Below are 115,343 nucleotides of genomic sequence, written 5' to 3' on the forward strand. Positions count from 1 at the left end.
GGGTTCGGCAAAATTCGAGCGTCAAAGACAGTGTCGGCCGTCGTGGGTAAGCCGTGCTTGAAGCCAAACGACATGAGTACGAGTATTAACTGATTTTGCGTACGACCGAGCACGCGTTCATTGACCTGTTCAATCAGTTCGTGAACACTCATGTCGCTGCTGTCTAAACGCCACGTCGCCATGGCCGCCAATGGCTCAATAATTTTACCTTCCGTTGCAATCGCATCGGCCAATGTGGCCTGATTGCGCGAAAGGGGATGCATCCGACGCGTTTCACCGTAGCGGCGGATCAGAACTTCATCATTCGCATCAATAAACAGCACTTCGGCTTTTACCTCGTTCGGCAAAAAGTCGAGACTTTCATTTAAATCTTTAATATCGGCTTCAAGGTTACGTACATCAATGCTAATTGCGATATTCTCAAAGCGCCCAGTCACCGTATGCACCAATGTCGGCAACAATGCGACCGGTAGGTTGTCAACGCAATAGAAGCCTAGGTCTTCGAGTGCTCGCAGCGCAATGGTTTTACCTGAACCCGAACGACCACTGACAATGATCAATTGCATTCTGCGGGATCCTGAGTCATCAACATATGTAAGTCTGCGTCATCTTTGGCGTGGCGCAAGTTGCGGCAACATTCTTTGTTGTTGAGTCGCTCTGCGACCGCAGAAAGGGTTTTCAAATGAATTTCTGGATTGTCTTTCGGTACAAGCAGTGCAAAAACCAGATCAACCGGCTGATTGTCAATTGCGTCGAAATTAATCGGTTGTTCAAGGGTAATTAATGCGGCCACGGGTTGGCCGGCATTCTCTAGCCGGCCGTGTGGGATTGCAATGCCGAGACCAATCCCGGTACTGCCAAGACGTTCGCGTTGCAGTAGGCTATCAAAAATATCGCTTTTACTGACACCAGCGAGCTTGGGTGCAAGTAATTGACTGATATATTCTAACACGCGTTTTTTGCTGCTCTCGGCGACACGTACTCGTGTGCAGTCCGGGCTTAAGATCTCTTGGAGGTTCATAGCCTTAGTGTTTCTTCAACTTTTCTTTATGTTTAATCACTTGACGATCGAGCTTATCAATCAGAGCGTCGATGGCTGCATACATATCCTGATGCTCGGAAGTGGCAAACACTTCACCACCGTTCAGATGAACTGTAGCTTCCGCCTTTTGCATCAATTTTTCAACGTTTAAAATCACATGGACGTTGTTTATGTGGTCGAAGTGGCGCTCGAGTTTGGCGAATTTGGTATCGACATAGTCGCGCAGAGCTTCGGTGATATCGACATGATGACCAGTTAAATTAATTTGCATAGCACATCTTCCTTCTGTTGACGTGGTTAAAGTAGTGTCTTCCTTTGACTCGAAGGTGGGATATTTAAAGACTCCCGATACTTCGCAATCGTCCGTCTTGCTACCTGTATTCCCTGCTCCGCCAATAACGCAGCTAACTTGTTGTCGCTGAGTGGCTTCGCAGGATTTTCCGCTGCTACGAGTTTACGTAAGTGCGCCCTAATAGCAGTTGATGAAAAATCATCTCCACTTTCACTACTGACGTGGCTCGAGAAAAAATATTTCAGCTCGAAGACGCCACGTGGCGAGTGCATGAATTTTTGCGTAGTAACACGTGAAATTGTCGATTCATGCATCTCTATACTATCTGCGACATCGCTCAGAATCATTGGTTTCATTGCTTCTGGACCATGTTCAAAGAATGCCTGTTGTCGTTGCACGATACAATGGGCAACCTTCAATAAAGTTTCATTGCGGCTTTCAATACTTTTGATTAACCAGCGCGCGTCTTGTAAGTGTTGACGGATATATTGTGAATCGGCCTGGCTACATTGGCTTTGCGGTAGATCAGCATAGGCGCTATTGATGCGCAGTTTCGGTGCTGAGTCGGGGTTCAACTCAACCAGCCAGCGCCCATTTTGTTTGCGCACGAGGACGTCGGGAATAACGTAATCTGACTCATTCCCGGAAAAGCCTTCTCCCGGACGTGGATTCAAACCTTGCAGCAAGGTTAAGACTTCTTTTAATTTCGACTCGGGTAGTCGAGTACGCTTCGCTAAGGTGCGATAGTCGCGTTTGCCGAGTAATTCTAAGTGCTTGTTAACAATGAGTTTTGCCGAGCTTAATGCCGGTGTGTCGTTGGGTAGCTGATTTAACTGAATAAGTAAGCACTCACCAACAGTACGAGCGCCGACGCCGACGGGGTCGAAATGCTGAATCCGTTTCAAGGTTACGGCGACTTCGGCCACGGTAATATCGGCATCTTGCAGCTGCAATGACTGATGTAACTCTTCGATACTTTGTTGTAGATAGCCGCTTTCGTCAATCGCATCGATAATGGCTTCGGCGATAAACTCGTCGGTTTTGGTAAAGTGGGAAAGACGCATTTGCCAGCGTAAATAATCTTGCAAGCTTTCGGTGGTTTCGCCTTGGTAAATGTAATCTTCTTCGTTGGGACTTCCTGCGCTGCTTCCTGCGCCCGCCGAAATACGACTGTCCCAGTTGCTGTTGTCGTCTTCTCTTTCAGGTTCGGGAAGTTCGAGCAACGGATTAGCTTCAAGCGCTTCTTGCACCTCTTGCTGTAACTCCAAAGAGGATAACTGCAGCAAGCGAATCGCTTGTTGCAGTTGTGGAGTCATGGTCAGATTTTGACTAAATTTGAGTTGCAGACCTTGTTTCATGAATGCTTTAAAGCTTCCTTATAACCCAGCTACGTTGGCGTCGTTTCGAGCCCATACCTATATCATTGGTCTTTTTGTGGAAATTACAAGGAGAATTGGTCACCAAGATAGACTTCTTTCACCGTTTCATTTGCAAGAATTTCTTGCGCATTGCCGCTGGCTATCATTTCTCCGTGACTGACAATATAGGCAATCTCGCACACAGACAGGGTTTCACGCACATTGTGATCGGTAATCAGTACACCAATGCCACGCTCGCTGAGTTGTTGGATAATTTTTTTAATATCAAGGACGGAAATTGGGTCAACACCGGCAAAGGGCTCATCAAGCAAAATGAACTTGGGTTCTGCGGCCAGTGCACGTGCAATCTCGACTCGTCGCCGTTCACCACCGGATAAACTCATGCCAAGACTATTGACGATATGGCCAATATGAAAATCGTTAATCAAGGCGTCAAACTTTTCTTCACGCTGTGCGGCGTTTAAGTCCTTGCGGGTTTCTAGAATCGCCATAATGTTGTCGCGAACGGTTAACTTGCGAAAAACCGAGGCTTCTTGCGGAAGGTAACCAATGCCTTTGCGGGCGCGGGCATGCATGGGTAATAGCGTAATGTCTTCGTCGTCGAGTTTGATATTGCCTTTATCATTGTTGACTAAACCGACGACCATGTAGAACGTCGTTGTCTTGCCCGCTCCATTCGGGCCGAGAAGGCCAACGATTTGACCCGCATTAACACTCAAACTGACATCTTTAACGACGGTCCGGCCTTTATAAGCCTTGGCCAAATGCTCGACACGTAAGGTGCTCATAATGACGGTAACCCATTCGGTAATTCATTCGGTTGCTCAGGTTGATTCTGCCGTGGCCGCGGCCGCAAGATCGTTTCCACTTGCTCAGTTTCATCGCCACTTTCAGAAATCACTTGTTGCAATTCAATGTTGTACGTTATTCGATTCGCCCTCACCATGCTGCCATCTTGGCGCAATTCAGCGAGTCGACTTAGCGTCAGTGTGCGCTCAGTGGCATTGTATTCAATTAAATTCGCTTGCGCTTCGACGATTACGCCGGGTTCAATTTCTTGCTGATAGGTTGCAGGAGAACCACGTAAAATGAACATCTGGGTTTCACCTTCGCGTTCTTCAAAGCCGGTCGCCTCTAACTCGTCAGCAGTAATTTTTAGCGTACCCTGAGTGATGCGAACATTGCCCGTTGCGCGATAAATGTTGGCAGCAAGATCAATAAAATCGTTCTCGGCCAAAATCCGGATCGGCTCATTAAAATCACGTTGTAAAGGCGATAGCTGCTCTTGTGCGACGGCTACGCTTGAGCAGAGCAGCGCACTAAGGGCGAATGTGACGGGGATAATAAATCGTTTCAACATGATTAATAATTTCCAATTGCTGAGCTTCAAGGTTAACACGCATGCCGACACCTTCAACATTAAACTGCGGACCTCGAAGCGTCACTGCCTGATCAGTTTGCATGATTCCAGTTTGCAAATCGATTTCTAGGTAGTCGGTTCTGATTTCTTCAATATAACCGATACCGGAGCGATTCACGATAGACACGTTATCGATAAGCTCCAAGCGCTCGTCTTCAAAAAAGCGCCCATGACGTGCGCTAATTTCCCAAACTGCGCCTGTTTCTTGAATATTGACACTGTGTTCGGATAAAAAAGTTGTATAAACCGGCTGTTCTAACTCGGTCAATCGAATGGTACTAAAATGTGCCATGCGTTCGGCTTGAATTTGGTGCGCCAACCGACCATCGGACTCGAAAACTCGCGTGGACAATCCGAACGCGGTGAAGTCAGGGATCAACTGACTATCGCTGCTGTCGATCACGATTGGCTCTTCACGATCAAAGGAATACCAGAGCAAGCCAGCACTCACACAGGCAAAGAGGACAAGCAGAACGAGCGAACGTTTGTTCATGTGCTGCTCTCATGAACTTGGTGTAACAACCCCTGGCTTAATAAAATCAGATCGGCGACTTCGCGAACAGCGCCAAAGCCGCCGCGTTGCTGAGTAACATAATCCGCTTGTTGTTGCAGAAACGGGTGACCATCATAGACGGTTAGAGCAAGACCGGAGGCTTGTAGCATGGGTAAATCCGGTAAATCATCACCGATACTGGCAGTTTCGTTGTCGCTGACACCACAGGCGTCTTGAATCGCGCGAAAAGCCTCCATTTTATCGTGTTGGCCTTGGTAAATATGGGGAACGCCAAGTGCTTGCATGCGATCGGCGACGATCTGCGACTGCCGACCGGTAATCACCGCGACTTGAATTCCGGCAGTCAACAGTGCCTTCACGCCTAAGCCATCGCGGGTGTGAAAGGCTTTGAGTTCTTCGCCTTGATTACCAAGGTAAATTCGGCCGTCGGAAAAAACGCCATCGACGTCACAGACTAAGAGTTTAATTGCAGCGAACTTGGTCATTACGTCTTGATGAATATCGCCATACCATGTTGAGGTGTACTGATGTTCCATTAGATGACTCCCGCGCGCAGTAAGTCATGCATATTGAAGACACCAACCACTTGGTGTGTCTTATTGACTGCAATCAGACCGTTAATTTTTTTGTTTTCCATCACTTTTAGCGCCTCTGCGGCCAAGGTTTCTGGGCTTGTGGTGGTGCAATGTCGGGTCATGGTTGCGGAAATTGGGGTGCTGTGAATGTCGACACGCTGGTCGAGAATTCGGCGTAAATCACCGTCGGTAAAGATACCTAACAGCTGGTCGTTGTCGTCGACAATGGTGGTCATGCCCAAACCTTTGCGTGAAATCTCGAGCAAAGCTTCGGTAATAATCGCGCTTTCCCGAACTTTCGGGATGCGGTCGCCGCTGTGCATAATGTCGCTGACTCGGAGTAACAACCGGCGACCGAGGCTGCCGCCTGGATGCGACAAAGCAAAATCATCAGCGGTAAAGCCGCGTGCATGCAATAAGGCGACAGCAAGCGCATCACCCATGACGAGCGTTGCAGTGGTGCTTGCGGTGGGGGCTAACCCGAGCGGGCAGGCCTCTTCGGCAACACCGACATAAAGGTGCACGTCAGCCAGTGTTGCGAGTGTCGATTCAGGTTTTCCGGTCATGGCAATGAGTGGCACACCAAGGCGTTTAATCACCGGTAAAATGCTTAATACCTCATGGGTTTCACCCGAATTGGAAATCGCAATCACGGTGTCTTGTGCCGTGATCATGCCCAGATCGCCATGACTAGCTTCGCCAGGGTGAACAAAAAAAGCAGGTGTTCCGGTACTCGCAAGTGTCGCTGCTATTTTGCCGCCAATGTGCCCTGATTTGCCCATGCCGGTCACAACAACACGGCCCTGACAACGGATGAGCTGTTGACAGGCGTTATGGAAAGACGTGTCGATCGATTGATATAAGCCGTCAATTGCCGCTTTCTCGATATCGAGAACGCGTTGACCCTGGGCGATAAAGTCACTTGCAACAAGTGCCGAATCGTCAGGCTGATGACGAGTTGACTCAGTCATAGTAGTCAAATCCTTGTTTTTGCCGATGTGCGGAACTAAATCGCACATTCCTAGCCAGAAACCTTATAAGCCAATTTTGCAAAAGTATATCACCGACAACCTAGAATAGGTACGGGTGGCAAGAAAACGAACGATGCGGCCAAAGGCAAATGCAGCACGACGGGTGCGACAGTTTGTGCATTGTCGGTCGGTTTGCAAATTGATAAATTGAGCGTTAGTTAACTAAATAGTCGGTTTAGTCAGTGTAAAGGTTTAAGTAACCATGAATGAAGTAAAGAAAACATCACGCGGCGGACGTCCAAGCAAACGGGATTTTATTCTTGCGCAAGCAGAGCTTTTAGTCCGCGACCGAGGAGCATCGCAATTGACCTTTGATGCTTTAACGGAGCAAACAGGGATCAGTAAGGGTGGTTTGCTTTATCACTTTGAGAGCAAAGAGGCACTCATCGTCGCGATGCTTGAGCGTTATATTGGTCAGCGCCAGCAGCGCACGGCCAATGTGTTGGCCGCAAAACCTGAATTGAATGACATGGTCGATGGTTATTTGCTGGCGATGTTGGAAGCGGAAATTACTGAGCCACAGGAAATGTTAGCGGTGGATAGTGCGATTGTTGCCGCGATTGCGTCGAATCCAGATCTATTGGAGCCCGTTCGGCAACGTAATGTTGAACTATGGGCGGGCCTTGACCAAGCGCAAGCGGGCGCAACTCAAGCTCGAATTGCTTGGAAGGCGGTAGTCGGTCATCGACTGTTGAAACAATTTGGTTTGTTGATTGAAAGCGACGAGCAAACCGATGCCTTTATTGCTGAAGTAACCGCCATGGTGACCCCAAGCGCAAAAACCGACACGGAAAATAGCGTCTTTGGTTAATCTTAATGTGTCAGTTTCGCGTTTCTACAATGTAGAATGAAAGTAGCCCTTCGGGGCTATTTTTGTATCAGTGATTTCCGTAGCCGTGGAAACGAAAACAATGCTAAGATGTCCGGCCTTTTTGACGATACGGAATTGAACCATTTTGGTTTCCGTATGGATAGAAAAGATCTGTGAGCATTTCGCCGCGTCGCTGCAGAAGCGGTGGCAAGAATCTCGAGAAGAGGCATGCAGTGAAAAACTTAGTTGAATTACATGATGTGCATTTTAGTCGCGGTGATACCTCGATTTACGAGGGCGTGAGCCTCGTGGTCCCGGAAGGTAAAGTGACCGCGATTATGGGCCCTAGTGGCTGCGGTAAAACCACGCTGCTGCGCTTGATCGGCGGTCAGTTACGACCAAGTAGTGGCCAGGTTCAATTTGCGGGCCATGAGATTAATAAGCTCGGACGTGGTCCTCTTTATGAAGTGCGTAAACGCATGAGCATGTTATTCCAAAGCGGTGCCTTGTTCAGTGATATGACCGTCTTCGATAATGTCGCCTTCCCGATTCGTGAACACACTGATTTACCCGAGAATATCGTCGCCACTGTGGTCAAGATGAAACTTGATTCGGTGGGTCTGCGTGGTGCTGCCCATCTTTTCCCGTCTGAATTATCGGGCGGTATGGCGCGTCGCGCTGCGCTTGCGCGTTCTATCGCACTCGATCCTGAATTAATCATGTACGACGAACCCTTTGCCGGCCAAGATCCTATCTCGATGGGCATGCTGGTGAAATTGATTCGTTCATTGAATCGAACCTTGGGGCTGACCTCGATTGTGGTTTCCCATGACATTCATGAAGTGATGAGTATTGCCGACCATGTGTGCATCATGGCGAACAAACGCATTGTCGCGCAAGGCTCACCGCAGCAGCTTGAGCAAGAAGGCAATGAACTGGTTCAGCAGTTTTTACATGGTGAGCCAGATGGCCCGGTACCATTCCATTACCCTGCGAAAAATTATGCGGATGACTTACTTGGCAAAGGAGCTGGACAATGAAGCTACTGGTCAATTTGGGGCGGGACACCTTGAATGTCTTGCGCGGCATGGGCAACGCTACGATCATGCTGTTTCAAGCGCTCGTCGGTAAACCGCAACCGCTAAAAATGTTTCCACTGTTAATGCGTCAATTGTATGTCGTTGGCGTGCAATCGATGCTGATTATTTTGGTGTCTGGTCTTTTTATCGGCATGGTTTTGGGCTTACAAGGCTATACCATATTGGTCGATTTTGGCGCTGAACAAGCGCTGGGACCAATGGTCGCCTTAAGTTTGTTACGTGAACTAGGGCCGGTCGTTACCGCCTTGCTCTTTGCTGGCCGCGCTGGGTCCGCACTGACCGCTGAAATCGGTCTGATGCGCGCAACCGAGCAACTGTCCAGCTTAGAAATGATGGCGGTTGATCCGCTGCGCCGGGTGATAGCCCCCCGTTTCTGGGCAGGCTTTATCAGCATGCCGTTGCTTGCCTTCATGTTTAGCGCTATTGGTATTTACGGCGGTTTTGTCGTTGGTGTGCAGTGGCTCGGCGTGGATGACGGCGCATTCTGGTCAGTCATGCAAGCAAGCGTGGAATGGCGCTATGACATCATGAATGGTTTTATTAAAAGTTTAGTGTTTGCTTTTGTGGTGACATGGATTGCGCTTTACAAAGGCTACACCGCGGTACCGACATCGCCTGGAATTAGTGCAGCGACCACACAAACAGTGGTGTATAGCTCACTTGCGGTGCTTGGGTTGGATTTTGTTTTGACTGCTTTAATGTTTGGGTGATTTATGGAAGCTCGTAAAATAGAGTTACTCGTCGGTGTATTTATTACCGCTGCGATTGCAGCATTGGTGTTTTTGGCATTACAAGTCGCGAATACAACTGGTTCGCTGCGAGGTGAAACCTATACCTTGTATGCCAAATTCGACAATATCGGCGGCTTAAAAGTGCGTTCACCGGTGAAAGTCGGTGGTGTAGTTGTCGGTCGAGTCAGTAACATCACGTTAGACCGTGAGTATTTTGAACCCGTGGTCGAAATGAAAATCAGTAAGCAGTTTGTCGGCTTTCCTGACACCAGCACCGCCTCAATCCTGACCTCTGGGTTGCTCGGTGAGCAATACATTGGTCTCGAGCCCGGCTTTATGGACGAAGGCATAATGACACTCGAAGACGGTGATGAAATTTTCATGACTAATTCGGCCATGGTGTTAGAAAACTTGATTGGCCAGTTCTTATTTAGCCAAGGCAATGATTAAGTCAACGACTAAGGCGAGGGTAGGGTATGAATAGCCTCAGTTTTACCCAAGAGAAAAACCAAGTGGTTGTACGTGGGCTGCTTGACCGCGATCATGTCGGCGCAGCCTGGCAAAGTCGGCAGGACTGGTTAAGTGGCAGTGGCGATGTGTCGGTTGACCTGCAAGGTGTAGAGAAAGTTGATTCTGCTGGTTTAGCAATGCTTATTCAAGTCAAAGCAGAGTTGCTCCAGCAAGGTCGCGAATTGGCTTTACACAATGTAAACACTCAGCTTCGACAGTTTGCTGAGGTCAGTGGCGTAACCGAGCTACTTTCGTTAAGCTAAGCGCCATCCTTCTCTAAAAATGTGGGAAAAGTCATGGATCCTAAAGATATTGAGGTTCGCTTAAAAGACGCGATTGACCTCACTGAAGTGCACGTTACTGGCGAGAATAGTCACTACCAAGTGATTGCTGTGGGTGAAGTTTTTGCTGATTTGTCACGAGTAAAACAGCAACAACTAATTTACGCTCCGCTACAAGACAAGATTGCTGACGGCAGTATTCACGCGCTCACGATTAAAGCCTACACGCCGGAAAAATGGCGGCGTGAAAAACTACTGAACATGCCAGGTTAATGCTCGGTCATCCTGTTTAGTACCGTTCCTATAGTAAGATGAGTGCAAAGAAATGGAAAAATTAGTCGTCACCGGTGGTACTCGCTTACGCGGTGAAGTTCGAATCTCTGGCGCCAAAAACGCGGCATTACCAATCTTGTTAGCGGCTATCCTCGCTGACAGCCCAGTGCGTATCCGTAACGTACCGCGGTTACAAGATGTAGAAACCTCTTTGGCGTTATTGGGCAAATTAGGCATCCCGCATCAGCGTGAAAGCGATTGCACCTATGTGATCACGCCGCCAGCCGAGCACGGTCATGTTGCACCCTACGAGCTGGTGAAAACGATGCGTGCCTCGATTCTGGTACTCGGACCTTTGCTCGCTAAATGCGGACATGCGGAAGTTTCTTTGCCGGGTGGCTGCGCGATTGGTGCGCGCCCAGTCAATCTGCACATTGAAGGCATGCGTCAAATGGGTGCAACGATCATAGTTGAGAATGGTTACATTAAAGCGCATGTTCCTGCAGAGTTAGGTGGTCGTTTACAAGGTGCGCACATCCTCATGGATACCGTCAGCGTTACCGGAACCGAAAACTTAATGGCAGCGGCGGTTCTAGCGCAAGGTGAAACCATTATTGAAAACGCTGCACGCGAACCTGAAGTGATTGACCTGGCGAACTTCTTGATTCATCTTGGTGCAAAAATTAGTGGTGCTGGAACCGACACCATTCGCATTCAAGGCGTGGAGCGATTGCAGGGTGGTGATTATCAAGTCATGCCCGACCGAATTGAAACCGGTACATTCTTGGTTGCCGCTTTGGCAACTCAAGGTGAAATTACGTGTACCAATACCAACCCAGACTTTCTTGACGCGGTACTAAAAAAGCTGACCGAAGCCGGGGCTGAAATTACGCGCGGTAGTGACTGGATTCGTCTGAAAAGTAATGGTCGTCCACGCGCAGTCAATATTGTCACGGCGCCGCATCCGGCATTCCCAACTGATATGCAAGCGCAGTTCATCGCGCTGAATGCGATTGCGGAAGGGACTGGTCGTGTGCGCGAAACCATTTTCGAAAATCGTTTTATGCATGTCCCTGAACTACGTCGAATGGGCGCGAATATTGAGCTTGAGGGCAATACAGCGATCTCAACAGGTGTCGATAAATTGACCGGCGCGCAAGTGATGTGTACGGATTTACGGGCTTCCGCTTCGTTAGTCATCGCTGGTCTCGTTGCAGAAGGTGTGACGGAAGTGGAGCGGGTTTACCACATCGACCGCGGTTATGAGTCTATCGAAGAGAAGCTTTCGAGTTTGGGAGCACAGATCAAGCGGGAACAGATGTGTCCAACACGGATTGAGAAAACCAACGATTAACGCAGTTGCTCAATGACCACGTCAGTTTCAAGTTGTTCTTCGCCTCGGTAAAAACGAATATTCAAACGTGTACCGGGGCGCGCTTCAGCGACCAAATCTAATCCTTGGTTGACCGAGGTCACCGCTTGTCCAGCGATTTCAAAAATAAAATCCCCTGGGCGTAAACCCGCCCGCCAAGCGGGGCCTCGTTCGTCAACTTCGTCGATCCGTAGCCCTCGGGTCGAAAAATCATCACGATAATATTGCCCTGCGGTGATGCCGAGATAACCGCGGGTCACCACGCCTTCGCTAATGAGCTGCTGCATAATACGTTCTGCGAGCGGATAGGAAAGGGCAAAATAAATCCCTTGTGAACCACGATTACTGAACTCAGATTGATATGAGGCGCTGGCAATACCAACTAATTCGCCGCGGCTGTTGACCAGCGCACCACCTGAATTTCCTTCATTGATGGCTGCATCCATTTGAATAAACTCGGCATAACCGCTGCCGAGGCTGATACGCCCGGTTGCCGAGATGATGCCTTGTGTGACGGTTTGACCGAGATTATAGGGGTTCCCGATGGCGAGGACGACGTCGCCGGGTCGTGGCTCATAATCCGGGTTGACCGGAATGACCGGCAGATTGCCTGCATCAATACGCAAGACAGCGAGATCCGTGAGCAGGTCGCTACCGACGAGTTGAGCGCCGAAAATACGTCCGTCCTGAAGTGCAACTTGAATTTCATCGACGTCTTGGACCACGTGCAAGGCGGTGAGGATAAAGCCACGCGGATCCATGATAATCCCGGATCCTAAGCGCATAACCGTGGTTGGACGTGAACTGAAACGTGCTTCGCGGACAGATTGAGTCGTGTAAATATTAACGACAGCCGGTGCGGCGTGTTCAAAGGCACTTGAAAAACTTATTAAATCGGAGCTGACAATGGCCGTGCGCGGTTGTGGTGATTGTTCTCGAAAGTGCAGGAAAGCCAGAACCAGTGCAGCCACGACTAAGCCTAACAGTGCCGGTTTAAAGAGGTACTGATAGAAAAAGCGAGCAATGTTAGTCACGGAGCTGCGTTTTTGCTGCATGGGTAAGCTTTATAAACCGTATGCGAGTCAATGAATTAAGCAATAGTAACACTAAAGATTCATTCTCGATAGTCATCTCCAGCGGATTAAAAAGCGACAAGCAAAAGCCCCTGCGTGTTAGGCAGGGGCTTTCGAGTTTTGTGGTCTGATTAATTTTGCAGCACTAAATAAAGTTGTGTATTACCGCGACGAAGGTTCAGTGCAATCACGCCGCGACTATTTTGAATCGCTTCTTGGAGGTCACGATTACTGCTTACAGGCTGTCGATTAACCGCCAAAATAACGTCGTTTTCGCGCAAGCCAATGCGCTCTGCAGGCGAGCCACTTTCCACGCTCGTCACACGAATGCCTTGACGGTCATCGCTGGTCAATTCGGCGCCTTGCAACCCCGGATGGACGGAGGCAGCCTCAATTTGGTCGGCGACTCGCTTTTCAAGTTCGACTTCGATTTGGCGTTCATCGCCGTCACGGAGGATGGTCAATGTTACCGTGCGACCGGCACCAATGGTACCGACTTTGGCCGCCAATTCAGCGAAAGATAAAACTGGGGTGCCGTCGATGGCGAGAATAACATCACCAGCTTGAATGCCCGCTTTCGCAGCAGCGCCGTCTTCAACAACTTCGCTCACCCACGCGCCTTGCGTGCGGTCGAGTCCGAGTGCATCGGCTAGCTCTTGATTCAAGTTTCCGCCACGCACGCCGAGTACACCGCGACGAATTTCGCCGAACTCGATGATCTGGTCAACGAGGTTCTTCATCATGTTGGCTGGAATCGCGAAACCAATACCAATATTTCCGCCACCACTGCCTAAAATCGCTGTATTGATGCCAATGAGATTACCATGTAAGTCGACTAGGGCACCGCCGGAGTTGCCGCTATTAATCGCTGCATCGGTTTGTATGAAGTTTTCTAAGCGGTCAATACCCAAGCCACTGCGGCCGAGCGCAGACACAATTCCCGACGTCACGGTTTGACCAAGGCCGAACGGGTTACCGATGGCAACTACGAAGTCACCAACGCGAAGTTGATCGGAATTCCCAATGGCAACCTCAGTTAGGTTTCGCGGATTCTCAAGTTGTAACAGGGCGATATCAGACTCTTCGTCACGCCCTAAAACTTTCGCTGTAAATTGACGACCGTCTTTTAAGGTAACGGTGATGTCGGTCGCATCATTGATGACATGACTATTGGTCACGACATAGCCGTTTTCAGCATCGATAATGACCCCAGATCCAAGCCCCTGAAATGGCTGTTCGCGAACTTCTTCACGGGGGGCGTTGGGCCCAAAAAAGAAGCGAAATGCCTCCGGCAAACGCTGGCGCGTGACCCGTTTACCTTGCACGGAGATGTTGACAACTGCAGGCGTGACCTCTTCAAGCATCGGCGCAAGCGTTGGTACACCGCGCTCATCCGTGGCAGCAGCAGGGAAGCTTGCTGTTGCTGGGGCCAAAGTAAATCCTTGTAAGGTAAGAATGACAACCGCGATCGCTGCGGTGGAAAGACTTAAGAGTTTTTTCATCTGTTCTACTCCGATTTAACATCCTGACACTCAGGGCGTTGCAGGCGACTGCTGAGCAGGCAGCAGGACCACACACCATACAGTTAGCACTGACCGTCGAAAGTAGAAATAAGTTCGCCATTGCGCGATTTCAAGTTGAAATTTCACGATAAGCGGACAAAAAAAAGCGCAGCTTAAGGCTGCGCTTGGTGTGTTGTATTGAATTGAATGTTAACTTTCTTTTTCGGTTTTCACTGGTGTGAAAAGGCCGCTGCCCGGCTCCGAGTAATCTCGTGGCATCTCGACACCGTCATCTAATTCGGAGTCTTCACGGCGCTCTTTGTTGAGGATGTTCGATTGCCGAATTGAACGCATGGTATCTTCAGAAAAGAATGGCAGGGTTTGCTGCCAATCCTTTTCCTGCTCGAGCAGATTCTGACTGTCTTGCAAGAAAAGGTTCAGGCGATGCTGAATATCCGTCACTTCCGAGGCGAGTTGGCGCGCGGTGGTGAGTTGCTCGACGACATCTTTGCGATAGGCAGTAAAATGCTCGCGCGTGGCGTCCACTTCAGCTTTAAGTTGTGCGGATTCACCGGTTTGACTCAAGTAAAAGCGGGCGATGAAAAAACCAATGATCGCACCGGCAATGAGTAACAGAATTCCAAGTAGCCAATCCATAATTTCATTCCTCAACAGTATGAAGGCATTCGATCGCAACAAGTGTGATCTAATTTCGGACTTAATGGTATCATGTTTACATTCGAACAGAAGTCAGATGTCAGGCAAAATTGTGGCAAAAAACGGAAATAATCAATTGCACTCAATCACAACGACTCCATGGGAAGCTTATCAAGCGGATTTAGAACGCAGTGATTTTCATCCTGACGCGGCGCAAGAGAAGGCGGTGCAACATTTGCAGCGGCTGTACGATGACTTGCTCAAGGCGCCGAAAAAGCGGGGTCTGAAGAAGTTGTTACCGTCAACGTTGAAGAAAACCAAGACAAACCCAATCAAGGGTCTTTATTTTTGGGGAGGGGTTGGCCGCGGGAAAACCTATCTCGTCGATACGTTCTTCAATGCGTTACCCTTTGAAGACAAGTGGCGGGTCCATTTTCATCGTTTTATGCACCGGATTCACCAAGAACTTCAAGAGCTCAAAGGAACCTCGGATCCACTGCCACAAATCGCCCAAAAGATAGCCAAAGAAGCGCGAGTGATTTGTTTTGACGAATTTTATGTACAAGACATCACTGACGCCATGATTTTGGCAACCTTGTTGGATGCCTTGTTCAAGAATAATGTGGTTCTTGTCGCAACGTCGAATATTGTACCAGACGATCTTTATAAAAACGGTCTGCAACGTGCACGTTTCATCCCCGCGATTGAACTCATCAATCAACATTGTGAAATCGTCAATGTCGACGGCGGTGTTGACTATCGCTTGCGGACATTAAAACAAGCGGAAATCTTTCACGCGCCGTTGGATGAGCAAGCCGATAAAAACTTAGTGAAGTATTTCCACCAACTGGCGCCCGATCACACGGCGCATAAATGTGACGAACCGATTACCATCAACGGTCGCCCGATTCATGTGCGCTGTGAAGCGGATGATGTTGCCTTTTTCGACTTCAAAGCCTTGTGCGACAGCCCGCGGAGCCAGAACGATTATATTGAACTTGCCCGGCTCTATCATGCAGTGTTAGTCAGTAATGTGCCGCAAATGGGGCGTGACAAAGACGATGCTGCACGACGCTTCATCGCCTTGGTCGACGAATTTTATGAGCACAAGGTCAAGCTGATTTTGTCGGCGGAAGTTCCACTCAACGAGCTCTATACCGGTGGTGGTTTGAGTTTTGAGTTTCGCCGTTGTTTGAGTCGTTTGCAGGAAATGCAGTCACATGAGTATTTAGGCTTAGAGCACTTACCCTGAGGCTTAAAAAAACACCACTTTACGTTGCGTTTAAAAGCCTGCCTGTATATAATGTCGGCCGCCCACGTTACCTACCCCGGTTTTGACGGGGTTAAAATTTATTGGCATTTCGCGGGGAAGCCCGGAAAGCCGCAAGGTAAACTCATGAATTTGGGTATAGATAACTCATGAAAACTTTTGTAGCAAAAGCAGAAACTGTAAAACGCGACTGGTTTGTCGTTGACGCAGACGGTAAAACTTTGGGTCGCCTAGCGACTGAAGTGGCAACTCGTTTACGTGGAAAGCATAAGCCTGAGTACACACCTCACGTTGATACTGGTGACTATATTGTTATCGTTAACGCTGAGAAAATTGCTGTGACTGGTAATAAAGCGAAAGCGAAAATGTATCACGCACACAGCGGTTATCCTGGTGGTCTGAAGTCAATTAGCTTTGAAAAGCTACAGGCGAAGAAACCAGAAATGATCATCGAAGCAGCTGTAAAAGGCATGCTGCCACGTGGTCCACTTGGCCGTGCGATGTTCCGTAAGCTGAAAGTGTTCGCGGGTCCTGAGCACACGCACGCAGCTCAGCAGCCTAAACCTTTAGAGATTTAATACGGAGCAGATGAAGATGGCAGATAATCAATACTACGGTACAGGTCGTCGCAAAAGCTCTACAGCGCGTGTTTTCTTACGTGCTGGCAGCGGTGACATTAAAATCAACAACCGTTCAATCGAAGAGTATTTCGGTCGCGAAACTGCGCGCATGGTTGTACGTCAGCCTCTAGAACTTCTAGAGATGTCTGAGAAGTTTGACCTTTACATCACCGTGACTGGTGGTGGTACTACAGGTCAGGCGGGTGCAATCCGTCACGGTATTACCCGTGCACTGATGCAGTACGACGAAGCACTTCGTGGTGACTTACGTAAAGCGGGTTATGTTACTCGTGATGCACGTAAAGTTGAGCGTAAGAAAGTTGGTCTTCACAAAGCGCGTAAGCGTCCACAGTTCTCGAAGCGTTAAGCTGTCAAACAGTGGGCAACAGATTTACTGTTGCAAGCAGACAATTTTCAGCAAAAACCCGGCGTATGTGCCGGGTTTTTTTATTCCCATGTGGAATGGTGTTACTCCCTGCTTATGGGATACTGCCCAATCAGCTGTAACACCCAGAAAATAAGAGTTACAGCAAAACTACTCGATTCTGGTAAAGGTGCCAATACCACGAATTTCTCTGTGGTTTTACTTGCGCCTGTGCCTTGTAAAGAAGGCTGATTTTCTTTATGATTACAGGGATTTTTTTCGAGTAAGCATTGAGTTAATTTTGCTGCGTAATTTCGCACAGCGTCCAAACTGGAGAGAAATGGATGAGCAATGCGCCTGTAGATAAAGGCCGTCGTCGGTTTCTGACTGTCGCTACCTCGGTAGTTGGCGGCGCAGGAGTTGTCGGTGCCGCCGTGCCCTTCATTGCTTCATGGAACCCAAGTGCCAAAGCCCGTATTGCGGGTGCACCGGTGGAAGTGAAGATTGACAAGATTGAGCCAGGTCAGTTAGTTCGGGTTGAGTGGCGTGGAGCCCCTGTATGGGTCATCCGCCGTACTCAGGAAATGTTGGATAGTCTGCCCCTTGCAGATAGCCGCTTACGTGACCCTGAGTCTAATGAACCACAACAACCGGAATATGCCAAGAACCAACACCGTTCAATTAACCCAGAGTGGTTTATTGCGGTTGGTATTTGTACTCACCTCGGTTGTTCGCCACAGTATTTTGAACGTAATTTTGGTATTGCTGAAGGAATCGATTCTGGTTTCTTCTGTGCTTGCCATGGTTCACGTTTTGATATCGCGGGTCGGGTGTTCCAAGGTGTTCCGGCACCTAGCAACTTGGTAGTTCCACCACACTATTTCATCGACGATGAAACTGTATTAGTGGGCGAAGAAGAGGGAGCAGCCTAATGTCACTCATGAACTGGATTGATAAGCGGATTCCGTTTAGCAACACCATGAAGTTGCACGTGACCGAGTACCCGGCACCAAAGAACTTTAACTTTTGGTATCTCATGGGTTCGTTGGCGATTGTGGTTCTCGTGAACCAAATCGTGACCGGTATTTGGTTGACCATGAGCTATAACCCAAGCGCAGAGGGCGCTTTCGCGTCTGTAGAATACATCATGCGTGATGTTGAGTACGGTTGGCTGTTGCGTTATATGCACTCCACCGGCGCTTCAGCGTTTTTCGTGGTGGTCTACTTGCACATGTTCCGCGGTCTCATGTACGGCTCCTATCAGAAGCCGCGTGAATTGCTGTGGATCTTCGGTATGTTGATCTTCTTGGTCTTAATGGCAGAAGCCTTTATGGGTTACTTGTTGCCATGGGGGCAGATGTCCTACTGGGGTGCGCAGGTTATTATCTCGCTGTTTGGTGCAATTCCGATTATCGGTGATGACCTAACGACTTGGATTCGCGGTGACTACGTTATTTCTGGTGCGACCCTGAACCGTTTCTTTGCTTTGCATGTTATTGCCTTGCCATTAGTCTTGGTTATCTTAGTCTTCTTACACTTAATTGCCTTGCATGAAGTGGGCTCTAACAACCCAGACGGTATCGACATCAAGAAACCAAAAGGTTCTGTGCCTGAAGAAGAGCAAGCGAAATTCAAGTTCCACGAGCGTTATACCAGCAAGTATGACATCGTCGATGCGATTCCATTCCACCCGTACTATACGGTGAAAGATATCGTTGGCTTGGTCGTGTTCTTGATTTTGTGTTCACTGGTCATTTTCTATGCGCCAACGATGGGCGGCTTCTTCCTTGAGCCACCTAACTTCCAGGCCGCTGACCCGATGGTGACGCCAGAACACATTGCACCTGTTTGGTATTTCACACCGTTTTACGCGATTTTGCGTGCGGTTCCAGACAAGCTGACCGGTGTTATCTTGATGTTTGGTGCCATCGTGATGTTAGCCTTGATTCCTTGGCTAGATCGCGCGAAAGCACGTTCAGTTCGCTATCGCAGCACGCTGCATAAAGTTAACTTAACGCAGTTCGCCATCAGCTTCGTTATCCTAGGTTACTTGGGTGCGATGCCAGCGACTGACTTGTATACCTTTATTGCTCGCGTTTGTACGATTCTGTACTTCGGCTTCTTTATTGCGCTGTTCTTCTACAGCAAGAATGAGAAGATTAAGCCACTACCAGAGAGGTTGACGAAATGATGAAGCGTTTTCTAATGGCTCTGGCGTTGCTTATTCCTGCCACCGTATTGGCGGCAGGCTACAGCGGCCCGCTAGACAAAGCGAACATTGATCAGTCTGATAAAGCTTCTCTGCAGCGTGGCGCGCAGATCTACATGAACTACTGCTTGGGTTGCCACAGCATGGAGTATCAGCGCTATCAACGGACATTCGAAGACTTAGGTATTCCAGTCGATCTCGGTGAAGAGTTTTTACAATTCACCGGCGACGGTCCTGGTTCACACAAGTTCTCAGCCATCGATCGCGACAGCGCACCGGAGTGGTTTGGTCTGGCACCACCAGACTTGACCATGGTGGCACGTGTTCGCGGCGCTGACTGGTTATATACCTTCTTCCGTAGCTTCTATGTCGATGATAGCCGCCCGTTTGGCGTCAACAACGAAGTGTTTGACAACGTTGGTATGCCTTGGGTACTTGAAGAGATGCAAGGTGTTCCGCGTAAAACGTACGAACGTCGTATGGTTGATGGCGAAATGCGCGAAGTGTATGTCGGCATCAAGTCTGACGGTACGGGTCGCTTAAGCGAAGAAGAATTTGACCAAGCAATGTTAGATCTAACTAACTTCTTGGTTTACACCGGTGAACCTATGATTCTTGAGCGTCAGCGCTTAGGTATGTTTGTCATTGGTTTCTTACTGGTGTTGCTCGTCCTGAGTATTCTTTTGAAGAAAGAATACTGGCGCGACGTCAAATAATTCTATTTGAAAGTAGCCTGCATGAAGTTGCAACCTACTGGAAAATAAGAATGTTTATTCGGGGGCGAGGTTCGCCCCCTTTGCTGTTTTCTGAGAGTGGAGAATCTTATGGCTGTTGCTGCCAATAAGCGTTCAGTAATGACCCTGTATTCAGGGAAAGATGATTTATTCAGTCACCAAACACGTATTGTTTTGGCTGAGAAAGGGGTAACGGTTGAAATCGCTTTTGTCGAACAGGATAACCAACCGGAAGACCTGCTGCAGCTAAACCCATACGCGGACAATGTACCCACCTTAGTTGACCGCGAGCTTGTTCTCTATAAAGCTCAAATTATCATGGAATACCTTGATGAGCGTTTTCCTCATCCACCGTTGATGCCTGTATACCCAGTAGCGCGCGGTACCAGTCGCTTGATGATGTATCGCATAGAGCGTGATTGGTATGCACTTGCAGAGACGGTATTGAAAGGAAGCAAGAAAGAAGCCGAAGCTGCTCGTCAAGAACTGAAAGAGAGTATTCTTGCGTTAGCTCCAGTGTTTGCCGATACGCCGTTTTTTATGAGCGAAGAGTTCACGCTTGTTGACTGCTACCTAGCACCATTATTGTGGCGCTTGCCAGTCTATGGCATCGAGCTGTCGGGTTCTGGCGCGAAAGAAGTGAAGCAGTATATGCTGCGCTTGTTTGAACGGGAAGCTTTCCGTGACTCATTAACGGAAGACGAACGCGAAATCGGTAAAGTTTAGTGATGTTGTCGCCTCGCCGTCCTTATTTGCTGCGCGCTTTGTACGATTGGTTACTCGACAACAACCTCACGCCTCACGTCGTTGTTGATGCAACGTGGCCGTTGGTAAACGTGCCGCAGCAGTTCGTGAAGGACGGCCAAATCGTATTAAACGTCGCTCCTAGCGCTGTGCAAGCGTTTTATATGGATAATGAAGGTGTGCGTTTTCGTGCGCGCTTTAGCGGTCAGGAACAGCGCATTGAACTGCCCATCGGTTCTATTCTTGCCATCTACGCAAGGGAAAATGGTGCAGGCAGTATCTTCGAGGCAGAAGACGGCTTGATGCCAGGCGCAGCAACTGCACCGGCAGGCGTCGAGTCAGCACAGCCGTCACTTGTTGCCGTGAGCGACGATGAAAACAATAAAGAACCAGACGCAAGCGCAAAAGGCGATGCGGTGGCTGAAGAAAATCCTGACAACAACGAGAAAGCAGATGCGAACAAGCCAGTGCAAATAGATCCGCCTGTTCGTGGACGCCCTAAGCTCCGCGTAATTCAGGACGACTAGTTCGTAGATGAGCTGAGAAAAAATCGCGAATAGTCGGGGCCGCATCAACCGGGACTCACTGCTAAGCCGCTACCAAGGCCTGATTTCGATAGTTAATCGACGTCAGGCCTTTTCATTTCAGCTGAATACGCTTGTTTGACGCTACGCTGCTTGGTCGTGGGTAAGGTTACGATTGCACAACTAAAGCATTGACCACACGATTAACGCGACTAACATGACGCGCGATTTCAATGGCGCGATCCGCCTGAGCTTGATTCACAATTCCCAGCAAGAAGACTTCTCGTCTTTCAGTCACAACTTTGACTCCGGATAGGTCGAGATCGTTTTCACGCAGTAACTCGGCTTTTACTCGAGTAGTAATCCAACTGTCGTCCGCACGCTCGCGCAGTGAAGCCACCTCTCCAACGGTGAGTTGATTGAAGATATGCACAACACCATCGGTTTCTCGGGCAAACCGTTCCGCTTTTTGTTTTAACTCAGCATTGGCGACTTGGCCAAACAAAAGCACATCGCCATTATAAGAAATGACCCGCACGCGCTGTTGGTCAAAGTCATCGTCACGATTCACTAAGCCTAAAACGCGCAGCCGGATGGCCGTGTCGTCGACTTGGGTATTGACATCACGACTATCTAAAGCGACCGCTGTGGTACCGACCGCGGCACCTACAACAATCGCCGCACAGCCTTGCAATAGCGGTAAGCATAACAGTAATAGTAGACCAATGCGCATTGCTATACTCCGTGAAAAATTTGTTGTTCAATCAAATCACATAAGAGCTGACTGAGGAATAATTGTTGCTCGACAATTCGGGTTGTATTGGTACTTGGGATGCGCATTTCAAGATCGTTGGGGCCAAGCAGGCTGGTAATCTCTGCGGCCTCGTCACCGGTGACGGCAATTATCGTCATTTCTCGCGAAAGTGCGGCTTCCATCGCTTGGTGGACACGTTCCGATTGATGCTGACTGACGAAAGCTAAAAGGATATCACCTTGACTGCCCAGTGCGCTGAGTTGCCGGGCAAGACAATCAACTTGCACCGGTTGGGTTGAATTCATGCCCAAGGTTACCGCTGGAAATGGCGGTCGTTCCAAATGGGTGCCATGGATGAGCAAATCAGTGAAATGTTGCGCCACAAAGGTACTGTTACCGTCACCACAGCTAAAAATACGCCGGCCGTCGAGTAACGAAGAAGTCAGAAGCTGCACGGCGCGCTCGAGCGGCTTGACTAAACTATCCGCGGCTGCCACTTGAACTTGAATGCTTTCATTAAAAAAAGTACGAATTGTGTCCTGCATAACTAAAAAGCGTCCTTTAACCACTCTACTTGAAAGGGCTCGCCGGTAATGGCAACGATATCGAATCGGCAGCCAACTTCATGTTCATTGATATTATTTTTGATCATCCACACGCGCGCGGCGTGACGCACTCGTTGCAGTTGAGCAGCGGTAAGCTGCTCAAGAATATCAGCGAAATGTTGCGTCCGTCGATATTTGACCTCAACAAATATTAACTGTTCATCATCACTAAAGATTAAGTCAACTTCACTATTGTCGAGACGAAAGTTACGGTCTTGAAGTTGCAAACCTTGGTCTTGCAAAAATACGATGGCACGGTTTTCATACTCAGTGCCGATTTGTCGGGTTGTCATAACTGGCTCGTTCGAGTTTTAGTTCATGTCCTTCAAACTTAGCCCAAGCAAGATGACGTTCAACTTTTTGCTCAATAATGCGCAATTGCCCCGTCAATCCGTTATGCGTGTAGCCCGGTAAATGATTCATGGCGAGCACTTTCGGGGCAATCGCCATCGCGTCATAGCCCATCGCCAAGAGGCGCTGTTGATTGAGGCTTAGACGGCCCAATTGTTGCTCGAATTGCTGACGTAATTCATTGGCAAGGTCGGGTTGCAATAACCAAGGCGCGTCCGAGAAAATAACCCCATCGAGATCATTCTCGCCGCGGCTCAATTGCTCTTGGTGAACGGAGCTGCTGGCGTACACTGGGATGCGTCGGCCGAAGGCGCTTAAGTTGACATCAATATAGGGTTTTAACAATCGAACCTGTTGCGCATCGCCACCGACATAGATTGCATCGAGATCTTGGCGACTGCGGACTTCATAATGCAACTCGGTCGTCCCTCGTGGCGCCGTGACGTGCTGCTGGACAAGCCGCTCAATGACATCAATGCGAGCTTGGCTGCGGTCGACAAGTAAACTCTGCTGCACTACATCGGGAATATCGGTGCTGGCGGCGTAAAACTGAGCACGCTGAGAATATCCCGATTGTTGCGGCCATTGCTCGCCGAAACGGCTGGCAACACTGCGACCGCGATTGGTATCGGGGCCGAGTACGAGAATGTGTTGGTAGCCGAGTTGTTGCAATCGGTTTGCGGCATCGGTCGCTTCGGTGACCGTATCTAAGGCGAAAAATGCGTGACGATCGTTGGTGTTCTTCTCATCAGGGTTGTTCAACCAGAGTTGTGCCCAAGGCGCTGTGGCGTTGCGTTGCACTGCGTATTGATTGAAAGACTCGAGCGTTGGCCGGTCGAGCGGGCCAATCACCAGATCAACTTCAGCCGCAAATAGACGGTCGTACAGATCTTCAACACTCATTTGCGCGGTGTCATAAAAATACACGTGCAAGGGTAATTCACGGTCAGTCAAGCGCGCAAGAATGCCATTGCGTACGGATTTGCCAGCATCGGCGAACTGTCCGGTCAGCGGCAGTAGCACCGCAATGCGCTGAATTTCAGCGGTGATCTCCGGCCGCGTCAATAGTTGTTCGACAATGGGTCCTCCTGGGTGCTGCGGGAAAGCTCGCTGCCATGACTGCAATACCGGCCCGCGCGGACGACTTTGGTCTAAAGCTTGGGTCAGTCGTTCAAATAACTGAATCCAGCCACGCATCACGGAATCATTGTGCGTCACGCCGGCTCGCCACTGCTCTGCGGGCACTTGCGAGAGTAAATGCCAGACCGCTTCGCTACGATCTTGATCCGGCGCATAGCGACCATAGTTGACGAGGGCTGCTGCAGCGGCGATGTAATCGGCTTGCGCGGCGAGCGCTTGATGGCGTAATTCCAATGCTTGTAAACGTTGCTCGCGTTGATTTAATCGTTGGTCGAGACCATCGGTCAGTTCGACAACCCGTTGCCAGTCGCCCATGTACGCCGCAAAACGCACACGTTGCAGGTTGTACTGTACTGCATCACCGGGTTGCAGATAGCGGGATTGAATAAAGGATAAAACCACCCCAGCTTGTTGGTCCTGCGAGTCGTCTAAGTAAGCTTTCGCGGCTTGGACGAGCAAGGCTTGTTGCCGTGATGACGAGGTTTCTGTTTGGGCACGACGAAGGTACTCCGCGGCAGCTAGTCGATCGGGTTGTACTTCTGTCGGCTCCGTCCGTATTTGTTCTGGACGCTCGCTTGTATCCGAAGGTGCAGGGGCGGATGAACAGCCTGCTAACACGAGCGCAGCGGAAGAAAAAAGAAATAGGCAAGACAGTAGCTTCTTTGGCACAATGAACATCTCAGTTACCTGCAGTGCCCCTACTATAAACCGGCAGTCAGCTGCAGACAAATTCAACCGTGTTGAAAATTCGTAAAGAGCAGGAGTATTGCTGTGAGCACAACCCCCGGCACCCTTTATATTGTGCCAACGCCGATTGGAAATTTAGGCGACATTACCCTGCGGGCGATTGAAACATTGAAAAATGTGGATGTGATTGCAGCGGAAGATACGCGCCATAGTGGCGTATTGTTACAACACCTCGGTGTGCAAACACGCATGTGGTCGGTGCATGAACACAATGAACGCGAAAAAGCTGATGGCCTGATTGAACAACTGCAGAGCGGTAAGTCGATAGCGCTCATCAGTGACGCGGGTACGCCTTTGATTAGTGATCCTGGCTATCCATTGGTTAACGCGTGTCGTGCTGCCGGAGTGCGGGTTGTGCCGTTACCGGGCGCGTGTGCGGCAATTGCAGCGCTGTCAGCAGCGGGTTTGCCGACCGATCGCTTCCTATTTGCAGGTTTTCTTCCAGCAAAGCAACAAGCGCGGGTGACAGCATTAAAGCAACACCAGAATGAAACCGCGACCTTGGTCTTCTATGAGGCGCCTCGGCGTATTCTTGACACCCTTGAAGCTATCGTCGAAGTCTTTGGTCCGGATCGTCGAGTTGTCATTGCTCGCGAGCTGACGAAACAGTTCGAAACGTTTCTCAATGGCTCAGTGAGCGATGTACTGACTCAGGTCACTGCCGATACGAATCAGCAACGTGGTGAAATGGTTTTGATTGTCGCTGGTGCGCCAAGGCAAAGTCAGGGCATTCCAGCCGAAGCCTTACAACTGTTGGCGCTTTTAACTGCTGAATTGCCGCCGAAAAAGGCCGCGAAAATTGTTGCCAGCCACTACAACCTGCGAGCCAACGAGCTTTATCATCATACCTTAAGCTGAACACGCTAGCATGCTCAGCGCGAAATCGGTATACTGCGCGCCGGAGTCAGCCAAGACAATCGCTGCTTGCGTAAGCAAGGGGAGGAAAGTCCGGGCTCCATAGGGCAGAGTGCCAGGTAACGCCTGGGCGGCGTGAGCCGACGACTAGTGCAACAGAGAGCAGACCGCCGATGGCCCGCTTGCGGGAACAGGTAAGGGTGAAAGGGTGCGGTAAGAGCGCACCGCGCAACTGGTAACAGTTTGTGGCACGGTAAACTCCACTCGGAGCAAGACCAAATAGGGATCCATGGGGTGGCCCGCCTCGGATCCGGGTAGGTTGCTTGAGGTTGCAGGCGACTGCAGTCCTAGACGAATGATTGTCCTCGACAGAACCCGGCTTAGCGGCTGACTCCGCCTTTCTTTTGTGATCCTGCACTGGCTGTGCCATAACGCTGAATAAACGCGTCGAGCGGCATTGGCCGAGCGAAGTAAAAGCCTTGAATCAAATCCGCGCAATGATGGCGAATAAATTCCACTTGTTGTGCCGACTCGACACCTTCAACGACAACGTCGATTGAAAGTGCGCGTGCCATTTGAATTAACGCCGCTAATAGATTCGATTGACGATGATTGTCTGGCACCCCTTCGACGAAGCTGCGGTCAATTTTTAATAACGACACGGGAAAATGCTGCAAATAGCTGGTCGAGGAATAGCCGGTCCCGAAATCATCAATCGCTAGGTTAATTCCTCTCTCATGCAAAGTTTCGAGCATATTTCGCTGTCGCTCGCGGTCGGGCATGAGCATAGACTCGGTAATTTCGAAGGTAAAGTCACGGGGTGAAACGCCATGGTTTTCGATAATAGCGAACCAACACTCGAGCGCGTGGGCGTCATAAAACTGATGCGAGGAAATATTGATCGCTAAACGTCCGCTAATGCCTGCGGCGCGAATTTTGCTAATGTCGTGACAGGTGGTTTGTAAAACATAATTACCTAGGTCACGGATTGTTCCGTTCTTTTCAGCGATCGGAATAAACTCATCGGGCATTAATAAGCCTTCCGTCGGATGCTGCCAACGAACTAACACTTCGACACTATAAAGTTCGCCGCTTGCGGCGTTAATTATGGGTTGATAGTCAATAAAGAAGTGCTTTTTATCAATACTGGCAAGAATTTCTTTGCGGGCGCGCAGCTGCTTTTCCGTTTTCTCTCGGAGCGACTCACTAAAATAAGAAGAGCGCCCACGACCATTGTTTTTCGCGTTATACATCGCCAAATCTGCCGACTTTAATAGTTCCAGTGCCGAGTGACCGTCATCGGGGTAGATGGCAATGCCAATTGAACCATCAATTAAGAGTTCGTTGCCTTTAATCGAGATGGGCTCACGGATAAAGGTCAGTAATTTCTCCGACTGCAATTCGGCATGCATGGGCTCGATGAGATTCTTCAAGACCACGACAAACTCATCGCCGCCGAGACGCGCAATAATGTCTTCTTTTCGGAGTGACGACGTGAGGCGATTTGCAATGACTTTGAGCAACCGGTCGCCTGCCTCATGGCCAAAGGTATCGTTCACCTCTTTGAAGTGATCAAGATCGATAAAGAGCAGAGCGCATTGCTCTTCACGGCGCTTGCAGCTGTCGAGGTAACTGGTCAGTTGTTCAAGAAAATAGTGGCGGTTGGGTAGCTCGGTGAGGCTATCGAAACGTGCTTGGCGAGTAATGGTACGAAATGCGAGCTGCAGCTTTTGTTGATTGAACAAAATGATCGCCGTTAACACAGCGAATAGTAAAGAGAGCAAGGTGCCAAACACCCACCATAATAGTTTTGTGTCTTCGCCGTCTTGCCAAAACGATCCCACCGGTATGGCAGCGAGGACCCATTCACCGCTCGGTAACTGAATGGTTTGCGTGACCGGTTGTGCCTGCCAGACCTCAGCGTCACCCAGAATTAAAGGTCCGGCAGAGCCGGAACCATTGCGACCGCGAATACTGACAGATAATTCCGGTGTGTCATAGAGGCCAGCGAGCTGAAACAAAAGTTGATGGTCGATGACTTGTGAGATGACAATATTATGTTCACCGTCAGGGAAAACCGGCACGCGAGCGATTATCGCTTCGCCACCTTGGGTCAAAAGCACCGGCCCATTAATCGTAATTTCACTGGTTTCTAATGCTTGTACATAGCTACTCAGTTGTTCTGGCGACGAGCGGTAGTCAAAGCCTAACGCGGCTTCATTGCCTGTCATCGGATGAATGAATTCGATGATATAATCGACACCCACAGCGACATGGCGAACTTGCAATGAATCGGAGATTATACTGTCGATAATCAGGCGGAGACGTTCTTCGTCAAAGTCAGGGTTGAGGTAAATCTCGGTTCGCACTTGTCGGATTGCAAGTAAATTCGTTTGGAGCAAACCTTCGATGCGGGCACGAATCGTACTTAACCGCTCTAAAACGAGAAATCGATTCGCTTCTTCAGTCCGTCGCGTTTCGGCATAAATAAAGCGCGCAAGGATAAACTCCCCCACGATAAAAATACATACACTAATAACGACGATAAGAGCTTTACGACGCACGGCAACGCCTCTTTTTTTATTATCAGTAGAATAGTTGACCATCCACTGCTTGAACGCAAGTCATTATATCGAGCAATTCGCTTAAATGTTGCGCTTTTTCCTTGACAGGGGATCAAAGTGCCACCTAGACTGTATCATTGTGGGGAAAAGTGGAGAGAAGTGGATCATTTTGGTGATCCCGCTAATAAATTATGTTCCGTGGCGCAAATAGTATCAGTTTGGATGACAAAGGACGGCTTGCAATACCAGCACGGTATCGCAATCTATTGTCATTGGACTGTGAGGGGAAATTGGTCTGCACGATCGACATCAAGCAGCCCTGCCTCCTATTGTACCCGGTACCTGAATGGCAAGTCATTGAACAAAAGCTAGCCAAACTCTCTTCGATGAACCCCGCAGAACGTCGCCTTCAACGCTTGTTGTTGGGCTATGCAGATGATTGCGAGATGGATAAGAATGGACGCGTCTTAATTGCAACGCCGCTGCGCCAACATGCAGGCTTGAATAAAAAACTCATGCTCGTTGGGCAACTCAACAAATTTGAGATTTGGGACGAGGAAACCTGGCAGCAGCAAGTTGCTGACGATATCGCAGCAGAGCAAGCAGGCGACTTTACATTAACTGATCGACTACAAGATTTTTCACTATAATGACGCAATCATCGCAACATGTACCGGTGTTGCTAGCGGAGTCGATTGAAGCGTTAGCGATCCAGCCGGACCAGATTTACATCGACGCGACCTTTGGTCGTGGTGGGCACAGTCGTGCCATTCTTGAGCGCCTTTCTCCACAAGGGCGCTTGCTTGCGTTTGACCGCGATCCCACAGCCGCGGCTGAAGCAAGTGCCTTAGCGGCACAGGACCCTCGTTTAACTTTTTTCCACACGCCTTTCTCGCAACTCGCAGAGATTATTGCTGCGCAGCAACTCACCGGCCAAGTGGCAGGTATCTTATTTGATCTCGGTGTCTCATCCCCACAACTTGATGACGCCGAACGTGGTTTTAGTTTTATGCGCGATGGCCCGCTTGACATGCGGATGAATCCCGAACAAGGAGAATCGGCGGCAGAATGGCTGGCCCACGCAGACATGGACGAAATGGCCCATGTTTTTCGCCATTATGGTGAGGAACGTTTTGCCGGTCGGATTGCGCGCGCGATTATTGAACATCGTCAAGAGCATACACTGACACGCACGTCCGAGTTGGCGAACTTAATTGCGAAAGTGAGCCCAACCCGGGAAAAACACAAACACCCAGCAACGCGAGTATTTCAAGCGATACGTATCCACATTAATCGTGAGCTCGGTGAAGTTGAAGATGCTTTAGTGGCTGCATTGGCGGCGCTTATGCCGGAAGGTCGATTGGCTGTGATCAGTTTCCACAGCTTGGAAGATCGCATTGTCAAACAGTTCATTCGTGCCCAGAGTACTCGCGCTCAAGTACCTGCCGGATTGCCATTGCGCGAAGACCAGATCGCCGACGATCGAACGTTAAAGGCGATCGGCAAAGCGATTAAGCCCGGAGCCGCAGAGTTAAAAGTCAATCCCCGTGCGCGCAGCTCCGTGTTGCGGATTGCTGAACGGCTACCGGAAAAAGCTGCGGGAGGTCAATCATGAAAAAAATTGACCTGAAGAAAATGTCTGGACATCGCGGCTTGCTGCACGTGATCGCCAGTGATCTTAAGCACTATCGTGGATTGCTCATTTGGGGAACCATTGCGCTTGCCAGTGGGTTTAGTGCGGTTTTTTTGACCCACATGAACCGTGAGCTTATCGCTGAGCGGGAGCAAGTGTTGCAATATCGCGACAGCCTCGATGTCGAATACCGACATCTCATTATTGAGCAAAATGCTTTAAGTGAGCACAGTCGGATTGAAACCATTGCTGCCCGTCAATTGGGTATGCAGCGTCCTACTGATGCGCAGGAGGTGCTGGTGCCATGGCGGTAAAACGTAATGCTCGCATTTTACGTCCAGAACCCTTACCCATGCGCTTTATGGTGCTGGTGGCTGGCGTATGTCTTGTGTTTGCATCGTTACTTGCTCGGGCAGCATACATTCAAGTGATTGAACCCGATCGTCTCCGCCTTGAGGGTGATATGCGTTCCGTGCGGGTTTCCCAAGATCGGGTACAGCGTGGCAATATCACTGACCGCAACGGTGTCGAGCTCGCAATCAGTGTGCCTGTGCATACCGTATGGGCTGATCCGAAAGTGGTCCATGATCGCAATAGCCTCGCGGATCAGCGCCGCTGGCAGGCGCTTGCGGAAGTACTCAACACCAGTGAAGAGCAATTATTACGTAAAGTCGACAATCCGCAACGGCGCTTTGTGTATCTTGAGCGCATGGTGACGCCAGCGGTCGCAAACTACATCCATCAACTACGTATTCCAGGGGTGGGTTTGAAAGAAGAATCGCGGCGTTTTTATCCAACCGGCGAGATTTCAGCACACGTGATAGGCATTACCAATATAGACGCCGAAGGCATCGACGGCGTTGAAGCAATTTATAACGACCTCCTGACGGGTACACCCGGTCAGCGACGCTACCGCAAAGACGGCTCTGGGCGTATGGTCGAGGAAATCGAGTTTACCGAGTCGCAATTACCGCAGAATCTCACTTTGAGTATTGACCAGCGGATTCAAACCGTCGCTTACCGCGAATTGACCAAAGCGGTGCGTTACCACCAAGCCACTTCTGGCTCTGTGGTGGTTTTGGACGTTGACACGGGCGAAGTTCTGGCGATGGTGAATAACCCCTCGTATAACCCAAACAATCGGACCGGCGTGCAACCGCACCAAATGCGGAATCGAGCGATTGCCGACAGTTTTGAACCCGGTTCAACGGTCAAGCCATTAGTGGTGCTCGGTGCGTTACAGGCGGGTGTCGTGAACGCCGATGAAACGGTCAAAACCAGTCCGGGTTGGATGCGAATTGGTGGTCGCCGCGTGCAAGATGCCCGCAATTACGGTGACCTAGATTTGGGCGGAATCTTGGCGCATTCGAGCAACGTCGGCACCTCGCGTTTGGCCTTGGAGCTCGATCTCAATGACTTCCTTAATCTTTATTCCCAAGCCGGGTTCGGAACTGATACGGGCATCAATATGCTGGGTGAAAGCATGGGGTTCATGCAACATCGCCAGCGTTGGTCGGACTTTGAACGGGCAACCTTGTCATTTGGCTATGGTATGTCGGCAACAACGCTGCAGCTGGCGCAAATGTATGCGATTCTTGGCAATGGCGGTATTAAGCGGCCGATCAGTATTCTCAAGGTCGATGAGCCGCACCCGGGACAGCGGGTCTTCTCTCGTGAATTCACGCAACAAACGGTGAAATTGATGGAAGCCGTCATTCAAGACGGGACCGGTTCGCGCGCAAGAGTACCGGGTTATCGTGTGGCAGGTAAAACAGGGACAAGTCGCAAGGCGGTCGCCGGTGGTTATGGCGACGAGTACATTGGTCTGTTTGCTGGGGTGCTTCCGGCCAGTCGGCCGCGAGTCGCGATTGTGGTCATGATTAACGAGCCTGCGGGTGATAGCTATCATGGTGGAACGGTCGCCGCCCCTGTATTTTCCCGCGTGGCTGAAGAGGCCATGCGCGTACTTAATGTTGCGCCGGACAACTTAAACAGTCGGGAATTGCGCGTTGCCGGTTGGGGAGGGCGCAGTAGTGATTGAACTCTCTCGTTTATTCGCAAATGCACCATTCCCATTGCCGCAGGTTACCATTACCGGCTTGAAGCTGGATAGCCGGAAAGTGACCAGCGGTGACGCATTTATCGCAGTTCCGGGTTACGAAGTTGACGGCCGTGATTATATTGATGCAGCGATTAGTGCGGGTGCCAGTGTAGTGCTCGCAGATATGGACGAGTGGACCCACGGCGAGCTTAACGGCGTTCCACTGATTGGAATTCCGTCGTTAAAGAGTCAAGTCTCTGCGATTGCCGGAAGTTTTTATCAACATCCATCGCGGCGCTTGCGTTTAATCGGCGTGACTGGAACCAACGGCAAAACAACCGTGAGTAATTTGGCCGCGCAATTGTGGCAGCACTTGAAGCCGGAAGCGGCAGTCCTCGGCACCATTGGTAGCGGTTTGTTGAAACAGTTGTTGCCCGAACAAAACACGACACCGGATGGGGTCACTGTGCAGCAGCGTTTGGCTGGCTTTTTGGCGGAGGGCGCTGAAGTTGTTGCCATGGAAGTTTCTTCACATGCCCTCGTGCAAGGTCGCGTTGAGGCGTTGAATTTCGATACCGTGATTGCTACCAACATTAGCCGCGATCACCTCGATTACCATGGCACCATGGACGCGTATATTGCGGCGAAGCAACGCCTATTCGGCGACTTTACTGCGCGCGTACAGATTATCAATGCGGATGACCCTCAAGTTGCTGTTTGGGCAACGCCAGCCGCATTAAAGTTTAGTTTAGATGAGCAGAAGATTGGCGAGACAAATACGCTCGTTGCGAGTCAGATTCGCTATCAACATGACGGCACCCACTTCAACTTAGTGTGGTCTGGGCATAACACCGATGGCGATGAAATTCAGCATCTGCCAGTGAAAACTAGCCTACTGGGTGACTTTAACGTTGCCAATATTCTCGCCGCGAGTTTGAGTGTCGTCGGTGCTGGTTATGCCCTCGCGGATGTTGCGGCCTTAGTTCCTTCTTTGCAATCAGTGCCGGGCCGCATGGAAACCTTTAGTGCAGAACAAAAGCCATTGGTGATTGTGGACTATGCGCATACACCGGATGCGCTTGAGCAAGTCTTACTGGCTGCGCGCCGTCACTGCCCCGGCCAACTGTGGTGTGTGTTTGGCTGTGGTGGTGACCGTGACCGCGGTAAACGGCCACAAATGGGCGCAGTCGCAGCGCGGCTCGCTGATCAAGTGGTCGTTACCGATGATAATCCGCGGACGGAATCACCTGAGCAGATTATTGCTGACATCATAAGTGGCATGGGTGCGGAATCAAGTCATTACGCGCATCCGGGCCGAGCTGATGCTGTAGCTTGGGCCATTGCACAGGCGGGGCCGGACGATGTGGTGGTCTGCGCAGGTAAAGGACATGAAACCTATCAAATTATCGGTCGTACTGCACACGCTTATGATGAACGTGAGTGGGTCAGAAGCTTAACTGGAGGACAACCATGATTCCAGTTTCTTTAGCGTGGATTAATACGCAAGTTGATGGCGAGTTGCATGCGCAATCGCCGCAGCAAATTATTGATCAACAGGTGGTGATCGATAGCCGGCAGGTGCAACCAGGCGATCTGTTCATCGCCATTAAAGGGCCAAACTTTGATGCCCACGATTTTTGTGCCGATGTGGTTGCAAAAGGTGCGTCAGCGTTAATTGTCGAGCGTCTGTTGGACCTCGATGTTGCCCAAATTGTCGTGGCAGATAGCCGAGCGGCGTTAGGCGCGCTGGGCGCGGCAGTGAAAGCGGAAGTTAAACCGAAATCTGTGGCCATTACCGGCAGCAGTGGCAAGACGACGGTCAAGGAAATGGTTGCCGCAATTCTTCGCCATGCACCGTCCGTGACGGGTGAGGTGTTAGCCACCGCAGGTAATTATAACAATGACATTGGCGTGCCCTTGACCTTATTGCGATTGACCCATGAACATCGCTACGGTGTCTTCGAGTTGGGCGCTAACCATCGTGGTGAAATCGCGTATACAACGGGGTTGGTGAAACCCGATGTTGCCATGATTAATAATGTGGCTCCGGCGCATGTCGAAGGCTTTGGTGACATCTGTGGTGTTGCCAAAGCGAAAACCGAAATTTTCCGCGGACTTGGTGCTCAGGGGCTGGCATTGACGAATGCGGATTCCGAGTTTCATGACTATTGGCAACGCGAGCTTAGCAACCAGAACTGGCAAACTTTCGCGATTGACCATGATGCTGACTACCAAGCAACCGCTATTCAACTTGATGACAATGGTTGCGCCCAGTTCGAGCTGGTGACGGCTGAGGGAACGTGGTCGGTGCAATTGCCTCTGCCGGGACGCCATAACGTGGCAAATGCGCTGGCCGCCGTTGCCGTGTGTCGAGCGCTCGGCTTGCGTATCGACGAGATACTCAGTGGCTTTCAGCATATGCAGTCTGTGCCAGGACGGATGTTGACGCACACACCGTGGCCACATGTTCGCTTAATTGATGATACCTATAATGCCAACGTGGGTTCGGCGAAAGCAGCGATTGATGTGCTTGCTAGTCTTCCGGGCCGCCGTATTTTTGTACTCGGCGACATGGGTGAGCTAGGCACACAAGCACGTGCTTACCATGAAGAAGTCGGTGCGCATGGTATTAGTGCTGGGATTGATGGTTTATATACGCTCGGCATTCTCAGTCAAAGCGCGAGTGAGATTTTTAATGGCCACGGCGGTCGCCATTTTGATTCCGTGGACAGTTTAGTTGCAGCTTTATATGAAGAAATTAACAGCGAGGCAGCGCTCACCATATTAGTGAAAGGATCACGCAGTGCACGCATGGAGCGAATTGTGGAAGCGCTGTTGAACGCGGCAAAAGAAGAACAACATCGGAGGAATGCCGCATGCTAGTTTGGTTGGCGGAATACTTACAGCAGCATGTAGCCACAGGCTTCAATGTGTTCTCGTATTTGACCATGCGCTCAATTATGGGAATTTTAACGGCACTTTTGCTTTCCCTTTGGTTGGGCCCGCGGGTGATTCGCGGTCTACAACGGATGCAAATTGGCCAAACCGTGCGTGATGATGGTCCTCAGAGCCATTTGAGTAAATCGGGTACGCCAACGATGGGTGGCATCTTGATTCTCGTCAGTATTTTAATTTCAGGAATACTATGGGCGGACTTGAGTAATCGCTATGTTGTCGTCACTCTGCTGACGCTAGCGGCATTTGGCGTAATCGGTTTTGTCGATGACTATCGCAAAGTGATCCGCAAAGACCCAGCGGGCCTCGTCGCACGCTGGAAATACTTTTGGCAGTCGGTCGTCGCATTGACCGTTGCCAGTTATCTATTTTACACCGCCCAACAGCCTGCAGAAACGGCACTGCTGATTCCTTTCTTCAAGGATGTGATGCCACAACTGGGGGCGTTCTATATTTTGCTGGCGTACTTTGTCATTGTCGGCACCAGCAATGCAGTCAACTTGACCGACGGTCTCGATGGCTTAGCGATTATGCCCACCGTGATGGTTGCCGGTGCACTTGGTGTTTTCTCGTATGTGACTGGACACGTTAACTTCGCAAACTATTTGCAAATTCCATACATTCCCGAGGCGGCGGAGCTGACCGTGGTCTGTGCCGCGATTGTCGGTGCAGGATTGGGGTTCTTATGGTTTAACACCTACCCGGCGCAAGTGTTTATGGGTGATGTTGGCTCATTGGCGCTCGGCGCTGTGCTTGGCATTATTGCAATCTTAGTCCGCCAAGAGTTGGTCTTGTTTATAATGGGTGGCGTGTTCGTGATCGAGACCTTGTCGGTGATGTTACAAGTTGGTTCGTACAAACTGCGTGGCAAGCGAATCTTTCGTATGGCACCAATCCATCATCATTACGAATTGAAAGGTTGGCCAGAACCACGAGTGATCGTTCGTTTTTGGATCATTTCGTTAATTCTGGTGTTGATTGGTTTAGCAACATTGAAATTGCGCTAGGGCAAAAGAATGAATACACAGAAACTGCAGACCTTTGAAACAATCGGCGTGTTAGGCTTTGGCCTCACCGGTGTTTCTGCTGCACGTTTTCTGTTAGCGCAAGGCCTGCAGCCCATCGTTATTGACACACGGAAAACACCGCCCGGAGCGGAGTCTGCGCCAGAAGTCGCCGAGGCCTGCGAAACTCACTTTGGACCGCTGCAAATTGAAGACCTATTACAGTGTGATTTGCTGATTGTAAGTCCCGGTATTGATCGCCGCGATCCAGTCATTGCAATGGCCGATGATGCTGGCGTGAAAATGATTTCCGACGTTGAGTTGTTTGCGTGGTTCGCGAACAAACCCATGATCGGCATTACCGGCTCGAATGGTAAATCAACCGTGACTGCCTTGTGTGGTCACATCTTGAAGAATGTCGGCATGCAGCCCTTGCTGATAGGCAATATTGGTATGCCGGTGCTTGATGCGCTGCTCGCCGATGCGCCAGAGCACGACTGCTATGTGTTGGAACTATCCAGTTTTCAGCTGGAGCTAGTCGATAATTTAGTGTTGAACGCCGCGACCATCCTCAATATCAGCGCTGATCACCTTGATCGTTACGACGACGAGCGTGCGTACGAGCGAGCCAAGCAGCGTATTTATGCGCATGCGCAAACCTGTGTCTGGAATCGCGACGATAGTGCGACCCGTCCGATTACGATTCAACCACGCGCTCAACACCTCAGTTTTGGTCAGTCCGATGCAGCCAAGGGCTTTGGTCTTCTGCGTCAAGATGACGATTTTTATCTCACCTTTAATAACAAGCCGTTATTAGCCTGTAGCGAATTACCGCTGGCTGGCATTCATAACTGGTTAAACATTCAAGCGGCGTTGGCGCTGGTGAAATCACTGGGTGTGGATGTGATAGAAGCGGTCACCGCTCTGCAAGGTTATCGCGCTTTGCCGCACCGCTGTGAAGTTATTGCTGAGCATGATCAAGTGCGCTGGATCGATGATTCGAAAGGCACGAATCCAGGAGCCGCGATAGCCGCCATTGAAGGCTTGCGACCGGCAACCAAAGGCAAACTTATTCTGATTATGGGCGGTGACGCGAAAGGTGCTGACCTCGCGGTGTTAAAGCCTGTTTTAAATACGCATGTGGATGTGTTAGTTACGCTCGGACGTGACGGTGACAAGATAGCGGCATTGAAACCGCAAAGCCGGCCGGTGCAAACGCTGAATGAAGCGGTTGCTTTTGCGGTGCAACAGGCGAGTGCAGGAACGGTCGTGCTGTTATCGCCGGCGTGTGCAAGTTTAGACATGTTCAAGAACTATCAAGATCGTGGGCAACAATTCCGCAGTGCGGTGGAGGCTTGGTATGCGAGCCACTGAACCGCAACTTGAACTGGAAATTCGTCCACAACAACCGTGGCGTCACCGGCTGAGTGCATTCTTTAATGGCTCGTCGATGCAGTTTTATGATCGTCATCTGCTTTTGCTGGCGCTGTTACTAATGGGTATCGGCTTTATCATGGTGGCATCGGCGTCGATTCCGGTGGCTGAGCGCTTAACGGGTAACCCATTTTATTTTGTTATTCGCCACGGTGTTTATTTAGGTGTCGGTACACTTGCTGCTATCGTGGTCATGACGATTCCGGTGGCGAAATGGCAAGAATACAGCGCACCGCTGTGTCTCATCGCCATTGTTATGCTGGTCGCGGTTATTTTTGTTGGCTCGACAGTCAATGGTGCGACGCGTTGGATTCGGATTGGTCCGTTTACGTTGCAGGTCGCTGAATTTGCCAAGTTGTTCTTCGTTATCTTCTTGGCCAGCTATCTTGACCGTCGGTATGACGAACTCCGTCGGAACTGGAAGGGGTTTATCAAAGCGCTGGTGGTGATGGGCGTGATGGCTATCTTGCTGCTAAAGCAACCCGACATGGGTTCCGTTGTCGTTCTCGGCGTTACTGCTTTGGGCATGCTTTGGGTCGCTGGTGCGCGACTCGTGCAGTTTTTCTCGGTGGCGATGACGCTCATTATCGTTTTCGTCTTGTTGATCGTATTTGAACCCTATCGAATGGCGCGGGTGACGTCATTCCTGAACCCGTGGGACGACCCGTTTAACACCGGTTATCAGTTGACGCAGTCACTAATGGCATTTGGTCGTGGTGATTGGTTGGGTCAAGGCTTGGGTAACAGCTTGCAAAAGCTTCAATATTTGCCGGAAGCGCATACTGATTTCATTCTAGCGGTCGTCGGCGAGGAGCTTGGTTTTGTTGGTGTGGCGCTGATTATTATGCTGGTGCTGGTGTTGGTGTTGAAGGCTATTTTCCTTGGTCAACGCGCACTGCGGCAGAAACGTCCATTCTCTGGTTACTTAGCGCAGGGAATTGGCATTTGGTTTGCATTTCAGGCTGCGGTCAATATCGGTGCGGCATCAGGAATGTTGCCGACCAAAGGGTTGACCTTACCCCTGGTCAGCTATGGCGGCAGTAGTTTATTAATTAGTTTAGTGGCTGTGGCCTTGCTATTGCGGATTGATTATGAAGTGCGAACGGGCTACCGGCTGCAGCGCTCGGAAGGTGAAAAGCGAGTACAACGAAGTAAACGTGGCGTGCAGGGGGACTTGGCATGAGTAAAGTCCTGATTGCTGCTGGTGGCACTGGTGGCCATGTTTTCCCAGCGCTTGCTGTTGCCGATGCACTTCGCGAGCAAGGTCATGATGTGATTTGGTTGGGCACCCTTGACCGCATGGAGGCCGATGTTGTTCCCGCTGCAGGCTATCGCTTTATCGGCGTAAAACAACAAGCACTGCGCGGCCGCAACCTGTTGACCTTGTTGGCAGCGCCCGTACGTTTGAGTCGCTCGGTTTGGCAGGTACGAAAATTACTCAAAGCAGAACAGGTCGATCTAGTGCTTGGATTCGGTGGCTATACTGCAGGTCCAGCGGGGGTGGCCGCGCGGCTGCTCGGTCTCCCATTGGTCATTCACGAGCAGAATGCAAAGCCGGGGCTGACCAATCGCTGGTTACACAAAATTGCCAGCAAAACGTTATTGGGCTTTGCTCAAGCAGAACGTGAGCTGAAGGGAGCGACGACGGTAGGAAATCCAGTTCGCGCTGACATTCAGGCCCTTGCACAACGGCCAAAAGCGGAGCACGCGGGGCTTCATGTGCTGGTGGTCGGTGGCAGCTTAGGGGCCGCACATCTGAACCAAACATTACCGGCGGCCTTGGCGAACTGGTCAGAGGCAGCATTGATGATTCGTCATCAAGTGGGCAAAGGCCGCAAAGCCGAGGTTGAACAGGCCTATGCATCTTGTCCGGCTGCTGTTCAGGTTGAGGTGAGTGAATTTATTCGGGATATGGCCGCCGCTTATGCATGGGCGGATGTTGTGATCGCCCGCGCGGGTGCGCTAACCGTTGCCGAATTAGCCTGTGCCGGAGTGCCTTCGATTTTGGTGCCTTACCCGCATGCGGTGGACGATCATCAGGCACTAAATGCGCAAGTTTTAGTCGCTGCCGGTGCCGCTGTGATGATCCGTCAGCACGATTTTTCACCGACTCGAATTTATGCCGAATTAAAACTGTTGAGTAATCAAGAAGACCAACGAAAAGGGATGGCCAGTGCTGCCCGAAATAGCGCACAATTGCAGGCAACTGAGAGTATCGTTGCCATTTGCTCGGAGTATTTATCCGCAGCAAAAGCGCACGCTAATGTTGTAACAGCGGAGCAAAAAACAGATGACTAAAGCACATGCGCAGCCATTTACCATTGTCAACGTGCCCGAGATGCGGCGCGTTCGTCGGATTCATTTTGTCGGCATTGGCGGTGCCGGAATGGCGGGAATTGCGGAAGTGTTGTTAAACCAAGGCTATCAAGTGTCAGGCTCAGATATTGCCGAAAATGCAAACACCCAACGGTTACGCCAACTGGGTGCAAAAGTGGCGATTGGCCACAATGCAGCACATGTGGCGACTGCCAGTGTCGTTGTGGTGTCGACGGCGATTCATAAGCACAATCCGGAGTTGTTAGCCGCGCAAGAATTGCTAATTCCGATTGTCCGTCGCGCGGAGATGCTCGCAGAGCTGATGCGTTTCCGTCATGGCATCGCGGTGGCTGGAACGCATGGTAAAACCACCACGACGAGCTTGCTGGCAAGTATTTTTGCTGAAGCTGAACTCGACCCGACCTTTGTTATTGGTGGCTTGTTGACCAGTGCGGGTAGCAATGCCCGTTTGGGGAACAGTAAGTATTTGATAGCTGAGGCGGACGAAAGTGATGCATCATTCTTGCATTTGCAGCCTATGGTCGCAGTGGTCACCAATATCGAAGCTGATCACATGGACACCTATGAAGGTGACTTTGGGCGTATGCAGGATACCTACATCGATTTCTTGCATAATTTGCCGTTTTACGGACTTGCCGTGATGTGCACTGACGACCCGGTCATTCAAAGTCTTTTAACCCGTGTCGGTCGCCAAATTGTCACTTATGGTTTCAATAGCGAGGCCGATGTGCGCGCTGTGCAGTTTAGTCAGGTTGGGCATCAGAGTCGCTTTACGGTGTTACGTAAAGGCAAAGACCCGTTATCCATCGAATTGAATTTGCCCGGCCGGCATAACGCTTTAAATGCGCTGGCGGCAATTGCGGTAGCGACCGACGAAGGTATTGAAGATAGTGCCATCGTTGCCGCGTTAGCGAAATTTGCGGGTATCGGCCGTCGTTTCCAACAGTACGGTGCGTTTGCATGTGACGATGGTGATGTGCTGCTCGTCGATGACTACGGCCATCATCCGTCCGAGGTTGCGGCGACAATTCAGGCCGCGAAAGCCGGTTGGCCGGAACGCCGATTAGTTATGTGCTTTCAACCACATCGGTATAGCCGCACGCGCGACCTCTATGAAGATTTTGTTGATGTGCTCAGTGACGTTGATTCATTGATTATGCTCGACGTTTACAGTGCCGGAGAGGAGCCTGTCGCCGGTGCGGATAGTCGTTCGTTATGTCGTTCACTGCGCCAACGCGGCAAGTTGGATCCGGTTTACGTCAAAGAAGTACAGCAAGTGCCAGCGCGCTTAGCGGAGCTGATTCAGCCCGGCGACATTGTCTTGACGCAAGGCGCGGGCAATGTCGGTGGACTGGCTAAATTACTCAACGAATTACAACTGGACCGTGAACGCATGCTGCAGGCCAATGAGGTGAACTCATGATGTTCGGTAAAGTTGCGGTGTTGGCCGGTGGTGATTCCGCCGAGCGAGAGGTGTCCTTGCGCTCGGGCGCTGCGATTCATAACGCATTAGTACAAGCGGGTGTGGACGCTGTCTTGTTTGACCCGGCAAAACAAGGCTGGTTTGCATTGCCGGAGCTCGGCGTTGACCGCGTGTTTATTGCCTTGCATGGCCGTGGTGGTGAAGACGGGCAAGCGCAAGCGATTCTAGAGATGATGCAGCTGCCGTACACCGGCAGCGGCGTATTGGCGAGTGCTTTGGCTATGGACAAAGGCCGCACGAAAGCACTATGGCATGGACTCGGTTTGCCGACCGCGCAGGCGGTCACGGTTAAGCGTGTTGATCAGATTGATTGTGCTGCATTACTGGCGCGACTTGGTGGTAAGGTCATGGTCAAGCCTGCTCATGAAGGCAGTAGCATTGGTATGGCGATGGCTGACAGTGCCGAGACGTTGCACGCAGCGTTAGTCACAGCGGCAGAGTTTGACCATGAAATGCTGGTTGAAACTTGGCTCAGTGGACCGGAATACACAGTTGGCATTCTTGCCGGTGAAGCTTTACCGGCGATTAAAGTGCAGACACCACACGCGTTTTACGATTATGCGGCTAAGTATCAGGACAACACGACCGAATATATTTGTCCGGCCGGTTTAGCCGATGCACGCGAACAGGAGATTCGGCAACTCGCCCTGCAGGCATTTCACGCTGTGGGCGGCGAAGGATGGGGCCGCGTCGATTTAATGGTGAATGATCATGGCGACTTACAGTTGCTCGAGCTGAATACGGTGCCAGGCATGACCGAGAAAAGCTTAGTGCCAAAGGCAGCAGCCCAAGTCGGTCTGAGTTTTCAAGATTTGGTATTAAAGATATTAGCGACGACGCAGGGTATGGAGCGTTAACCTGTGACGGAGCAAGTAGCGGAGCAAGCCACGGCCGGTGAAACCTTGCAGGCGCGAAATGGACAGTGGCAAGCAATCGTAGGTTTTGTGGTTTTCTTGCTGATTGTTGCCGGCTTAATGATTGGCGGTTACGCACTGATTGAAAAGTTAACTGACGCCGATGAAATGCCGTTGACCGGAATGATTATTCAAGGCGAGCGCCGTTACATTAGCGATGAAGATGTCCGCCAAGCTATTTTAAACGGTGAAGTTGGCAGTTTTTTTACCGCAGATGTGGACGAGTTACGCTTCCGTTTAGAAGCTTTACCTTGGGTGTATTCAGCTTCAATTCGGAAAGAGTGGCCACAGCGACTTCGGGTCTATTTAGTCGAGCAAGAGCCATTTGCGGTGTGGAATGATGAAGCATTCATCAATCAGCAAGGTCAGGTGTTCGCAGCCGAAGTGAATGAGCTTGCTGAAGTGTTGCCGCATTTGCTCGGGCCAGCGGACGCAGCGGCGGAGGTAATAACGCAGTATCAACGCATCAGTGAGATACTGCGAATATACCAAACCCGGGTGACGCGGCTGGAATTAAGTGAGCGTTTCGCCGTGAGTGCCTGGCTTGAGAATGGGATTGAAATACGCTTGGGTCGCGAGGCGCGATTGGAGCGAGTGCAGCGATTTATGGATCTTTACCCGGTGATTGCTGCAGAAGAGCCGGACAAAGCGATTGCGTATGCGGATTTGCGTTATGACACCGGTATCGCCATCGGTTGGAAAGACAAAGAAAATAACGAATAGGAAAGTGAGAGTGCTGTGATTACTAAAAATGAAACAGATAACATGATCGTCAGCCTCGATGTCGGCACCAGTAAAGTCACGGCATTGATCGGGGAAATACTGCCAGACGGCGACCTGAACGTCATCGGTGTTGGTGTGACCCCGGCGCGGGGAATGGATAAGGGCGGTGTCAATGACTTGAATCTTGTCGTCCAATCGATTCAACGGGCAGTGAATGAAGCTGAACTGATGGCGGACTGCCGCGTTTCAGCGGTGTATTTGAATATTAGCGGTCGCCACATTAGTTGCCAGAACGAAAATGGCATGGTGCCGATTAACGACTCGGAAGTGACTCAGGACGACGTCGATAGCGTTATTCATGCGGCGAAGTCGGTTCCGGTTGCGCAGGAGCGGCGAATTCTGCACGTGCTGCCCCAAGAGTTTGTGATTGATTCACAAGAGAGCATTAAAAGCCCGGTCGGCATGTCCGGAGTGCGGATGGAAGCACGCGTACACATGATCACCTGTGCGAACGATATGGCGCGAAATATCGTCAAAGCGGTCGAGCGCTGTGATTTAAAAGTGGAAAGTCTGGTGTTCTCAGCGCTGGCGTCGAGCTTTGCAGTTCTCACCGACGACGAGAAGGAGCTCGGTGTTGCGCTGGTCGACATGGGTGCAGGTACGATTGATATTAGTATTTTTGCCGGTGGCGTGCTGCGTCATACGGCAGTGATTCCGGTAGCGGGAAATCAGGTCACTAACGACATTGCGAAGATTTTCCGCACGCCACTGAGTCATGCTGAAGAGATTAAAGTGCAATACGCTTGTGCACTGCGGCAAATGGTCAGCATGGAAGACAATATTGAAGTGCCGTCCGTAGGTGGGCGTCCGGCACGATCGATGTCGCGTCATACGCTGGCGGAAGTAGTTGAACCGCGATACCAAGAGTTATTTGAACTCATTCGTGACGAAATTTACGGTAGCGGTTTGGAAGAGCAAATTGCAGCGGGTGTCGTGATTACTGGCGGTACCGCAAAGATGGAAGGTGCGATTGAGTTCGCCGAAGAGATATTTTCGATGCCAGTACGCTTAGGCGCACCGATCGGAATTCAGGGGCTTAGCGACTATGTCAACGACGCCACCTATGCCACGAGTGTCGGGCTGTTGCGCTTTGGGCAACTCGACCTCGCCGGTCAACAAGAAGAACGGCAACGGGGGCAACGTCCACACTGGTTGCAGCGGATTCAAAGTTGGTTCCGCGGAGAATTTTAGAAAAAGTCGTAAAAAGTAAAATTAAGACTTTGATTTTTATGGGGTAACAACGGAAAATACGGGCAAGTGGAGAGGTAACTATTATGAATACTTTTGAAGTAGTGGATAATTTTGAAGCGGACGCGGTGATTAAAGTCATCGGTGTCGGCGGCGGCGGTGGAAACGCTGTGCAACACATGGTTGCGCAGTCGATTGAAGGCGTTAAGTTCCTTGCGGCAAATACTGACGCACAAGCACTGCGTAAACACGATGCGGATGTGTTGATTCAGCTGGGGAATGAAATCACCAAAGGTTTAGGTGCTGGTGCAAACCCAGAAGTTGGACGAATTTCCGCAGAGGAAAATCGTGAAGAGATTGCGCGTCAACTTGAAGGCGCAGACATGATCTTTATCGCTGCAGGCATGGGTGGTGGCACCGGAACGGGCGCCGCGCCTGTGGTCGCTGAGATTGCCAAAGAATTGGGCATTTTAACGATTGCTGTGGTCACTAAGCCATTCCCATTTGAAGGGAAGAAGCGGATGGCAGCGGCAGAAGAAGGGATTAATCAGTTATCGCAACACGTCGATTCACTGATTACCATCCCGAACGAAAAGCTTCTGAAAGTTTTAGGTAAAGGCACCTCATTACTGGATGCGTTTGGTGCAGCCAATAATGTACTATTAGGTGCAGTTCAAGGCATTGCTGAATTGATTACCCGTCAAGGTTTGATTAACGTTGACTTCGCTGACGTTCAAGCAGTCATGCGCGAAATGGGTACGGCGATGATGGGAACTGGCGTTGCCAGTGGTCCAGATCGTGCGCAAGAAGCGGCACAAATGGCGATTAACAGTCCACTGCTGGAAGATATTGATCTTTCTGGTGCGCGTGGCGTACTGGTCAATGTCACGGCTGGTATGGACATGGGTATTGATGAGTTTGAAACGGTCGGTAGTGTGATTCGCTCGTTTGCCTCTGAAAATGCGACAGTAATCGTTGGTACCGTAATTGATGCGGAAATGTCTGACGAAATGCGTGTCACTGTGGTGGCGACAGGCATTGGTGCAGAGCGTAAGCCGGACATCTCTTTGGTTGAAAAGAAACCAGAGCCGATGACGGTGCGTTCAAGTAGTTCGGGTGGTTTTAACCGCCAAGCGACCGCGCCAAAACTGGAAGAAGAAGCTGATTATGACGTTGAAGAGCGCCCATCAGCGCGTAAGCAGGCGGAACCAGACATTCTGGACATCCCTGCGTTTCTTCGTCGCCAAGCAGACTGATCAGTCCAGTTATTGACGAAAGCATTAGCAATTGCTATAGTATCGCCCCTTTTTGTCAGCGGCGTGACAGGCTTTAATTCTTGAAGGCTGCTGGGCGATAACTTAAAACTCCTTGCCGCACAAACGGATCTTGTCGGTATGAAAATTTGCGACGAAGGAGGATTCAGTATGGTCAAACAACGTACCATTAAGCAGATGATTGCAACCACGGGTGTGGGTTTGCATAAAGGCAACAAGGTTAACTTGGTGCTGCGTCCTGCTGCGCCGGACACAGGTATTGTGTTCCGTCGGACTGATCTGGATCCTGCTGTCGAAATCAAGGCCTCACCTGAGCTGGTGAAGGACACGCGCATGTGTACTTGTCTGATTAATGACGACAACGTTCGCATTTCGACCGTAGAACACTTGCTTGCCGCGATTGCGGGCATGGGTATCGATAATTTAATTGTTGAAGTGGACTCGCACGAAATTCCAATTATGGATGGCAGTTCACACCCGTTTGTATTCTTGCTGCAGTCAGCGGGCGTGCACGAGCAAGGGAAAGCGAAGCGCTTCATTAAAGTGAAGCAGCCGATTCGTGTCGAAGAAGGTGATAAATGGGCCGAGTTATTACCCCATAACGGCTTTAAAATCGACTTTGCGATTGATTTCGAACATCCAGCTATCGCGGATACGAATCAAGTTGTGTCCATGGACTTTAGTAGCCAAGCATTTATTCGTGATATTAGCCGTGCCCGTACTTTCGGCTTTATGAAAGACATCGAATATTTGCGTGCCAATAACTTAGCCCTGGGTGGCGGTTTTGACAACGCCGTGGTTTTGGATGATTTCCGCATCCTCAACACGGATGGATTGCGCTACGACGACGAGTTCGTGAAACACAAAATACTTGATGCGGTCGGCGACCTCTATATGGGTGGTCATAGCATTTTGGGGCATTTGCGTGCTTATAAGTCAGGACATGCATTAAATAACAAGCTTTTGGTGGCATTAATGCAGCATCAGGAAGCTTGGGAATTTGTGACATTTGAAGAGACAAGTGCAGAGGCGCCCATTAGTTACCTCAGCCCTGCCCTTGCCTAATTGATTGAAAGGCCGCTACTGAAAATAGCGGCCTTTTTGCGTAAAGTCACGATGAAATGTTGCGCAAAAGCGCAACAAGGCTTAAGGTAAGCGACGGCGTTATTGCAATGCGGGTTTTACTTTGATTTCTAAACTGCGTAAAGGCTGTGAGCTAGCCGTTTGCAATGAGAGTAAAATCTTCGATTGTAACAAGCGCACACGAGTGGACCAAACGCCACTGCGTACATAAATAATTAGGGTTTGTCCTTGAATGGCAACGCAACGCGAGTTGGCAGCAAGATCAGCAGGCACTGCGGCAAGCCATAAATTCTGTAAATTTGACTGGCGATGATGTTGCTCATTAAGTTGTGCAAGTGGGCCTTTTTGTAACAAGGTTTGCACACTTTTGGGTTTGCGCTTCAGCATATAATTTAATTCAACTCGGAACGTGCATGAGTTTAGCAATTGAGTATCAAGGTAAAAAAGTACGCTTTAAGCTGCAGTTTAGCAAGCGGCGTTTACTGTTTATCAGTGCTTTCGTGGCATTTTTCTTGTTAATGGCGATGCAGCCATGGCAGGGACTGTCGTTCAATAGTCTGGTTGAGCAAAGCAAGATACAGGACGAGCAACGCGCTTTGGCGATGCAGTCGGAACTGGTGCAAGAAGTTCGCGACCGTACCCAACGTGAACTCACCGCAATGACCATGAAGGTGGGTGAGTTACAAGCACAAATTATGCGACTGGAAGCGCTCGGTCAGCGTCTTGCCGCAGTAGCGCAGCTGGAAAGCAGCGAGTTTGACTTCACAGCGCCACTACCGGTCGGTGGTCCTGACCAGATTATCCCCGAATGGCCGTTGGTCAGCGAACATCAATTGTTGTCTGAACTCGACAGCGTTCTCGCTCAATTAGAAAATCGACAAAAACAACTTCGCCTCCTTGAAAGTGTCATGTTACATCACCATATAGAAGATGAACGATTTATTTCCGGTCGTCCTGTGAGCACAGGCTGGCTATCTTCGCAGTTTGGCGTTCGCAAAGACCCATTTACGGGCAACCCGACGATGCACCGCGGCGTTGATTATGCAGCGCCTGAAGGTACGCCGATCAAGGCGACGGGTGCAGGTATTGTGACCTTTGCGGGACCACGAGCAGGTTACGGTAATTTGATTGAAGTTGATCATGGTGCTGGCATTCGCACTCGCTATGGTCATATGAACTCAATTGATGTCAATGTCGGCGATGTTGTCACTCGCGGGCAAGTGATTGCGACAGTAGGTAATTTAGGGCGCTCAACCGGACCACACGTTCACTATGAAGTGTTGGAGAATGGGCGACAGGTCAATCCGGCACGATTTGTTTTACGCGACGCGCCGGTCGAATAGCATCGATGGAAAGAGTAGAGCCGGCACCGACGCGGTGCCGTTTATTTTTTCACCACTAGATTTTTTGCTACAGGATATTAAAAACACATGTTGGGTAGTCTCTTTAAACGTATTTTTGGTAGTCGAAACGATCGTATTATCCGTGCATCACGCAAACGCGTTGGCCAAATTAACGCGCTAGAGCCGGAGTACGAGAACTTAAGCGATGACGAGCTCAAGGCAAAGACTGCTGAGTTTAAAGAGCGCTTGGCGAATGGTGAAACGCTTGACGACCTGTTGGTTGAGGCATTTGCAGTCGCTCGCGAAGCGAGTAAACGCGTCTTTGAAATGCGCCCATTTGACGTCCAGTTGGTGGGTGGCATGATCCTGAATGAACACCGAATCGCCGAAATGCGTACGGGTGAAGGTAAAACCCTCACAGCGACACTACCGGCATACTTGAATGCCCTTACTGGTCGTGGCGTACATATCATTACCGTCAACGATTACTTAGCCCGCCGCGATGCTGATTGGAGCCGTCCTTTCTTTGAATATCTAGGCATGACCGTTGGTGTTAACGTTGCCGGTATGCAGCCGAAAGACAAGAAAAGCAACTACGCTTGCGATATTTTATACGGCACCAATAACGAGTTTGGTTTCGACTATTTGCGCGACAATATGGCATTTACGCCAGACGACCGGGTGCAACGTGACCTGCATTTCGCAATCGTCGATGAAGTTGACTCGATCTTGATTGACGAAGCACGTACCCCGTTAATTATCTCGGGTCCAGCGGAAGATTCTTCCGAGTTATACAAGAAAATTAATACCCTAGTGCCACAACTGACTCGCCAAGCCCATGAAGATGGGAAAGGTGAGGACGATGCCGAGCTTGGTGACTACACCATTGACGAAAAGGCGCGTCAGCTTTATCTGACTGAGCACGGTCAGGAGCACATTGAATCGATTTTGAAAGAAAACGGTTTGCTCGACGAAAGTGAGTCCTTGTATTCACCGACCAACATTTCTTTGTTACACCACGTCAACGCAGCATTGCGTGCGCACCACTTATTCCATCGCGATGTTGACTACATCGTTAAAGATGACCAGATCGTGATTGTCGATGAGCATACCGGTCGGACGATGGAAGGCCGTCGCTGGTCTGAAGGTTTGCACCAAGCCGTGGAAGCTAAAGAAGGTGTGCCGATTCAGAACGAGAACCAAACGTTAGCGTCGATCACCTTCCAGAATTATTTCCGCTTGTATGAGAAACTTGCGGGTATGACGGGTACCGCCGATACCGAAGCATTCGAGTTTCAGTCGATTTATGGCTTAGAAACTGTCGTTGTACCAACCAATAAAGACATGATTCGCGATGACATGCCGGACCTCATCTTCTTGACGGCGCAAGAGAAATACAACGCCATTATTGAAGATATTCGCGCGCAACGTGACGCGGGCCGTCCGGTCCTTGTAGGTACGAGTTCGATTGAAAGTTCTGAGCTGGTGTCACGTTTATTGAAGAAAGAAAAAATTAAACACAAGGTTTTGAACGCGAAGTTCCACGCCCAAGAAGCGGAAATCATTGCTCAAGCGGGTCAAGCTGGCTCGGTGACGATTGCGACCAACATGGCGGGTCGTGGTACTGATATTATGCTCGGTGGTAACTGGCAAACCGAAATTGCCAACATCGAAAATCCAACGCCTGAGCAAATCAAAAAGATTAAAGAAGATTGGAAAGTCCGCCACGATGCCGTAATCGCCTCAGGTGGTTTACATATTGTCGGTACTGAGCGTCACGAGTCACGCCGGATTGATAACCAGTTACGTGGTCGAGCAGGTCGTCAGGGTGATCCGGGTTCGTCACGTTTTTATCTGTCGCTAGAAGACTCGCTGATGCGTATTTTCGCATCTGACCGCATGGCAACCATGATGAAACGCCTCGGTATGAAAGAAGGCGAGGCCATTGAGCACCCATGGGTGACCAAGGCGATTGAGAATGCACAACGTAAGGTCGAAGGTCGTAACTTCGATGTCCGTAAGCAATTGCTTGAATACGATGATGTCGCTAACGACCAACGGAAAGTGGTCTATGAGCAGCGTAATGAACTGCTTGACGGTAAGGACATTAAAGATACCATAGCGGTGATTCGTGAGGACGTCTTCAATCGTGTCATCAGTGACTACATTCCGCCGCAATCGCTTGAAGAAATGTGGAATATCGAAGGGCTTGAAGATCGCTTGCGTGCAGACTTTGATTTGCAGTTACCGATTCAAGAGTGGCTTGATAACGACGATAAGCTGTTCGAAGAGATCTTGCGCGAGAAGATTGTTGAAGAAGCGATTAAAGCCTACGAACTCAAAGAGCAACAAGTCGGCGAACAGGTGCTCCGCCACTTTGAGAAGGCGGTTATGCTGCAAAGCCTAGACCAGCATTGGAAAGAGCATTTAGCGGCGATGGACCACTTGCGTCAGGGGATTCATTTGCGTGGTTACGCGAACAAGAACCCGAAACAGGAATATAAGCGTGAAGCCTATGATCTGTTTATGGACATGCTCGAGGCGCTGAAGCTGGATGTCATTAGTATTCTCAGCAAGGTCAAAGTACGTGCCGAGGAAGACGTCGAAGCGATGGAAGAACAACGTCGTCGTAAAGATTCTGCCCCGAAACAGTTCCAACATGAAAGCGCACCATCGGCAACCGCAGGCGGCGTTCCTGCAGCGGAAGGTCAGCAGGTTGTTCGGGAGGGCGAAAAAGTAGGCCGTAATGACCCGTGCCCATGCGGTTCTGGGAAGAAATACAAGCATTGCCATGGCAAGCTTACCTAAGACCATGCAGAAACATGTTCATGTCGCCGTGGGTGTGATCACTCACGGCGCTTCTGTTTTAGTCAGTAAACGTGCCGATCATCAACACCAAGGCGGCTTGTGGGAGTTTCCGGGTGGTAAAGTGGAAACTGACGAAGCAGTCAAAACCGCGCTTGCGCGTGAGTTAAAAGAAGAGCTGAATGTTACCGTGCTCGCGGCAGCACCCATGTTTGAAATTGTGCACGACTACGGTGACAAGGTCGTCCATTTAGATATTTGGCACGTTTCTCAACACACCGGCGAGGTTCTCGCCAATGAAGGTCAGGCTTGGCAGTGGGCGGATGCGGATACCTTACGCGAGCTTAAGTTTCCCGCGGCCAATGGGCCAATCGTGACGGCCACACTCAAACTTATTGATTAGTAATCATCTTCGTTGTTAGCTGCTGGCGGCAACTCCGGCCCAGGAATTCGTTTCTCTTCTGCAGCCCATTCGCCCAAGTCAATCAGTTTGCAGCGCTCGCTGCAAAATGGACGAAACGCAGAGGCGCTCGACCAAACAACTAATTTTTCGCAGGTGGGACAGGAAACCGTGGTTGGGGTTTTCATTTGTGACACAACAAACCTCTTTGACGTGAACGTCGAATTAATTACTACAGCGGGCAAGCGCAAACGTGACGGCGCCTTGATACGGTGTGCGTTCTGCTGAATCAGCCTGCATGAAGCGGATACTATAACGCTGCCGATGCCCACTAATTAATGGGTAAACCTTAAATTCATTCGGTACCCGCAAGCGCAATAACGCCAACTTTTCTGAGTTGGCTTGGAAGCTTCCGTTTTCTGCGACCAATTGCTCAAATTCGCCTTGTTCTCGCAACATGTTTAATTCCATGTTTAATGCGCTTTGCAGGACGGTTAATTGCTCTAACCATCGCGTGGTTTCAAGTGTGCGCTGCTCATCGCTTTGCTGCAACCAAAACTGCAAGTCAGGTAGTTCATGGTGGCATTGCCCGCCCATCAGCCCCATGCGTTGACGCACGTTAGCAAGCAAACGGTTTTCGCGCAGGACATAACCGAATTTATGGCCTTCGCACAAGGCCTGTAAAATTTGCCGTAACTCTTGGTGGACTTCTTGCAGTCGGTGTTGATTGACCGCAGGATGATTGAAATAGGCTAAAAGCCGACCTTCTCGCCGTTCTAGGTCTTTAATTAAATCGGCTCGTGTATCTGTGCGGTCGAGTAAATCCAATAGATTGAATAAACCACCGAAAAACAGCGGATAATTGACCGCATTGACGTTGGCTGCGGCTTGGTGGATCTGCAGCAACAAGGCTTCAATGCGCAAATAGACGCGGATTTTTTCTTCTAACGGATGCTCGTAGGTCTTGAAGTCCATGATTCTTATATTTTTATAGTGAGCCTTTGGTCATGATACCGACTCAGGATGATAAGGCAATCCTTAAATAGTATTCATGTAGTCGGTCAATTTTAGCATGTAACTCGGCTACGCTACCGCTATTATCGAGAATATCGTCGGCTTTGGCGATGCGGTCTTCTCGCGACAATTGCGCGGCCATGATGGCACTGATTTGGTCGGTGTCCACTTGATCGCGAGCCTGCGTGCGTTCTATTTGCAGCGCTTCGGGTACATCGATGACAAGCACCCGGTCGGTATATTGTTCTAAACCATTTTCCAGCAGCAATGGTGCTGACAAGACCACGTAAGGCGAATGTGCTGATTGTATGCGAGTCAGCATGTGTTCGCGAATGGCTGGGTGGAGTAGAGTATTCAGCCAAGCTTTTTCGCTCGGGTCGGCAAAGATGATCGCACGCAACGCGGCACGGTCGAGTTCTCCATTCGCTTGCAGTATATTATCACCGAAGCGCTCGGCGATTGCCTGCAATGCTGGAGTACCAGCAGCAACCACATCGCGCGCAACTTGGTCGGCATCGACGACGCTAATACCTAGGCTGGCAAACCGATCAGTGGCGGTTGATTTACCCGAACCAATGCCGCCGGTGACGCCGAGAACCCAGATGTGTTTTTGTTTGGTATTCATGAGATAGCGATACTCCAATACCACGCGTAGATGACGTCGGCAAAATACAGGCTAATGCCACCTGCAATCGCCAAATAGGGTCCGAACGGCATCGGTTGACCAAATCGAGAGTTTTTGGCGACGAGCTGAAGAATACCGAAACATGCGCCGACCACCGATGAGAGAAGAATGATCAAGGGTAAATGCTGCCAGCCTAACCAAGCGCCCAAGGCGGCTAATAGTTTAAAGTCGCCATAACCCATGCCTTCTTTGCCGGTAGCCAGTTTGAATAACCAAAATAATGACCACAAGAAAAGATAACCGACGGCGGCACCAATAATGGCGTCAGTCGGTGTCACTGGCAGCCAAAAGATACTGCCAATCAGACCGAGCCAGAGCAAAGGCAAGGTGATCTGGTCGGGTAAGAGCATATGGTCGACGTCTATTAAGGTGAGTAGGACCAGCAGATAAAGCAGGACGACATAACTCCAACCTAAGGTATTAAAGCCAAAATGGTAGATGGTTATTGCGGCAAGGAACGCGCAGACGAGTTCGACCAAGGGATAGCGAATCGAAATACCGACCTTGCAAGCGCGGCACTTTCCGCGCAGGAGCAAATAACTGAGTACCGGAACATTGTCGTACCAACGAATCGGCGTTTTACAGCGAGGACAGTGCGAGGCGGGTTGCGATAGATTATAAACCGGCTGTTCGCTGATGTTCTTGTTCGTCAGTTCGGCGCAATCGCGCTGCCATTGTGCTTGCATCATTTTCGGCAAACGGGCAATGACAACATTCCCAAAGCTGCCAAAACACAATCCGATAAAGAGTGCAAACAAGCAACCAAACCAAGGCCATACAATTAAAATTTCTGCCACGCCATGTTCCTTTTTATTGTTGTTGACCCATTATACTGCGATTGCGCCTGCAAGTTGAAATAATGGTAAATAAATAGCGAGTAAAATCACCAAGGTCAACAAACTTACCACAGTTAAGAGCAGGGCAGGTACCGTCGCACTGAGCTGTGTTTCAAACGCCATAAGATCGTTTTTGAGGTCGGCGAGAGCAATGCTTATTTGCTCGCAAAGCTGACCGCTCTGTTCGCCGATGTCGATAGCGATCAAGACCCGATCCGGCGCCAAGGTCGACTGCCAACAACTATGCCAAGAGCGCCCTTGTTGCATCTGCTGGAAAGCACGCTGCCATTGAGATCGCCAGTATGGACTTGTGCTTTGTTCGGCCTGTTGTTGACAGAGCGTTAATAATGGAATTTGGCTTTGCATGCCAAATTGAATCATCACCAGATCGTCGTACAGCACTTGTTGATTCAGCCACTTGCCAAGCCAAGGTAACTGGTAGGTCGTGTGATGGAGTCGACGGACAAGCATCGTGACGAGATAGCCGACGACGATCCCGCAACCAGCGACTAAACCAAAAATGAGCCAAGAGACCTGACTCATGCGGATCAGGTTCTCAGTGAGGGCAGGGACTTGCGCATCCATCCCTTGGTAAACATTCGCAAACTTAGGCACCAAAAACTTCAACATAAAGACCATCAGCAGCGCAGCAACCACGAGTACGGTAAGTGGATAGCGCAGCGCTTGTTGCCGCTGGCGCACGCGTTCATTTTTGCTCTGCAACGACTGAATCAGATGTTCCAACGTGAGCGCAAGCTGGCCGCTCGCTTCAGCATTTTTGATCCAAGGGAGCAGCCAACTTGGAAAGACATCACTGCACTGTGCCATCGACTCGTGCAAACTTTGTCCTTGCTGAATACCCAGACAAACCTGCTGGCACGCGCTGGCCAATTGTTGCGAGCGGCTCTTATCGCGCAAATGTTGCCAACAGCGGAGCTGATCGAAGCCGGATTTGGTGAGTGATAGCCATTGTTGCAGAAGGTGGAGCCAAACCGCGATAGCAGGACGCCGCAACGACGGCAATGGTCGCTGGGCTTGCAACAGAATGTTCTGTTGGTGAAGGGTTTGGCGCAAGTGCTGTACGGAAGTTGCGTGGCTGACGCCCTGTAAGAAATGTTGTTCGGGATGGAGACCGGACCAATGGTACCAAATCGGATTAGCCATGTTGTGTTCTCCCTGTATCAGGCTGACACAGCTGAGCTAGGCGAGGCCAAAAGTGATCCTGTTCGTGCGCCAATAGGATGTCAATGAGGTCGTCGTGGCGACTCATTAAATGAAAGACACCGCGTCGGCTCTGTTGATGCACGACCAACTGTTGATTGGTTAAAAGCAGCAAGCAAGCGGCTAATTGAAAGTAATCAACGCCTAATTGCTGGAGGCGAATAAATGCACTCAATGGGTTGCTCGCATGCAAGGTTGCTAATACGAGGTGTCCGGTTTGGGCCGCTTGGCAGGCAATTTGCGCAGTTTCTGTATCGCGGATCTCGCCAATCATGATGACGTCAGGATCTTGGCGTAAAAGTGCGCGTAAGGCGCGTGCAAAGGTTAATGACTGAGCGTTACTGACCGGTACTTGATTGACGCCGTGGAGGGCGATTTCAACCGGATCTTCGACGGTGACAATGTTCAGTTGAGCACTGTCCATCGCCTCTAACATGGCGTAGAGGGTGCGAGTTTTGCCGCTGCCGGTGGCTCCGGTGACCAGAATCAGCCCATGCTCTGCTTGGATCGCTTGCTGCACGGAGTCGAGTTGTGGTTCAGACAGTCCGAGCTGGCTTAACGGCAAGGTTCCTACGGCCAAGACTTGTAGCCTGAGTACGAGCTTTTCGCCGTGTAAGGTATTCACGGTATTCAGACGACAATCAATTTGAATAGGGCTACGATGATTTTCCTCGACTGTACTTGTGGTTATCGCACTAAACTGGAAGCGACCGTCCTGAGGGAGATGGCGTTCGGTGATATCGAGTGCCGCCGCTGCCTTCATCGCGGCAAGTGCACGTTTGCCTTCATGCAAAGTGACGTGTTGCACTAAAATCAGCTGGCCTAATCGCCGGGCTCGCCAGCGATATCCTTGCGTGGTTGCTTCGAGATGCAAATCGGTACATTGATTCAATGCATGCTCGGTAATGAAACTGGCGAGTGCGCTGGGGAGTTGGTTCATAATTTAAACCGCCGCTGCACGACTACAAGGCGCCACTACAATGCGGAATGCGCATGTTGCCGTCAGCCTTATAATCATTGCAGAACAGTTGCCACTGCAACTGTGTACTGGTGATACGTGGTCGCAACTCCACTCTTAATGGCTCTCCCGCCTGCGTCGGAATCTCGAATTCAGCGAGAATGCTGGCATTGGCTGAACCTGTGCTCAAGGTTTGAATCCCTTGCGGTAACTCAGTGGGGACGGCGGGAATGCCACGCTGGCCAAATTGACTGCAGGAGGACAGGGAGGCTTGCATCTGCCAGCACAGACTAATGGCCGTTTGCCAAGGTTGCAGTGACAGTAATGCCGCCCCCGCTTTCGCCCGTTGGTTATAATCGGAATACGCTGGAATGGCAAAAGAGCTGAGAATGGCGAGAATGGCCACCACGACCATCAACTCAATTAGGTTAAATCCCCGATTAAATCCCCGAGTAAATCCCCGAGCTGAGATTTGATGCCGATGACGTAGTGATATTTTTGATGCTGAGTCTGCGAGAAACATAAGCCGATTCCTTTTGGCTATTTTGACAGTGTTGAGTCACTATCAATAGCAAAGGAACCGGCATTTACCTATATTTGCAGACCGTTTTCAGCGATCACCTAACATCTTTAAGTTCGAGTCTTGAGGTCGAGTTTTAAAGCTTGGTCGTAATGCGCATCGACAAATCAAGCGCCGTGATGTGCTTGGTCAGCGCGCCGGAGGAAATGAAATCGACGCCAGACGAGGCATAGTCGGCTAAACGTTCGGGTGTGATGTTGCCCGACACTTCCAATTTTGCCCGTCCAGCGGTCAGTTCCACAGCAGCGGTAATATCGGCCAAAGAAAAATTATCGAGCATGATGACGTCTGCTCCGGCCGCCAACGCTTGCTCAAGTTCGGCGAGAGATTCCGTTTCGACCTCAACCCAACGGCCGGGGAAGTTGTCGCGTGCCGTTTGCACCGCGGCCGCGATACCACCACAGGCGGCGATGTGATTTTCTTTGATTAAAAATGCATCGAATAGACCAATTCGGTGGTTTTTACCACCGCCACATTGCACTGCATATTTTTGTGCCAAACGCAGGCCTGGAATGGTTTTACGTGTGTCTAAGAGTTCGGTCTTGGTGCCGGCCAAGTGGGCAACTGCAGCCGCGGTAACTGTTGCTGTCGCCGACAAGGTCTGTAAAAAGTTCATCGCGGTGCGCTCACCGGTGAGCAAGGCCCGCGCTGGACCACGTAAATAGCAAAGTACTTGCTCAGGTTGCACAGCGTCGCCATCTTGAACATGCCACTCGATTTCGACGTTACCGTCTGCTTGTAACTGACGGAAAACCTCATTGACCCACTCTGTGCCACAGATGACACCTGGTTCCCGGGTAATCAAATGCGCTTGTGCATGTGCATCGGCAGGAATTAAACTGGCCGTGATATCTTGACTGGCATCGGCGAAGCCGCCTAAATCTTCCGCCAACGCGGCTTGGACTTGGGCGGGAATGGCGTTTTTCAAAGCTGTTTCAAATTGCACGTCAGAGGTCATGATGGTTCCTGTTGGTCGCGCCAATCGTCTATTGGCGGATGGTTAAGACGCCGTCGCGTTGGGTAAACTCAAGCGAGCGCAATGCGCTCATGCCTAATAAAATATGCTGGCTGTCATAGTCCGGAACTATGGTCGCGGCGACATTATACAACCGAATAGCACCGAGTTGGAGCTCAGCGATCTCAGTGCGATAGGCCGTCGCAATACCACTCGCAGTGCGTACTTGCACTGCCGGTCCGCGCTCGACGCCGAGTTGAGCCGCCATGCGGCCTGGAATCGCCACTTGCGTCGCACCGGTGTCAAGCATAAAGACGACCTCACGGCCATTGATGTGGCCGTTTGCGATGTAGTGTCCCGCACGGTTTTGACTGAGTTCAACCACGGCGACGTTGCCGTCGTGCCAGGTGTTAACTTGTTGATTGGGATTTTCTTGGCGGCCAAGGTGACCACTAAAAAACCAATACAGGATAAATAATAAAGCAATCCAGGAAAACCAGTTAAACCAACGGCCGAAGACTTTACTGGGGTCTTGATCTGTTTGCATTGGCTTGACCTCTTGCTTTACCTTTCTAGCGGAAAACCTGATACTCAAGATACACTGATAATGCAGGCACCTGGGAAACAGATAACGATGGCTTCGACAGAGCACCGCATGCAGGTATGTAATCATCGCCTACAAGGTGTGGACTATATTGCCTCACCGCATTATGACGAACGTCCGGACCCGACTGACATTAATTTACTCGTCATTCACGGAATTAGTTTACCTGCTGGGCAATTTGGTGGACAGTTTATCACGGATTTATTTCTCGGCGAATTGAACTGCGCTGCCCACCCTGACTTTGCGGCACTTGCAGGCCTGCGGGTCTCCGCGCACTGTTTGATTCGCCGTTGCGGTGAAGTTATTCAATATGTCGATTTCGACCGACGCGCTTGGCATGCCGGCGTCTCGTCTTGGCAAGGGAGGGAACGTTGTAACGATTTTGCCATTGGTATTGAACTTGAGGGAACCGACAACACCCCCTACACTGAATCACAATACCACATGCTTGCGGCGGTAACAGTGGCGTTACAACACGCCTATCCGCAGATTAGCAATGAACGCATTGTGGGTCATGAAGATATTGCTCCCGGCCGCAAAACCGATCCGGGTCCGGCGTTTAATTGGACGTATTATCAAAAAATATGTGCTACGCACCGGTAGCCATGAACTAGAGGAAGAAACAACATGCTCGTGTTTTCGTTGTTCATTGCGTTGATTATCGAACGTTTGCGCGTCACACCAGACGCGTGGCAACTCGACCCTATTGCGAGGCGCTGGGATGGTTGGCTCGACGGTCAAGACAACTTGACGTCGTGGCGCGAGCACGATTTGTTTGGTCCTCTGCTACTGATTGCGCCAGCGCTGTTACTTGCGGTGTTGTTATGGCTCGCTAATGGCGGACTCGGGAGTATGTTGGTCAGTATTCTTGTGCTCACGTTAGTGACTGGCTGTCGCCCAGAGCGACAGGCATTACGCGACTATTTTCTAGCTGCACAACGGGAAGACACCGAAGCGATGGAAACCGCTGCTAAGGTGCTGCAATACAGTTCAGCAGAAGGCATGAGCTTGGGTCGGCAAGTGATTTGGCTGAATTTTCGCTACTATTTTGCCGTCGCATTCTGGTTTATTTTATTTGGTGCGCCAGGCGCATTAGCCTATGGCTTGTTGCGCAGCCAATCCGAGCGTTTTGCAACCTTATTGGCTTGGGTCGACTGGCTGCCGATCCGCATTGCTGGTTTTGGTTATCTATTGGTCGGCCATTTCTCGCGGGCGATGCCGGTTTGGTTAAAAGTACTCGGTCACGCGCCGCAACAGTCCGAGCTGCAACTCAGTGACATTGCTGTCGCCGCCGAAGACGCCAATATCAATGAAGACGATCCAACCTCAGAGCTTGAATTGCTGGTCAACTTGGCACGTCGCACCATGATTTTATTACTGGTGGTTGTTGCCATCGCGACCTTACTGGGTTGGGTGAGTTAAGAATCGACAGGAGGTAAGACCAATTGGGTAGCTCTGAATGATTGGTTTTTAACGGTTTCAGCGTTATAATACCAGCTCTTGGTAAATTGGTAAGACCAATTTATAAAAGGCGGAATCGGTAGATTCTTCAACAGGGTTGCAAAAAAGAATTATGATTCAACGAGTTGCACAGACAAAGCTATCAGACATTATCGTCGCTCAAATTGAGTCGATGATCGTTTCTGGTACTTGGAGTCCCGGTGAAAAATTACCATCGGAACGTGAACTTGCGAATCAATTCCAAGTCTCGCGGCCATCGTTGCGAGAAGCCATTCAAAAGCTTGAAGTCAAAGGCCTAGTGAATCGGCGCCAAGGTGGTGGAACCTACGTTGCTGGCGCGCTGGATCAACAAGTGAGTGAGCCCTTGTTTGAGTTGCTCGCTCGCCATCCCGAGTCGCAATTTGATTTACTCGAATTTCGTCATGCCCTTGAGGGCGTGTCGGCTTTCTATGCGGCCATGCGTGGAACGGATTCGGACCTGCAACATATTGCTCAGAGCTTTGCGCAGATCAGCCAGGTGGCTGAGCAGACGATTGATCAGCAAGCCGAAGCACTCATGCAGTTTTACACGAGTATTGCTGAAGCCTCACACAATGTCGTTCTGCTCCATTTAGTGCGCGGAATGCGTGATTTATTGAAAGAAAATATGCGCCGTAATTTGCAAGTCTTGTCGGAGCGCAGCGATGTGCGCCAACAATTGCAAGTACATCGCCAAGGCATTGTTGATGCCATTATTGCGCGTGAGCCGGAACAAGCACGCGACGCTTGTCATCAGCACTTAGCCTACATCGAACGAACGTTATTACACCTGAATCGGGAACACACCCGGCTGCAACGCGCGTTGCGGCGGAGTGAACCTTTATCGACTCCACTGGAGAAGTAAGGAATCATTATGGCAGATTTAGATCAACACGATATCGACCAACAGGAAACGCAGGAGTGGCTAGACTCCTTAGAAGCAGTGCTCGACGCTGAAGGTCCAGAGCGCGCGCATTTCCTCTTAGAGCAGCTGATTGATAAAGCCCGTCGTAGTGGCGCGTACTTGCCTTATCAGCCGACTACCGCTTACTTAAATACGATTCCTGTGAGCCAAGAGCCGGTGATGCCAGGCGATCACACCTTGGAAGCACGAATCCGTGCGGCCATTCGTTGGAACGCCTTAGCCATGGTACTACGGGCGTCGAAGAAAGAGCTTGAGCTCGGTGGTCACATTTCCAGTTTCGCCTCATCGGCCATGCTTTATGATGTTGGCTTTAACCACTTTTTCCGTGCGCCAGGCGATGATGGTGGTGATTTCCTATTTATCCAAGGTCACGCGTCACCGGGTATCTATGCCCGCGCATTCCTCGAAGGTCGGATTACCGAAGAACAGCTTGACGGCTTCCGCCAAGAAGTTGACGGTGAAGGTATCTCGTCTTATCCGCATCCGAAGTTGATGCCTGATTTTTGGCAATTCCCGACCGTTTCGATGGGCTTAGGCCCGATGCAGGCGATCTATACCGCGCGGTTCTTAAAGTATTTAACCGATCGCGGCATTAAAGATTGTTCCAATCAACGTGTTTACTGTTTCCTTGGTGACGGTGAAGTGGACGAGCCAGAAAGCTTAGGTGCGATTGGCCTTGCTAGCCGCGAAAGTCTCGATAACTTGACCTTTATTATTAACTGTAACCTCCAGCGTTTGGATGGTCCGGTACGTGGTAATGGCAAAATCATTCAAGAGCTCGAAGGCACCTTCCGTGGCGCGGGCTGGGAAGTGATTAAAGTCATTTGGGGCCGTTATTGGGATCCACTGCTGTATCGTGATACCGAAGGAAAGCTAGCGGAAATCATGCAAACCAGCGTAGACGGTGAGTATCAAAATTATAAAGCCAAGGGCGGAGCGTATACCCGCGAGCATTTCTTCGGCAAAACCGAAGAAACCAAAGCCATGGTGGCAAACTTATCTGACGAAGATATTTGGCGTTTGAACCGTGGTGGCCACGATCCAGTAAAAGTGTACGCAGCCTATCACAAAGCAGTAAATACCAAAGGTCGTCCACAGGTGATCCTAGCGAAAACCGTGAAAGGTTATGGTATGGGCGCTGCCGGTGAAGGAAAAAACGTTGCTCACCAAGTGAAGAAAATGGACATGGATGCGATTAAACATTTCCGTGACCGTTTCAACATTCCAATCGCTGACGAGAAGTTAGAAGACATTCCATTCTACAAGTTCGACGAAGACAGCGACGAAATGAAATACATGCGTGAGCGCCGGGAAAAGCTGGGTGGCTTTATGCCCGTGCGTCGTGCCGAAACCGACAAAGAGCTTGAAGTACCGTCATTGAAAGCGTTTGATGCAGTACTGAAGGGTTCAGGTGACCGCGAAATTTCAACGACCATGGCCTTTGTGCGGGTGTTGACCGCCATGCTCAAAGACAAAAAAATCGGCTCACGTGTCGTGCCCATTATTCCTGACGAAGCTCGTACGTTCGGGATGGAAGGTTTGTTCCGCCAGGTTGGTATTTATTCGAGCCAAGGCCAGAAATATACCCCGCAGGATGCCGATCAAGTCGCCTATTATCGCGAAGACAAGAAAGGTCAGGTGTTGCAAGAAGGGATTAACGAGCTGGGGGCGATGGCGTCTTGGGTTGCTGCGGCGACCAGTTACTCGACCAATAATGAGCCAATGATTCCGGTGTATACCTACTACTCGATGTTTGGTTTCCAGCGCGTTGGTGATCTGGTTTGGGCCGCTGGCGATAGCCAAGCACGTGGTTTCTTGGTGGGTGGAACTGCCGGTCGCACAACCTTGAATGGTGAAGGTCTCCAGCACCAAGACGGTCATAGTCATCTGCATTTTGGTACCGTACCAAACTGTCTAACCTATGATCCAACCTATGGTTATGAAGTCGCGGTGATCGTGCAAGATGGCTTGCGTCGCATGTATGCGGAACAGGAAAACGTCTTTTACTACATCACCATTATGAACGAAAACTACAAGCAACCGGAAATGCCGGAAGGTGTGGAAGAAGGAATTTTACGAGGCATCTATCAGCTTGACAAAGTCAAAGCGAAGAAAGCGAAAGGTAAAGTGCGCTTGTTAGGTTCGGGCACGATTCTGCAAGAAGTCCGCAAAGCTGCAGACATTCTTGCCAACGATTTCGATGTTGAATCGACAGTCTTTAGTGCGACGTCATTCAATGAACTCGCGCGTGATGGTTTAGATGTTGAGCGCTACAACATGCTCAACCCAACGAAGAAAGAGAAACAAGCCTACATTACCAAAGCGCTTGAGCAAGGTGAGGGCCCAGTCATTGCCGCCACGGACTACGTCAAACTTTACGCGGATCAAGTTCGCGCCTGGGTACCTGCACCGTATCGCGTTTTAGGTACCGACGGTTTCGGTCGCTCAGACAGCCGCGAGAACTTGCGTCGTCACTTCGAAGTGAATGCGCACTATGTGGTTGTTGCAGCACTTGCAGAGCTGGCGAAAGCGGGTGACATCGATAAGAAAGTGGTGGCGAAAGCGATCAAAGATTTCGGTATCGATGTTGAAAAAATGAACCCACTACACGCGTAAGGAGCAGATGATGGCAGATGCAAAAGAAGTCTTAGTTCCCGACGTTGGTGGGGAAGGCGTAGAAGTTATTGAGATCTTAGTGAGCGAAGGCGATACCGTCGAAGCAGAAGACTCATTAGTGACGGTTGAAAGCGATAAGGCGTCGATGGATATCCCAGCGCCGTTTGCGGGCACCGTTAAAAGCTTGAAAGTGAAAGTCGGTGACAAGATCAGCGAAGGTGATCTCTTGGCTCTGATCGCTGCGGCAAGTGAAGACGAAGAAAAGTCGTCAGCAGCAGACGAAGCAGAGCAAGAAGCACCGAAAGAAGAGCCGAAAGAAGAGCCGAAAGACGACAAGCCAGAGGCAAGCAAGCCGAAGAAATCGTCTGGCGGCACGGAAGTGATCGAAGTCACCGTGCCGGACATTGGTGAGTCGGGTGAAGTCGATGTCATTGAAGTCCTCGTCAATGAAGGTGATGAGGTTGCTGAAGAAGACGGCTTAATTACGCTGGAAACCGATAAAGCGACGATGGATGTGCCGAGCCCACAAGCGGGTAAAGTGAAAAGCTTGAAGGTGAAAGTTGGTGATAAAGTAAGTGAGGGCTCACTTGTGCTCGAGCTTGAGATTGCCAGTGCCGACGACGATGACGCCGAAGATGAGTCAGCATCGAGCACAGCTGACGAGCCCAAGGCAGAGCGTACCGAGGACGACGCGAAATCGGCAGAAAGCAGCCGCAGCGAACGTCGCGATCCGCCAGTTCCCGATCATCCATTGGGGCGTAAAGGTAAGGAAGAAGGTCTTGTCCATGCGTCGCCAGCGGTGCGTCGAGTGGCGCGCGAGTTTGGTGTCGACCTGTCAAAAGTGAACGGTTCTGGTCCGAAGAACCGCGTTTTGAAAGAAGACGTGCAGGATTATGTGAAGTACGAATTGTCACGTCCAAAAGCATCGTCAGCGCCAAGTACTGGTGGCGAAGGTGGCTTGCAAGTGATCGCGCAGCCGAAAGTGGACTTCAGCAAGTTTGGTGACATTGAAAAAGTAGAGATGACGCGAATTCAGCGCATCTCTGGGCCGAACTTACACCGTAATTGGGTGACCATCCCGCACGTGACGCAATTCGATGAAGCGGACATTACCGAACTCGAAGCGTTCCGTAAAAGCGAGAATGAGCAACTGGCGAAACGTAAGTCAGATGTGAAGTTTACGCCGCTGGTCTTTATCATGAAGGCCTTGGCGAAAGCGCTGGCGGAGTTCCCCGTGTTCAACTCGTCGCTGCATGAAGACGGTGAACACTTGATTATGAAGAAATACATTCATATCGGGATTGCAGTCGATACACCAAATGGTCTGGTTGTACCGGTGATTCGTGACGTTGACAAGAAAGGCATCACGGAGCTCACCAAAGAACTGGCCGATGTCAGTTTGCGTGCGCGTGACGGTAAATTAAAGGCCGCCGACATGCAGGGAGGCTGTATGTCGATTTCAAGCTTAGGTGGTATTGGTGGAACAGCCTTTACGCCAATCGTTAATGCACCTGAAGTGGCCATTTTGGGCGTGTCGAAAAGTGAAATGAAGCCGGTTTGGAATGGTAAAGAGTTTGAGCCGCGTCTGATGCTGCCGTTAAGCTTGTCATACGACCATCGTGTGATTGACGGCGCCGTTGCAGCACGGTTCACTGTGTACTTAAGCCAAGTCTTGGCGGATTTGCGTAAAATCATCCTCTAATCGGGCTGAGAGACAAGACGTACCGAGATTTTCTCGGTACAATATTGCGCGAAATTTGAATTGTATTGCTGGCGCAGCAGCTAGCGGTAAACAATAGGGGTCAACATGAGCAACGAAATTAAAACACAGGTCGTCGTTTTAGGTGGCGGACCAGGTGGTTATTCAGCAGCATTCCGTGCCGCTGACTTAGGTCTGGAAGTCGTTCTGGTCGAGCGTTATAAAAGCCTTGGCGGTGTTTGTTTGAACGTCGGCTGTATTCCTTCAAAAGCGCTGCTGCACTTAGCGAAGCACATTGAAGATGCGAAGCATTTAGGTGATGCAGGCGTAACTTTTGCTGAGCCAAAAATTGACTTAGACAAAGTGCGTGCGCACAAAGAAAAAGTAATCGGTCAGTTGACTGGCGGCTTAGGCCAAATGTCAAAAATGCGGAAAGTGGAAGTAGTCACCGGTAAAGGTGAGTTCACGGGCGCAAATGAGCTGAAAGTTTCGGGCGACGAAGAAACTGTTATCAAATTCGAAAACGCGATTATCGCTGCCGGTTCACAGCCGGTTGAATTGCCGTTTATTCCGCATGATGACGACCGTATTTGGGACTCAACCGATGCGCTTGAGTTGCCGTTCGTACCGAAAAAGATGTTGATTCTGGGCGGTGGCATTATCGGTTTGGAAATGGGCTGTGTATACAGCGCATTGGGCTCAAAACTTGATGTCGTCGAGTTCATGGACCAATTAATCCCAGCCGCTGACAAAGACTTAATTAAAGTGTTTACCAAGTCGATGAAGTCGAAGTTTGACAACATCATGCTGGAAACGAAAGTCACGAAGGTTGAAGCGAAGAAAGACGGTATTGAAGTCACCTTCGAAGGCAAAAACGCACCAGAGAAGCCGGTTAAATATGACGCGGTACTGGTTGCGGTTGGCCGTACGCCGAATGGCAAGAAAATTGGTGCCGAAAAAGCGGGTGTTAATGTGACGGACCGTGGCTTCATCGAAGTCGATAAGCAATTACGCACGAACGTTGACCATATCTTCGCGATCGGTGATATCGTCGGTCAACCAATGCTTGCGCATAAAGCCGTGCATGAAGGTCATGTTGCTGCGGAAGTGATTTCCGGCAAGAAGCATTTCTTTGACCCGAAAGTGATTCCGTCAATTGCCTACACGGATCCAGAAGTTGCGTGGGCAGGTTTGACTGAAAAAGAAGCGAAAGAGCAGGGCATTGCCATTGAAACGGCTGTGTTCCCATGGTCTGCTTCAGGTCGGGCGATTGCCTCTGGCGCAACCGACGGCTTTACCAAGCTGATTTTCGATAAAGAAACGCACCGCATTCTTGGTGGTGCTATGGTCGGCGCACATGCAGGTGAACTGTTGGGTGAAATCTGTCTTGCCGTTGAAATGGGCGCAGATGCAGAAGATATCGCCTTAACTGTGCATGCGCACCCAACTTTACATGAATCAGTCGGTTTAGCGGCGGAAGTAATGGAAGGTTCAATTACCGATCTGCCAAACAAAAAAGCGAAGAAGAAGTAATTCGTTTAGGCTTTTTGCGAACGCGGAGTCATTCGCGTACGCAATTCGCGGTCGCAATTCGCGGTCGCAATTCGCGTACAACGCCCATTTGCTGATAAAGCAGATGGGCGTTGTTGTTTGTAACGCAGAAAACCCATCGTTGAACGCCTATTTTGTAACAAAATGTCACTGTGTATTGTGCGCATGTTAGCAGGTTGTTAAGGTGTTCAACTCATAGGGGGACCAAAGAAAATGATGAATTTAACTAAACTTTTTGCAGCGGCATGCTGCCTCGTTGTGATGAGCGGCTGTGCAGCAACCGACTCATCGTCAAGTCAGACGTCTGCAGCAGCGCAGACACAACCACAAACGGTATCGATTCCTGAGTACAAGGAATTCCTGGATAACTTGCATGCTTCGATTCAAGAGGGCGAGCCGCGTCGGTTGTCAGTGCGTGAACAAAATCAGTTCAATAATATTCAGGACAATCTGCGAGCATTGATTGGCAACCGCACCGATATTGAACAGATGAACACGGATGAGAAGCAGCGTTTGTTTAATCTCCATGAGCGTTTACAAGCATTGGTGATGGGTGATGATTCACAACAAGTGATTTGTCGGTCTGAGCGCCAAACAGGTTCGCACATGCGTACCACGCGTTGTGTGACGCGAGCTCAGCTTGAAGAAGAGCGTCGTCGTAATGGTGAGTTCTTTGACCAAGTGCTCGGTGCGGGTATCGCACCACTGCCACGGACGAATTAATCTTCGCCATGATGGCTATAAAAAGGTGCGCATCGAGCGCACCTTTTTTGATCGTTACCCCGCAAAACTTGCATCAGCGCAATCGTATTTTCAACGACTCAAAAAGCAGAATTTTCGCTCCTGCACTGGTATAATCCTTGGCCATCAGAGTTGATTGAGAGTTGTAGTCATCATGACAAACAAAGCCGAAATGAAAATTGCCGCACAGACGCGTTTGCCCACGCAGTTTGCCGAGTTTACTTTGGTTGGATTTGAAGATCCGAAAGGTAAAGAGCATGTTGCGCTGGTGCTGGGCGATATTACCGGTGAAGAGCCGGTGTTGGCGCGGGTACATTCGGAGTGCTTAACCGGTGATGCTTTGTTTAGTCAGCGTTGTGACTGTGGTCCGCAGCTCGAAGCCGCGATGGAAAAAATTGCTAAAGAAGGCCGTGGAGTGATTATTTATTTACGCCAAGAAGGCCGCGGTATTGGCTTGATTAATAAAATCCGTGCCTACGCAGAACAAGACAAAGGCTTGGACACGGTTGAAGCAAATGAAATCCTCGGTTTCGCTCCGGACGCGCGTGAATATGATATCGCTGCGGGAATGCTTGACCAGCTTGGTGTTCAATCTCTGCGTTTGATGACCAACAACCCGAAGAAGCTGGAAAAGCTAGCAGAGTGTGGCGTCAAGGTTGTTGAACGTATCCCGCATATTACGGCTGGAACCCCGCATAACGAATACTACCTCGCAACAAAAACGAAGAAATTCGGTCATCTACTGTAATTTGCGGTAAAGCTCAGGGTTTCAAGGGCTCTGAGCTTTGCTATATCAGCGCTAAAGTCTTACACTAACTTCCGTTTGTACATTCTTTTAACAAATACATAAACGTTAAAACCAGGCGGAACCACTATGAAAAAGGTTACTTTAGTTGCCGCGAGCGTTGCATTGGCTCTTGGCCTTGCCGCGTGCTCGCCAGCACAGCAATCAAGCGCGCCATCCTCAGCGCAAGAACAACAATCAGCCCAGTATGAAGCAGCACAACAAGAGCGCCAGTTGACATCCGGCTTAATGCTCGAAGACTTCGACATGTCTGTCCGTCCACAAGATGACCTGTTCATGTTTGTTAACGGAACTTGGTACAACAACACCGAAATTCCTTCCGACCGTGCCACCTACGGTGCCTTTAATATTCTCGCTGAACAGAATGAAATTCGTTTGCGGAGCATCATTGAAGACGCGACCGAAGCGAATGCAGCCCACGGCACGAACGAGCAAAAAATCGGTGATTTCTACGCGTCATTCATGAATGAAGAGTTGATCGAAGAGCTCGGAATTACCCCGATTCTGCCGATGCTTGACCGTATTGCCGGCATTTCTAGCCATCAAGAACTGACGACCACACTCGCATCCATGCGTCGTGACGGACTGGGTGGCCCATTCAGTATGTATGTGTCAACCGATGCCAAAGATCCTGAGATCTACGCGCTTCACATGAGTCAATCAGGTTTGGGTTTACCAGACCGTGATTACTACTTCCGTGACAGTGAAGATTTTGCCAATATCCGTGCCAAATACGTTGAATATTTAGAGGCAATCCTCACCGAAGCGGGCCACGAAAATGCTGCCGATGCAGCCCAGCGCATTTATGATCTCGAGCACCAGCTTGCAGAGCATCATTGGACACGTTTAGAAATTCGTGACGCCGAAGCGCGTTATAACAAAATGACCATCGACGAAGTCCGCGCCCTGATGGGTGACATCGACTACGACGCGATCGCTGAACTTTCAGGTGTTGATCACGCTGAATACATTATCGTTAATACGCCGTCATACATTGAAGCGCTAGGCCAAATGTATAACGACGTTGATCTCGAAACTTGGAAGGACTACTTACAAGTTCGCCTGATCGGTAGCTTTGCTTCGCGTCTGCATAGTCGCCTCGCTGACATCCAGTTTGACTTCTACTCGACCACCCTAAGCGGTACGCCAGAGCAGCAAGAGCGTTGGAAACGTGGCGTGCAAGCGACCAACGGTGCACTCGGTGAAGTCTTAGGTCAAGAATACGTAGCACGTCACTTCCCACCAGAAGCGAAAGCGCGGATGGGTGAATTGATCGACAACTTACTGATTGCCATGGAAGAGTCCATCGAAGAACTCGAATGGATGACCCCAGACACGAAAGTGATGGCGCTCGACAAGCTCGCTAAATTCACCCCGAAAATTGGTTACCCAGACGTTTGGCGCGACTACTCAGAGCTGGATATTCAGCCGAATGATTTAATTGGTAACACGATTCGCGTCGCTAACTTTGGTTACGACCGCAATATCGAAGATCTCGGCCAGCCAGTCGACCGCACGCGTTGGGGCATGTCACCACAAACCGTAAACGCTTACTATAGCCCAACCGCCAACGAAATCGTCTTCCCAGCGGGTATCCTGCAACCGCCATTCTTTGACATGAATGCCGAAGACGCAGTCAACTACGGCGGTATCGGTGCCGTTATCGGTCACGAAATCGGTCATGGATTTGACGACCAAGGCTCACGCTACGACGGCGACGGCAACCTGCGTAACTGGTGGACCGACCAAGATCGTGAGCAATTCGAAGCACTCACCGGCAAACTGGTCGAACAGTACTCACAGTTCGAGCCACTACCCGGCATGAATGTCGACGGCCGTGTCTCACTGGGCGAAAACATCGGTGACCACGTCGGCTTGTTAAGCGCATTCCGCGCTTACCAGAAATCACTCGACGGCCAGCCTTCACCAGAAATGGACGGCTTCACCGGCGAACAGCGCTTCTTTATCAGCTGGGCGCAAATCTGGAAAATTAAGTTCCGCGACGACGCCATGCGCGCACAACTAGCCCGAGGCCCACACGCCCCAGGCAAGTACCGTGCACTCGGTGCCCCGCGCAACATCCCAGGTTTCTACGAGGCCTTTGATGTGCAGGAAGGGGATGGGATGTATTTGCCAGAAGACCAACGCGTCATCCTCTGGTAGGTCGCTTGTCAGAATTCCTCGCCAACGGCGTTGGAATCGGTGCGCAATCAGTCACGTACTTACGTGTACGCTCCTTCAATTGCCCCGATTCCGCCTTGTTATCGAGGCTTCTGACTGCGCTCCGATAGACTGGGCCGGTGCCTTTATAGGAACCGGCTTTTTTTGTATGAAAATCCAGCATTAGATTACTATTTGAATTTGCAATTCTGTGTTACATTGTCATATATTGTTGCACAGAATTTTATTTTCTTATTTCATGCGGAGGCGTTTTAGATGAAGAGCGACATGTTAAGTACTCGAATCGACCATGAAACTAAAGTTGCTTTCATAGAGATCTGTGATGAAGTTGGTCTTAGCCCGTCGCAGGCTTTAAAGCTCTTTGCGCGAGCTGTGATTAATCATGGCGGTATTCCGTTTGAAATTAGAACGCGTCAACCTAATGTAACGACACAGGCTGCTATGCGCGAGCTACTTGAAGGGAACGGTCAAGAAGCGACATCGGTTAATGAAATGATTTCTGAATTGACCGATGGAAAAGTAAAGCATGCTTCGAATTGAATACACATCACAATTTAAAAGAGATTTTAAAAAGATCACAAAAAGGCCGATTGAAGACATATTGGAGGTTGGACATGTTATTTCGCGGCTCCAGCAAAAAAAGCCTCTGGCTGATAAGTTTGTAGACCATTCACTTTCTGGTGATTGGAGCGGTTTTCGAGACTGTCATATTAAACCCGATCTTGTTTTAATCTATCGAGTCAGTGGTAACTCTCTTCAATTAGCGCGTATTGGCTCACATAGTGAATTATTCTAAGTAGCCTCTCAAATATTGCTGTTCTCCAGCGAGTAGGCTCAGTTAGGCGATTAAGGCTGAGGCAGCGAGGTGGTGCGGACGCCTTCACAGAGTGTATGCCGCAGGGATGCGGCATCCAAGCCTACATGGATGTATTCACGGCGTCTCTGGGAAGGTGTCCGTGCCAGCGAAGCTAGGCCCAGCCTCACAACCTAAGCCCATCAGTTGAACGCGAACCAGAGGGTGCGGGCGCAGAGTAGGCAGGCAAATAGGAAGACGATGAAGCCCAGGAGGTTTTGATTACGGTTGTTGCGATACTGCCCCATAGCGCGGTGATTGACAGCAAGCAGCAGGAACAAAGCAATAAGCGGCAGTAGCAGGCCGTTGGTGACTTGCGCAAAAAGAATCAGTGTTAACGGACGAATTTCTAGTGACGATAGCGTCACGCCAATCAGAATAATCCCCAACCAAACCGCACGAAAACCTTTACCGTTGAGCTCCCGCGACCAACCCAAAATGCCAGTTAGAGCATAGGCGGAGGCTAATGGCGCTGTAATAGCGGAAGAAATCCCAGCGGCAAATAAGCCAGCCCCCATCAGCATACCGGCAAAACGACCAAACACGGGTTCGATCGACTGCGCCAAATCCGCAGGCCCTTGAATGGTGAGTTGGTGAACGAAAAACGCCGAAGCGGAGGTTGAAAGAATCGCTAAAGTAATCAAGCCACCAATCGGAATCGAAGTGGCGATGTCAGCACGCGCTTCGCGTAAGGCTTGTTTGGTTTCCGTGTGTTGCCAACGCTCACGGGCACTGTCGGCGTGTAAAAACAACGCATAGGGCACAATCGTCGTGCCAATCAGCGCCATCATAGTTAAAGCGCCGCCGTCTGGAATACGCGGCACAAACCCGCGCACCAGGGCTAACCAATCGGGGCGAGTTAGAAAAAAGGTAATTAAAAACGCGACGCTCATGAGCATGACTAGACCAATCAGCGTGCGCTCGACGGTTTTGTACTTGCCTTGCCAGAGCACGATCACGGCAATGACGCCGATGACCATAGCCCATAAATTAAAAGAAAATGAATGTGTACCGAGAAGACCTTCAGCACCGATGCTGGCGCCGGTAAGATTGCCACCTTGATAGGCAGCATTGCCAATCACTACGGCGGCAATGACAAGAATATAAAAAGGGAGGCGTAAAGAAGGGCGCTCAATCACCGTTCGCAAGTTTTCGCCCAAGCCGCGTTGCGTCACAACACCGACCCGAGCGGACATTTCTTGCAGAATCATGGTGGCTACTATTGCAAAGGCGAGCGCCCAAACCAATGCATAACCGAAACTTGCCCCTGCCACTGAGGCGGTAACCACAGTGCCGGGGCCGATAAAGGCCGCGGCGACTAATGTGGCAGGTCCAAGTTTCAGCATTAAGCCATCCTTATGCTGCGACTGTCACTTGGACAATCTTAGCTATTAAACGCGTTATCGATAATACGTTTAATATAGTCGTAATGTGCGGTTGCTTCAAAGTCTGAACGACGTGGCGCACGCATCGCACGAATGCGGTTTAATTGCGCAGTTGCTGCCACTTTGCTCAGGTTGTCATAGCTTCCGCTACCTTCGAAACCAGCAACATTCAGTAAGCGATTAACATACTCAATTTGCAGGTTTTTACTGGTGGTGGTCATTGGCTTGTTGGCTTGGAACACCGCGTCAGTCAGGTCACCCATGACTTCATGCAATGAGTATTCGTTGCCGTAACGCGTGCTGTCAGTAATCCGCTGCAATACCCAAGGGTGGAGCAGGTGATTAAAGACATTGCGCTGCATGTTCAAGACCATGCTGTGGAACTTCGGATCTTCGTTGTTACCTGAGTGGTTGAAGAAACGACGCTCATTCTGCATGTAGGCAAGAACAGGTTCCATACGGTGCAAAACATCCGGTGCAAAGACGTGATCTTTCAGCGCTTGCATCGCAGCTTTTTGACGCTCGCGCGGTACCGGAGTAAATGGCTTGGCATCAGCGCCTTGACCAACCACGGCACGCTCAACGTAGACACCACCGATTTGACGTGAAATCACGCCTGCTTGGCTGGAGTACTGACCAAACAAACGGCCAGCAGTCGTCGCGGTGCGCTGATGCGAACGACCATCAACGCGAGTACGCTCAAGCAAGTTATCGAGGGTGTGGTTGACGACTTCAAAGCGACCAAGTGCATATGCCACTGGGTTTGAAGACATGTCACCAATCATGACTTGTGGGTCGATATGACGGCCAGGTGCACGCATGTCATCGGCGTCGTTACCGAACGCTAAACCGTGTTCGTGTGAGCGGCTTAAAATCGCTTCTAAGCGTGCTTCTTCAGCGTCAGCGTCGTCAAGCGCTGGGCTGTAACCATACTCGATAGCCCAAACGTCGTAAGGACCAACCACGTACTGGTAAAAGTCACCTTGCTCCACGCCCGGTGGTGCAATGTTTACCGGCGCATAATCCATCACTGAGCCAGTGAGCACACCTTGCGTTAATGACGCGTCATGCACTTCATTCTCGTCCCACAAAATCGATGCTTTCATGTTGTGGTTTAAGCCTAACGTGTGGCCGACTTCGTGGAGAATAACGTGAACCATACCTTGACGCAGTAGTTCGTTGTCTTCGATTGACTCGTTACCGAGTAAGTCCGCCATGGCGCGGCCGGCGATCAGGTTCGAATGGATCAAATGACCTTGGCTACAATACAAGCCATTTTCGTCATGTTGATGCCCTAAACCATAGGCGTCGTCAGCAAAAATTTCGTGCTCCATCCAACGGTTACTCATGTAGACGTATTCCATCATGATGTCAGCTGCGATGAGCTCGCCGGTCAGCGGGTTCGCTAACGATGGGCCATAGCCACCAAACGGAGGACGTGGTGATGAGGTCCAACGCACGACGTTATAGTTAATGTCACCAGCATCCCACTCGGCGTCATCCGGCTGCACGCGAACTTCGATGGCATTGATGAAGCCAGCTGCTTCAAATGCTTTGTTCCAAGCCAAAATACCTTCAGCGACAGTGTCACGCCATTCAACTGGCGTTGTGTTTTCAATCCACCAAACAATCGGCTGTACTGGCTCAGACATCGCTGCATCTGGATCTTTTTTGACTAAGTTCCAACGGTTGATGACGTCGTTAAACGGTGTCCAGTCGGCGGTAGTCATGTTGGTGACCTGCTGACCGAAATAACCAACACGGGCGTCGGCACGACGCGGTTGGAAGTCATTCTCTGGCAGCGCAATAAACGAGTGCTGCAGCTTAATTGAAATTGAACGCGGGTCAGTCACTGCATTCGAGCCACGAACGGTCGGGTTTTGGTTATTGAATACATAATCAACGACCACGTCCATATTGTTCGGGTACGCACGTTTGTTCACGACACGTGATTGATTGCGGTTTAGGTTACCTAATGAGAACGAAGGGCCTTGGTTTCCGCCTGGGCGTGCCCATGGCGACACCCGGTGCAATGCTTCACTCAGGAATAGCTCATCGGCGTCGAGGAGAATACGGCCGTCAGCTTCTTTCTTGATTTTCAACGACGCGACGGTCGCTTCGCTGATGTTGGCGTCTTTCGCGCGATGTAACGCACTGTCTTCGTCAAAGTGGAAGTTGTTGTTGAGCACAACAATGTCGATACGGTCGAAATAACGACGGAACTCAACGACTTTCGTTTCCCGGTAGTTGCCACGGAAATGACCCGCTTCAACAACACCGTCAACCGTGGTGGCAAAGTAAAGGAACGGCTTGTCCAGTTGCTCGTCTGCAATCGAGAATTGCATTTTTCCGGTTTTCGGATCTTGATAAAGGTTGAATAGACCTTCGTGCGCATCAAGATCTTTGATGAGATCCGAATAACTTTTCTCTTCTTCTTTCTTCTCGCCATTTTCTTTAGCTTCTTCGGCGTAAACCAAAGGAGTCACAAGTAATGCGGCAAGTGTTGTCGCAATCAATGTTTTCTTCATCTTTGAGTTCCCTGCATATGGCCGTTCAATGCAGCCTTTGTTGTGTGTGTTTAGGATTTAACCGTTCGATTCTAACGATAACTTAACCGAATAAACAAAAATAAAGGGTAAACAAATCTGAATTTGCGGTAAATGAATGAATAGGGCGACCAAGTGCTGGGATTTTTAACGCTGTGACGGCTTTCGTGTTGGTTTGGTCAAGTTTTGTCGATATTCAGCGCAGCGAATTCTTTACTTTCAGATAGCAGAAGTCTATGCTCTTTCTGTTAATTCAGGAGCGAAACATGCGGTTAAATGGCCAGTTTTGGCTGGTAATTTTAGTTCTGAGTGCACTAGTGACGCTGCCGTTTGCCGGTGGCGCACTGGCGAGTGCGCCGCATATATTGCCTGTGGCAGCCGCGACTGACACCCATCATGCAACGGACATGCAAAGCTTAGCTGATGAAGAGCATTGTGAATTAATGGCGAAGATGGCGGCTCAGCGCGCGGACAAGCCGGCCATAGAAGCCGAAGCGACAACTGATCATGTAGAAACAACCCTGCACGACTGTTGTGACCAAGACAGTGCGTGTTATTTAAATTGCCCAGTGGACTGTGGTCATTGCCTGTCCGTCGGCCACGGTTGTATGGCGGCGCTGACTGGCTTGAATATAGCCTCGCCCATTCTCATTGAATTCGCAATTCAAGGTTCTGTTCCCGACTATTCGCTGCTCCTCGTGCAGGCCACGAAACCCCCGATTATTGCCTAACCAAACTGTGTTGTGACAGGGCGCACTTTGCGTTCATGTTTTTTGCTTTGGTTAGGAATCCATTTATGTTTCAGCGTTCACTTTGTAATCGCACGAAGTGCGTGGTTTGTCTACTTACCGTTCTGGCTCTGTTCGTGAGTCCTATTGGACACGCGTTACAAGCTCATAACCACAGTCATGCTCATGCATCTGGGCAGCAAACGAGTTCGTCCGCGCAGAATAGCCAAGCGCTGTTTGCTGCGCCGCAAGAATACACCTGCTCGATGCATCCCACCTTTCGCTCGACCGACCCAAATGATCGTTGCCCAATTTGCGGCATGGAGCTGATTCCGGTCGCATCTGGCGGTGACGATGATGGTGAGGTCGTAAGGATTGAATTTAGCGGCCGCAGTTTGGCCTTGCTCGGATTGCAAACTGAGCCTGCGCAACGTGGTGCGGCGACACAAGACATCAGCCTAACCGGCACGCTCGATTATGACGAGCGCAGCCTGACGACGATTAGTGCTTGGACGAGCGGCCGCATTGACCGTTTATATGTCAACTTTACCGGTGCGTATGTACAGCAGGGCGAGCCTTTGCTGGAATTGTATAGCCCCGAGCTGTTAGTGGCACAGCAAGATTTGCTGCAAGCGGTGCAAGTGGCCCGCAGTCAAAACCCCCGACAGATCCAAGAACAAGCTGAACTAACGCTGCAAGCAGCGCGATCGCGTTTGCGTTTGTTAGGGATAACGACCGCGCAAATTGACGAGATTATTGTGCAAGGAAAAATTAGCGAGCGGGTAGTGATTCGCGCCCCAAGTTCAGGCTTGGTCACTGGCCGTATGGTCAGCCAAGGCGACTACGTTGCCACTGGCGAGATGCTGTTGCAGTTAGCGGACAGTGACAAGATGTGGTTACTTTTGGATGTCTTTGAACGTGATCTGCACTACTTCCAAACGGGGCAAACATTAACTATTGAAGTGAGCCAGCCGGGGCATCCGCGCCATGCGGTGCAAGGCGAAGTGGTGGCGTTAGCCCCAAGAATTGATGCCCAGCGCCGGACACGAGAAATGCGCGTGGCATTAAACGAATCATTATCGGTGCAAAGCGCCGGCGGTTTCGTGCGCGCGAGCGTTCAGCTAGAACACGCGGATGTCTTGACCATTCCAGTATCCGCGCCACTGATCACCGGTAAGCGTGCGGTTGTCTATGTGCAAGAGGAGGCCAACAGCGGTGCGTTCGCGGCACGCGAGGTTGAGCTAGGTCGTCGTTTGGGGGACCGCTACGAAGTATTGAGTGGCTTGGAAGCGGAAGAACTTGTGGTGAGTCGCGGCGCGTTTCGGATTGACAGCGAGCTACAGTTGCGCGGCCGACCCAGTATGATGTCACCGAGCGGAGGCGGTGCACCGGTTCATGATCATGGTGGCGCTCACGGCAGCACTCAAGGCAGCGAGCAGGGATCTGATATCGGTAATGCGAACGGTAATGCGCACGGTAATGCGCACAGCGCCCCAGCGCAAACGAGCGACACAGCAGCAGCGACTGCAACCATTGAATTCGATGCCAGTGTCGATGCATCTTCAGTCTTTGCAGCCTATCACCAAATGTGGGCGGCATTGCACAGTGACGACCTGCCTGCATGGCAACAAGCGGCCAGTGATTTTCATAACGCAGTGGCCGCTGTGTCCTGGCCGAGTGCTTTGGCCGAGCAAGAAGCACAGCTCAACACGGGTGCCGGTCATGCCCATCACGTCGGTCGCATCAGTGTTGCCCGGGATCAATTTTACGACCATTCACAAGCGATGATTGCATTGGCGGAAGCTGGTTATCATCACGGTGAATTGCACCTAATGTTTTGTCCAATGGCGCGCCGAGGCCAAGGTGCTTATTGGTTGCAAGAACACGATGAACTGCTGAACCCTTACTTTGGTTCGCGCATGCTGCGCTGTGGTGACCATATGGGCGTGCTAGTGGGAGGAAACCACTAATGGTGCACTGGTTGCTAAACAATAAACTAGTGGTTGCATTGCTCACCGTGGTGGTGATTTTTGCTGGTGTAGCGGTGGCTCCCTTTCGTTGGGACACTGGCTTACCGTCGTCACCGGTCGCCGTTGACGCAATTCCAAACCTCGGTGAAAACCAACAGATAGTCTTTACCGAATGGCCTGGACGTTCGCCACAAGACGTTGACGACCAAGTGAGTTATCCGTTGTCGGTGGCGCTTATGGGCGTTCCGGGCGTGAAAGACGTGCGCACTTTGTCGATGTTCGGTTTTTCCAGTATTTCAGTGATATTCAATGACGACATTGAGTTTTACTGGGCCCGCTCACGGCTGTTAGAAAAGCTTAGTAGTCTGCCGGCGGGGACGTTACCGACCGGTGTGCAACCCGCATTAGGGCCCGATGCTACCGGCCTAGGACAAGTGTATTGGTACACACTCGAAGGTCGTGACCCAGACGGCGAACCCATTGGCGGTTGGGATCTCGACGAGCTGCGAGCGATTCAAGATTGGTACGTGCGTTATGGCTTACTAGCGGCAGAAGGCATTAGCGAAGTGGCCTCCATTGGTGGCTATGTGCGTGAATATCAAATTGATGTCGACCCCGACGCACTGCGCTATTACGACGTCTCGCTCGAGCAGGTGATGCAGGCAGTGGCCGAGTCGAACCTCGACATTGGTGCGCGTACAACTGAGATTAATCGGGTTGAGTACATGGTCCGAGGCGTTGGCTTTATCCGCGCTTTGGCGGACATTGAAGCGGCGGTTGTGCGCGTTAACGCCAACGGCACGCCAATTCGCGTTGCTGACGTCGCCACCGTTGGACTTGGTCCGGCCGAACGGCGCGGTGCACTCGATGTTGCTGGCGCTGAAGCGGTCGGTGGTGTGGTGACGGTGCGCGAAGGATATAATCCATTAGCGGCGATTGAGAATGCCAAAGCGGAAATTGACCGCCTCGCTCCGAGCTTACCGGCACGTGCGGTTGTCGACTGGCAACAGGTGAGTGTCAGCGAGGTTAGCGCATTTGCACACCAACAAGGGTTGCCGGAATTCCGCTCGGCAACGCTGAACTTCGACGACAATGAACAACGGCAATGGGCACAGTGGCTACAAAGTCATCCGCGCGAACGTTGGCCGAGTTGGTTGAATTTGAGTCAGGTGACACTAGTCCCATTTTATGACCGCTCGACCTTAATTACCGAGACATTGGGCACGCTCAACGATGCACTCGTTCAGCAGTTGTTAGTTACTGCTGCGGTCGTGCTGTTAATGTTGCTGCACTTACGCTCTGCGCTCACCGTGGCGGCAATGCTACCGTTAGCGGTGTTGATGACGTTTATTGGCATGCGTTTGCTCGGCGTCGAAGCAAATATTGTCGCCCTAGCCGGGATTGCCATCGCGATAGGCACCATTGTCGATATGGGGATTATTGTGACCGACAATATTCTCCGTCTACGCAAACAACAGCCTGAACTTTCTGCTCACGATGCAGTTGTCAAAGGTAGCCAAGAAGTCGGCCCAGCGGTATTGACGGCGATCGCCACGACTGTGATTAGTTTTTTACCGGTGTTCACCATGACCGGTGCCGAAGGTAAGCTGTTTACCCCTTTGGCGTATACCAAAACGTTAGTGCTGATTGCTGCCATTGTGTTGGCGTTGGTCGTGGTGCCGATTCTCCTACGGATGTTGCTCAGCGACCGCTTGCGCGGGCTGGATCATTGGCTAAAACGGCATCGGGCGATTTATCGCGTGACCTATATTGCACTTGTGGTTGTCGTGATGATCGGCTTGGCTGCTCTGTGGGAACCGCTTGGTCCAGCCGCTGGATCGGTTCGCAATACACTGTTTGTGGTGTTTTTGTTTGCCGTTGTTGTCGGTGGCTTCACACTGCTACTCAAACTTTACGAGCCGATTCTACGTTGGTGTTTGCGCTTTAAAGCCATCTTCCTCGCGCTACCCACGTTAGTGATTATCGCTGGGTTGGCTATCATCCCAGGTTTGGGGCGGGAGTTTATGCCGGCATTGGACGAGGGATCGTTTTTGCTGATGCCGACGACCATGCCGCACGCCTCGATTGGCGAGGCTCTGGATGTGCTCAGCCAGCAAGACCGAGCCATTGCTGCGATTCCGGAAGTGGAGTCGGTGGTTGGTAAAATTGGTCGGGCGGAAACCGCGCTGGATCCGGCTCCGGTGTCGATGATCGAAACCGTGATCAATTACAAAAACGAGTTTAAGACCGATGCCAATGGTCGACGGTTAAACTTCCAAGTCGACGCGGCCGGCGAGTTTGTCCGCGACGAGCGTGGCGAATTGATTATCGATCGACGCGGCCGGCCTTATCGACATTGGCGTGAGCATATTCACAGCCCACGCGATATTTGGGATGAAATTGTCCGTGCCGCGCAGGTTCCGGGTGTCACCTCAGCGCCACGTTTGCAGCCGATTGAAACGCGTCAGCTAATGTTGCAAACCGGCATGCGTGCAGCCATGGGCGTGAAAGTTCAGGCTCCCGACTTAGCCACATTGGAGAGCGCTGCACTGGCCATTGAAGCGACATTGCGGGAATCGCCAGGGGTGAATCAGGCGTCCGTGAGTGCCGAGCGCGTGATCGGAAGTCCATATTTAGAAGTACACCTGCAACGTCATGAAATTGCCCGTTATGGTCTTTCCATTACGGCCGTGCAGAATACCGTGGCGGCAGCGATTGGTGGGATGGAAGTGACGCGAACCGTTGAAGGGCGAGAGCGTTATCCGGTGCGCGTGCGCTATCAACGGGAACGCCGCGATGACATCGAAAGTATGCTGAATGTGTTGGTCAGTACCCCGTCTGGTGCGCAAATTCCGTTAGCCGAGTTAGCGACAATTGAATTCCAGCGTGGACCACAGATGATTCGCTCGGAAAACACCTTCTTAACTGCCTATGTCACGTTTGGAGCAGCAAACGGTTTTGCCGAAGTGGAAGCCGTTGAAGCAGCACAACAGCACTTGCAGCAAGCGCGTCAGAATGGCTCGCTGCAGCTAGCGCCGGGCGTCAGTTATAGTTTTGCCGGTAGCTACCAACAACAGCAAAGTGCGATGGCAACCTTGCAGGTGGTGATACCGCTGTCGCTGACGCTGATCTTTATTCTGTTGTATCTGCAGTTTAAGCAAGTGAGCACCGCCATGATGGTATTCAGCGGCATTGCAGTTGCTTGGGCCGGTGGCTTTATCATGCTGCATCTTTATGGTCAGAGTTGGTTTGCCAATTTCAGCCTGCCGTTTATTACGCAAGGCGTTACGTTACGAGAGATTTTTCAGTTTGACGTTACCCACCTGAGTGTTGCCGTGTGGGTTGGTTTCCTCGCTCTATTCGGGATTGCTGTGGATGACGGCGTGGTCATGGCCACCTATCTGAAGCAACGATTTGCCGAAGGTTACAGCCATAGTATTGCTGACATTCGCGAGCGTACTGTCGAGGCGGGTTTACAGCGGGTGCGTCCGTGTTTAATGACCAGTGCAACGACGATCTTGGCGCTCTTCCCGGTGTTAACCGCAACCGGCCGCGGTGCGGATCTAATGATTCCAATGGCGATTCCAACCGTGGGTGGCTTGACCTTTGTGGTGCTGAGTATGTTTGTGGTGCCCATTCTCTATTGCTGGCGCGAAGAGTTGCGACTCCGTTGGCAACAATACCGTGCCGACAAAACGATGGGTTAAATTTGCGTGCGAGCTGATTTTCTGAAAAAGTATGTTGGCAAAAACAGAAGCCAAACAAGGAACGCCTGCTACCGATGCTGTCTATCGCTCGTTTAAAATTAGAAGTGCTCGGCAACATCCGCTATCACCGGCGGTCGTTGTTGGCTTTTCATGTGTATTTCGCCATTTTAATGGTGGTGGTATTAGTGCCAGCCAGTGCTTGGCTGTTAACCGCTTTGGTCACGCTCACGGGTACCAGCTTAATTGGCAACGAAGATTTGTTGCGGTTTTTATTGCAACCTTCTGGTTTGGCGTGGGCATTGATTTCATTGACGCTCCTTGCTGTTGCGGTGTTTTTTCAGCATGCCGGAATGATGCTGATTACCACGCGTAACCGCGAAGGTAAGTTTCACACTGCAGCTCAGGCGCTGTGGTACTTACTGCTGCATAGTAAAGCGATTCTGGCCCTAGCAATGCTGCAAGTTGCCATTCATTTAGTCTTGTTGGTACCCGTGCTACTCGCGGTTGGCTGGGCTTTTCAGCACTTTCTAGGCGGCTATGATATTTATTACGTGATCAACGCGCATCCGCCGGAGATGTGGTGGTTCTTGGCCTGCTTTACGTTCGCCAGCCTCTGGGTGCTGCTGATTCACGGTAATTTATATTTACGTTGGGCAATGGCATTACCGGCCATGATTTTAGAAAACCGTGGGCCGGTGTCGGCATTGAACCGGAGCGCCGAACTCACGTTAGGCACGCGCCGCAGAATTGCGCTGACTTTGTTGTCGGTCGCGGCGGTGCTCGCGTCGCTGCCATTCTTGGTGTCATGGTTATTCGACGGCCTCGGCTGGACTTTATTTAGCTTATTACCGGATCAGGATCGCATCATCGCTCTCACGGTACTGGTGCTGTTGGTAAGTTACGCCTTGTCGAATTTACTTGCTGGTTTTATTGCCGTCAGTGGTAATAGCTTAACTTTGCTGCGCTTGTATCATCAGTACTGTGAAGACCAAGGTGTGAGTGAAAAAGCGTGCCCGAGTCAAACCCAAGAGCCGCGTAATACGGGTGTTTTTGCCATCGGTATTGAGGTTGTACTGGTCGTGTTTGCGCTGGTGCAAGTGACCTATGCGGTGCAGCAGTTTCGTCCGGCAGAGGAAGTTCTTAATATCGCCCACCGTGGTAACTCGTGGGACGCTCCAGAAAATACCTTAGCCGCAATTGAGCGCGCGATTGTCGATGGCGCTGATTATGTTGAACTGGACGTGCGTCATACAGCCGATGGTCAGCTAGTACTCATTCACGACCGTGATATGTTGCGCATAGCTGGTGAGCCAAGACCAATTTGGATGGTGGACTTCAGTGAAGTGCAGGATCGCGATATCGGCAGTTGGTTCGCGCCAGAGTTTAGCAATGAGCGTTTGCCCACATTAGCGCAGGCAGTCGAGCTCTTGCGCGGGCGAGCGGGACTCTATTTAGAAGTGAAGGGCGCGCCACAGATGCCCGATTTAGTGCCGATGGTAGTGGCTGAACTTCGGCGGCTTGAATTCATCGATGAGACCATTTTAGCGTCACTAGCTCCAGCGGACTTGGCTGCAGCGCGCGCCATTGAGCCGCAATTGCGAACCAGTTTGCTGGTGCATACATCGGTCGGCAGGCTGGCAGGGCAAGACGTTGACATGTATGGTATTCGAGCGGCTTTAGCGACCCCAAGAAATTTAAATCGCCTGCGCGCACAGGAGCAGGGCGTACATGTTTGGACCGTCAACGACGTCGCTGGCATGGAACGAATGATCGATATCGGTGTCGATGGCATTATAACCGATCGCCCCGATGTGCTGGCTGACGTGTTGCAGCAACGAGCGGAATTGAACCCTGTCGAACGATGGTTGTTACGTTTTCGCTATCGACTTTGGTAAACCGAGGAGAATCATCATGATCGCATCGCGTGTGGTCGATAGCCCGCTTGGGCCAATCACTATGAAGGCAACGGCCAAAGGAATTTATGGCTTAGATTTTGGGACTCATGTTCAGGAAAAGGCGCAACCCCAGCCGCTTGAACAAGCGCAGGCCGAAGGGTGGTTGTCGCAGCTCAGCGCAGAGTTAGCTGAATATTTTGCCGGACAGCGTCAGCAGTTTACCGTGCCTTTAGTGCCGCACGGCACCGAGTTTCAACAACAGGTTTGGCAAGCACTGACCACGATTCCTTATGGGGCAACAGAAAGTTATCGTTGGTTAGCGGAGCAAGTGTCTCGTCCTCGGGGCTTTCAAGCGGTGGGGCAGGCCAATGGCCGCAACCCGATCGCGATTTTAATTCCCTGCCATCGAGTCATTAACCTAAACGGTAGACTTGGTGGTTACAGCGGTGGACTCGACAAAAAGGAGTGGTTACTTGCGCATGAAGCACGTTAATGCAGTTAAAATTGTCGGCGCTGCAATCGGCTTAGTTGCTATTTTGTCGCTGAGTGGTTGTGGTCGCTCGGAGCCTGTACGCACGACTTTGCCACCGGGAGAATTACCCAGTGTGCAGCGGCAAATGCAAGTATTGAATGACTTTACCCTGTCGCAATGGCGGGGGTGCAACACCGACTATGAGCGCGGCCAAATTCTTGGTCGCGATGGGTACCAAAATTACTGGGTATGCTGGGGAACGACCTCGAGCGAGCACCGTTATGCATTCACTTTGTTAGCGGCACCGGGCAACGAGCAAGGCGCGCAGGTCAAACTTGAGTTTCGCCGTGGCCATGAGCTCGGCACCAACGCCTTGTTGCGAACTTTCTTTTTGCTCGCCGGGGTCGACGATGAAGATGAGCGCCTGCGCATGCGCTCGGACGTGAGCCGATATTTAATTACGCCGCCGGACGTACGTCGGATGATGGTGCAGGCGAGTCAAACGCCCAATGGCTTGATCATGGAAATGGGTTATAACATGCCGCGATCGGGGTATACGACGTTGCAGATCAACGCGCGTTTGCCAACGACCGCCAATGAAGAAGAGAGCCCTTCAGCGCCAATGTCACCGATTGAAACTGACGCTGAGGACGACGAGGAAATTTAGCCTTACTCGGACTCCTTCGGTGGCCGCTGGCGCAAGATCAGGCTGTACATGACGGGCACCACAATCAACGTGAGTAATGTCGCAAAACCAAGGCCGAACATAATGGTCACCGCCATGCTGGCAAAAAACTCATCGAACAACAGCGGAATCATACCGACGATCGTCGTGACCGCGGCCATCATGACGGGGCGAACCCGGCTAACAGCCGCGTCGACCAGCGCTTGATAACCGGACTTGCCGCTACGCTCTTCGGTATTGACCTGCTCGAGTAAGACTATCCCGTTCTTAATTAACATACCGGTGAGCGACAGAATACCGAGCAGAGCCATGAAACTAAAGGCCTGATTGGTCAAGAGCAAGCCCAAGGTCACGCCAATAATCGACAATGGAACTGTGGTCCAAATCACCACGGCTTTGCGCACAGAACTAAACAGCAGTACGGTAATAATGAACATGGCTAAATAGCCGAGCGGTATGGACGCAAATAGCGCGTTTTTGGCTTTGCTTGACGCTTCGTACTCACCTCCCCACTGCATTTCATAGCCCGGCGGTAACGCAATCGCTTCGATGTCGGCACGCACGCGTGCAAACATTTGTGCGGGCGTTTCCTCATGCATGGGATACGCATCGGCCATGACCGCAAGCGTACGTTTGCGATCGCGGCGGTGAATAATTTGCTCTTCCCAGGCGAGCGGCATGCTGTCGATCACTTGGGCCATCGGGATGTAGCGGTTCAACGCTGGGCTATAGACTTGAATGTCCTGCCATTGCTCAAGATAAACGCGCTCTTCTTCTGGGGCGCGGACGACGATCGGTAATAAATTGGTGCCATCACGATAGACGCCCACGCGCTTGCCTTGGAAATTAGCCAGAATTAGGTCATCAATATCCTGCTTGGTAATGCCGACTCGCCGTGCATGGGACTCGTTAAACTGCGGCCGTAAGACTTTACTGCGCTCACGCCAGTTGTCACGAATCAGATTTAGTCCTGGGTCAGCACGGAAGATGGCTTGCGCTTGCAATGACAGCTGGCGCAAAACGTCTGGATCCGAGCCGCTAAAACGAACTTCCACGGCGGCTTTGACCGGTGGACCAATTTCCATCCGCCGCAGTTGCATGCGGGCATCGGGATGATGAGCCGTGAGTTGTTGTTGGGTTCTTGCAATCAAATTCGGCAAGACGTCCGGTGTCGTCGTACGGACAATGAGCTGGGCATAGTTTTCATGCTGCATTTCAACGATATAGGGCAGGGTAAAGCGCGGTGCGCCTTGACCGACGGTGCTGGCTACCTGCGTGACCTCGGGTTGTTGCAATAGCCATTGTTCCGCCTTGGCACTGTCGCTGGCTGTTGCCCGAATATCGGTCCCTTGTGGATACCAAAGATCCACATAAAATGCCGGTGTATTGGAACTGGGGAAGAAGCTTTGCTTCACTTGCGTGAAGCCAAGCAGGGCAAATACAAGCAGTCCGGTCATCAACACCATGGTGCCAACCCGAAAACGCAACGCGAAGGCAAGCAAGCTACGGTAGCCGCGATAAATCCGATTACCGTACAACTCGGCATCGCTTGCTGCCGTCTTGATTCCTTTGCGGAACAGGCGGTCACCCAAAAACGGGATGAGCATTAAGGCGGTAAACCAGCTGAGTCCGAGTGACAATAACAACACCCAAAACAATGACCCTGCAAATTCACCGGTGGCGTCTTTCGACAGCCCAATCGGGGCAAAAGCGAGAATCGCGATAACCGTTGCACCCAGTAATGGCCACGCATTTTGTCGCAGTACATGCTGCGCCGCGCGCAAGCGGCTTTGTCCACGCTGAACGCCAACGAGCATACCTTCGGTAATCACAATGGCATTGTCGACCAGCATTCCGAGGGCAATAATTAAGGCACCGAGGGATACCCGATGGAGGTTAATGCCCAACAGGTACATGAAAATAAAGGTGCCAAGAACGGTTAGAAGCAGCACGAAACCAATCAGGAAGCCACTGCGCAAACCCATGGTAAGTAAGAGCGCAACAATGACAATCACCACGGCTTGCGCCAAATTCAGCAAGAAGCCAGAGACGGAACGGTCTACTTCTTCCGGTTGGTTGTAAATAATATTCAGCTGCATACCAACTGGCGTGTTGGCTTCAAGTTCGGCAAGTCGCTGATTCAGAGCAGCACCCACCTCGACCACGTTGACATTGCGAGCAAACGAGACACCAACCCAGAGTGAAGGCTGTTCATTAAAGCGCAACACGTGCGTTGGAATCGGTTGCAGCTGCCGATAAATGGTTGCCACATCGCCCAAGTAGATTTGCTCGCGAGCGCCTGGGTTACTGATAATAAGAGTGCTCAGTTGCTCAACGGAGGTGAATTCACCGCTGGTCTCAAAGCGAACGGCATGATCACCTAGGCGCACACGTCCCGCATTGGATACGGTATTTTGGGTCGCTAACAATTCATAAATACGCTGCGGTGGTATACCGAGGTTGGCTAAACGAGCACGCGAAACTTCAGCAACGACTTGCTCTTGTTGCATGCCACTAATAATGACTTTAGCGACGCCTGGAACCAGCGCGAGCTCACGCCGTAGGTATTTGGCGTGGTCCTTGAGCGCCGGTAAATCATAACCGTCGCCCGTGAGGGCGAGCAGTACACCAAAGACGTCGGAGAAATCGTCTTTGACCATGACCGGTCCTGCTCCGGGAGGCAGGTTGCGGGATTGGTCGTTGACTTTACGGCGCAGTTCGTCCCAAATTTGCGGAATTTGATGAGAGCGATAGGTGTCTTTCACTTCCACCATGATTTGCGACTGGCCGGGCATCGACGTGGAGGTGATATGGTCGATGTATTCCAATTCTTGCAAGGCGTTTTCTAACGGAACGGTGACTTCTTCCTCGACCTGTTGCGCCGAAGCACCCGGGTAGGGGGTAATGACTAACGCCTGCTTAATGGTGAACTCAGGGTCTTCCAGACGTCCCAAGCTTTGCAGGGCAATGAATCCGCCGATGAGCAGAATAAACAGTAAAATCCAAGAGGTCGTTGGTCGTTCGATACTATAGCGCGCAAGGTTCATGCTTACAGTCCTCGCTCACGAATCCATGGTCGCACCGTTTGTCCTTCGTGAAGTTGATGAACCCCCGCGATCACCACATGTTCTCCCGATTCGAGACCTTGTACGATGACGACGTCACTGCTCGTCGCGGCACCAATGGTGACCCGACGAGCGCTCAAGCGGCCGCGATTTTGCTGGGCATCCGGCGTATAAACCCAAACCATCCGTACCTGTTCGTCAAGCGCAGAACCCGGTGGCGAGAATAGCGCAGCAATGGGGACACTGATGCGCTGTTGCTCTTGTGGTAATACTTGGGCGGCGTCGATCACGACAGTCGCGGTCATACCCGGCAGAATATTACCTTCCGCAGGCTTGGGCAGGGTAAACACCACGCGATAGGTATTGGTTGCGGGGTCGGCAATGCGATCCCACTCGCGAATTTGCCCTTGATAGACATGGTTAGGCAATGAGTCGAAAATGATCTCGGGCTGGTAATCGGTATCGCGACGGACTTGTGAAAACAGGCGCTCTGGCACTTGAATGCTGACATCAATCATGTCGTCGACGTGCAGGGTAACAACCGGTTGCTGTGGGCCGATGTTCTCAAATAACTCCACATGTAAATTGGCAATGACGCCATTAAATGGTGCGCGCAGGCGGGTATAGCCGAGATTGGCGCTGGCGGTATTGAGGTTGGCACGGGCCACCGCTAACTCCGCACTTGCTTCGTCGAATTGGGCTTGTGAAATAACATTTTGGGTGATGAGTTGGGCCAGTCGATCATATTGGGCTTGCGCCAGTTCGGCCCGCGCGCGAGCCTGTGCGGCAGCGAGTTCATAGTCAGTTGGGTCGAGTGCTGCAATGAGGTCACCTTGTTGTACTTCATGACCTGGACGCCATGGCAGCTCAGTGACTTCGCCACCCACCCGAAAGGTTAGATCGGCCGTTTGCGTGGCGGCAACCACGGCTGGGAATCGACGGATTTCACTGTCAGCACTAGCGCCAACGGTAAGAAGCTGCACCGGGCGCGGTTGTTCGGCTACCTCGGTTTGAGGTGCCGGTGAACAGGCACTCAAGAAAAGAGCGGTGAGAACCCAACCATAGTGACGAGTTAAACGAGGGCGAGCTGGCGACACAGGACACTCCTTAAAATGCAGACGGTATTGGCAACAGCCGTGCCTGAACGTTAGCGAAAGCAATAAACCTAAGTATAGGGTGCAAAAATATAAAGTTATATTAAAATAAATTAGTTGTTTTATTAAATTAAACTTAACGAGTTACTATGAAAATTTGGCCATTACGGGTGCTTACCCAAGTTGTCGAAAGTGGCAGCTTACAAGCGGCGGCGAATACGCTGCATCGCACGGCACCGGCTTTGAGCTTAACGTTAAGTAAGCTTGAAGACGATGTCGGTTTTTCCATACTTGATCGCAGCGGCTATCGTTTGCAGCTGACGGCAGAGGGCCAACAGTTTTTGCGCCACGCTTATGAACTCTTGCGTCAGCATGACCGCTTGAACTCCGTGGTGGCGCAACTGCGCGACGGTGCTGAACCGCAACTCCATGTCGGTTACGATTATTCGTGTAATCCCGATTTGTTATTACCGGCCGTGCACCAAATTCAACACGCATTTCCGGTCACGGAAGTGCTCATCGCTGGGTATTCTCAGTTGCAAGCATTACAGCATGTGCGCGAAGGCCGAGTGGAACTGGCGCTGACACCTTGGTTGCCAACCTTCCAACAAATGGCCGACTTTGAAAGCTTACGCCTCGGTGAGTTTCAATTGGTTGTGGTGATGGCGCGGCGACTCGTCGAACAACATGGCATGCCGACCAGCCGCAATGCACTCAGTGAAATTCCGCACTTGCTGCCAAAAGAGCTCAATATGGGCATTAGCCCAGAGCAAATTTATCGTTTATCGGGAAGTTCGCGACTGCGAGTGAACGACGCTCACACCATGGTTCAGTTTTTGCGAGCGGGCGTTGGTTGGGGAGTTATTCCGCGCGATCTAGTCCGTCAGTCGTTGGTTAAAGGCGAGCTCGTCGAGGTCGACATCCCTGGTTTTCTTGATCATATTCACGCCGAAATCCACTTGGTCAAGTTGGCCAGTACGCAACTGGGCCCAGCCGGCACCTTATTATGGGAGAGCTTCATTGCTCAAGAGCATCACTGTTAGATGCACGTTTACTGAACGGTCACGGCGCAGACATAAAATTGCCATATAATAAGAAAGACTAAAAACTACGGAGCGACTTATGTCTGAACACCAGACCACTCAGGCCACAGCAGCCGCCGAAAACAGCATTCCTTTTAGCGACGCATTGCGAATTTGGTGGAAAATCGGTCTATTGAGCTTTGGTGGTCCAGCCGGACAAATCGCTTTGATGCATCGGTTGATTGTTGAAGAAAAGCAGTGGTTGAGTGAAGCGCGTTTTCTGCATGCCTTGAACTACTGCATGCTCTTACCGGGGCCAGAAGCACAGCAATTGGCGACCTACGTTGGTTGGTTACTGCATGGTGTCAAAGGTGGGCTGGTTGCTGGTTTACTGTTTATCTTGCCCGGTGCAGTCATGATTTTGGGCCTGTCATGGGCGTATGTCTTGCTTGGCGACGTTGGCGCGGTTGAAGGTCTCTTGTTCGGTTTAAAAGCAGCGGTACTTGCCATTGTCGCCCAAGCTATGCTGAGGCTGTCGCAAAAGGCGCTTAAACATGGCGTTGCGGTTGGGCTTGCCGTTGCTGGCTTTCTTGCGTTGTTTGTTTTTTCTTTGCCCTTTCCACTCGTGGTCATTGGCGCCGGTGTGATTGGCTGGTTTCTGGCACGGCACTGGGACTCGCAAGCACCCGCCGCAGCGGATATTGATGTGGTTGTGCATCCCGGAACAAAACGGGCAGCAATTGTTGCTGCAGCGTTATGGCTAGGCACGCTGGTTGCCTTGTTACTGCTGGTTGGTGACGATTCGGTATGGACGCAAGTCGCGTTATTCTTTTCAAAACTTGCGGTGGTGACTTTCGGCGGTGCTTATGCCGTGCTGGCGTATGTTGCTCAGCAGGCGGTAGAAAACTACGGTTGGTTGAATCCGGGGGAAATGCTCGACGGTTTAGGCTTGGCCGAAACCACGCCAGGCCCATTGATTTTGATCACTCAATTTGTCGGCTTTCTCGCAGGTTTCCGCGACGCCACGGGCATGCACCCCTTACTTGGGGCAACACTGGCGGCATTGCTGACCACGTGGGTGACATTTTTGCCCTGCTTTGTGTGGATCTTTGCGGGCGCGCCTTATGTTGAAAAACTTCGTGGGCAACCGCGCTTAAGTGCTGCACTTGGTGCGATTACCGCAGCTGTGGTCGGGGTGATTGCCAATCTCGCATTATGGTTTGCATTAAACTATTTATTCGCCGAACAACTGACCTTTAGCGGCTTCGGTATGCAGGTCTTGTTACCCGATCTGCGCAGTTTTGACATGTATGCCATGATCTTAACAGCCGCCGCATTATTGTTAATGTTTGGTCGGAAAGTCGGGCTGTTCCCGTTATTGGGCATGATGTCGGTAGCGGGGATTGGCGTTCAGTATTTCTTTTAACACCAAGAGTTGGCAAAACTTTGCGTTAGGTCATTGCACCGGCGCCCAGCTCCCGCTACTATTTTTCAATCGCAGTGAACACAGTGAAGTTATCGTTTGGCACATTTAAAGGATTTTTATCACGCACTCATTCACGCTCTGAAAAACCTGATTCCGATTATTGCGGTCGTTTTGGTTTTTCAGGCGTTGGTCTTACGTACTGTTCCTGACAATAGCGTCAGCATGGCCATTGGTATTGGCATTGTCGCCATTGGTGTGGCGCTGTTCTTGCAAGGCCTCGAACTGAGTATCTTTCCGGTCGGCAAAAGTTTATCGAATCAGTTTGCTCGTAAAGGCTCGGTGCCCATTCTTCTTGCGTTCGGTTTTGCGCTTGGTTTTTCTGCGGTTGTCGCAGAGCCAGCGCTCATTGCCGTGGCGCAACAAGCGCAAGACATTAGCGGTGGCCGCATTGACGCGCTGACATTGCGTTTGATTGTCGCCACGTCCGTTGGTTTGGTGGTTGCGCTTGGGGTCTTTCGAACCATTTTTGGTTATCCATTACAGTGGTTCATGATTATTGGCTACATTTTGGTTGTAATTGTGACCTATTTCGCGCCAGAAGAAATTGTTGGTTTAGCGTATGACTCGGGTGGGGTGACCACCAATATTGTTACTGTGCCATTAATTGCTGCGCTCGGAATTGGTCTCGCATCCTCGATTCGGGGGCGCAATCCACTCATTGACGGTTTCGGCTTAGTTGCGTTAGCGGTCATGGTGCCGATGATCTCCGTGCAAGTGTACGGCATTATTGTCTTCAGTGGCGCCGAGCCAGATATCACAGCGGAAATGGTGATGAGTGCAGACACCCAAGTAGCGACTGGGTTTTTAGCCGCTTTGATGGATCTGCTCGAAATGTTCCGAGACGTTCTACCAATTATCATTACCATTCTCTTTTTCCAATACCTGATTTTACGCCGACCATTGGCAAACCCTCGGCGAGTACTCCTTGGTTTCCTGTTGGTTATTTTTGGGCTCTATGCGTTTGTAGTTGGCCTCAAACTCGGTTTGTTTCCGATTGGTACGGCCATGGCTGAGCAGCTGATTCAGCGTGACGGTTTCGTTTTTATTTACTTATTTGCTTTTGCTATTGGCTTTGCCACCACCATGGCGGAGCCGGCATTGATCGCGGTTGGCCAGCAAGCGGAAGAAGCTGCCGATGGAAAATTGAACGGCAACGTCATTCGTCTCCTTGTTGCGGTTGGCGTCGCCATTGGCATAACCATTGGTGTGCACCGAATTATTACCGGTGGCTCGATGCATTATTATGTCATGGGTGGCTATGTCATCGTGATTGCGCTGACGGTGTTTGCTCCGAAATATATTATTGCTTTGGCGTACGATTTAGGTGGTGTCACCACCTCGGAAGTCACAGTGCCGCTAGTTACCGCACTCGGCATCGGTTTAGCCACCCACATTGAAGGTCGTAATGTTCTGATTGACGGTTTTGGTTTAATAGCATTTGCATCGATTTTCCCCATTGTTACGGTAATGGGCTATGCAATTATTGCGCAAGCAGTCACGGCTTGGCGAGAGCGAGCTGAGGCGGCAGAAACAGAGGGGTCGTAGCATGAAATTTTCAGCATTGGTGGCCATTGTGCCAGAAGAGCTTGAGCAGGAATCGATTGATGCCGCGCGCGAGCAAGGCGCTGGTGGTATGACGGTGATGTCGGGACGTGGAATTAGTAACACGGCGAAGAAATCGTTTTTTGGCATGAGTTATGATGGTAGTCAGAAAGTCTTACTGATGGTGCTTGAAAAAGGACTGTCACTGCACGTGATGAAGGCGATTCAAAAGGTAATTATGCCGGATGAGCGCGATTCTCAAGGCATGGTGTTTACCGTGCCGTTAGAGCACCTCGGCGGTATTGATATGTCGCAATTAGAGAAATTTGAACAACATTTAGCTGAGCAGTCAGTGAAAGAAACTTTGTAATCGGTTCAAGGGAAAGCAGGAGCACAGTCATGCAAGTCAAAGACGTGATGATTAAAGACGTGGTAACCATCTCGCCGTTTGCGAAACTTCGCGAGGCGTTAAGTTTATTAAAAAGTAAAAACATTAAGTCGCTGGTGGTTGAGAAACAAAGTGATAGCGATGCATATGGCTTAATTACATACACCAATGTCTTAAAAACGGTGATCGCAGAGGATGGTGATATTGATTTGCTCAATGTCTACGATATTTGCGCAAAACCAGCGTTAGCGGTAGGCGCGAGTTTGTCGTTAAAGCAGTGTGCTGCGATGATGGTGCAACAGCATGTGAAACGCTTATTGGTGCTGAAAGACAATGAGTTGGAAGGCTTTGTGACCATGGATGATATCATGGGCGAACTATTGAAGAAGGTTGACTAATGGCGAGCCTTTACTTCTTCCACGGACTGGAAAGTGGCCCGCATGGGCAGAAATATCATTTACTGAAAAGCGAGTTTCCGGAGCTGGAATCGCCAGACTTTCAAGGGATGGACTTAGAGCAGCGACTCGCGAAAGCAGAAGAAGTCACTCGAGGGCAACATGGCTTAGTGCTGGTAGGTTCTTCGTTTGGTGGGCTGTTAGCGGCACGCTTGTACAGTCTCTTTCCAGAGCGAATTAAAGCCTTGGTATTGCTCGCGCCGGCGGTGCATACCGAAGAGGGTGAGCGCGTCACGGAATTACCGTCACAGCAGCGCGTACGGGTGATTCACGGTCTTGCCGACAAAGTAGTTCCCTACGATAAAGTCGTTTCTTTTTGTAAGCGTTTCGGCGTTCCGCTGATTACGGTTGATGACGAACATCGATTAGCCAGCGAAACGGCTCAGCAAACAATTTTATCTGCTGTTCAAGAAGTGTATAATGCCCAATTTTAATGTCTTGTAATCGGGCAATTATGCAATTAAATCAAGAAGTCACGGTGTTTCCTGCGTCATATCACCTAGTTCATGAAACACTCGATAATGAGCTTCTATTTTGTCAGAAAAATCTGCCAGTTATTCAACAATCTTATCGTGTGTTGCAAAGGCAAGCAGCGCGAGCGGTGGTGTGTCGTCACGATAAGATACTTTTGCTGTATACCGAGCGGTATGATGACTTTAGTTTCCCAGGCGGTGGTGTTGATCCTGGTGAATCATTGATTACTGGCTTGCGCCGCGAGCTCCAAGAAGAAACCGGTGCTCAAGATATTCAAGTCATTGCGCCCGTAGCGCAAGTTACTGAGTTTACACCGACTTGGAAGCGAGAGTGGGATCTTCTTTTTCAAACATCGTCATGGTTTGAGTGCAAAATTGGCGAAACACTAGCGGCGGCTAATTTGGAACATTATGAAGTGAGTAATGGCATGCGAGCGCAGTGGATCTCTGTTGCCGATGCGTTAACGCATAACCGTCGAGTCATTGCTCAGCGCCCAACAACGATGGGATTATCCATTCATCGCGAAACCCTCGTGTTAGAGCAAATAGCGAAGTCGAGATACTAAAAGTGGCAGGAAGGTGTTCGTGTGAATACATGCTATAAATACGGTGAATGGCTGAAATAGCCCTTGTCAGACCTGCTTAAATTCAAAACAGTCACAATTTCACGTATAATCCCCCCGTTTTCTAATTTGCTGGCCGCTTTCTTTGAGCGGCGGGCATTCACCTGAGAGGAATCATTTGTGTTAGAACAATATCGCGCACATGTGGCCGAGCGTGCCGCAGAAGGAATTCCACCCAAGCCTCTGAACCCAGAGCAAGTTGCAGACTTGGTTGAGTTGTTAAAGAACCCGCCAGCGGGCGAAGAAGCGTTTTTGCTAGAACTGATCAGTGACCGCGTACCACCAGGGGTTGACGAAGCAGCCTACGTGAAAGCGGGCTTTTTAGCTGCAATCACCAAAGGTGAAGTCACTTCACCGATTATCGACAAGAAATTAGCGGTGAAACTACTGGGCAACATGCACGGTGGTTACAACATCGAAACCCTTGTGTCATTACTCGACGACGCCGAGCTAGCCGAAGCCGCTGGTGAAGAGCTGAAGCACACCATTTTGATGTTTGACGCCTTCCACGACGTGGAAGAGCGCATGAAAGCCGGCAATGCTGTAGCGAAAGCTGTGGTCGAGTCATGGGCGAATGCAGAGTGGTTTACCAGCCGCCCAGAAATGCCAGAAAAAATTACTGCGACTGTATTCAAAGTCACAGGTGAAACGAATACGGATGACTTATCACCAGCCCCTGATGCATGGTCTCGTCCTGATATTCCTTTGCATGCGAAAGCCATGTACAAAATGCCACGCGAAGGAATTACCAACGCGGCTGAGCAAATTGCTGAACTAAAAGAAAAAGGCAACCCAGTTGCGTTCGTCGGTGACGTTGTCGGTACCGGTTCTTCGCGGAAGTCAGCAACCAACTCAGTGTTGTGGTTCATTGGTGACGACATGCCAGGTACCCCGAACAAGCGTTCTGGCGGTATTTGTATTGGTGGCAAAGTGGCACCGATTTTCTTCAACACCATGAAGGACACCGGTACTTTAGTTTTTGAAGCAGACGTAGACCAGATGAACATGGGCGACGTCATTCATATTTATCCATTAGCGGGTAAAATTGAAAACGAAGCCGGTGAAGTGATTGCTGAGTACCAGTATGCGTCTGACGTGATTCTTGATGAAGTGCGCGCGGGTGGCCGGATTAACTTAATCATCGGCCGCGGTTTAACCACGAAAGCACGTGAGTCACTTGGTTTAGGTCGCTCTGACTTATTCCGTTCACCTGAACAGCCAAGTGACAGCGGTAAAGGCTTTACGTTAGCGCAGAAAATGGTCGGTAAAGCCTGTGGTATCGACGGCGTTCGTCCTGGTACTTACTGTGAGCCACGCATGACCACGGTTGGTTCGCAAGACACCACCGGCCCAATGACCCGTGACGAATTGAAAGACCTCGCCTGTTTGGGCTTTAACGCCGACTTAGTGATGCAGTCATTCTGTCATACGGCGGCCTATCCGAAGCCGGTTGATATTGAAACTCAGCACACCCTGCCAGACTTCATTATGAACCGTGGTGGTGTGTCTCTGCGTCCAGGTGACGGGATTATCCACAGCTGGTTAAACCGCATGTTATTGCCAGATACCGTGGGTACTGGTGGTGACTCGCATACGCGCTTCCCATTGGGTATTTCATTCCCAGCAGGTTCAGGCCTCGTTGCCTTCGCCGCAGCGACCGGCGTTATGCCACTGGATATGCCAGAGTCAGTATTGGTGCGCTTTAAAGGCAAAATGCAGCCAGGCGTCACTTTACGTGACTTGGTTCACGCCATTCCTTTGTATGCCATTAAAGAAGGTCTCTTAACCGTTGAAAAACGTGGTAAGAAGAACATCTTCTCTGGTCGTATTCTCGAAATCGAAGGTCTTGACAACCTCACAGTTGAGCAGGCATTTGAATTGTCTGACGCGTCGGCTGAGCGTTCAGCGGCTGGTTGTACGATCAAGTTGTCAGAAGAGTCGATTGCGGAATACTTACGTTCGAACATCACCATGTTACGTTGGATGATCGCCGAAGGTTACGGCGATGTCCGTACCCTTGAGCGTCGTGCACAGAAGATGGAAGAGTGGTTAGCGAACCCAGAACTGATGGAAGCGGACCAAGACGCCGAGTACTCTGCGGTGATCGAAATTGACTTAAACGAAATCGTTGAGCCAATTCTTTGCTGCCCGAACGATCCAGACGATGCGAAAACCTTGTCTGACGTAGCTGGCGACAAAGTGGATGAAGTCTTCATCGGTTCTTGTATGACCAACATCGGCCACTTCCGCGCGGCAGGTAAATTGCTTGAGCAAAATACCAATCCATTGAACACGCAGTTGTGGATTGCGCCACCGACGAAAATGGACGAAGCGCAATTGATGGAAGAAGGTTACTACAACATCTATGGTCGTAACGGTGTGCGTACAGAAATGCCAGGCTGTTCACTGTGTATGGGTAACCAAGCACGGGTGAAAGCAGGTGCAACTGTGCTTTCAACCTCAACGCGTAACTTCCCGAACCGTTTAGGTGATGGTGCCAACGTGTACTTGGCTTCTGCAGAGTTGTCTGCAGTTGGCGCTATCTTAGGTAAAATCCCAACGCGTGAAGAATACATGGAATACGCGCAGAACATCGACGCGATGGCTGGCGAAGTTTATAAGTACCTAAACTTTGACCAAATGCCTGACTTCCGCGCAGCAGAGCAAAAAGCGAAAGACACCATTATTCCGACGATTAATGTTGCCTAATTCGTTGCGCTGACGAAAACACAAACCCCGGTACTGCGAAGTATCGGGGTTTTTTTCATCGACTGATTGCAAGAATTCCACCATTGACCGCATTTGACTAGGTCTTCATGCCAAGAGCCGCTAAATTAACCGAGTGTTAACAATCAAGAATAATGAGGACAGGGTATGAAGCTTCTGACACAAGGCCTAGTGGTTGCACTAGCTTTTGTTTGTACGATGGCAGTTGCGGAAGAACACCGCCGTACGATTCCGATTGAAAGTGTCAATGTCACTGAGCACCGAATGCAAATTAACGGTCAACGCGTTGACTATAAAGTGTACGCAGGTACCTTGCCGGTGTGGGATGACAACGGCCACCCGACCGCGACGTTGCAGTACACCTACTACGAGCGTCAGGGCGTGCGCAATCAAGAAGAGCGGCCATTGATGATGTCCTTCAACGGTGGCCCGGGCTCAGCGTCCGTGTGGATGCATATCGCGTATACCGGACCGAAGTCGCTATTACTCGATGAAGAAGGCTATCCGGTGCAGCCATATGGCGTGCAGGACAACCCCTATTCGGTTCTTGATGTAACTGACATCGTCTTCGTTAACCCAGTCAACACCGGCTATTCACGAGTGTTGCCGGGGCCAGATGGAAACATGCCGTCGCGCGACCAACAGCAACGGATGTTCTTTGGTGTCAATGCCGACATACAGTACCTGTCCGAGTGGATAAACACCTTTGTGACGCGTTACAACCGCTGGCGCTCACCCAAGTTCCTTATTGGTGAAAGCTATGGCACGACCCGTGTTGCTGGCTTAGCGTTAGCGCTGCAAAACCAGCAGTGGATGTACCTCAATGGCGTGGTACTGGTTTCGCCAACGGACATGGGCATTGACCGTGATGGCCCAGTGAAAGCAGCCAATCGCTTACCATACTTTGCCGCAACCGCTTGGTACCACGGCAAGCTTGACGACGAACTGCAGCAAGGTGATTTGTATGATTTACTGCCGAAAGTCGAAGAGTTTACGATTAATACCTATTTACCGGCACTCGCGAAAGGTGCTTGGTTAGCGGACGACGAAAAGCAAGCCATTGCGGAGCAAGTAGCGCGTTACGCAGGTATTTCGGTTGAGTCTGTCTTGCAGAGCAACCTCGATATCGACACGGCGTTTTTCTGGAAGGAGTTGCTGCGTGACGAAGGCCATACGGTTGGCCGTCTCGATTCACGTTATAAAGGTCTCGACCGCAAAGACGTGGGTGTGCGTCCAGATTTCAACTCGGAGCTAACCTCGTGGCTACACTCGTTTACGCCAGCTATTAACTACTATTTGCGGGAAGAGCTAGGCTTCGTAACCGACACCAAATACAACATGTTTGGTCCGGTGCATCCGTGGGATCGCAGTGGCAACAATACTGGTGAAAACTTGCGCCAAGCGATGGCTCAAAACCCTTACTTGAACGTGTTGTTCCAAGCCGGTTATTACGACGGTGCCACCAACTATTTTGATGCCAAGTACAGTATGTGGCAGTTGGATCCGAGCGGTAAGATGAAAGATCGCTTGTATTTTGAGGGCTATCGAAGTGGTCATATGATGTATTTACGTCGTCATGACCTCGAGCTTTCGAACAACCATTTGCGTGACTTTATTAAAGCGTCTTTACCGGGTCGTAACGTGCCGGCGAAATATTAAGCACGACGCCTCAGAGGATACCTGTAATTGACAGATGAAACCCGTGCGCTGATGGTATACCATCGCAGCACGGGTTTTTTATTGAGTCATCATTGAGATAGAGCACATGAATGCATCATCTGTGCGGGTTGCTCCGCAACGTTGGTATCGAGGACTGCAAGGGCAATTGGCCCGCTTAGCTGTGAGTGGTGTATTACCCATTCGCTGGCTGTATCCAAAACCAAAGCAAGCGTATCCTGCCAAAGCAGGGCGTTTACACGTTGAGATAGTCAGCCATTGCTGGCAGTACGCGCATTTACAAGCTTATCAGTTAAGCTCGTTAGTTTTGCATCCACCGCAAAACGTCGATGTGACTATGACGGTGTATTATTGCCCGGACGATGAGAAAACCAGAGCATTGTTGGCATTCTTTGCTGAGCAAAAGGTGGCGAATGTGATCTGGAACTGGCGTCCGCTGCCGAGAGAGCAGCTGTTCCGGCGTGGTATTGGCCGCAATCATGCGGCCCTGAACACGCGGGCGGACTGGATCTGGTTTACCGATTGTGACGTGGTGTTTGCCGAAGGCACTTTAGACGCCTTAGCGCAGCAGCTTGATGGTCGCACCGATGCCTTGGTCTATCCAACCGAAGAGCGGGTAACGTCATTACTGGCGGAAGACGACCCCTTGTTGCAAAAAGCAGCAGCCGCACAAGTGGTTGCGCTTGATGGAACCGAGTTTATCGTCAAAAAAATCACCAAAGCCACCGGCCCGCTGCAGATCACCCATGGTGATGCTGCTCGTGAACTCGGTTACTGTGACGCCATGTCGGTGTACCAGACGCCTGCAGACAGTTGGCAGAAGTGTTACGAAGACCGTGCCTTTCGTTGGTTACTCCGAACCATGGGCACAGCAATTACCTTGCCAGGCGTGTATCGCATCAGGCATATTTTTAAAGGACGCTATACTGGTTCAGAAACCAATACAAAGTTACGCAGCCAAATTCGCAAGTTGCAAATTGGCTGGCGTGATCGCAACGATAAAAAAGCGTAATCATCGCGCGAAAACGACTGTCGCAAAGGAACTCGACCATGACCCAACCGATTCGCCCACAAACTGGCGTATGTGCTGAAGCAAGCCTCCACGGCTTGCTCTTATTACTGCATGTGACCTCTGAACAACCGGAAAAAGTCCGCCGTCGTTTAGCGGAGTTTGCCGATTTTGCCCATAAGTTTGAAGAGCGTTTCTCCGAGTCATTATTGAGTCTAGTGCTGGCGGTTGGCGAACCCTATTGGGACGTATTGTCGCCTGACTCCCGTCCGGATGGTTTAAAAACCATCCCTGAATTTTCAAAAAGTGAGCATTCACTACCAGTAACACCCTTTGATTTAGCAATCGTGATTCGTTCGGATCGATTTGATGCTAATTATGCGACGGGTCTGGAGTTACTCAATTGGCTGGGAGACTTAGTCGAGCTGGCGGAAGAATACACACCATTTCGTTACCTCGATGGCCGTGATTTGTTTGGCTTTAAATATACCAACGAACATATGGGTGGCCCGCATCGTCGCGAGCTGGCCTTGGTATCTGCTGAACAGGATCCGGAGTTTGCTGGTGGCAGCTTTCTGTGGCTACAGCTGAGTAAATTGGCACTACAAAAATTTCAGCGTTTAAGCACTGCCGAGCAAGAGAAAGTCATGGGGCGAGAGCGCGCGAGTGCGCGACTGATGAAAACGGCGAAAGCCACCCATGCAGAGAAAACCGAAGGAGATTTGTGGCGTTTACACATGCCTTACGGCGGTTTGCAACGTCCACATGAATTAAGTCTTTTATTTGCCGGACGGGTCGATTTACTGGACCAATGGCTGCGCAAACGCCTAGAGCAAGGCGAAGATGGCGAAAGTGATCCGCTACTCGATTATATTTTGATTGAACATTGCAGCGCCTATTTTGTACCCGCATTGAACTGGTGGCGACAGCTCGGACGCTAAACCGATTCGAAGAGACGTTGCACGTTTTCGAGCGTTTCGTCGATCGTGGCAGTATTGACCGGCGCAATAAAAATAGTGTCATCACCGGCGATCGTGCCCAGCACACCTTCTTTACGACCCACCGAGTCGAGCAGGCGCGCGATCAGCTGTGCTGCGCCAGGCGTGGTGCGGATAATGATCATTACTTCATTGTGCTCAACTTCGAGTACCAATTGGCGGACGGAACTGCGCGCTGACGGCATGGAAAGTTCTGGCGGTAAGCAATAAACCATTTCTTCGAGCGCGTTGCGTGCACGAACGGCCCCAAACTTACTCAACATGCGCGAGACTTTCGATTGATTGACGCCTTCGAAGCCACGTTCCTGCAAAGCGACAACAATCTCCGCTTGCGACGAATAGCGCTCTTCTTTCAAAATTTCGCGAAATGCTTCGACTAAATGATCGTGCTGAGTTGACGCCATACTGAGACCATACCATCGTCTAATTGTTGAAGTTATGTAATCGCGGCACAGTGTATCGGATTTTTTCCAGAACACCTAGTTTTCAGCGCCTACAAGGGTAATTTTTCTCGTCAGTTAAACGGCCGTTTTATTGTTTTTTGGGCGCTGATCGGCTAAGGTTTAGCCCCCCGCAACGAATTGAATGGAGTGCGATATGAAAGTTGTAGTTTTAGGCGCCGCAGGCGGTATCGGTCAGGCGTTATCTTTACTGTTGAAAACCCAATTACCTGCTGGCTCAGACTTAGCATTATTCGACATTGCACCAGTAACTCCAGGTGTTGCTGTTGACTTAAGCCACATCCCAACGGCTGTGTCTGTTAAGGGTTATGGCCAAGACGGTTTAGTTCAAGCACTCGAAGGTGCGGACGTCGTTCTCATTCCAGCTGGCGTGCCACGTAAGCCAGGCATGGATCGCTCAGACCTGTTCAACATGAATGCGGGCATTATCAAAAACTTGGTTGAGCACATTGCCGACACCTGCCCGAAAGCATTAATCGGAATTATCACCAACCCAGTGAACACGACAGTTGCTATCGCTGCAGAAGTGTTGAAAGCGAAAGGCGTTTACGACAAAAACCGTTTATTCGGTGTGACGACGCTTGACGTCATCCGTGCGGAAACCTTCGTTGGCGAATTGAAAGGTTTGAACCCAGCTGAATTGCACGTACCCGTGATCGGCGGCCACAGCGGCACGACCATTCTGCCATTATTGTCGCAGGTTGAAGGCGTTGAGTTCAGCCAAGACGAAATCGAGTCATTAACCCACCGTATTCAAAACGCGGGTACGGAAGTTGTTGAAGCGAAAGCTGGCGGCGGCTCTGCAACCCTGTCTATGGGCCAAGCAGCAGCACGTTTCTGTTTCTCGCTGGTGAAAGGCCTGCAAGGTGAAGCCGTGACTGAATACGCCTATGTTGAAGGTGACGGTAGCGACGCCCAGTACTTCGCACAAGCAGTACGTTTAGGCAAGAACGGCGTTGAAGAAATTCTGCCCTACGGCGAGCTCAGCGAATTTGAAGCGAAAGCGAAAGCGGACATGTTGGATGGCCTGAAGAAAGACATCCAAATGGGTATCGACTTCGCTAACCAATAAGCCTCGATGCTGATTGAAGAAACCGCGCTCGGTGCAAACCAGCGCGGTTATTTTGTTTTTGTATTGAGCTTTTAGTATTAATGTCGACGAAACAAAGTATTGAGAAATTACTCTATGAAGTGAACCTTCTCATTTAATCGGTTTGAATTAACGATGAAACATTTACCTTTTCTCGGAGTACTTAGCGCAGTTCTACTGTTTTGGTGGAGCGCTGGTTTATATCCGGGCGGCACTCAACTTGATCCAACGACGGTGGGGTATAGCTGGACTGAGAATACCATTTCCGCACTGTTCCAGCCCTATGCCGTGAATGGCGAGGAAAACCCAGCGCGTTGGTACGCGACCTTTGCGGTATTTTTGTTTTGTCTGAGCATTGCCGCTGTATTCCATGCGATAGCGACTGCTGCGCAGCAATGGTCGCGCCGGTTTTATGCGGGCGCAGTTAGCCGTCATGGACAGATTATTCGCATCGCCGGTGTTGCGATGGCTGTGTTTACGTTTCTCGTTACAACACCGCTGCACCACATCAAAGTGACCATTGCACTGGTCTTCTTTTTGGTGACCGCAGTCACGCTGCTGAATTGGCTGTGGCAGGCGAGGGCACACGGATTGTTTCTGCTAGGGCTACTCGCGCTTGCACTACCGGTGGTGAATGCGATTTTGTTTTACGGGCAAATGGGTTATGAATGGCTACCGCCAATTCAAAAAGCGGGGAAACTCGTGGCGGGGATTTGGTTGTTCGCAATTTATTATGGGTTCAGGCAGTATAAAATCGACTGAAAATTGAGCAATCACTGTTGCAAAAACGTTAAATTGGGCTAAATCTTAAAGATTATCTCCAAAAGTTGAGCAGCCCGATGAATACGTCAATAAATACCCTAACTCACCGCGGTCTGTCGTCCGCTTTTCGTTACCTGCTATTTTTGCTTTTACTTTGCAGCGTCAGTTTCAGTGTCAGCGCAAATAACGACACGGATCCAATTCGCTTGCAGTACAACCAGTTCGACCAATTCATTCAACAACAGCAGGGGCAGCAAGCGCTGCAAGTTGCGCAGCAAATGATGCAATCCGCACCAAGTCATCCGTTAACGGGCGTGGTACAAGCTCGCATCAATTTGCTCCGCAACAATTTGGCTGAAGCTCAGCTAATTTTGAACCAAATCTTAAATGCCTATCCGCATCAGCCGCGACCATGTTCTTGGCCGAGCTAGAAAACTATCAAGGTCAGAAGCAAAATGCGCTGCGGCGCATTGATCTGGCCTTACAACAACATCCGGATGCAGGTTTTCTAGCCTCGATGGCGTTGAGGATATTGGCGCAACCACAGGACGCGCAACAACGTATCCCTTATCTACAACGGTTGGCGAGCACTGGCTCGGAGGCTGAACGCGCACAAGCGTATGCCGTTATCGGTGAAACTTACATGGGCTTAAAGCAAGCAAGTGCCGCAGCCGATGCTTTGCGTCAAAGTCTCGAGCTGCAACTGAATGCGAATGTAGCTTATGCGTTTGTGCAACAACTCGTTGTCGCTGGGCGCTATGGCGAAGCAATTGCTTATGCTGCGCTCGTGCGCAGTGAGTTTCCACAAGCACAAGCAAATGCGCTGCAACAACAGTGGGCAGCGCAGCTGCAGCAAGCGCAAACGGCAATAACGAGAACGATAAGCCCGATGCCAAATGCGGCAAAATTATCAGCGGGTGAACGTCAACAGGTAGAGAACATCATCAGCCAGCTGACTGCACAACCTCGACTGAATACGCTGCTGGTGATGCCCGGTCGGTGGAGTGGTCATGACGGACGTTATGGCGGATTGATTCGACCGACTGAAGGCGCATTATTAGCGTTAGCCCAAGCGGCAGTGACCCAAGCAAAATTTGGTAACCTGGCCGAGGCAATGGCAATTTGTCAATCGCTCAGCGAGCGCGGGTTACGGATGATGACGCAGTTTCGTATCGCTCAAACCCTGCAAGCGCGGGGAGAACGTGATCTAGCACAGCATTGGTATCAGCTTGCTGCGGTGACACTGGGGACCAATTGGCGCAGTGCGTTTCCGCAGCGCAGCTATAGTTCCTTATTAGACACGGAGATCACGAATGCGAACAGCGCATGGATGGCGGGTATTGGTATTGATGTCACAACCTATACCTTGATGCAGGGGCAAAATCAGCGATTGGCTAATCATTACGATGAATACATCAGCCTGAAAGCGATGCAATATGCGACATTGCATGCACTCGAAGGCGACTCTGCACTGAGTGCATTTTATCAACAGTCACACTTGCCGACGAGTGCGATATTCCGGTCTGCGTCGCGATTAAAGCAATTTGATTTTGCCGCTGCTGTTTGGTCACCCACACAGGTTACCCCGAGTGATACATTGTCAGCCTTGGGCGAGCTGCTGGAGGGTAAACGCCTGCGTGAAAGCGAAACAATCACGCGTCAGCAGTGGCAGCTCTATCAGCAGAAATTAGCAGCAGATGACTATGAATTAAATAACATTTGGAACCCCGATTTTGACCAAGATATGTATTGGCTGAACCAGCACGCGAATTATCATGGGCGTAGTGGTCAAGCTTCGTTAGCGCAAGAAATTTATGCCTTTTTGGAAGGGATACCGCAATATCGCGATAAGGTCACCCGCTTCGATACGGATGAACAGATGTTCGATGACGCAACGCTCGCCCAGGCATTATCAGATATTCAGCGCGCCCCAGAAGAACTGGAGGAAAGTTTTATCAGTGACGTTCTGTGGGAACTTTATTTGCGTCGCCGCGCGGGAGATATTTTGCGGGTAATAGCGCGGGTAGAAAATCGGCCAACTTTTGTACATTGGCAGACGCAGTGGATTTTGCGTGAGTTTGGTGTCGAAGGACTTGCACCGACGGAAGCCGATCAATTCATCAACTATTATCTCAGCTCTGCACCGAGTGTCATCGCCACTCTTGAGGACAGTGGAAAAAGTGCTCGGTTGAGCGAGATGGCATATTGGCTGACGAAGTATCACAAGAACGCGGAGTTGTTACGACTGTTGGCTGAAACAAACGAACAGATTCCGCAAATGCTCATGCTCAATAGTCACCAAGTGGCTCTATTGGAGCGTTATGACTTGTAACGGGCTTGTTTAAGCGACGCGCTCGACGGCCAAATGCGCGAGCGCTTTTAGCGCTTCTTTGTAGTCGTTATCTGGGAATGCAGATAACGCTTCGATCGCTAAATCGCGTTGCTCGAGCGCTTTGTTGCGGGTGTACTCCAGCGCTTTGGTGTTTTTCATGATCGCGAGAATAGGCTCGAGGGCGTCACGGCGGCCACCTTCTTCAATTGCACTACGAATCAATTCCGCATTCTCGGCATCGGTATTCCACATCGCATATAACAATGGCAGCGTTGGTTTGCCTTCGGCAAGGTCGTCGCCGGCATCTTTGCCCATGGTTTCAGCGTCTGAGGTGTAGTCGAGTAGGTCATCGACGAGTTGGAAGGCGTTGCCTAAATAACGACCGTAGTCGGCGGCTGCCTGTTCAACTTCAGCGGACTCACCCGCTAACACTGCGGCTAACTGCGTTGCCGCTTCAAACAGTTTTGCGGTTTTGCTGTAGATAACTTGAAAATACGAAGCTTCAGTCGTGGTCGGGTCATTGCAGTTCATCAACTGCAAGACTTCACCTTCGGCGATAATGTTGGTCGCGTCGGCAAGCACTTCAAGTACGCGCATACTTTCTGTTTTGACCATCAGCTGGAAAGCACGGGTATATAAAAAGTCACCGACTAAAACACTGGCCTCATTGCCAAATAAGGCGTTGGCTGTGTCGCGTCCACGCCGTGTCAGCGATTCGTCGACCACATCGTCATGGAGCAGCGTAGCGGTATGAATAAACTCAACAATGGCGGCAAGCAGGTGGTGTTTGTCGCCTTCATAGCCAAGTGCCCGCGCTGCTAATACCGCAAGTTGCGGCCGTAACCGTTTGCCACCGCTGTTGATGATATAGAAGCCAAGCTGATTGATCAGCGCAACGTCCGAATTCAACTGGGCAGTGATAATGGTGTTAACCGCGTCCATATCCGCTTGATTGAGGGCGCGTACAGCCGCTAAATCCATGGTATAATCAGCTCGTCTTTACAGAAAATTTGCGGGTGATTTTACCTGATTTGAAAATTTCTGCCAGATTTCTTCACCTTTGATCATTTTTTGACTTTTTACTTGCGTTGCTATCTGTTTTTCCGTAAAATCCGCGGCCTGAATTAAGTTTGTTGCGCCTGTACAAGGCATGTGGAGAATAATATGTACGCGGTTTTTCAAAGTGGCGGTAAACAGCACCGTGTCACCGAGGGCCAGACCGTTCGCCTGGAAAAGCTCGAAGCAGCTACCGGTGATACAATCGAATTTGAGCAAGTGCTCATGCTCTCTGATGGTGAAAAAGTAACGATCGGTGCGCCTTTCGTTTCTGGTGGTAAAATTAAGGCTGAAGTTGTGACGCATGGCCGTGGTGATAAAGTGACGATCGTTAAGTTCCGTCGTCGTAAGCATCACCGTAAGCAGGCGGGTCACCGTCAGTGGTTCACTGAAGTGAAAATCACTGGCATCAGCGGTTAAGAGGAGTAGAGACACATGGCACACAAAAAAGCTGGTGGTTCAACTAAAAACGGTCGTGATTCAGAAAGCAAACGCTTAGGTGTTAAGCGTTACGGCGGTGAATCAGTATTGGCCGGTAACATCTTGGTGCGTCAGCGGGGCACCAAATTCCACGCAGGCGACAACGTAGGTCTAGGTCGTGACCACACTTTGTTCGCTAAAGTAGACGGTAAAGTTACCTTCGAAACTCGTGGACCACAAAACCGGAAATTCATCAGCGTTCACGCTGACTAATACTGCAAAGTATTTCCGGAAAAACCCCGCCATTGTGCGGGGTTTTTTGTATACTTAAGTAAGTTTATTCGTCGAACACAGGCAAAACCATGAAATTCGTTGATGAAGTAGAGATTCGCGCAGAGGCAGGAGACGGCGGTAACGGCTGTATCAGCTTCCGACGCGAAAAATTTATCCCTAAGGGCGGTCCCGATGGCGGTGACGGCGGCGATGGCGGGGATGTCTGGTTAGTCGCCGACGAGAACGTCAATACCTTAATCGATTATCATTTTGAGCGTTTGCATCGAGCGATGCGTGGTCAGAATGGTATGAGCCGCAACTGCACCGGCAAACGCGGTGACGACAAAGTGCTGCAAGTGCCACTTGGTACGCGTGTGAAAGACATGGACACGGGCGAAGTTCTAGGCGACTTGACCAAACAAGGTCAGCGTTTAATGGTTGCCAAAGGTGGTTTCCATGGCCTTGGCAACACCCGTTTTAAAAGCAGTACGAATCGGGCTCCACGGCAAAAAACGGACGGCACTAAAGGTGAGCAGCGTAATCTGCAGCTCGAATTATTGCTCTTAGCCGACGTTGGCTTGTTGGGTATGCCGAATGCGGGTAAGTCGACCTTGATTCGCTCGGTCTCCGCGGCGAAGCCGAAAGTTGCCGATTATCCGTTTACGACCTTAACACCGAACTTAGGTGTGGTGCGTTTATCGGGACACCAGAGTTTCGTGATTGCCGATATCCCAGGTTTGATTGAAGGGGCAGCAGACGGTGCTGGTTTGGGTATTCAATTCCTCAAGCACCTCGAGCGTTGTGGTCTGTTACTCCATTTAGTCGATGTCGCGCCTTACGACGAGTCTGATCCGGCACAAGCCGCAGTGACGATTATTAATGAATTGGCCGAATACAGCCCCGCACTGGCGGAAAAGCCACGGTGGTTAGTGTTAAATAAAACCGATTTATTAGATGAAGAAACGTTGGCAGAACGTCGTCAACAAGTGGTTGACGCGCTCGAGTGGGAAGGTCCTGTTTATGAGCTTTCAGCACTAACAGGAAAAGCCTGTAAAGAGCTAATGGGCGAAATTATGCAGTATTTGGAAGCCTTGCCGAAGCCTGCGGAGCCGGAGCCAGAAGAAGCAGAGAAAGTTGAGTTCAAGTGGTCGAGTCACCACGCCGAACAACTTCGCAATGCGGAGGAGTGGGTCGAAGGTGACGACGACAATTGGGACGATGACGATGACTGGGATGATGATGAGCCCGATGATGGTCATGTCATCTATCGCAAATAAATAGAGCGGCAGCGTGCCTTTTGGCAGCTGCCGTTTTTTATTGGCGAAAATACGTTACAATACAGTTTCTTGCGGACAAACAATAATAACGAGTGACGCATATGCACATTTCCCTCATTGCCGCGATGGCGCACAATCGCGTCATCGGCAAACACGGTGACATGCCGTGGCACCTTCCCGGTGAATTGCAATACTTTAAAAGCCTGACCATAGGCAAGCCCATTGTCATGGGGCGCAAGACCTTCGAATCGATCGGTCGACCGTTATCGGGACGCCACAATATCGTCATTAGCCGCACCGCAGAAAACTTACCTTCAGAAGTGACCCATGTTTCATCACCCGAAGCGGCAATCCGTGCAGCGAAGCTGCGCGCGGAGGAAGAAGGCGTTCAATTAGAAGAGTTAATGGTGATTGGCGGTGGTCAAATTTATGCGGCGTTCTTACCCATGGCGACACGGCTCTATTTGACGCATATTGATTTAAACGTCGATGGCGACACTTGGTTTCCTGAGTACCACCCAGAACAGTGGCAACGGACGCTGTTGCGGAATCAAGCGGTCGACACCGAAAACTCCCTAGCCTATCAAGGCTATTTATATGAAAAAAAGTAAGTTATTAGTACAACAATAAGTGAGAATAACAATGGTAACACTCTCAAGAACGGCGATGAGCATAGTCGCGGCAACGGCACTTGTTGTGCTTCACGCCGCGAGCAACTCTGCCATGGCAAGCAATCAGCGCTTGGTCATGGAGCCTTGTCATGTACAAGGACTTGCCGAACAAGTGGAATGCGGTTTCTATACCGTGCCTGAAAATTATGCCGAGCCTCAAGGCCGCACCCTCGACTTATACGTGGTGCGTTTGCCCGCAGTGAGTTCGGGACGGACCAGCGACCCAGTGTTCTTTCTTGCGGGTGGGCCAGGCCAAGCTGCGACGGAACTCACTTCTGTCGTTGCGCAGCTTTTCCGCGACGTGCGGCAAACACGCGATATTATCCTCGTTGACCAACGTGGTACTGGACAGTCCAACCCGCTTGAGTGTCCGTTAGGCGATTTAGGCGACATGTTGGTTCCAGACGACCAAGTTGACCTGACCGGCATTGCTGCTGGCTGCGCGGCGGATATTCAAAGCCAACAGGATATTGACTTTCAACACTACAATACAGTCAACGCAATTCGCGATTTCGATAGTGTCCGGGCTGCATTGGGCTATCAGCAGGTCAATTTATATGGCGGTTCTTATGGCACGCGCGCCGGCCTTGTTTGGATGCGAGAGAAACCAGAGTCATTGCGCAGTGTAGTACTTGACGGCCTCGCACCAACGCAAGTGGTGATTGGCCCGTTCGGGACCTTTAGCCAACGCGCGTTTGACATTATGAACGCGGATTGTGCTGCCCAAGAAGGCTGTTTAGAAGAATTTGGCGATATCAGCGCAACCTACTATGCACTGCGCGAACAGCTACTTGAACAGCCGCAGCGTTTGACCATTCGTGATGCCCGAAGTGACGAGCCACATGAAGTATTGGTGACCGCAACACGATTAGCCAGTATTTTGCGCGCCGCACTTTATTCACCGCGCTCACGGCAGCTGATGCCGCTAGCGATTCGCGAAGCGGCAAACGGCAACTGGCGACCCATTAGCGGTTTAGCGGGCAGCTTTGAGACCAATTCACCTTTGTACATGGGCTTGATGATGTCCGTGTTGTGCCAAGAAGACTTACCGCGAGCCGACGCCGAGCTATTGGCGCGTGATGCCGATAACCGTTTTATTGGCGGCAGTGTCGCCCGTGAGTTTCAACGCATGTGTGACGGTTGGCCGGTCGAGCAGTTAGCAGGCACTGCGCACGCGGAGCCAGTCCATAGCACCATTCCAACGTTACTGTTGTCAGGACGACAAGATCCAGTAACGCCACCTGAATGGGGTGATTTAGCCGCAGAAACTTTACCCAACAGCCAGCACTTTGTCGCTGAACACGGTGGCCACACGATTTTCAGCCACACTTGTGCCAATCGCATGATCGACCGCTTTTTACAGAATCCTTCGGCGGAAGTGGATGGCACATGTTTAGAGCAAACGCGGTTGTTACCGTTTGTACGCAACGTTAACGCAGCGGGGATGTAAGCATGATTACTACACAAGGACTCGAGAAGTCTTATAAAGACGTGAAAGCGCTGCGTGGTTTGTCGTTCGAGGCAAAAGACGGCGAGATTACTGGTTTATTGGGCCCGAACGGCGCCGGTAAAACCACCTGTTTACGCAGTATCTATGGTTTAATTCATGCCGACCAAGGCACCGCAATGGTCGACCAAATTGATGCCAGTCAGGAGCCATTAGAAGTGCGTCGCCGCATTGGTATCTTTCCTGATAAATTCGGTTTGCAAGAACGGTTAACGGCCCGCGAGCATATTGCTTATTTTGCCGCATTACATGGTTTACATGGAAAAACCGGTGCAGAGGCGGTGCAGAAAGTCATCGATGACTTGGGCATGCAGGATATTGCCGATCGCAAGACCGCTGGGTTTTCCCAAGGTCAACGCATGAAAGTCGCGCTTGGCCAAGCCATTGTGCACCAACCACAAAACTTAATCCTCGACGAGCCCAGCCGAGGCCTTGACGTGATGAGCACGCGCATATTGCGCGAGCTTTTATACCGTTTGCGTGAACAGGGGCGCTGTATCTTGTTCTCCAGCCATGTCATGCAAGAAGTCGCGGCACTCTGTGACCGCGTTGTGATCATGGTCGCAGGACAGGTCGTGGCGGAAGGTACACCACAGGAACTGTGTGAACGTACTGGCCAAAGCAGCTTTGAAGAAGCCTTTGTGCAGTTAATCGGAACCGAAGAGGGCATCATGCTATGAAATCGCTATTTTTTACTATTTGGCGCAAAGAAATGCTCGATGCCATTCGGGATCGCCGCAGCCTGATGGCTGCTATGTCGTACGCGTTTTTTGGACCGGTGCTCATGGCCGTTGCGTTTATGGCAATTATTAATGATGCGGTGTCTGAGAGCGATGTCTACGTCAATATCGAAGGCGCCGAACATGCGCCGGCGTTCGTTGATTTTCTCAATTCGCGCCGTGTCTTTGCCGGCACGGAAGAGAATAAGGCACGTGATATCGACGTGATTATTCCAGACGATTACCAAGCCAAATTGGCGCGCGCGGAAATGATTGAAATTATCGTCCGTGCCGACTATTCAGTGCGCAGCGACAGCAGTCAACGCAACCGTGTTGAGTCCGCAATTCGCGAGTACAGTAGTACCATTGCCGCGCAACGTTTGACCTTGCGTGGCGTCAGTGCCGAAGTGATTCGTCCGTTGGTTGTCGACAAACAAGACACGGCAACGAAAGAGTCGCGTGCCGCTTTGATTTTGGGCACCGTCATGGTGTTTGTGTTAATGGCTATTTTCTTCTCGGGCATGAACGTGGCGATCGATACGAGCGCTGGTGAACGAGAGCGTAATTCACTGGAGTTCCTACTGGCGCAACCCATACCTACCCATTGGTTAGTCATGGCGAAAGCCGGAGCAGCAGCGACCTTTGCGTTTGTTGGTGCAGTGCTGAGTATCTTGATGATCCCCTTGGTGTTCGTGTTTGTACCATTGGAAAAACTCGGCATTGAGTTTAGTTTGTCTGCTGCGAGCCAAGTGCAAATGATCGTGACACTGATACCGCTGGCGCTGTTGGCGAGTATTTTGCAGCTTTTTGTTAGTTTTCGGGCGAAGTCGTTCAAAGAAGCTCAAACCTATATCTCGCTGGTCATGTTCATTCCAGTCGCCGTGATTTTCGGTATCGAATTTAGCCGCGTCGAGCACCCGTTACTGAGCGTATTGCCGGTGACATCTCAACACCAAGTGCTGCTGAATACCATTGGCGGGCAAGCGATTAACTGGCTACATGTCGGTGCTGGAGCTCTCGTGACCTTGGCATTGACCGCCCTACTGGTTTGGGTAGTGACGCGCATGCTGAAAAGTGAAAAAGTGATCTTTGGTTTATAAATGCGAACATTCAAATAGGGATTGTCCATGTATGATCCACTGACCAGTAAAGCCATACCTGCCTTTCACGAGGCAGGCATGGCGACCTACTGGCAAGCAGTGACACCGTTTCCGGATACGGACTCGGTGGCCCTGCCGGCACAAGCCGACATCGTCGTCATTGGTGCTGGCTATACCGGTCTTAATGCAGCTGTTACGTTAGCCCGAGACTACAACAAGCATGTTGTTTTATTGGAAGCGGGCAGCATCGGTGCCGGCGCAAGTTCACGAAATGCTGGCTTTTTACTGCCGGGCAGCGGCCGTTTAGGGTTTCAAGACTACCGTAAAAAATTTGGTGAGGACGTTGCTCAAGCGGTGCAAAATGAATTCGCCGCCAGTATTGCCCACGTTCACCAAGCCATCGACGACAGTGACTATCATTGTGACTTCACCCATGCGCGCTACTTGCGCGTCGCGCATAATTCCAAAGCAGCACAGATCTTACACGACCAACAGCCTGCATATGAACCCACCTTGCTCGATGCCGAATGGCTGACGGCAGAATCGTTAAAACAACAGATTCCTGGCTTGCCTTGGGGACATGGCGGATTAGCCTTAACGCCAGCAGCAGCGTTAAACCCGCGTGCATTAACCGCGGTGTATTTAGAGCAAGCAAAGCAGGCCGGCGTTACTATCGTCAGCGGCCACCCCGTCACACATTGGCAAGCGCTCGGCGATGGCACGCACCAGCTGGAAGCCGCAGGCTCAAGCATACGCTGCCGACAAGCATTAGTCTGTACAAATGGCTATTTACCGAGTCAGCCATTTGCCGATATCGCCCAGCGCCAGTTTCCGGTGTTATCGAGTATCTTGGTAAGTCGGCCATTGAACGCAGTCGAGCAACAAATGCTCGGCTTGACCGTGAATGATTTGGTGATGGATACGCGCCTACTGAAATATTATTACCGCCTCCTACCTGACGGTCGGATTCTCTTCGGCGGACGCGGTGCTGTGCGCGGTAAAGACGCCGAAAGCGGACGCCAGCGACAACGACTCGAGCGTGCCTTGGTGCAAACCTTCCCACAACTGGACGGGCTATATGCGGACTATTTTTGGAGTGGCTGGATTTCAGTTGCACTCGACTCGATACCACGGGTCTTCAGTCCGAGTCCAGGGGTGTATACGAGCGCAGGTTATTGCGGAGCCGGTGTTGCCTTTGCAAGTTTAGCGGGTAAGCGTTTAGCTCAACTCGCTGCTGGAGAGACCTTGCCAGCCTTACCGTTTTATCAGACTCCGTTACCGAAATACCCAATGCCGCAGCTGCGGCGCGTTGCGCTTCGGGGCTTGTATCAGTGGCAACGCTGGTTTGGCTCGTAACCTACGCATTTTGAGCTTGAATTCTGGACGTAAAAGTCCTTATGCATTGTGCGCCAGCTAGGTCATCAGTATTGACCGTACCAGGATTAAAAATGCAAGAGCATTTCGGCGGCTGTGCAATAGCAGTCGCCGTCACACACCGGGCAATAGTAGCCCTCGTCTAAAGAAGACTGCAGCCAGCGATTTTGATGTTCGGAAATTAACTCGCCACCACAACGACTAAAGTATTCAAACGCACTGTTGTTTGGACTTTGCTTCCAGATATGCGCCAAGCCACCTAAACAACCAGCACCTTGCGCTTCAATAATGGAATGCATGAGTAACGATTTGCCCACGCCACCACCCTGAAAATCTGGGTCGACTGCGGAGCATTTGAAATAACACAGTTGGTCGGCGCTGAACGGCCACTTCTCAGGCGTACAATGCCGATCGACGGGCCACTGATTCGGTGCAAAGGTAATACGAATACCCACGAGCTCATTGTCGGCATAGGCCAGCCAATGCAAATTGCGCCCACACTCGGTTTGGCCGCGCGAATAAAAGTCTGCCAAATTCTCTGGCGTCAAATAATTCTCACCATGCACTTTATTCCCCAGCTCGATAACCGCCTCGAAATCCGTCTCTTGCATCTGCCGAAAACTTAACCGCGCCATACGCCACTCTCTCATTATTATTTGCGCCATTATACCCATTGGAAGAGAGCTTAGACAATGGCTGAACACTCAGCTTGCTTGCTACGAAGCACTCAGCTTCCGTGTTACGAAGCACTCAGCTTCCGTGCTACCGAGGGGCTCATTCTGAGATCGCTCAAGTACGTCCTTGTAGCGCTATGGCGTCGCCATCCATGGCGACGACATTCTCAGAACGAGCCCCTCGTCCGCACTCGCGCTGAGTGCTTTGCAGCTCCCCCTGTGAACGCCACAGCCATGATCGATCTGCGGGCATCAATATTGCACATCGCAGCAAAGAGCAAGCAAGTGGCGTCCGCATCGCACACCGCAGCGGTGGGCACAAAAAAGGGGCCGAAGCCCCTTTTTGTTAGTAGCGGTAGGTGTCTGGCTTGAATGGCCCTTCGACCGGTACGCCAATGTAGTCGGCTTGGTTTTGAGTCATTTTGGTGATGACGCCACCGAAGCCTTCGACCATGTAGCGAGCAACTTCTTCGTCGAGTTGTTTTGGTAACACTTCGACGGTTAAGTGCTTGGCCTTGTCGGCTGCAGACATGTCGGCAAACTTTTGCTCGAACAAATGAATTTGTGCAAGGACTTGGTTAGCGAATGAACCGTCCATAATGCGGCTTGGGTGGCCCGTTGCGTTACCTAAGTTCACTAGACGACCTTCCGAAAGCAGGATTAAGTAGTCGCTGCTGTCGTCAGAACGGAATACCGTGTGAACCTGTGGTTTCACTTGTTCCCAACGCCAGTTTTTGCGCATAAACGCAGTGTCGATTTCGTTGTCGAAGTGACCGATGTTACAGACCACAGCGCCTTTTTTCAGGGCAGCTAGCATGTAACGGTCACAGACGTTAACGTTACCGGTGGTGGTGACGATTAAGTCGGTGTTGCCGAGCAATTCGTGATTAATCGTTGAACCGTCGTTGCTGTTGATGCCGTCAACGTAGGGTGACACCACTTCGTAGCCGTCCATACACGCCTGCATGGCACAGATTGGGTCGACTTCAGTGACCTTGACGATCATGCCTTCTTGACGCAATGAAGCAGCTGAACCTTTACCCACGTCACCGTAACCGACAACCAAAGCTTTCTTGCCAGACAACAAATGGTCGGTGGCGCGCTTAATGGCGTCATTCAGCGAGTGACGGCAACCGTATTTGTTGTCGTTCTTTGATTTGGTGACAGAGTCGTTAACGTTGATTGCAGGCACTTTTAACGTACCTTTCTTCAACATTTCGACTAAGCGATGCACACCTGTGGTGGTTTCTTCAGTG

Annotated in this window: 109 protein-coding genes, 1 other RNA gene and 1 pseudogene (2 of these 111 cut by a window edge); 76 read left to right on the forward strand and 35 right to left on the reverse strand. The window is 50.7% G+C overall.

Annotated elements, in window-relative coordinates; translation table 11 throughout:
* The 9 genes from rapZ to LAT77_RS04990 all read right to left on the reverse strand — a co-directional run.
* Positions 1 to 566, reverse strand: the 5' portion of a protein-coding gene (rapZ, locus tag LAT77_RS04950) for an RNase adapter RapZ (RefSeq protein ID WP_290563451.1). It extends 289 nt beyond the left edge of the window; only the first 566 of its 855 coding nucleotides appear in the window; its start codon is at positions 564 to 566; its stop codon lies beyond the left edge, outside the window.
* Positions 557 to 1,021, reverse strand: coding sequence for a PTS IIA-like nitrogen regulatory protein PtsN (gene ptsN, locus LAT77_RS04955; protein ID WP_290563452.1), 465 nt, complete (start codon positions 1,019 to 1,021; stop codon positions 557 to 559). Before ptsN ends, rapZ begins: the two co-directional genes overlap by 10 nt.
* Positions 1,022 to 1,025: 4 nt before the next feature.
* The gene (gene hpf / locus LAT77_RS04960) at positions 1,026 to 1,313 is read right to left on the reverse strand and encodes a ribosome hibernation promoting factor (protein WP_290563453.1); all 288 of its coding nucleotides are present in this window, start codon (positions 1,311 to 1,313) and stop codon (positions 1,026 to 1,028) included.
* A gap of 26 nt (positions 1,314 to 1,339) precedes the next feature.
* A complete protein-coding gene (locus LAT77_RS04965; RefSeq protein WP_290563454.1) occupies positions 1,340 to 2,692 on the reverse strand; it encodes an RNA polymerase factor sigma-54 in 1,353 nt (450 codons plus the stop codon).
* Positions 2,693 to 2,775: 83 nt separating this feature from the next.
* The gene (lptB, locus tag LAT77_RS04970; protein WP_290563455.1) at positions 2,776 to 3,501 is read right to left on the reverse strand and encodes an LPS export ABC transporter ATP-binding protein; all 726 of its coding nucleotides are present in this window, start codon (positions 3,499 to 3,501) and stop codon (positions 2,776 to 2,778) included.
* Entirely contained in the window at positions 3,498 to 4,073 is a 576-nt protein-coding gene (gene lptA, locus LAT77_RS04975) for a lipopolysaccharide transport periplasmic protein LptA (RefSeq protein ID WP_290563456.1), read from the reverse strand. Before lptA ends, lptB begins: the two co-directional genes overlap by 4 nt.
* On the reverse strand, positions 4,033 to 4,626 hold the full coding sequence (gene lptC / locus LAT77_RS04980) for an LPS export ABC transporter periplasmic protein LptC (RefSeq protein ID WP_290563457.1): 594 nt from the start codon (positions 4,624 to 4,626) through the stop codon (positions 4,033 to 4,035). Before lptC ends, lptA begins: the two co-directional genes overlap by 41 nt.
* Positions 4,623 to 5,183: a 3-deoxy-manno-octulosonate-8-phosphatase KdsC gene (kdsC, locus tag LAT77_RS04985; protein ID WP_290563458.1), complete on the reverse strand. Its 561-nt coding sequence runs from the start codon at positions 5,181 to 5,183 to the stop codon at positions 4,623 to 4,625. The genes lptC and kdsC overlap by 4 nt, the downstream gene beginning before the upstream one ends.
* Entirely contained in the window at positions 5,183 to 6,193 is a 1,011-nt protein-coding gene (locus LAT77_RS04990) for a KpsF/GutQ family sugar-phosphate isomerase (protein ID WP_290563459.1), read from the reverse strand. Before LAT77_RS04990 ends, kdsC begins: the two co-directional genes overlap by 1 nt.
* A 262-nt stretch (positions 6,194 to 6,455) precedes the next feature.
* Between LAT77_RS04990 and LAT77_RS04995 the strand changes: the two genes are divergently transcribed.
* The 7 genes from LAT77_RS04995 (at position 6,456) to murA (ending at position 11,313) form a co-directional block, all read left to right on the forward strand.
* Positions 6,456 to 7,064, forward strand: a complete 609-nt coding sequence (locus LAT77_RS04995; RefSeq protein WP_290563460.1) for a TetR/AcrR family transcriptional regulator — start codon at positions 6,456 to 6,458, stop codon at positions 7,062 to 7,064.
* Positions 7,065 to 7,297: 233 nt separating this feature from the next.
* Positions 7,298 to 8,104 (forward strand): ATP-binding cassette domain-containing protein, encoded by an 807-nt coding sequence (locus tag LAT77_RS05000; RefSeq protein WP_290563461.1) that lies wholly within the window; start codon positions 7,298 to 7,300, stop codon positions 8,102 to 8,104.
* Positions 8,101 to 8,874, forward strand: a complete 774-nt coding sequence (gene mlaE, locus LAT77_RS05005; RefSeq protein ID WP_290563462.1) for a lipid asymmetry maintenance ABC transporter permease subunit MlaE — start codon at positions 8,101 to 8,103, stop codon at positions 8,872 to 8,874. Before LAT77_RS05000 ends, mlaE begins: the two co-directional genes overlap by 4 nt.
* A 3-nt stretch (positions 8,875 to 8,877) precedes the next feature.
* Positions 8,878 to 9,345 (forward strand): outer membrane lipid asymmetry maintenance protein MlaD, encoded by a 468-nt coding sequence (mlaD, locus tag LAT77_RS05010; RefSeq protein ID WP_290563463.1) that lies wholly within the window; start codon positions 8,878 to 8,880, stop codon positions 9,343 to 9,345.
* A gap of 26 nt (positions 9,346 to 9,371) precedes the next feature.
* The gene (locus tag LAT77_RS05015) at positions 9,372 to 9,668 is read left to right on the forward strand and encodes an STAS domain-containing protein (protein ID WP_290563464.1); all 297 of its coding nucleotides are present in this window, start codon (positions 9,372 to 9,374) and stop codon (positions 9,666 to 9,668) included.
* 33 nt (positions 9,669 to 9,701) lie between these two features.
* Entirely contained in the window at positions 9,702 to 9,959 is a 258-nt protein-coding gene (locus LAT77_RS05020; RefSeq protein ID WP_290563465.1) for a BolA family protein, read from the forward strand.
* 52 nt (positions 9,960 to 10,011) lie between these two features.
* A complete protein-coding gene (gene murA / locus LAT77_RS05025; RefSeq protein WP_290563466.1) occupies positions 10,012 to 11,313 on the forward strand; it encodes a UDP-N-acetylglucosamine 1-carboxyvinyltransferase in 1,302 nt (433 codons plus the stop codon).
* Here the strand turns inward: murA and LAT77_RS05030 are convergent.
* The 3 genes from LAT77_RS05030 to LAT77_RS05040 form a co-directional block, all read right to left on the reverse strand.
* Entirely contained in the window at positions 11,310 to 12,386 is a 1,077-nt protein-coding gene (locus LAT77_RS05030; RefSeq protein WP_290563467.1) for a trypsin-like peptidase domain-containing protein, read from the reverse strand. The two genes, murA and LAT77_RS05030, sit on opposite strands and share 4 nt — an antisense overlap.
* A gap of 149 nt (positions 12,387 to 12,535) precedes the next feature.
* Positions 12,536 to 13,906: a DegQ family serine endoprotease gene (locus LAT77_RS05035; protein WP_290563468.1), complete on the reverse strand. Its 1,371-nt coding sequence runs from the start codon at positions 13,904 to 13,906 to the stop codon at positions 12,536 to 12,538.
* 210 nt (positions 13,907 to 14,116) lie between these two features.
* Entirely contained in the window at positions 14,117 to 14,563 is a 447-nt protein-coding gene (locus LAT77_RS05040) for a DUF1043 family protein (protein ID WP_290563469.1), read from the reverse strand.
* Between the two features lie 112 nt (positions 14,564 to 14,675).
* On the opposite strand from LAT77_RS05040, the gene zapE reads away from it, so the two are divergent.
* From zapE to LAT77_RS05080, 8 genes are all read left to right on the forward strand, one after another.
* On the forward strand, positions 14,676 to 15,815 hold the full coding sequence (gene zapE / locus LAT77_RS05045) for a cell division protein ZapE (RefSeq protein WP_290563470.1): 1,140 nt from the start codon (positions 14,676 to 14,678) through the stop codon (positions 15,813 to 15,815).
* Positions 15,816 to 15,982: 167 nt separating this feature from the next.
* Positions 15,983 to 16,411: a 50S ribosomal protein L13 gene (gene rplM, locus LAT77_RS05050; RefSeq protein ID WP_290563471.1), complete on the forward strand. Its 429-nt coding sequence runs from the start codon at positions 15,983 to 15,985 to the stop codon at positions 16,409 to 16,411.
* Positions 16,412 to 16,427: 16 nt separating this feature from the next.
* Positions 16,428 to 16,820: a 30S ribosomal protein S9 gene (gene rpsI, locus LAT77_RS05055; RefSeq protein WP_290563472.1), complete on the forward strand. Its 393-nt coding sequence runs from the start codon at positions 16,428 to 16,430 to the stop codon at positions 16,818 to 16,820.
* A gap of 341 nt (positions 16,821 to 17,161) precedes the next feature.
* On the forward strand, positions 17,162 to 17,749 hold the full coding sequence (petA, locus tag LAT77_RS05060) for a ubiquinol-cytochrome c reductase iron-sulfur subunit (RefSeq protein WP_290563473.1): 588 nt from the start codon (positions 17,162 to 17,164) through the stop codon (positions 17,747 to 17,749).
* Entirely contained in the window at positions 17,749 to 19,008 is a 1,260-nt protein-coding gene (locus tag LAT77_RS05065) for a cytochrome b N-terminal domain-containing protein (protein ID WP_290563474.1), read from the forward strand. Before petA ends, LAT77_RS05065 begins: the two co-directional genes overlap by 1 nt.
* Positions 19,008 to 19,742 carry a cytochrome c1 gene (locus tag LAT77_RS05070; protein WP_290563584.1) on the forward strand — a complete coding sequence of 245 codons (735 nt, stop codon included), beginning with the start codon at positions 19,008 to 19,010 and terminating at the stop codon, positions 19,740 to 19,742. Before LAT77_RS05065 ends, LAT77_RS05070 begins: the two co-directional genes overlap by 1 nt.
* Before the next feature lie 108 nt (positions 19,743 to 19,850).
* Complete coding sequence (gene sspA / locus LAT77_RS05075) at positions 19,851 to 20,486, forward strand: stringent starvation protein SspA (protein WP_290563475.1); 636 nt, start codon at positions 19,851 to 19,853, stop codon at positions 20,484 to 20,486.
* Positions 20,487 to 20,488: 2 nt separating this feature from the next.
* The gene (locus LAT77_RS05080) at positions 20,489 to 21,031 is read left to right on the forward strand and encodes a ClpXP protease specificity-enhancing factor (RefSeq protein ID WP_290563476.1); all 543 of its coding nucleotides are present in this window, start codon (positions 20,489 to 20,491) and stop codon (positions 21,029 to 21,031) included.
* Positions 21,032 to 21,197: 166 nt separating this feature from the next.
* On the opposite strand, the gene LAT77_RS05085 is transcribed toward LAT77_RS05080, so the two are convergent.
* From LAT77_RS05085 to LAT77_RS05100, 4 genes are read right to left on the reverse strand one after another with little or no spacing between them, the layout of a single operon-like run.
* Complete coding sequence (locus LAT77_RS05085) at positions 21,198 to 21,761, reverse strand: BON domain-containing protein (RefSeq protein ID WP_290563477.1); 564 nt, start codon at positions 21,759 to 21,761, stop codon at positions 21,198 to 21,200.
* Between the two features lie 2 nt (positions 21,762 to 21,763).
* Positions 21,764 to 22,327 (reverse strand): SIS domain-containing protein, encoded by a 564-nt coding sequence (locus LAT77_RS05090; protein ID WP_290563478.1) that lies wholly within the window; start codon positions 22,325 to 22,327, stop codon positions 21,764 to 21,766.
* Between the two features lie 2 nt (positions 22,328 to 22,329).
* Positions 22,330 to 22,680 carry a YraN family protein gene (locus LAT77_RS05095; protein WP_290563479.1) on the reverse strand — a complete coding sequence of 117 codons (351 nt, stop codon included), beginning with the start codon at positions 22,678 to 22,680 and terminating at the stop codon, positions 22,330 to 22,332.
* Entirely contained in the window at positions 22,655 to 24,556 is a 1,902-nt protein-coding gene (locus LAT77_RS05100; protein ID WP_290563480.1) for a penicillin-binding protein activator, read from the reverse strand. The genes LAT77_RS05095 and LAT77_RS05100 overlap by 26 nt, the downstream gene beginning before the upstream one ends.
* 93 nt (positions 24,557 to 24,649) lie before the next feature.
* Here LAT77_RS05100 and rsmI point away from each other — a divergent pair, with 93 nt between their 5' ends.
* Entirely contained in the window at positions 24,650 to 25,483 is an 834-nt protein-coding gene (gene rsmI / locus LAT77_RS05105; RefSeq protein ID WP_290563481.1) for a 16S rRNA (cytidine(1402)-2'-O)-methyltransferase, read from the forward strand.
* Positions 25,484 to 25,525: 42 nt separating this feature from the next.
* Positions 25,526 to 25,879: RNase P RNA component class A (rnpB, locus tag LAT77_RS05110), an RNA gene on the forward strand.
* A 71-nt stretch (positions 25,880 to 25,950) separates the two neighbouring features.
* Here rnpB and LAT77_RS12370 read toward each other — a convergent pair.
* Positions 25,951 to 28,086 (reverse strand): annotated as a pseudogene (locus LAT77_RS12370) (putative bifunctional diguanylate cyclase/phosphodiesterase); the annotation flags it as partial.
* A gap of 149 nt (positions 28,087 to 28,235) precedes the next feature.
* Between LAT77_RS12370 and mraZ the strand changes: the two are divergent.
* The 16 genes from mraZ (at position 28,236) to lpxC (ending at position 46,155) form a co-directional block, all read left to right on the forward strand.
* The gene (gene mraZ, locus LAT77_RS05120) at positions 28,236 to 28,694 is read left to right on the forward strand and encodes a division/cell wall cluster transcriptional repressor MraZ (RefSeq protein ID WP_290563483.1); all 459 of its coding nucleotides are present in this window, start codon (positions 28,236 to 28,238) and stop codon (positions 28,692 to 28,694) included.
* Positions 28,694 to 29,659 carry a 16S rRNA (cytosine(1402)-N(4))-methyltransferase RsmH gene (gene rsmH / locus LAT77_RS05125; RefSeq protein WP_290563484.1) on the forward strand — a complete coding sequence of 322 codons (966 nt, stop codon included), beginning with the start codon at positions 28,694 to 28,696 and terminating at the stop codon, positions 29,657 to 29,659. Before mraZ ends, rsmH begins: the two co-directional genes overlap by 1 nt.
* Positions 29,656 to 29,991: a cell division protein FtsL gene (ftsL, locus tag LAT77_RS05130; protein ID WP_290563485.1), complete on the forward strand. Its 336-nt coding sequence runs from the start codon at positions 29,656 to 29,658 to the stop codon at positions 29,989 to 29,991. The genes rsmH and ftsL overlap by 4 nt, the downstream gene beginning before the upstream one ends.
* Complete coding sequence (locus LAT77_RS05135) at positions 29,982 to 31,718, forward strand: penicillin-binding transpeptidase domain-containing protein (protein WP_290563486.1); 1,737 nt, start codon at positions 29,982 to 29,984, stop codon at positions 31,716 to 31,718. The genes ftsL and LAT77_RS05135 overlap by 10 nt, the downstream gene beginning before the upstream one ends.
* A complete protein-coding gene (murE, locus tag LAT77_RS05140; RefSeq protein ID WP_290563487.1) occupies positions 31,711 to 33,192 on the forward strand; it encodes a UDP-N-acetylmuramoyl-L-alanyl-D-glutamate--2,6-diaminopimelate ligase in 1,482 nt (493 codons plus the stop codon). Before LAT77_RS05135 ends, murE begins: the two co-directional genes overlap by 8 nt.
* Positions 33,189 to 34,601 carry a UDP-N-acetylmuramoyl-tripeptide--D-alanyl-D-alanine ligase gene (gene murF / locus LAT77_RS05145; RefSeq protein ID WP_290563488.1) on the forward strand — a complete coding sequence of 471 codons (1,413 nt, stop codon included), beginning with the start codon at positions 33,189 to 33,191 and terminating at the stop codon, positions 34,599 to 34,601. The genes murE and murF overlap by 4 nt, the downstream gene beginning before the upstream one ends.
* Positions 34,595 to 35,680 (forward strand): phospho-N-acetylmuramoyl-pentapeptide-transferase, encoded by a 1,086-nt coding sequence (mraY, locus tag LAT77_RS05150; protein WP_290563489.1) that lies wholly within the window; start codon positions 34,595 to 34,597, stop codon positions 35,678 to 35,680. Before murF ends, mraY begins: the two co-directional genes overlap by 7 nt.
* Before the next feature lie 9 nt (positions 35,681 to 35,689).
* Positions 35,690 to 37,051 (forward strand): UDP-N-acetylmuramoyl-L-alanine--D-glutamate ligase, encoded by a 1,362-nt coding sequence (gene murD, locus LAT77_RS05155; RefSeq protein WP_290563490.1) that lies wholly within the window; start codon positions 35,690 to 35,692, stop codon positions 37,049 to 37,051.
* Positions 37,038 to 38,294 carry a cell division protein FtsW gene (gene ftsW, locus LAT77_RS05160; RefSeq protein WP_290563491.1) on the forward strand — a complete coding sequence of 419 codons (1,257 nt, stop codon included), beginning with the start codon at positions 37,038 to 37,040 and terminating at the stop codon, positions 38,292 to 38,294. The genes murD and ftsW overlap by 14 nt, the downstream gene beginning before the upstream one ends.
* Positions 38,291 to 39,409, forward strand: a complete 1,119-nt coding sequence (gene murG, locus LAT77_RS05165) for an undecaprenyldiphospho-muramoylpentapeptide beta-N-acetylglucosaminyltransferase (protein ID WP_290563492.1) — start codon at positions 38,291 to 38,293, stop codon at positions 39,407 to 39,409. Before ftsW ends, murG begins: the two co-directional genes overlap by 4 nt.
* Entirely contained in the window at positions 39,402 to 40,871 is a 1,470-nt protein-coding gene (gene murC / locus LAT77_RS05170; protein ID WP_290563493.1) for a UDP-N-acetylmuramate--L-alanine ligase, read from the forward strand. Before murG ends, murC begins: the two co-directional genes overlap by 8 nt.
* A complete protein-coding gene (locus tag LAT77_RS05175) occupies positions 40,868 to 41,788 on the forward strand; it encodes a D-alanine--D-alanine ligase (protein ID WP_290563494.1) in 921 nt (306 codons plus the stop codon). Before murC ends, LAT77_RS05175 begins: the two co-directional genes overlap by 4 nt.
* Positions 41,789 to 41,791: 3 nt before the next feature.
* Positions 41,792 to 42,568 (forward strand): cell division protein FtsQ/DivIB, encoded by a 777-nt coding sequence (locus LAT77_RS05180; RefSeq protein ID WP_290563495.1) that lies wholly within the window; start codon positions 41,792 to 41,794, stop codon positions 42,566 to 42,568.
* Positions 42,569 to 42,586: 18 nt separating this feature from the next.
* On the forward strand, positions 42,587 to 43,819 hold the full coding sequence (ftsA, locus tag LAT77_RS05185; RefSeq protein ID WP_290563585.1) for a cell division protein FtsA: 1,233 nt from the start codon (positions 42,587 to 42,589) through the stop codon (positions 43,817 to 43,819).
* An 83-nt stretch (positions 43,820 to 43,902) separates the two neighbouring features.
* On the forward strand, positions 43,903 to 45,072 hold the full coding sequence (gene ftsZ, locus LAT77_RS05190) for a cell division protein FtsZ (protein ID WP_290563496.1): 1,170 nt from the start codon (positions 43,903 to 43,905) through the stop codon (positions 45,070 to 45,072).
* A gap of 168 nt (positions 45,073 to 45,240) precedes the next feature.
* Positions 45,241 to 46,155, forward strand: a complete 915-nt coding sequence (gene lpxC / locus LAT77_RS05195) for a UDP-3-O-acyl-N-acetylglucosamine deacetylase (RefSeq protein ID WP_290563497.1) — start codon at positions 45,241 to 45,243, stop codon at positions 46,153 to 46,155.
* Positions 46,156 to 46,254: 99 nt separating this feature from the next.
* Here lpxC and LAT77_RS05200 read toward each other — a convergent pair whose 3' ends face one another.
* Positions 46,255 to 46,560 carry a DciA family protein gene (locus LAT77_RS05200; protein WP_290563498.1) on the reverse strand — a complete coding sequence of 102 codons (306 nt, stop codon included), beginning with the start codon at positions 46,558 to 46,560 and terminating at the stop codon, positions 46,255 to 46,257.
* Between the two features lie 26 nt (positions 46,561 to 46,586).
* Here LAT77_RS05200 and LAT77_RS05205 point away from each other — a divergent pair, with 26 nt between their 5' ends.
* The 3 genes from LAT77_RS05205 (at position 46,587) to LAT77_RS05215 (ending at position 50,724) form a co-directional block, all read left to right on the forward strand.
* Positions 46,587 to 47,516, forward strand: a complete 930-nt coding sequence (locus LAT77_RS05205) for a M23 family metallopeptidase (protein ID WP_290563499.1) — start codon at positions 46,587 to 46,589, stop codon at positions 47,514 to 47,516.
* Positions 47,517 to 47,603: 87 nt separating this feature from the next.
* Positions 47,604 to 50,324: a preprotein translocase subunit SecA gene (gene secA, locus LAT77_RS05210; RefSeq protein ID WP_290563500.1), complete on the forward strand. Its 2,721-nt coding sequence runs from the start codon at positions 47,604 to 47,606 to the stop codon at positions 50,322 to 50,324.
* Positions 50,308 to 50,724, forward strand: coding sequence for an NUDIX domain-containing protein (locus tag LAT77_RS05215; RefSeq protein WP_290563501.1), 417 nt, complete (start codon positions 50,308 to 50,310; stop codon positions 50,722 to 50,724). Before secA ends, LAT77_RS05215 begins: the two co-directional genes overlap by 17 nt.
* Here LAT77_RS05215 and yacG read toward each other — a convergent pair.
* The 9 genes from yacG to LAT77_RS05260 all read right to left on the reverse strand — a co-directional run bounded on the left by yacG (position 50,721) and on the right by LAT77_RS05260 (position 57,517).
* Positions 50,721 to 50,909, reverse strand: a complete 189-nt coding sequence (gene yacG, locus LAT77_RS05220; protein WP_290563586.1) for a DNA gyrase inhibitor YacG — start codon at positions 50,907 to 50,909, stop codon at positions 50,721 to 50,723. The genes LAT77_RS05215 and yacG overlap by 4 nt on opposite strands.
* 37 nt (positions 50,910 to 50,946) lie before the next feature.
* A complete protein-coding gene (locus LAT77_RS05225; protein ID WP_290563502.1) occupies positions 50,947 to 51,696 on the reverse strand; it encodes a cell division protein ZapD in 750 nt (249 codons plus the stop codon).
* Positions 51,697 to 51,739: 43 nt separating this feature from the next.
* Positions 51,740 to 52,360: a dephospho-CoA kinase gene (coaE, locus tag LAT77_RS05230; RefSeq protein ID WP_290563503.1), complete on the reverse strand. Its 621-nt coding sequence runs from the start codon at positions 52,358 to 52,360 to the stop codon at positions 51,740 to 51,742.
* Complete coding sequence (locus tag LAT77_RS05235; protein ID WP_290563504.1) at positions 52,357 to 53,217, reverse strand: A24 family peptidase; 861 nt, start codon at positions 53,215 to 53,217, stop codon at positions 52,357 to 52,359. Before LAT77_RS05235 ends, coaE begins: the two co-directional genes overlap by 4 nt.
* A 30-nt stretch (positions 53,218 to 53,247) precedes the next feature.
* The gene (locus LAT77_RS05240; RefSeq protein ID WP_290563505.1) at positions 53,248 to 54,420 is read right to left on the reverse strand and encodes a type II secretion system F family protein; all 1,173 of its coding nucleotides are present in this window, start codon (positions 54,418 to 54,420) and stop codon (positions 53,248 to 53,250) included.
* Positions 54,413 to 55,417 carry an ATPase, T2SS/T4P/T4SS family gene (locus tag LAT77_RS05245; RefSeq protein WP_290563506.1) on the reverse strand — a complete coding sequence of 335 codons (1,005 nt, stop codon included), beginning with the start codon at positions 55,415 to 55,417 and terminating at the stop codon, positions 54,413 to 54,415. Before LAT77_RS05245 ends, LAT77_RS05240 begins: the two co-directional genes overlap by 8 nt.
* A 22-nt stretch (positions 55,418 to 55,439) precedes the next feature.
* Positions 55,440 to 55,958, reverse strand: a complete 519-nt coding sequence (locus tag LAT77_RS05250) for a prepilin-type N-terminal cleavage/methylation domain-containing protein (protein ID WP_290563507.1) — start codon at positions 55,956 to 55,958, stop codon at positions 55,440 to 55,442.
* A 133-nt stretch (positions 55,959 to 56,091) separates the two neighbouring features.
* On the reverse strand, positions 56,092 to 56,973 hold the full coding sequence (gene nadC / locus LAT77_RS05255) for a carboxylating nicotinate-nucleotide diphosphorylase (protein ID WP_290563508.1): 882 nt from the start codon (positions 56,971 to 56,973) through the stop codon (positions 56,092 to 56,094).
* Positions 56,974 to 57,001: 28 nt separating this feature from the next.
* Positions 57,002 to 57,517, reverse strand: a complete 516-nt coding sequence (locus LAT77_RS05260) for a TIGR02281 family clan AA aspartic protease (protein ID WP_290563509.1) — start codon at positions 57,515 to 57,517, stop codon at positions 57,002 to 57,004.
* Between the two features lie 108 nt (positions 57,518 to 57,625).
* On the opposite strand from LAT77_RS05260, the gene ampD reads away from it, so the two are divergent.
* The 11 genes from ampD (at position 57,626) to LAT77_RS05315 (ending at position 70,367) form a co-directional block, all read left to right on the forward strand.
* Positions 57,626 to 58,177 (forward strand): 1,6-anhydro-N-acetylmuramyl-L-alanine amidase AmpD, encoded by a 552-nt coding sequence (ampD, locus tag LAT77_RS05265; protein ID WP_290563510.1) that lies wholly within the window; start codon positions 57,626 to 57,628, stop codon positions 58,175 to 58,177.
* Between the two features lie 24 nt (positions 58,178 to 58,201).
* Entirely contained in the window at positions 58,202 to 58,996 is a 795-nt protein-coding gene (ampE, locus tag LAT77_RS05270) for a regulatory signaling modulator protein AmpE (protein WP_290563511.1), read from the forward strand.
* A gap of 151 nt (positions 58,997 to 59,147) precedes the next feature.
* Positions 59,148 to 59,918 carry a pyruvate dehydrogenase complex transcriptional repressor PdhR gene (gene pdhR, locus LAT77_RS05275; RefSeq protein WP_290563512.1) on the forward strand — a complete coding sequence of 257 codons (771 nt, stop codon included), beginning with the start codon at positions 59,148 to 59,150 and terminating at the stop codon, positions 59,916 to 59,918.
* A 9-nt stretch (positions 59,919 to 59,927) separates the two neighbouring features.
* Positions 59,928 to 62,594, forward strand: coding sequence for a pyruvate dehydrogenase (acetyl-transferring), homodimeric type (gene aceE / locus LAT77_RS05280; protein ID WP_290563513.1), 2,667 nt, complete (start codon positions 59,928 to 59,930; stop codon positions 62,592 to 62,594).
* 10 nt (positions 62,595 to 62,604) lie between these two features.
* Positions 62,605 to 64,296, forward strand: coding sequence for a dihydrolipoyllysine-residue acetyltransferase (gene aceF / locus LAT77_RS05285; RefSeq protein ID WP_290563514.1), 1,692 nt, complete (start codon positions 62,605 to 62,607; stop codon positions 64,294 to 64,296).
* 105 nt (positions 64,297 to 64,401) lie between these two features.
* Positions 64,402 to 65,826, forward strand: a complete 1,425-nt coding sequence (lpdA, locus tag LAT77_RS05290) for a dihydrolipoyl dehydrogenase (protein ID WP_290563515.1) — start codon at positions 64,402 to 64,404, stop codon at positions 65,824 to 65,826.
* Positions 65,827 to 66,057: 231 nt separating this feature from the next.
* A complete protein-coding gene (locus tag LAT77_RS05295) occupies positions 66,058 to 66,567 on the forward strand; it encodes a hypothetical protein (protein WP_290563516.1) in 510 nt (169 codons plus the stop codon).
* A gap of 172 nt (positions 66,568 to 66,739) precedes the next feature.
* Positions 66,740 to 67,333: a GTP cyclohydrolase II gene (gene ribA, locus LAT77_RS05300; protein WP_290563517.1), complete on the forward strand. Its 594-nt coding sequence runs from the start codon at positions 66,740 to 66,742 to the stop codon at positions 67,331 to 67,333.
* 126 nt (positions 67,334 to 67,459) lie between these two features.
* On the forward strand, positions 67,460 to 69,553 hold the full coding sequence (locus LAT77_RS05305; RefSeq protein ID WP_290563518.1) for a M13 family metallopeptidase: 2,094 nt from the start codon (positions 67,460 to 67,462) through the stop codon (positions 69,551 to 69,553).
* A 273-nt stretch (positions 69,554 to 69,826) separates the two neighbouring features.
* Positions 69,827 to 70,111: a type II toxin-antitoxin system RelB/DinJ family antitoxin gene (locus LAT77_RS05310; protein ID WP_290563519.1), complete on the forward strand. Its 285-nt coding sequence runs from the start codon at positions 69,827 to 69,829 to the stop codon at positions 70,109 to 70,111.
* The gene (locus tag LAT77_RS05315) at positions 70,098 to 70,367 is read left to right on the forward strand and encodes a type II toxin-antitoxin system YafQ family toxin (protein WP_290563520.1); all 270 of its coding nucleotides are present in this window, start codon (positions 70,098 to 70,100) and stop codon (positions 70,365 to 70,367) included. The genes LAT77_RS05310 and LAT77_RS05315 overlap by 14 nt, the downstream gene beginning before the upstream one ends.
* A gap of 200 nt (positions 70,368 to 70,567) precedes the next feature.
* On the opposite strand, the gene LAT77_RS05320 is transcribed toward LAT77_RS05315, so the two are convergent.
* Positions 70,568 to 71,770 carry an Nramp family divalent metal transporter gene (locus LAT77_RS05320; protein ID WP_290563521.1) on the reverse strand — a complete coding sequence of 401 codons (1,203 nt, stop codon included), beginning with the start codon at positions 71,768 to 71,770 and terminating at the stop codon, positions 70,568 to 70,570.
* A 38-nt stretch (positions 71,771 to 71,808) separates the two neighbouring features.
* On the reverse strand, positions 71,809 to 74,337 hold the full coding sequence (locus LAT77_RS05325) for a zinc-dependent metalloprotease (protein WP_290563522.1): 2,529 nt from the start codon (positions 74,335 to 74,337) through the stop codon (positions 71,809 to 71,811).
* A 284-nt stretch (positions 74,338 to 74,621) separates the two neighbouring features.
* Between LAT77_RS05325 and LAT77_RS05330 the strand changes: the two genes are divergently transcribed.
* The 6 genes from LAT77_RS05330 to LAT77_RS05355 all read left to right on the forward strand — a co-directional run bounded on the left by LAT77_RS05330 (position 74,622) and on the right by LAT77_RS05355 (position 83,794).
* Positions 74,622 to 75,086, forward strand: coding sequence for a hypothetical protein (locus tag LAT77_RS05330; protein WP_290563523.1), 465 nt, complete (start codon positions 74,622 to 74,624; stop codon positions 75,084 to 75,086).
* A 65-nt stretch (positions 75,087 to 75,151) separates the two neighbouring features.
* Positions 75,152 to 77,053, forward strand: coding sequence for an efflux RND transporter periplasmic adaptor subunit (locus LAT77_RS05335; RefSeq protein ID WP_290563524.1), 1,902 nt, complete (start codon positions 75,152 to 75,154; stop codon positions 77,051 to 77,053).
* Positions 77,053 to 80,760 carry an efflux RND transporter permease subunit gene (locus LAT77_RS05340; RefSeq protein WP_290563525.1) on the forward strand — a complete coding sequence of 1,236 codons (3,708 nt, stop codon included), beginning with the start codon at positions 77,053 to 77,055 and terminating at the stop codon, positions 80,758 to 80,760. The genes LAT77_RS05335 and LAT77_RS05340 overlap by 1 nt, the downstream gene beginning before the upstream one ends.
* A gap of 74 nt (positions 80,761 to 80,834) precedes the next feature.
* Positions 80,835 to 82,655 (forward strand): glycerophosphodiester phosphodiesterase family protein, encoded by a 1,821-nt coding sequence (locus LAT77_RS05345; protein WP_290563526.1) that lies wholly within the window; start codon positions 80,835 to 80,837, stop codon positions 82,653 to 82,655.
* A gap of 16 nt (positions 82,656 to 82,671) precedes the next feature.
* Positions 82,672 to 83,148 carry a methylated-DNA--[protein]-cysteine S-methyltransferase gene (locus LAT77_RS05350; RefSeq protein WP_290563527.1) on the forward strand — a complete coding sequence of 159 codons (477 nt, stop codon included), beginning with the start codon at positions 82,672 to 82,674 and terminating at the stop codon, positions 83,146 to 83,148.
* A complete protein-coding gene (locus LAT77_RS05355; protein ID WP_290563528.1) occupies positions 83,135 to 83,794 on the forward strand; it encodes a hypothetical protein in 660 nt (219 codons plus the stop codon). The genes LAT77_RS05350 and LAT77_RS05355 overlap by 14 nt, the downstream gene beginning before the upstream one ends.
* A 2-nt stretch (positions 83,795 to 83,796) precedes the next feature.
* Here the strand turns inward: LAT77_RS05355 and LAT77_RS05360 are convergent, their stop codons facing one another.
* The gene (locus LAT77_RS05360; RefSeq protein WP_290563529.1) at positions 83,797 to 86,859 is read right to left on the reverse strand and encodes an efflux RND transporter permease subunit; all 3,063 of its coding nucleotides are present in this window, start codon (positions 86,857 to 86,859) and stop codon (positions 83,797 to 83,799) included.
* Positions 86,860 to 86,861: 2 nt separating this feature from the next.
* A complete protein-coding gene (locus LAT77_RS05365; protein WP_290563530.1) occupies positions 86,862 to 87,974 on the reverse strand; it encodes an efflux RND transporter periplasmic adaptor subunit in 1,113 nt (370 codons plus the stop codon).
* Between the two features lie 146 nt (positions 87,975 to 88,120).
* Between LAT77_RS05365 and LAT77_RS05370 the strand changes: the two genes are divergently transcribed.
* The 11 genes from LAT77_RS05370 to LAT77_RS05425 all read left to right on the forward strand — a co-directional run bounded on the left by LAT77_RS05370 (position 88,121) and on the right by LAT77_RS05425 (position 100,314).
* Complete coding sequence (locus tag LAT77_RS05370; protein ID WP_290563531.1) at positions 88,121 to 89,014, forward strand: LysR family transcriptional regulator; 894 nt, start codon at positions 88,121 to 88,123, stop codon at positions 89,012 to 89,014.
* Between the two features lie 79 nt (positions 89,015 to 89,093).
* On the forward strand, positions 89,094 to 90,419 hold the full coding sequence (gene chrA / locus LAT77_RS05375; protein ID WP_290563532.1) for a chromate efflux transporter: 1,326 nt from the start codon (positions 89,094 to 89,096) through the stop codon (positions 90,417 to 90,419).
* Between the two features lie 96 nt (positions 90,420 to 90,515).
* Positions 90,516 to 92,024 (forward strand): DUF1538 domain-containing protein, encoded by a 1,509-nt coding sequence (locus LAT77_RS12375; protein ID WP_367118132.1) that lies wholly within the window; start codon positions 90,516 to 90,518, stop codon positions 92,022 to 92,024.
* A 1-nt stretch (position 92,025) separates the two neighbouring features.
* Positions 92,026 to 92,391, forward strand: coding sequence for a transcriptional regulator (locus LAT77_RS05390; RefSeq protein WP_290563533.1), 366 nt, complete (start codon positions 92,026 to 92,028; stop codon positions 92,389 to 92,391).
* A 29-nt stretch (positions 92,392 to 92,420) separates the two neighbouring features.
* A complete protein-coding gene (locus LAT77_RS05395) occupies positions 92,421 to 92,807 on the forward strand; it encodes a CBS domain-containing protein (RefSeq protein ID WP_290563534.1) in 387 nt (128 codons plus the stop codon).
* Complete coding sequence (locus LAT77_RS05400; protein ID WP_290563535.1) at positions 92,807 to 93,298, forward strand: alpha/beta fold hydrolase; 492 nt, start codon at positions 92,807 to 92,809, stop codon at positions 93,296 to 93,298. The genes LAT77_RS05395 and LAT77_RS05400 overlap by 1 nt, the downstream gene beginning before the upstream one ends.
* A 20-nt stretch (positions 93,299 to 93,318) precedes the next feature.
* A complete protein-coding gene (locus tag LAT77_RS05405; protein ID WP_290563536.1) occupies positions 93,319 to 93,903 on the forward strand; it encodes an NUDIX domain-containing protein in 585 nt (194 codons plus the stop codon).
* 177 nt (positions 93,904 to 94,080) lie between these two features.
* A complete protein-coding gene (gene acnB, locus LAT77_RS05410) occupies positions 94,081 to 96,669 on the forward strand; it encodes a bifunctional aconitate hydratase 2/2-methylisocitrate dehydratase (protein ID WP_290563537.1) in 2,589 nt (862 codons plus the stop codon).
* Between the two features lie 216 nt (positions 96,670 to 96,885).
* Entirely contained in the window at positions 96,886 to 98,346 is a 1,461-nt protein-coding gene (locus LAT77_RS05415; protein ID WP_290563588.1) for a carboxypeptidase, read from the forward strand.
* A gap of 106 nt (positions 98,347 to 98,452) precedes the next feature.
* Positions 98,453 to 99,376: a glycosyltransferase gene (locus LAT77_RS05420; RefSeq protein WP_290563538.1), complete on the forward strand. Its 924-nt coding sequence runs from the start codon at positions 98,453 to 98,455 to the stop codon at positions 99,374 to 99,376.
* A 38-nt stretch (positions 99,377 to 99,414) separates the two neighbouring features.
* On the forward strand, positions 99,415 to 100,314 hold the full coding sequence (locus tag LAT77_RS05425; RefSeq protein WP_290563539.1) for a Dyp-type peroxidase: 900 nt from the start codon (positions 99,415 to 99,417) through the stop codon (positions 100,312 to 100,314).
* Here the strand turns inward: LAT77_RS05425 and argR are convergent.
* Positions 100,311 to 100,775, reverse strand: coding sequence for a transcriptional regulator ArgR (gene argR / locus LAT77_RS05430; protein WP_290563540.1), 465 nt, complete (start codon positions 100,773 to 100,775; stop codon positions 100,311 to 100,313). The two genes, LAT77_RS05425 and argR, sit on opposite strands and share 4 nt — an antisense overlap.
* A 193-nt stretch (positions 100,776 to 100,968) precedes the next feature.
* On the opposite strand from argR, the gene mdh reads away from it, so the two are divergent.
* The 4 genes from mdh to LAT77_RS05450 all read left to right on the forward strand — a co-directional run bounded on the left by mdh (position 100,969) and on the right by LAT77_RS05450 (position 105,016).
* Positions 100,969 to 101,904, forward strand: a complete 936-nt coding sequence (gene mdh, locus LAT77_RS05435; RefSeq protein WP_290563541.1) for a malate dehydrogenase — start codon at positions 100,969 to 100,971, stop codon at positions 101,902 to 101,904.
* Between the two features lie 153 nt (positions 101,905 to 102,057).
* On the forward strand, positions 102,058 to 102,684 hold the full coding sequence (locus LAT77_RS05440; protein WP_290563542.1) for a hypothetical protein: 627 nt from the start codon (positions 102,058 to 102,060) through the stop codon (positions 102,682 to 102,684).
* A gap of 77 nt (positions 102,685 to 102,761) precedes the next feature.
* Complete coding sequence (locus LAT77_RS05445; RefSeq protein ID WP_290563543.1) at positions 102,762 to 103,115, forward strand: tetratricopeptide repeat protein; 354 nt, start codon at positions 102,762 to 102,764, stop codon at positions 103,113 to 103,115.
* A complete protein-coding gene (locus LAT77_RS05450; protein WP_290563544.1) occupies positions 103,103 to 105,016 on the forward strand; it encodes a hypothetical protein in 1,914 nt (637 codons plus the stop codon). Before LAT77_RS05445 ends, LAT77_RS05450 begins: the two co-directional genes overlap by 13 nt.
* 9 nt (positions 105,017 to 105,025) lie before the next feature.
* Here LAT77_RS05450 and ispB read toward each other — a convergent pair whose 3' ends face one another.
* A complete protein-coding gene (ispB, locus tag LAT77_RS05455; RefSeq protein ID WP_290563545.1) occupies positions 105,026 to 105,997 on the reverse strand; it encodes an octaprenyl diphosphate synthase in 972 nt (323 codons plus the stop codon).
* A gap of 183 nt (positions 105,998 to 106,180) precedes the next feature.
* On the opposite strand from ispB, the gene rplU reads away from it, so the two are divergent.
* From rplU to LAT77_RS05495, 8 genes are all read left to right on the forward strand, one after another.
* Positions 106,181 to 106,492, forward strand: coding sequence for a 50S ribosomal protein L21 (rplU, locus tag LAT77_RS05460; RefSeq protein WP_290563546.1), 312 nt, complete (start codon positions 106,181 to 106,183; stop codon positions 106,490 to 106,492).
* A 15-nt stretch (positions 106,493 to 106,507) separates the two neighbouring features.
* The gene (rpmA, locus tag LAT77_RS05465; RefSeq protein WP_290563547.1) at positions 106,508 to 106,765 is read left to right on the forward strand and encodes a 50S ribosomal protein L27; all 258 of its coding nucleotides are present in this window, start codon (positions 106,508 to 106,510) and stop codon (positions 106,763 to 106,765) included.
* Between the two features lie 89 nt (positions 106,766 to 106,854).
* Entirely contained in the window at positions 106,855 to 108,042 is a 1,188-nt protein-coding gene (gene cgtA / locus LAT77_RS05470; RefSeq protein WP_290563548.1) for an Obg family GTPase CgtA, read from the forward strand.
* A 101-nt stretch (positions 108,043 to 108,143) separates the two neighbouring features.
* Positions 108,144 to 108,653 carry a type 3 dihydrofolate reductase gene (folA, locus tag LAT77_RS05475; RefSeq protein WP_290563549.1) on the forward strand — a complete coding sequence of 170 codons (510 nt, stop codon included), beginning with the start codon at positions 108,144 to 108,146 and terminating at the stop codon, positions 108,651 to 108,653.
* 55 nt (positions 108,654 to 108,708) lie between these two features.
* The gene (locus tag LAT77_RS05480; protein WP_290563550.1) at positions 108,709 to 110,163 is read left to right on the forward strand and encodes an alpha/beta hydrolase; all 1,455 of its coding nucleotides are present in this window, start codon (positions 108,709 to 108,711) and stop codon (positions 110,161 to 110,163) included.
* A gap of 2 nt (positions 110,164 to 110,165) precedes the next feature.
* A complete protein-coding gene (locus LAT77_RS05485) occupies positions 110,166 to 110,900 on the forward strand; it encodes an ATP-binding cassette domain-containing protein (RefSeq protein ID WP_290563551.1) in 735 nt (244 codons plus the stop codon).
* On the forward strand, positions 110,897 to 112,039 hold the full coding sequence (locus LAT77_RS05490) for an ABC transporter permease (RefSeq protein WP_290563552.1): 1,143 nt from the start codon (positions 110,897 to 110,899) through the stop codon (positions 112,037 to 112,039). The genes LAT77_RS05485 and LAT77_RS05490 overlap by 4 nt, the downstream gene beginning before the upstream one ends.
* A gap of 27 nt (positions 112,040 to 112,066) precedes the next feature.
* Entirely contained in the window at positions 112,067 to 113,395 is a 1,329-nt protein-coding gene (locus tag LAT77_RS05495; RefSeq protein ID WP_290563553.1) for an FAD-binding oxidoreductase, read from the forward strand.
* Positions 113,396 to 113,481: 86 nt separating this feature from the next.
* Here the strand turns inward: LAT77_RS05495 and LAT77_RS05500 are convergent, their stop codons facing one another.
* Together LAT77_RS05500 and ahcY are read right to left on the reverse strand one after the other, a co-directional pair.
* On the reverse strand, positions 113,482 to 114,063 hold the full coding sequence (locus LAT77_RS05500) for a GNAT family N-acetyltransferase (protein ID WP_290563554.1): 582 nt from the start codon (positions 114,061 to 114,063) through the stop codon (positions 113,482 to 113,484).
* A 370-nt stretch (positions 114,064 to 114,433) separates the two neighbouring features.
* A protein-coding gene (gene ahcY, locus LAT77_RS05505) for an adenosylhomocysteinase (RefSeq protein WP_290563555.1) crosses the window boundary here: on the reverse strand, positions 114,434 to 115,343 show its 3' portion. Its footprint extends 464 nt past the window's final position; the window shows 910 of its 1,374 coding nt (coding positions 465-1,374); its start codon lies beyond the right edge, outside the window; the stop codon is at positions 114,434 to 114,436.

This window comes from Aliidiomarina sp. (assembly GCF_022565475.1).
GTDB lineage: Bacteria > Pseudomonadota > Gammaproteobacteria > Enterobacterales > Alteromonadaceae > Aliidiomarina.

What these genes read in the sequence shown, in the direction of transcription:
- ptsN (WP_290563452.1), bottom strand. Translation starts at nt 1,021, where the DNA reads ATGAACCTCCAAGAGATCTTAAGCCCGGACTGCACACGAGTACGTGTC.
- hpf (WP_290563453.1), bottom strand. Translation starts at nt 1,313, where the DNA reads ATGCAAATTAATTTAACTGGTCATCATGTCGATATCACCGAAGCTCTG.
- LAT77_RS04965 (WP_290563454.1), bottom strand. Translation starts at nt 2,692, where the DNA reads ATGAAACAAGGTCTGCAACTCAAATTTAGTCAAAATCTGACCATGACT.
- lptB (WP_290563455.1), bottom strand. Translation starts at nt 3,501, where the DNA reads ATGAGCACCTTACGTGTCGAGCATTTGGCCAAGGCTTATAAAGGCCGG.
- lptA (WP_290563456.1), bottom strand. Translation starts at nt 4,073, where the DNA reads ATGTTGAAACGATTTATTATCCCCGTCACATTCGCCCTTAGTGCGCTG.
- lptC (WP_290563457.1), bottom strand. Translation starts at nt 4,626, where the DNA reads ATGAACAAACGTTCGCTCGTTCTGCTTGTCCTCTTTGCCTGTGTGAGT.
- kdsC (WP_290563458.1), bottom strand. Translation starts at nt 5,183, where the DNA reads ATGGAACATCAGTACACCTCAACATGGTATGGCGATATTCATCAAGAC.
- LAT77_RS04990 (WP_290563459.1), bottom strand. Translation starts at nt 6,193, where the DNA reads ATGACTGAGTCAACTCGTCATCAGCCTGACGATTCGGCACTTGTTGCA.
- LAT77_RS04995 (WP_290563460.1), top strand. Translation starts at nt 6,456, where the DNA reads ATGAATGAAGTAAAGAAAACATCACGCGGCGGACGTCCAAGCAAACGG.
- mlaE (WP_290563462.1), top strand. Translation starts at nt 8,101, where the DNA reads ATGAAGCTACTGGTCAATTTGGGGCGGGACACCTTGAATGTCTTGCGC.
- mlaD (WP_290563463.1), top strand. Translation starts at nt 8,878, where the DNA reads ATGGAAGCTCGTAAAATAGAGTTACTCGTCGGTGTATTTATTACCGCT.
- LAT77_RS05015 (WP_290563464.1), top strand. Translation starts at nt 9,372, where the DNA reads ATGAATAGCCTCAGTTTTACCCAAGAGAAAAACCAAGTGGTTGTACGT.
- LAT77_RS05020 (WP_290563465.1), top strand. Translation starts at nt 9,702, where the DNA reads ATGGATCCTAAAGATATTGAGGTTCGCTTAAAAGACGCGATTGACCTC.
- murA (WP_290563466.1), top strand. Translation starts at nt 10,012, where the DNA reads ATGGAAAAATTAGTCGTCACCGGTGGTACTCGCTTACGCGGTGAAGTT.
- LAT77_RS05030 (WP_290563467.1), bottom strand. Translation starts at nt 12,386, where the DNA reads ATGCAGCAAAAACGCAGCTCCGTGACTAACATTGCTCGCTTTTTCTAT.
- LAT77_RS05035 (WP_290563468.1), bottom strand. Translation starts at nt 13,906, where the DNA reads ATGAAAAAACTCTTAAGTCTTTCCACCGCAGCGATCGCGGTTGTCATT.
- LAT77_RS05040 (WP_290563469.1), bottom strand. Translation starts at nt 14,563, where the DNA reads ATGGATTGGCTACTTGGAATTCTGTTACTCATTGCCGGTGCGATCATT.
- rplM (WP_290563471.1), top strand. Translation starts at nt 15,983, where the DNA reads ATGAAAACTTTTGTAGCAAAAGCAGAAACTGTAAAACGCGACTGGTTT.
- rpsI (WP_290563472.1), top strand. Translation starts at nt 16,428, where the DNA reads ATGGCAGATAATCAATACTACGGTACAGGTCGTCGCAAAAGCTCTACA.
- petA (WP_290563473.1), top strand. Translation starts at nt 17,162, where the DNA reads ATGAGCAATGCGCCTGTAGATAAAGGCCGTCGTCGGTTTCTGACTGTC.
- LAT77_RS05065 (WP_290563474.1), top strand. Translation starts at nt 17,749, where the DNA reads ATGTCACTCATGAACTGGATTGATAAGCGGATTCCGTTTAGCAACACC.
- LAT77_RS05070 (WP_290563584.1), top strand. Translation starts at nt 19,008, where the DNA reads ATGAAGCGTTTTCTAATGGCTCTGGCGTTGCTTATTCCTGCCACCGTA.
- sspA (WP_290563475.1), top strand. Translation starts at nt 19,851, where the DNA reads ATGGCTGTTGCTGCCAATAAGCGTTCAGTAATGACCCTGTATTCAGGG.
- LAT77_RS05080 (WP_290563476.1), top strand. Translation starts at nt 20,489, where the DNA reads ATGTTGTCGCCTCGCCGTCCTTATTTGCTGCGCGCTTTGTACGATTGG.
- LAT77_RS05085 (WP_290563477.1), bottom strand. Translation starts at nt 21,761, where the DNA reads ATGCGCATTGGTCTACTATTACTGTTATGCTTACCGCTATTGCAAGGC.
- LAT77_RS05090 (WP_290563478.1), bottom strand. Translation starts at nt 22,327, where the DNA reads ATGCAGGACACAATTCGTACTTTTTTTAATGAAAGCATTCAAGTTCAA.
- LAT77_RS05095 (WP_290563479.1), bottom strand. Translation starts at nt 22,680, where the DNA reads ATGACAACCCGACAAATCGGCACTGAGTATGAAAACCGTGCCATCGTA.
- LAT77_RS05100 (WP_290563480.1), bottom strand. Translation starts at nt 24,556, where the DNA reads ATGTTCATTGTGCCAAAGAAGCTACTGTCTTGCCTATTTCTTTTTTCT.
- mraZ (WP_290563483.1), top strand. Translation starts at nt 28,236, where the DNA reads ATGTTCCGTGGCGCAAATAGTATCAGTTTGGATGACAAAGGACGGCTT.
- rsmH (WP_290563484.1), top strand. Translation starts at nt 28,694, where the DNA reads ATGACGCAATCATCGCAACATGTACCGGTGTTGCTAGCGGAGTCGATT.
- ftsL (WP_290563485.1), top strand. Translation starts at nt 29,656, where the DNA reads ATGAAAAAAATTGACCTGAAGAAAATGTCTGGACATCGCGGCTTGCTG.
- LAT77_RS05135 (WP_290563486.1), top strand. Translation starts at nt 29,982, where the DNA reads ATGGCGGTAAAACGTAATGCTCGCATTTTACGTCCAGAACCCTTACCC.
- murF (WP_290563488.1), top strand. Translation starts at nt 33,189, where the DNA reads ATGATTCCAGTTTCTTTAGCGTGGATTAATACGCAAGTTGATGGCGAG.
- mraY (WP_290563489.1), top strand. Translation starts at nt 34,595, where the DNA reads ATGCTAGTTTGGTTGGCGGAATACTTACAGCAGCATGTAGCCACAGGC.
- murD (WP_290563490.1), top strand. Translation starts at nt 35,690, where the DNA reads ATGAATACACAGAAACTGCAGACCTTTGAAACAATCGGCGTGTTAGGC.
- ftsW (WP_290563491.1), top strand. Translation starts at nt 37,038, where the DNA reads ATGCGAGCCACTGAACCGCAACTTGAACTGGAAATTCGTCCACAACAA.
- murG (WP_290563492.1), top strand. Translation starts at nt 38,291, where the DNA reads ATGAGTAAAGTCCTGATTGCTGCTGGTGGCACTGGTGGCCATGTTTTC.
- murC (WP_290563493.1), top strand. Translation starts at nt 39,402, where the DNA reads ATGACTAAAGCACATGCGCAGCCATTTACCATTGTCAACGTGCCCGAG.
- LAT77_RS05175 (WP_290563494.1), top strand. Translation starts at nt 40,868, where the DNA reads ATGATGTTCGGTAAAGTTGCGGTGTTGGCCGGTGGTGATTCCGCCGAG.
- ftsZ (WP_290563496.1), top strand. Translation starts at nt 43,903, where the DNA reads ATGAATACTTTTGAAGTAGTGGATAATTTTGAAGCGGACGCGGTGATT.
- lpxC (WP_290563497.1), top strand. Translation starts at nt 45,241, where the DNA reads ATGGTCAAACAACGTACCATTAAGCAGATGATTGCAACCACGGGTGTG.
- LAT77_RS05200 (WP_290563498.1), bottom strand. Translation starts at nt 46,560, where the DNA reads ATGCTGAAGCGCAAACCCAAAAGTGTGCAAACCTTGTTACAAAAAGGC.
- LAT77_RS05205 (WP_290563499.1), top strand. Translation starts at nt 46,587, where the DNA reads ATGAGTTTAGCAATTGAGTATCAAGGTAAAAAAGTACGCTTTAAGCTG.
- secA (WP_290563500.1), top strand. Translation starts at nt 47,604, where the DNA reads ATGTTGGGTAGTCTCTTTAAACGTATTTTTGGTAGTCGAAACGATCGT.
- LAT77_RS05215 (WP_290563501.1), top strand. Translation starts at nt 50,308, where the DNA reads ATGGCAAGCTTACCTAAGACCATGCAGAAACATGTTCATGTCGCCGTG.
- yacG (WP_290563586.1), bottom strand. Translation starts at nt 50,909, where the DNA reads ATGAAAACCCCAACCACGGTTTCCTGTCCCACCTGCGAAAAATTAGTT.
- LAT77_RS05225 (WP_290563502.1), bottom strand. Translation starts at nt 51,696, where the DNA reads ATGGACTTCAAGACCTACGAGCATCCGTTAGAAGAAAAAATCCGCGTC.
- coaE (WP_290563503.1), bottom strand. Translation starts at nt 52,360, where the DNA reads ATGAATACCAAACAAAAACACATCTGGGTTCTCGGCGTCACCGGCGGC.
- LAT77_RS05240 (WP_290563505.1), bottom strand. Translation starts at nt 54,420, where the DNA reads ATGGCTAATCCGATTTGGTACCATTGGTCCGGTCTCCATCCCGAACAA.
- LAT77_RS05245 (WP_290563506.1), bottom strand. Translation starts at nt 55,417, where the DNA reads ATGAACCAACTCCCCAGCGCACTCGCCAGTTTCATTACCGAGCATGCA.
- LAT77_RS05250 (WP_290563507.1), bottom strand. Translation starts at nt 55,958, where the DNA reads ATGTTTCTCGCAGACTCAGCATCAAAAATATCACTACGTCATCGGCAT.
- nadC (WP_290563508.1), bottom strand. Translation starts at nt 56,973, where the DNA reads ATGACCTCTGACGTGCAATTTGAAACAGCTTTGAAAAACGCCATTCCC.
- LAT77_RS05260 (WP_290563509.1), bottom strand. Translation starts at nt 57,517, where the DNA reads ATGCAAACAGATCAAGACCCCAGTAAAGTCTTCGGCCGTTGGTTTAAC.
- ampD (WP_290563510.1), top strand. Translation starts at nt 57,626, where the DNA reads ATGCAGGTATGTAATCATCGCCTACAAGGTGTGGACTATATTGCCTCA.
- ampE (WP_290563511.1), top strand. Translation starts at nt 58,202, where the DNA reads ATGCTCGTGTTTTCGTTGTTCATTGCGTTGATTATCGAACGTTTGCGC.
- pdhR (WP_290563512.1), top strand. Translation starts at nt 59,148, where the DNA reads ATGATTCAACGAGTTGCACAGACAAAGCTATCAGACATTATCGTCGCT.
- aceE (WP_290563513.1), top strand. Translation starts at nt 59,928, where the DNA reads ATGGCAGATTTAGATCAACACGATATCGACCAACAGGAAACGCAGGAG.
- aceF (WP_290563514.1), top strand. Translation starts at nt 62,605, where the DNA reads ATGGCAGATGCAAAAGAAGTCTTAGTTCCCGACGTTGGTGGGGAAGGC.
- lpdA (WP_290563515.1), top strand. Translation starts at nt 64,402, where the DNA reads ATGAGCAACGAAATTAAAACACAGGTCGTCGTTTTAGGTGGCGGACCA.
- LAT77_RS05295 (WP_290563516.1), top strand. Translation starts at nt 66,058, where the DNA reads ATGATGAATTTAACTAAACTTTTTGCAGCGGCATGCTGCCTCGTTGTG.
- ribA (WP_290563517.1), top strand. Translation starts at nt 66,740, where the DNA reads ATGACAAACAAAGCCGAAATGAAAATTGCCGCACAGACGCGTTTGCCC.
- LAT77_RS05305 (WP_290563518.1), top strand. Translation starts at nt 67,460, where the DNA reads ATGAAAAAGGTTACTTTAGTTGCCGCGAGCGTTGCATTGGCTCTTGGC.
- LAT77_RS05310 (WP_290563519.1), top strand. Translation starts at nt 69,827, where the DNA reads ATGAAGAGCGACATGTTAAGTACTCGAATCGACCATGAAACTAAAGTT.
- LAT77_RS05315 (WP_290563520.1), top strand. Translation starts at nt 70,098, where the DNA reads ATGCTTCGAATTGAATACACATCACAATTTAAAAGAGATTTTAAAAAG.
- LAT77_RS05320 (WP_290563521.1), bottom strand. Translation starts at nt 71,770, where the DNA reads ATGCTGAAACTTGGACCTGCCACATTAGTCGCCGCGGCCTTTATCGGC.
- LAT77_RS05325 (WP_290563522.1), bottom strand. Translation starts at nt 74,337, where the DNA reads ATGAAGAAAACATTGATTGCGACAACACTTGCCGCATTACTTGTGACT.
- LAT77_RS05330 (WP_290563523.1), top strand. Translation starts at nt 74,622, where the DNA reads ATGCGGTTAAATGGCCAGTTTTGGCTGGTAATTTTAGTTCTGAGTGCA.
- LAT77_RS05335 (WP_290563524.1), top strand. Translation starts at nt 75,152, where the DNA reads ATGTTTCAGCGTTCACTTTGTAATCGCACGAAGTGCGTGGTTTGTCTA.
- LAT77_RS05340 (WP_290563525.1), top strand. Translation starts at nt 77,053, where the DNA reads ATGGTGCACTGGTTGCTAAACAATAAACTAGTGGTTGCATTGCTCACC.
- LAT77_RS05345 (WP_290563526.1), top strand. Translation starts at nt 80,835, where the DNA reads ATGCTGTCTATCGCTCGTTTAAAATTAGAAGTGCTCGGCAACATCCGC.
- LAT77_RS05350 (WP_290563527.1), top strand. Translation starts at nt 82,672, where the DNA reads ATGATCGCATCGCGTGTGGTCGATAGCCCGCTTGGGCCAATCACTATG.
- LAT77_RS05355 (WP_290563528.1), top strand. Translation starts at nt 83,135, where the DNA reads ATGAAGCACGTTAATGCAGTTAAAATTGTCGGCGCTGCAATCGGCTTA.
- LAT77_RS05360 (WP_290563529.1), bottom strand. Translation starts at nt 86,859, where the DNA reads ATGAACCTTGCGCGCTATAGTATCGAACGACCAACGACCTCTTGGATT.
- LAT77_RS05370 (WP_290563531.1), top strand. Translation starts at nt 88,121, where the DNA reads ATGAAAATTTGGCCATTACGGGTGCTTACCCAAGTTGTCGAAAGTGGC.
- chrA (WP_290563532.1), top strand. Translation starts at nt 89,094, where the DNA reads ATGTCTGAACACCAGACCACTCAGGCCACAGCAGCCGCCGAAAACAGC.
- LAT77_RS05390 (WP_290563533.1), top strand. Translation starts at nt 92,026, where the DNA reads ATGAAATTTTCAGCATTGGTGGCCATTGTGCCAGAAGAGCTTGAGCAG.
- LAT77_RS05395 (WP_290563534.1), top strand. Translation starts at nt 92,421, where the DNA reads ATGCAAGTCAAAGACGTGATGATTAAAGACGTGGTAACCATCTCGCCG.
- LAT77_RS05400 (WP_290563535.1), top strand. Translation starts at nt 92,807, where the DNA reads ATGGCGAGCCTTTACTTCTTCCACGGACTGGAAAGTGGCCCGCATGGG.
- LAT77_RS05405 (WP_290563536.1), top strand. Translation starts at nt 93,319, where the DNA reads ATGCAATTAAATCAAGAAGTCACGGTGTTTCCTGCGTCATATCACCTA.
- LAT77_RS05415 (WP_290563588.1), top strand. Translation starts at nt 96,886, where the DNA reads ATGGCAGTTGCGGAAGAACACCGCCGTACGATTCCGATTGAAAGTGTC.
- LAT77_RS05420 (WP_290563538.1), top strand. Translation starts at nt 98,453, where the DNA reads ATGAATGCATCATCTGTGCGGGTTGCTCCGCAACGTTGGTATCGAGGA.
- LAT77_RS05425 (WP_290563539.1), top strand. Translation starts at nt 99,415, where the DNA reads ATGACCCAACCGATTCGCCCACAAACTGGCGTATGTGCTGAAGCAAGC.
- argR (WP_290563540.1), bottom strand. Translation starts at nt 100,775, where the DNA reads ATGGCGTCAACTCAGCACGATCATTTAGTCGAAGCATTTCGCGAAATT.
- mdh (WP_290563541.1), top strand. Translation starts at nt 100,969, where the DNA reads ATGAAAGTTGTAGTTTTAGGCGCCGCAGGCGGTATCGGTCAGGCGTTA.
- LAT77_RS05440 (WP_290563542.1), top strand. Translation starts at nt 102,058, where the DNA reads ATGAAACATTTACCTTTTCTCGGAGTACTTAGCGCAGTTCTACTGTTT.
- LAT77_RS05445 (WP_290563543.1), top strand. Translation starts at nt 102,762, where the DNA reads ATGAATACGTCAATAAATACCCTAACTCACCGCGGTCTGTCGTCCGCT.
- ispB (WP_290563545.1), bottom strand. Translation starts at nt 105,997, where the DNA reads ATGGATTTAGCGGCTGTACGCGCCCTCAATCAAGCGGATATGGACGCG.
- rplU (WP_290563546.1), top strand. Translation starts at nt 106,181, where the DNA reads ATGTACGCGGTTTTTCAAAGTGGCGGTAAACAGCACCGTGTCACCGAG.
- rpmA (WP_290563547.1), top strand. Translation starts at nt 106,508, where the DNA reads ATGGCACACAAAAAAGCTGGTGGTTCAACTAAAAACGGTCGTGATTCA.
- cgtA (WP_290563548.1), top strand. Translation starts at nt 106,855, where the DNA reads ATGAAATTCGTTGATGAAGTAGAGATTCGCGCAGAGGCAGGAGACGGC.
- folA (WP_290563549.1), top strand. Translation starts at nt 108,144, where the DNA reads ATGCACATTTCCCTCATTGCCGCGATGGCGCACAATCGCGTCATCGGC.
- LAT77_RS05480 (WP_290563550.1), top strand. Translation starts at nt 108,709, where the DNA reads ATGAGCATAGTCGCGGCAACGGCACTTGTTGTGCTTCACGCCGCGAGC.
- LAT77_RS05485 (WP_290563551.1), top strand. Translation starts at nt 110,166, where the DNA reads ATGATTACTACACAAGGACTCGAGAAGTCTTATAAAGACGTGAAAGCG.
- LAT77_RS05490 (WP_290563552.1), top strand. Translation starts at nt 110,897, where the DNA reads ATGAAATCGCTATTTTTTACTATTTGGCGCAAAGAAATGCTCGATGCC.
- LAT77_RS05495 (WP_290563553.1), top strand. Translation starts at nt 112,067, where the DNA reads ATGTATGATCCACTGACCAGTAAAGCCATACCTGCCTTTCACGAGGCA.
- LAT77_RS05500 (WP_290563554.1), bottom strand. Translation starts at nt 114,063, where the DNA reads ATGAGAGAGTGGCGTATGGCGCGGTTAAGTTTTCGGCAGATGCAAGAG.